The organism is Amaricoccus macauensis (assembly GCF_049800915.1).
GTDB classification, from domain to species: domain Bacteria; phylum Pseudomonadota; class Alphaproteobacteria; order Rhodobacterales; family Rhodobacteraceae; genus Amaricoccus; species Amaricoccus macauensis_A.
In genome coordinates, this window is the sequence record NZ_JBNAFY010000004.1 from 288,358 (window position 1) to 400,501 (window position 112,144).

Annotated in this window: 110 protein-coding genes and 2 tRNA genes (2 of these 112 running past the window's edge); 57 read left to right on the forward strand and 55 right to left on the reverse strand. The window is 61.8% G+C overall.

Translation table 11 applies throughout. The features are described 5' to 3' along the window. Together ACP15W_RS11935 and ACP15W_RS11940 are read left to right on the forward strand one after the other, a co-directional pair. Positions 1 to 1,446 carry the 3' portion of a CheR family methyltransferase gene (locus ACP15W_RS11935; protein ID WP_424933120.1) on the forward strand. Its footprint begins 1,473 nt before the window's first position, so 1,446 of the gene's 2,919 nt are visible here — the last part of the coding sequence; the start codon falls outside the window, past its left edge; the stop codon is at positions 1,444 to 1,446. A 277-nt stretch (positions 1,447 to 1,723) separates the two neighbouring features. Beyond that, on the forward strand, positions 1,724 to 2,368 hold the full coding sequence (locus tag ACP15W_RS11940; RefSeq protein ID WP_424933121.1) for a hypothetical protein: 645 nt from the start codon (positions 1,724 to 1,726) through the stop codon (positions 2,366 to 2,368). A 29-nt stretch (positions 2,369 to 2,397) separates the two neighbouring features. Here ACP15W_RS11940 and ACP15W_RS11945 read toward each other — a convergent pair whose 3' ends face one another. The 4 genes from ACP15W_RS11945 to ACP15W_RS11960 all read right to left on the reverse strand — a co-directional run bounded on the left by ACP15W_RS11945 (position 2,398) and on the right by ACP15W_RS11960 (position 6,008). Further along, positions 2,398 to 2,871 carry a response regulator gene (locus ACP15W_RS11945; protein WP_424933122.1) on the reverse strand — a complete coding sequence of 158 codons (474 nt, stop codon included), beginning with the start codon at positions 2,869 to 2,871 and terminating at the stop codon, positions 2,398 to 2,400. Positions 2,872 to 3,064: 193 nt separating this feature from the next. Further along, positions 3,065 to 3,841, reverse strand: coding sequence for an ATP-binding cassette domain-containing protein (locus ACP15W_RS11950; RefSeq protein ID WP_424933123.1), 777 nt, complete (start codon positions 3,839 to 3,841; stop codon positions 3,065 to 3,067). Then, entirely contained in the window at positions 3,838 to 4,908 is a 1,071-nt protein-coding gene (locus ACP15W_RS11955; protein WP_424933124.1) for an ABC transporter permease, read from the reverse strand. The genes ACP15W_RS11950 and ACP15W_RS11955 overlap by 4 nt, the downstream gene beginning before the upstream one ends. An 86-nt stretch (positions 4,909 to 4,994) precedes the next feature. After that, complete coding sequence (locus ACP15W_RS11960; RefSeq protein ID WP_424933125.1) at positions 4,995 to 6,008, reverse strand: sugar ABC transporter substrate-binding protein; 1,014 nt, start codon at positions 6,006 to 6,008, stop codon at positions 4,995 to 4,997. A gap of 169 nt (positions 6,009 to 6,177) precedes the next feature. Here ACP15W_RS11960 and ACP15W_RS11965 point away from each other — a divergent pair, with 169 nt between their 5' ends. Next, positions 6,178 to 7,350, forward strand: a complete 1,173-nt coding sequence (locus tag ACP15W_RS11965) for an ROK family transcriptional regulator (RefSeq protein WP_424933126.1) — start codon at positions 6,178 to 6,180, stop codon at positions 7,348 to 7,350. Here ACP15W_RS11965 and ACP15W_RS11970 read toward each other — a convergent pair. Then, positions 7,343 to 8,359, reverse strand: coding sequence for a 3'-5' exonuclease (locus ACP15W_RS11970; protein WP_424933127.1), 1,017 nt, complete (start codon positions 8,357 to 8,359; stop codon positions 7,343 to 7,345). The two genes, ACP15W_RS11965 and ACP15W_RS11970, sit on opposite strands and share 8 nt — an antisense overlap. A 239-nt stretch (positions 8,360 to 8,598) precedes the next feature. Here ACP15W_RS11970 and ACP15W_RS11975 point away from each other — a divergent pair, with 239 nt between their 5' ends. Beyond that, entirely contained in the window at positions 8,599 to 9,180 is a 582-nt protein-coding gene (locus tag ACP15W_RS11975) for a hypothetical protein (protein WP_424933128.1), read from the forward strand. A gap of 89 nt (positions 9,181 to 9,269) precedes the next feature. Here ACP15W_RS11975 and ACP15W_RS11980 read toward each other — a convergent pair whose 3' ends face one another. Then, the gene (locus ACP15W_RS11980; RefSeq protein ID WP_424933129.1) at positions 9,270 to 10,637 is read right to left on the reverse strand and encodes a mechanosensitive ion channel family protein; all 1,368 of its coding nucleotides are present in this window, start codon (positions 10,635 to 10,637) and stop codon (positions 9,270 to 9,272) included. A gap of 164 nt (positions 10,638 to 10,801) precedes the next feature. Between ACP15W_RS11980 and ACP15W_RS11985 the strand changes: the two genes are divergently transcribed. Next, positions 10,802 to 11,812, forward strand: a complete 1,011-nt coding sequence (locus tag ACP15W_RS11985; protein ID WP_424933130.1) for a TAXI family TRAP transporter solute-binding subunit — start codon at positions 10,802 to 10,804, stop codon at positions 11,810 to 11,812. 19 nt (positions 11,813 to 11,831) lie between these two features. Here ACP15W_RS11985 and ACP15W_RS11990 read toward each other — a convergent pair whose 3' ends face one another. Beyond that, the gene (locus ACP15W_RS11990) at positions 11,832 to 12,725 is read right to left on the reverse strand and encodes a LysR family transcriptional regulator (RefSeq protein ID WP_424933131.1); all 894 of its coding nucleotides are present in this window, start codon (positions 12,723 to 12,725) and stop codon (positions 11,832 to 11,834) included. A 131-nt stretch (positions 12,726 to 12,856) separates the two neighbouring features. On the opposite strand from ACP15W_RS11990, the gene ACP15W_RS11995 reads away from it, so the two are divergent. Next, a complete protein-coding gene (locus ACP15W_RS11995) occupies positions 12,857 to 14,356 on the forward strand; it encodes a CoA-acylating methylmalonate-semialdehyde dehydrogenase (protein ID WP_424933132.1) in 1,500 nt (499 codons plus the stop codon). Positions 14,357 to 14,491: 135 nt separating this feature from the next. Here the strand turns inward: ACP15W_RS11995 and ACP15W_RS12000 are convergent, their stop codons facing one another. Continuing rightward, a complete protein-coding gene (locus ACP15W_RS12000) occupies positions 14,492 to 15,058 on the reverse strand; it encodes a YceI family protein (RefSeq protein WP_424933133.1) in 567 nt (188 codons plus the stop codon). A gap of 266 nt (positions 15,059 to 15,324) precedes the next feature. On the opposite strand from ACP15W_RS12000, the gene ACP15W_RS12005 reads away from it, so the two are divergent. Next, positions 15,325 to 15,414, forward strand: a tRNA-Ser gene (locus ACP15W_RS12005). Between the two features lie 796 nt (positions 15,415 to 16,210). On the opposite strand, the gene ACP15W_RS12010 is transcribed toward ACP15W_RS12005, so the two are convergent. Beyond that, on the reverse strand, positions 16,211 to 17,533 hold the full coding sequence (locus ACP15W_RS12010) for an alpha-amylase family glycosyl hydrolase (protein WP_424933134.1): 1,323 nt from the start codon (positions 17,531 to 17,533) through the stop codon (positions 16,211 to 16,213). Between the two features lie 199 nt (positions 17,534 to 17,732). Between ACP15W_RS12010 and ACP15W_RS12015 the strand changes: the two genes are divergently transcribed. From ACP15W_RS12015 to ACP15W_RS12065, 11 genes are all read left to right on the forward strand, one after another. Next, positions 17,733 to 18,191, forward strand: a complete 459-nt coding sequence (locus ACP15W_RS12015) for a universal stress protein (RefSeq protein WP_424933135.1) — start codon at positions 17,733 to 17,735, stop codon at positions 18,189 to 18,191. An 83-nt stretch (positions 18,192 to 18,274) separates the two neighbouring features. Further along, positions 18,275 to 18,835 (forward strand): NifU family protein, encoded by a 561-nt coding sequence (locus ACP15W_RS12020; protein WP_424933136.1) that lies wholly within the window; start codon positions 18,275 to 18,277, stop codon positions 18,833 to 18,835. Further along, positions 18,825 to 19,499, forward strand: coding sequence for a tRNA (adenosine(37)-N6)-threonylcarbamoyltransferase complex dimerization subunit type 1 TsaB (gene tsaB, locus ACP15W_RS12025; RefSeq protein ID WP_424933137.1), 675 nt, complete (start codon positions 18,825 to 18,827; stop codon positions 19,497 to 19,499). The genes ACP15W_RS12020 and tsaB overlap by 11 nt, the downstream gene beginning before the upstream one ends. Then, positions 19,489 to 19,902 (forward strand): GNAT family N-acetyltransferase, encoded by a 414-nt coding sequence (locus ACP15W_RS12030; RefSeq protein ID WP_424933138.1) that lies wholly within the window; start codon positions 19,489 to 19,491, stop codon positions 19,900 to 19,902. The genes tsaB and ACP15W_RS12030 overlap by 11 nt, the downstream gene beginning before the upstream one ends. A gap of 247 nt (positions 19,903 to 20,149) precedes the next feature. Then, positions 20,150 to 21,148, forward strand: a complete 999-nt coding sequence (locus ACP15W_RS12035; RefSeq protein WP_424933139.1) for a BMP family lipoprotein — start codon at positions 20,150 to 20,152, stop codon at positions 21,146 to 21,148. Positions 21,149 to 21,159: 11 nt separating this feature from the next. Next, positions 21,160 to 22,722: an ABC transporter ATP-binding protein gene (locus ACP15W_RS12040; protein ID WP_424933140.1), complete on the forward strand. Its 1,563-nt coding sequence runs from the start codon at positions 21,160 to 21,162 to the stop codon at positions 22,720 to 22,722. Then, positions 22,719 to 23,816 (forward strand): ABC transporter permease, encoded by a 1,098-nt coding sequence (locus ACP15W_RS12045; RefSeq protein ID WP_424933141.1) that lies wholly within the window; start codon positions 22,719 to 22,721, stop codon positions 23,814 to 23,816. The genes ACP15W_RS12040 and ACP15W_RS12045 overlap by 4 nt, the downstream gene beginning before the upstream one ends. Continuing rightward, positions 23,816 to 24,781 carry an ABC transporter permease gene (locus ACP15W_RS12050; protein WP_424933142.1) on the forward strand — a complete coding sequence of 322 codons (966 nt, stop codon included), beginning with the start codon at positions 23,816 to 23,818 and terminating at the stop codon, positions 24,779 to 24,781. Before ACP15W_RS12045 ends, ACP15W_RS12050 begins: the two co-directional genes overlap by 1 nt. Before the next feature lies 1 nt (position 24,782). Further along, positions 24,783 to 25,592 (forward strand): purine-nucleoside phosphorylase, encoded by an 810-nt coding sequence (locus ACP15W_RS12055; RefSeq protein WP_424933143.1) that lies wholly within the window; start codon positions 24,783 to 24,785, stop codon positions 25,590 to 25,592. Between the two features lie 54 nt (positions 25,593 to 25,646). Continuing rightward, positions 25,647 to 26,564, forward strand: a complete 918-nt coding sequence (locus tag ACP15W_RS12060) for a sulfite exporter TauE/SafE family protein (RefSeq protein WP_424933144.1) — start codon at positions 25,647 to 25,649, stop codon at positions 26,562 to 26,564. After that, positions 26,561 to 27,334, forward strand: a complete 774-nt coding sequence (locus tag ACP15W_RS12065; protein WP_424933145.1) for a TIGR02186 family protein — start codon at positions 26,561 to 26,563, stop codon at positions 27,332 to 27,334. The genes ACP15W_RS12060 and ACP15W_RS12065 overlap by 4 nt, the downstream gene beginning before the upstream one ends. On the opposite strand, the gene ACP15W_RS12070 is transcribed toward ACP15W_RS12065, so the two are convergent. The 6 genes from ACP15W_RS12070 to ccrA all read right to left on the reverse strand — a co-directional run bounded on the left by ACP15W_RS12070 (position 27,269) and on the right by ccrA (position 32,946). Further along, positions 27,269 to 28,108: an ion transporter gene (locus ACP15W_RS12070; protein WP_424933146.1), complete on the reverse strand. Its 840-nt coding sequence runs from the start codon at positions 28,106 to 28,108 to the stop codon at positions 27,269 to 27,271. The genes ACP15W_RS12065 and ACP15W_RS12070 overlap by 66 nt on opposite strands. Before the next feature lie 76 nt (positions 28,109 to 28,184). Beyond that, entirely contained in the window at positions 28,185 to 29,705 is a 1,521-nt protein-coding gene (locus tag ACP15W_RS12075; protein ID WP_424933147.1) for an ATP-dependent DNA helicase, read from the reverse strand. Between the two features lie 116 nt (positions 29,706 to 29,821). Continuing rightward, positions 29,822 to 30,466 (reverse strand): acyl-homoserine-lactone synthase, encoded by a 645-nt coding sequence (locus tag ACP15W_RS12080; protein ID WP_424933148.1) that lies wholly within the window; start codon positions 30,464 to 30,466, stop codon positions 29,822 to 29,824. A gap of 73 nt (positions 30,467 to 30,539) precedes the next feature. Then, positions 30,540 to 31,277, reverse strand: a complete 738-nt coding sequence (locus ACP15W_RS12085) for a helix-turn-helix transcriptional regulator (protein ID WP_424933149.1) — start codon at positions 31,275 to 31,277, stop codon at positions 30,540 to 30,542. Then, positions 31,219 to 31,431, reverse strand: coding sequence for a hypothetical protein (locus tag ACP15W_RS12090; protein WP_424933150.1), 213 nt, complete (start codon positions 31,429 to 31,431; stop codon positions 31,219 to 31,221). The genes ACP15W_RS12085 and ACP15W_RS12090 overlap by 59 nt, the downstream gene beginning before the upstream one ends. Before the next feature lie 222 nt (positions 31,432 to 31,653). Further along, positions 31,654 to 32,946 (reverse strand): crotonyl-CoA carboxylase/reductase, encoded by a 1,293-nt coding sequence (gene ccrA / locus ACP15W_RS12095; protein WP_424933151.1) that lies wholly within the window; start codon positions 32,944 to 32,946, stop codon positions 31,654 to 31,656. A 259-nt stretch (positions 32,947 to 33,205) separates the two neighbouring features. Between ccrA and ACP15W_RS12100 the strand changes: the two genes are divergently transcribed. Both ACP15W_RS12100 and ACP15W_RS12105 read left to right on the forward strand, forming a co-directional pair. Beyond that, a complete protein-coding gene (locus tag ACP15W_RS12100) occupies positions 33,206 to 35,173 on the forward strand; it encodes a methylmalonyl-CoA mutase family protein (RefSeq protein ID WP_424933152.1) in 1,968 nt (655 codons plus the stop codon). A gap of 4 nt (positions 35,174 to 35,177) precedes the next feature. Next, on the forward strand, positions 35,178 to 35,684 hold the full coding sequence (locus ACP15W_RS12105; RefSeq protein ID WP_424933153.1) for an N-acetyltransferase family protein: 507 nt from the start codon (positions 35,178 to 35,180) through the stop codon (positions 35,682 to 35,684). Between the two features lie 187 nt (positions 35,685 to 35,871). On the opposite strand, the gene ACP15W_RS12110 is transcribed toward ACP15W_RS12105, so the two are convergent. Together ACP15W_RS12110 and ACP15W_RS12115 are read right to left on the reverse strand one after the other, a co-directional pair. Beyond that, on the reverse strand, positions 35,872 to 36,852 hold the full coding sequence (locus ACP15W_RS12110) for a zinc-binding dehydrogenase (protein ID WP_424933154.1): 981 nt from the start codon (positions 36,850 to 36,852) through the stop codon (positions 35,872 to 35,874). A 771-nt stretch (positions 36,853 to 37,623) separates the two neighbouring features. After that, positions 37,624 to 39,222: a BCCT family transporter gene (locus tag ACP15W_RS12115; RefSeq protein ID WP_424933155.1), complete on the reverse strand. Its 1,599-nt coding sequence runs from the start codon at positions 39,220 to 39,222 to the stop codon at positions 37,624 to 37,626. A gap of 213 nt (positions 39,223 to 39,435) precedes the next feature. Here ACP15W_RS12115 and ACP15W_RS12120 point away from each other — a divergent pair, with 213 nt between their 5' ends. Then, entirely contained in the window at positions 39,436 to 39,849 is a 414-nt protein-coding gene (locus ACP15W_RS12120) for a universal stress protein (RefSeq protein WP_424933156.1), read from the forward strand. A 267-nt stretch (positions 39,850 to 40,116) separates the two neighbouring features. Here ACP15W_RS12120 and ACP15W_RS12125 read toward each other — a convergent pair whose 3' ends face one another. The 8 genes from ACP15W_RS12125 to ACP15W_RS12160 all read right to left on the reverse strand — a co-directional run bounded on the left by ACP15W_RS12125 (position 40,117) and on the right by ACP15W_RS12160 (position 46,661). Then, the gene (locus ACP15W_RS12125; protein WP_424933157.1) at positions 40,117 to 40,896 is read right to left on the reverse strand and encodes a succinate dehydrogenase iron-sulfur subunit; all 780 of its coding nucleotides are present in this window, start codon (positions 40,894 to 40,896) and stop codon (positions 40,117 to 40,119) included. An 11-nt stretch (positions 40,897 to 40,907) separates the two neighbouring features. Beyond that, a complete protein-coding gene (gene sdhA, locus ACP15W_RS12130) occupies positions 40,908 to 42,725 on the reverse strand; it encodes a succinate dehydrogenase flavoprotein subunit (RefSeq protein WP_424933158.1) in 1,818 nt (605 codons plus the stop codon). A gap of 12 nt (positions 42,726 to 42,737) precedes the next feature. Continuing rightward, positions 42,738 to 43,118 (reverse strand): succinate dehydrogenase, hydrophobic membrane anchor protein, encoded by a 381-nt coding sequence (gene sdhD / locus ACP15W_RS12135; RefSeq protein WP_424933159.1) that lies wholly within the window; start codon positions 43,116 to 43,118, stop codon positions 42,738 to 42,740. 22 nt (positions 43,119 to 43,140) lie between these two features. After that, positions 43,141 to 43,530: a succinate dehydrogenase, cytochrome b556 subunit gene (sdhC, locus tag ACP15W_RS12140; RefSeq protein WP_424933160.1), complete on the reverse strand. Its 390-nt coding sequence runs from the start codon at positions 43,528 to 43,530 to the stop codon at positions 43,141 to 43,143. A gap of 407 nt (positions 43,531 to 43,937) precedes the next feature. Then, positions 43,938 to 44,972: a MaoC family dehydratase gene (locus ACP15W_RS12145; protein ID WP_424933161.1), complete on the reverse strand. Its 1,035-nt coding sequence runs from the start codon at positions 44,970 to 44,972 to the stop codon at positions 43,938 to 43,940. A gap of 3 nt (positions 44,973 to 44,975) precedes the next feature. Continuing rightward, positions 44,976 to 45,179 (reverse strand): DUF1737 domain-containing protein, encoded by a 204-nt coding sequence (locus ACP15W_RS12150; protein ID WP_424933162.1) that lies wholly within the window; start codon positions 45,177 to 45,179, stop codon positions 44,976 to 44,978. A gap of 4 nt (positions 45,180 to 45,183) precedes the next feature. Further along, entirely contained in the window at positions 45,184 to 45,747 is a 564-nt protein-coding gene (locus tag ACP15W_RS12155; protein WP_424933163.1) for an NnrU family protein, read from the reverse strand. A 29-nt stretch (positions 45,748 to 45,776) separates the two neighbouring features. After that, positions 45,777 to 46,661 carry an HpcH/HpaI aldolase/citrate lyase family protein gene (locus ACP15W_RS12160; RefSeq protein WP_424933164.1) on the reverse strand — a complete coding sequence of 295 codons (885 nt, stop codon included), beginning with the start codon at positions 46,659 to 46,661 and terminating at the stop codon, positions 45,777 to 45,779. Between the two features lie 331 nt (positions 46,662 to 46,992). Between ACP15W_RS12160 and ACP15W_RS12165 the strand changes: the two genes are divergently transcribed. The 14 genes from ACP15W_RS12165 to ACP15W_RS12230 all read left to right on the forward strand — a co-directional run bounded on the left by ACP15W_RS12165 (position 46,993) and on the right by ACP15W_RS12230 (position 61,753). Continuing rightward, entirely contained in the window at positions 46,993 to 47,319 is a 327-nt protein-coding gene (locus ACP15W_RS12165) for a hypothetical protein (RefSeq protein ID WP_424933165.1), read from the forward strand. Positions 47,320 to 47,611: 292 nt separating this feature from the next. After that, on the forward strand, positions 47,612 to 48,574 hold the full coding sequence (gene mdh, locus ACP15W_RS12170; RefSeq protein ID WP_424933166.1) for a malate dehydrogenase: 963 nt from the start codon (positions 47,612 to 47,614) through the stop codon (positions 48,572 to 48,574). A 395-nt stretch (positions 48,575 to 48,969) separates the two neighbouring features. After that, positions 48,970 to 50,163 (forward strand): ADP-forming succinate--CoA ligase subunit beta, encoded by a 1,194-nt coding sequence (sucC, locus tag ACP15W_RS12175; protein WP_424933167.1) that lies wholly within the window; start codon positions 48,970 to 48,972, stop codon positions 50,161 to 50,163. Between the two features lie 32 nt (positions 50,164 to 50,195). Then, positions 50,196 to 50,498: a hypothetical protein gene (locus tag ACP15W_RS12180; RefSeq protein ID WP_424933168.1), complete on the forward strand. Its 303-nt coding sequence runs from the start codon at positions 50,196 to 50,198 to the stop codon at positions 50,496 to 50,498. Positions 50,499 to 50,551: 53 nt separating this feature from the next. After that, on the forward strand, positions 50,552 to 51,433 hold the full coding sequence (sucD, locus tag ACP15W_RS12185) for a succinate--CoA ligase subunit alpha (RefSeq protein ID WP_424933169.1): 882 nt from the start codon (positions 50,552 to 50,554) through the stop codon (positions 51,431 to 51,433). 31 nt (positions 51,434 to 51,464) lie between these two features. Beyond that, positions 51,465 to 51,710 carry a hypothetical protein gene (locus ACP15W_RS12190; protein WP_424933170.1) on the forward strand — a complete coding sequence of 82 codons (246 nt, stop codon included), beginning with the start codon at positions 51,465 to 51,467 and terminating at the stop codon, positions 51,708 to 51,710. 9 nt (positions 51,711 to 51,719) lie between these two features. Next, positions 51,720 to 54,701: a 2-oxoglutarate dehydrogenase E1 component gene (locus ACP15W_RS12195; RefSeq protein ID WP_424933171.1), complete on the forward strand. Its 2,982-nt coding sequence runs from the start codon at positions 51,720 to 51,722 to the stop codon at positions 54,699 to 54,701. A gap of 1 nt (position 54,702) precedes the next feature. Continuing rightward, on the forward strand, positions 54,703 to 56,229 hold the full coding sequence (gene odhB / locus ACP15W_RS12200) for a 2-oxoglutarate dehydrogenase complex dihydrolipoyllysine-residue succinyltransferase (RefSeq protein ID WP_424933172.1): 1,527 nt from the start codon (positions 54,703 to 54,705) through the stop codon (positions 56,227 to 56,229). A gap of 190 nt (positions 56,230 to 56,419) precedes the next feature. Beyond that, positions 56,420 to 57,148, forward strand: a complete 729-nt coding sequence (locus tag ACP15W_RS12205; RefSeq protein ID WP_424933173.1) for an STAS/SEC14 domain-containing protein — start codon at positions 56,420 to 56,422, stop codon at positions 57,146 to 57,148. A 67-nt stretch (positions 57,149 to 57,215) separates the two neighbouring features. Further along, a complete protein-coding gene (locus ACP15W_RS12210; RefSeq protein WP_424933174.1) occupies positions 57,216 to 57,605 on the forward strand; it encodes a cupin domain-containing protein in 390 nt (129 codons plus the stop codon). Then, positions 57,602 to 58,000, forward strand: coding sequence for an MAPEG family protein (locus tag ACP15W_RS12215; protein ID WP_424933175.1), 399 nt, complete (start codon positions 57,602 to 57,604; stop codon positions 57,998 to 58,000). The genes ACP15W_RS12210 and ACP15W_RS12215 overlap by 4 nt, the downstream gene beginning before the upstream one ends. Positions 58,001 to 58,040: 40 nt before the next feature. Beyond that, complete coding sequence (gene lpdA / locus ACP15W_RS12220; RefSeq protein WP_424933176.1) at positions 58,041 to 59,429, forward strand: dihydrolipoyl dehydrogenase; 1,389 nt, start codon at positions 58,041 to 58,043, stop codon at positions 59,427 to 59,429. Between the two features lie 205 nt (positions 59,430 to 59,634). Then, positions 59,635 to 60,129, forward strand: a complete 495-nt coding sequence (locus tag ACP15W_RS12225; protein WP_424933177.1) for a hypothetical protein — start codon at positions 59,635 to 59,637, stop codon at positions 60,127 to 60,129. Positions 60,130 to 60,484: 355 nt separating this feature from the next. Next, positions 60,485 to 61,753, forward strand: a complete 1,269-nt coding sequence (locus ACP15W_RS12230) for a DEAD/DEAH box helicase (RefSeq protein ID WP_424933178.1) — start codon at positions 60,485 to 60,487, stop codon at positions 61,751 to 61,753. Between the two features lie 203 nt (positions 61,754 to 61,956). Here the strand turns inward: ACP15W_RS12230 and ACP15W_RS12235 are convergent, their stop codons facing one another. The 3 genes from ACP15W_RS12235 to ACP15W_RS12245 form a co-directional block, all read right to left on the reverse strand. Continuing rightward, the gene (locus tag ACP15W_RS12235) at positions 61,957 to 62,382 is read right to left on the reverse strand and encodes a GlcG/HbpS family heme-binding protein (protein WP_424933179.1); all 426 of its coding nucleotides are present in this window, start codon (positions 62,380 to 62,382) and stop codon (positions 61,957 to 61,959) included. Between the two features lie 72 nt (positions 62,383 to 62,454). After that, on the reverse strand, positions 62,455 to 63,429 hold the full coding sequence (lipA, locus tag ACP15W_RS12240; protein WP_424933180.1) for a lipoyl synthase: 975 nt from the start codon (positions 63,427 to 63,429) through the stop codon (positions 62,455 to 62,457). Between the two features lie 21 nt (positions 63,430 to 63,450). Continuing rightward, a complete protein-coding gene (locus tag ACP15W_RS12245; protein WP_424933181.1) occupies positions 63,451 to 64,398 on the reverse strand; it encodes a hydrogen peroxide-inducible genes activator in 948 nt (315 codons plus the stop codon). 249 nt (positions 64,399 to 64,647) lie between these two features. Between ACP15W_RS12245 and katG the strand changes: the two genes are divergently transcribed. From katG to ACP15W_RS12270, 5 genes are all read left to right on the forward strand, one after another. After that, entirely contained in the window at positions 64,648 to 66,837 is a 2,190-nt protein-coding gene (gene katG, locus ACP15W_RS12250) for a catalase/peroxidase HPI (RefSeq protein ID WP_424933182.1), read from the forward strand. Positions 66,838 to 67,030: 193 nt separating this feature from the next. Further along, positions 67,031 to 67,312 (forward strand): PepSY domain-containing protein, encoded by a 282-nt coding sequence (locus tag ACP15W_RS12255; RefSeq protein WP_424933183.1) that lies wholly within the window; start codon positions 67,031 to 67,033, stop codon positions 67,310 to 67,312. 22 nt (positions 67,313 to 67,334) lie between these two features. Next, entirely contained in the window at positions 67,335 to 69,815 is a 2,481-nt protein-coding gene (locus ACP15W_RS12260; protein ID WP_424933184.1) for a putative bifunctional diguanylate cyclase/phosphodiesterase, read from the forward strand. 111 nt (positions 69,816 to 69,926) lie between these two features. Further along, positions 69,927 to 70,643 (forward strand): VIT1/CCC1 transporter family protein, encoded by a 717-nt coding sequence (locus ACP15W_RS12265; protein ID WP_424933185.1) that lies wholly within the window; start codon positions 69,927 to 69,929, stop codon positions 70,641 to 70,643. Positions 70,644 to 70,891: 248 nt separating this feature from the next. After that, positions 70,892 to 71,167, forward strand: coding sequence for a hypothetical protein (locus tag ACP15W_RS12270; RefSeq protein WP_424933186.1), 276 nt, complete (start codon positions 70,892 to 70,894; stop codon positions 71,165 to 71,167). A gap of 15 nt (positions 71,168 to 71,182) precedes the next feature. On the opposite strand, the gene parC is transcribed toward ACP15W_RS12270, so the two are convergent. After that, entirely contained in the window at positions 71,183 to 73,435 is a 2,253-nt protein-coding gene (gene parC, locus ACP15W_RS12275) for a DNA topoisomerase IV subunit A (RefSeq protein WP_424933187.1), read from the reverse strand. Positions 73,436 to 73,537: 102 nt separating this feature from the next. Beyond that, a complete protein-coding gene (locus tag ACP15W_RS12280; protein ID WP_424933188.1) occupies positions 73,538 to 74,701 on the reverse strand; it encodes an NAD-dependent epimerase/dehydratase family protein in 1,164 nt (387 codons plus the stop codon). 721 nt (positions 74,702 to 75,422) lie between these two features. Here ACP15W_RS12280 and ACP15W_RS12285 point away from each other — a divergent pair. From ACP15W_RS12285 to hisG, 5 genes are all read left to right on the forward strand, one after another. Then, positions 75,423 to 75,668: a hypothetical protein gene (locus tag ACP15W_RS12285; protein WP_424933189.1), complete on the forward strand. Its 246-nt coding sequence runs from the start codon at positions 75,423 to 75,425 to the stop codon at positions 75,666 to 75,668. Between the two features lie 205 nt (positions 75,669 to 75,873). Next, positions 75,874 to 76,350: a flavin reductase family protein gene (locus ACP15W_RS12290; RefSeq protein WP_424933190.1), complete on the forward strand. Its 477-nt coding sequence runs from the start codon at positions 75,874 to 75,876 to the stop codon at positions 76,348 to 76,350. 70 nt (positions 76,351 to 76,420) lie between these two features. Next, complete coding sequence (gene hisS, locus ACP15W_RS12295) at positions 76,421 to 77,914, forward strand: histidine--tRNA ligase (RefSeq protein ID WP_424933191.1); 1,494 nt, start codon at positions 76,421 to 76,423, stop codon at positions 77,912 to 77,914. Between the two features lies 1 nt (position 77,915). Then, the gene (locus ACP15W_RS12300) at positions 77,916 to 79,067 is read left to right on the forward strand and encodes an ATP phosphoribosyltransferase regulatory subunit (RefSeq protein WP_424933192.1); all 1,152 of its coding nucleotides are present in this window, start codon (positions 77,916 to 77,918) and stop codon (positions 79,065 to 79,067) included. Continuing rightward, positions 79,061 to 79,765 (forward strand): ATP phosphoribosyltransferase, encoded by a 705-nt coding sequence (gene hisG / locus ACP15W_RS12305; RefSeq protein WP_424933193.1) that lies wholly within the window; start codon positions 79,061 to 79,063, stop codon positions 79,763 to 79,765. Before ACP15W_RS12300 ends, hisG begins: the two co-directional genes overlap by 7 nt. Positions 79,766 to 79,769: 4 nt before the next feature. Here hisG and ACP15W_RS12310 read toward each other — a convergent pair whose 3' ends face one another. The 4 genes from ACP15W_RS12310 to ACP15W_RS12325 all read right to left on the reverse strand — a co-directional run bounded on the left by ACP15W_RS12310 (position 79,770) and on the right by ACP15W_RS12325 (position 83,579). Beyond that, entirely contained in the window at positions 79,770 to 80,453 is a 684-nt protein-coding gene (locus ACP15W_RS12310; protein ID WP_424933194.1) for an HTTM domain-containing protein, read from the reverse strand. After that, entirely contained in the window at positions 80,450 to 80,869 is a 420-nt protein-coding gene (locus tag ACP15W_RS12315) for a hypothetical protein (protein ID WP_424933195.1), read from the reverse strand. Before ACP15W_RS12315 ends, ACP15W_RS12310 begins: the two co-directional genes overlap by 4 nt. 88 nt (positions 80,870 to 80,957) lie before the next feature. Further along, complete coding sequence (locus ACP15W_RS12320; protein ID WP_424933196.1) at positions 80,958 to 83,009, reverse strand: ASKHA domain-containing protein; 2,052 nt, start codon at positions 83,007 to 83,009, stop codon at positions 80,958 to 80,960. 81 nt (positions 83,010 to 83,090) lie between these two features. Then, positions 83,091 to 83,579 (reverse strand): hypothetical protein, encoded by a 489-nt coding sequence (locus ACP15W_RS12325; protein ID WP_424933197.1) that lies wholly within the window; start codon positions 83,577 to 83,579, stop codon positions 83,091 to 83,093. 197 nt (positions 83,580 to 83,776) lie between these two features. On the opposite strand from ACP15W_RS12325, the gene ACP15W_RS12330 reads away from it, so the two are divergent. After that, positions 83,777 to 83,932, forward strand: coding sequence for a hypothetical protein (locus tag ACP15W_RS12330; protein WP_424933198.1), 156 nt, complete (start codon positions 83,777 to 83,779; stop codon positions 83,930 to 83,932). Positions 83,933 to 83,939: 7 nt separating this feature from the next. Here ACP15W_RS12330 and ACP15W_RS12335 read toward each other — a convergent pair whose 3' ends face one another. After that, on the reverse strand, positions 83,940 to 84,557 hold the full coding sequence (locus ACP15W_RS12335) for a hypothetical protein (protein ID WP_424933199.1): 618 nt from the start codon (positions 84,555 to 84,557) through the stop codon (positions 83,940 to 83,942). A gap of 114 nt (positions 84,558 to 84,671) precedes the next feature. On the opposite strand from ACP15W_RS12335, the gene ACP15W_RS12340 reads away from it, so the two are divergent. Both ACP15W_RS12340 and ACP15W_RS12345 read left to right on the forward strand, forming a co-directional pair. After that, complete coding sequence (locus ACP15W_RS12340) at positions 84,672 to 84,830, forward strand: YqaE/Pmp3 family membrane protein (protein ID WP_424933200.1); 159 nt, start codon at positions 84,672 to 84,674, stop codon at positions 84,828 to 84,830. Between the two features lie 4 nt (positions 84,831 to 84,834). Then, positions 84,835 to 85,230 (forward strand): DUF4112 domain-containing protein, encoded by a 396-nt coding sequence (locus tag ACP15W_RS12345; RefSeq protein ID WP_424933201.1) that lies wholly within the window; start codon positions 84,835 to 84,837, stop codon positions 85,228 to 85,230. Positions 85,231 to 85,468: 238 nt separating this feature from the next. Here the strand turns inward: ACP15W_RS12345 and ACP15W_RS12350 are convergent, their stop codons facing one another. From ACP15W_RS12350 to ACP15W_RS12375, 6 genes are all read right to left on the reverse strand, one after another. Next, on the reverse strand, positions 85,469 to 85,765 hold the full coding sequence (locus ACP15W_RS12350) for a hypothetical protein (protein WP_424933202.1): 297 nt from the start codon (positions 85,763 to 85,765) through the stop codon (positions 85,469 to 85,471). Positions 85,766 to 86,067: 302 nt separating this feature from the next. Continuing rightward, the gene (locus tag ACP15W_RS12355; protein WP_424933203.1) at positions 86,068 to 86,376 is read right to left on the reverse strand and encodes a DUF167 domain-containing protein; all 309 of its coding nucleotides are present in this window, start codon (positions 86,374 to 86,376) and stop codon (positions 86,068 to 86,070) included. A 718-nt stretch (positions 86,377 to 87,094) separates the two neighbouring features. Beyond that, the gene (locus tag ACP15W_RS12360; RefSeq protein WP_424933204.1) at positions 87,095 to 88,027 is read right to left on the reverse strand and encodes a methyltetrahydrofolate cobalamin methyltransferase; all 933 of its coding nucleotides are present in this window, start codon (positions 88,025 to 88,027) and stop codon (positions 87,095 to 87,097) included. A gap of 6 nt (positions 88,028 to 88,033) precedes the next feature. After that, a complete protein-coding gene (locus tag ACP15W_RS12365) occupies positions 88,034 to 88,702 on the reverse strand; it encodes an HAD family hydrolase (RefSeq protein WP_424933205.1) in 669 nt (222 codons plus the stop codon). After that, positions 88,699 to 89,625: a methylenetetrahydrofolate reductase gene (locus ACP15W_RS12370; protein WP_424933206.1), complete on the reverse strand. Its 927-nt coding sequence runs from the start codon at positions 89,623 to 89,625 to the stop codon at positions 88,699 to 88,701. The genes ACP15W_RS12365 and ACP15W_RS12370 overlap by 4 nt, the downstream gene beginning before the upstream one ends. A 16-nt stretch (positions 89,626 to 89,641) precedes the next feature. Beyond that, positions 89,642 to 89,953 carry a virulence factor gene (locus tag ACP15W_RS12375; protein WP_424933207.1) on the reverse strand — a complete coding sequence of 104 codons (312 nt, stop codon included), beginning with the start codon at positions 89,951 to 89,953 and terminating at the stop codon, positions 89,642 to 89,644. 179 nt (positions 89,954 to 90,132) lie between these two features. Here ACP15W_RS12375 and metF point away from each other — a divergent pair, with 179 nt between their 5' ends. Continuing rightward, a complete protein-coding gene (gene metF, locus ACP15W_RS12380) occupies positions 90,133 to 91,029 on the forward strand; it encodes a methylenetetrahydrofolate reductase [NAD(P)H] (RefSeq protein WP_424933208.1) in 897 nt (298 codons plus the stop codon). A gap of 77 nt (positions 91,030 to 91,106) precedes the next feature. Here the strand turns inward: metF and ACP15W_RS12385 are convergent. The 5 genes from ACP15W_RS12385 to ACP15W_RS12405 form a co-directional block, all read right to left on the reverse strand. Next, positions 91,107 to 91,182: transfer RNA gene (locus ACP15W_RS12385), tRNA-Thr, on the reverse strand. A 93-nt stretch (positions 91,183 to 91,275) separates the two neighbouring features. Then, the gene (gene holA / locus ACP15W_RS12390; RefSeq protein ID WP_424933209.1) at positions 91,276 to 92,295 is read right to left on the reverse strand and encodes a DNA polymerase III subunit delta; all 1,020 of its coding nucleotides are present in this window, start codon (positions 92,293 to 92,295) and stop codon (positions 91,276 to 91,278) included. Continuing rightward, a complete protein-coding gene (lptE, locus tag ACP15W_RS12395; protein WP_424933210.1) occupies positions 92,292 to 92,846 on the reverse strand; it encodes an LPS assembly lipoprotein LptE in 555 nt (184 codons plus the stop codon). Before lptE ends, holA begins: the two co-directional genes overlap by 4 nt. Then, entirely contained in the window at positions 92,833 to 95,439 is a 2,607-nt protein-coding gene (gene leuS / locus ACP15W_RS12400; protein WP_424933211.1) for a leucine--tRNA ligase, read from the reverse strand. The genes lptE and leuS overlap by 14 nt, the downstream gene beginning before the upstream one ends. Before the next feature lie 63 nt (positions 95,440 to 95,502). Next, positions 95,503 to 95,997, reverse strand: a complete 495-nt coding sequence (locus ACP15W_RS12405; protein WP_424933212.1) for a DUF3576 domain-containing protein — start codon at positions 95,995 to 95,997, stop codon at positions 95,503 to 95,505. 277 nt (positions 95,998 to 96,274) lie between these two features. Here ACP15W_RS12405 and ACP15W_RS12410 point away from each other — a divergent pair, with 277 nt between their 5' ends. Further along, positions 96,275 to 97,246, forward strand: a complete 972-nt coding sequence (locus ACP15W_RS12410; protein ID WP_424933213.1) for a porin — start codon at positions 96,275 to 96,277, stop codon at positions 97,244 to 97,246. Between the two features lie 300 nt (positions 97,247 to 97,546). Here the strand turns inward: ACP15W_RS12410 and ACP15W_RS12415 are convergent, their stop codons facing one another. From ACP15W_RS12415 to ACP15W_RS12430, 4 genes are all read right to left on the reverse strand, one after another. Further along, positions 97,547 to 99,010, reverse strand: a complete 1,464-nt coding sequence (locus ACP15W_RS12415) for a trypsin-like peptidase domain-containing protein (RefSeq protein ID WP_424933214.1) — start codon at positions 99,008 to 99,010, stop codon at positions 97,547 to 97,549. 257 nt (positions 99,011 to 99,267) lie between these two features. Continuing rightward, positions 99,268 to 99,870 carry an SCO family protein gene (locus ACP15W_RS12420; RefSeq protein WP_424933215.1) on the reverse strand — a complete coding sequence of 201 codons (603 nt, stop codon included), beginning with the start codon at positions 99,868 to 99,870 and terminating at the stop codon, positions 99,268 to 99,270. Between the two features lie 3 nt (positions 99,871 to 99,873). Then, positions 99,874 to 100,437 carry a hypothetical protein gene (locus tag ACP15W_RS12425; protein ID WP_424933216.1) on the reverse strand — a complete coding sequence of 188 codons (564 nt, stop codon included), beginning with the start codon at positions 100,435 to 100,437 and terminating at the stop codon, positions 99,874 to 99,876. 11 nt (positions 100,438 to 100,448) lie between these two features. Then, a complete protein-coding gene (locus tag ACP15W_RS12430) occupies positions 100,449 to 100,907 on the reverse strand; it encodes a hypothetical protein (RefSeq protein ID WP_424933217.1) in 459 nt (152 codons plus the stop codon). A 138-nt stretch (positions 100,908 to 101,045) separates the two neighbouring features. Between ACP15W_RS12430 and truB the strand changes: the two genes are divergently transcribed. After that, entirely contained in the window at positions 101,046 to 101,951 is a 906-nt protein-coding gene (truB, locus tag ACP15W_RS12435; protein ID WP_424933218.1) for a tRNA pseudouridine(55) synthase TruB, read from the forward strand. Positions 101,952 to 101,960: 9 nt separating this feature from the next. On the opposite strand, the gene ACP15W_RS12440 is transcribed toward truB, so the two are convergent. From ACP15W_RS12440 to ACP15W_RS12450, 3 genes are all read right to left on the reverse strand, one after another. Then, on the reverse strand, positions 101,961 to 102,407 hold the full coding sequence (locus tag ACP15W_RS12440; RefSeq protein ID WP_424933219.1) for a hypothetical protein: 447 nt from the start codon (positions 102,405 to 102,407) through the stop codon (positions 101,961 to 101,963). Positions 102,408 to 102,574: 167 nt separating this feature from the next. Continuing rightward, positions 102,575 to 103,972 carry a S8 family serine peptidase gene (locus ACP15W_RS12445; protein WP_424933220.1) on the reverse strand — a complete coding sequence of 466 codons (1,398 nt, stop codon included), beginning with the start codon at positions 103,970 to 103,972 and terminating at the stop codon, positions 102,575 to 102,577. Between the two features lie 27 nt (positions 103,973 to 103,999). After that, positions 104,000 to 104,308, reverse strand: a complete 309-nt coding sequence (locus ACP15W_RS12450) for a hypothetical protein (protein ID WP_424933221.1) — start codon at positions 104,306 to 104,308, stop codon at positions 104,000 to 104,002. Positions 104,309 to 104,591: 283 nt separating this feature from the next. Here ACP15W_RS12450 and rpsO point away from each other — a divergent pair, with 283 nt between their 5' ends. The 4 genes from rpsO (at position 104,592) to ACP15W_RS12470 (ending at position 109,114) form a co-directional block, all read left to right on the forward strand. Next, positions 104,592 to 104,861 (forward strand): 30S ribosomal protein S15, encoded by a 270-nt coding sequence (gene rpsO / locus ACP15W_RS12455; protein ID WP_424933222.1) that lies wholly within the window; start codon positions 104,592 to 104,594, stop codon positions 104,859 to 104,861. 207 nt (positions 104,862 to 105,068) lie between these two features. Continuing rightward, positions 105,069 to 107,192, forward strand: coding sequence for a polyribonucleotide nucleotidyltransferase (pnp, locus tag ACP15W_RS12460; protein ID WP_424933406.1), 2,124 nt, complete (start codon positions 105,069 to 105,071; stop codon positions 107,190 to 107,192). Between the two features lie 88 nt (positions 107,193 to 107,280). Continuing rightward, entirely contained in the window at positions 107,281 to 107,964 is a 684-nt protein-coding gene (locus tag ACP15W_RS12465; RefSeq protein WP_424933223.1) for a sulfotransferase family 2 domain-containing protein, read from the forward strand. Beyond that, positions 107,957 to 109,114 carry a glycosyltransferase gene (locus tag ACP15W_RS12470; RefSeq protein ID WP_424933224.1) on the forward strand — a complete coding sequence of 386 codons (1,158 nt, stop codon included), beginning with the start codon at positions 107,957 to 107,959 and terminating at the stop codon, positions 109,112 to 109,114. Before ACP15W_RS12465 ends, ACP15W_RS12470 begins: the two co-directional genes overlap by 8 nt. 9 nt (positions 109,115 to 109,123) lie before the next feature. Here ACP15W_RS12470 and ACP15W_RS12475 read toward each other — a convergent pair whose 3' ends face one another. Together ACP15W_RS12475 and ACP15W_RS12480 are read right to left on the reverse strand one after the other, a co-directional pair. Next, positions 109,124 to 109,873 carry a putative nucleotide-diphospho-sugar transferase gene (locus ACP15W_RS12475; RefSeq protein WP_424933225.1) on the reverse strand — a complete coding sequence of 250 codons (750 nt, stop codon included), beginning with the start codon at positions 109,871 to 109,873 and terminating at the stop codon, positions 109,124 to 109,126. Further along, positions 109,864 to 110,769, reverse strand: a complete 906-nt coding sequence (locus ACP15W_RS12480) for an ROK family protein (protein WP_424933226.1) — start codon at positions 110,767 to 110,769, stop codon at positions 109,864 to 109,866. The genes ACP15W_RS12475 and ACP15W_RS12480 overlap by 10 nt, the downstream gene beginning before the upstream one ends. A gap of 133 nt (positions 110,770 to 110,902) precedes the next feature. Here ACP15W_RS12480 and ACP15W_RS12485 point away from each other — a divergent pair, with 133 nt between their 5' ends. Together ACP15W_RS12485 and ACP15W_RS12490 are read left to right on the forward strand one after the other, a co-directional pair. Continuing rightward, positions 110,903 to 111,805, forward strand: a complete 903-nt coding sequence (locus ACP15W_RS12485) for a glycosyltransferase family 92 protein (RefSeq protein ID WP_424933227.1) — start codon at positions 110,903 to 110,905, stop codon at positions 111,803 to 111,805. A 4-nt stretch (positions 111,806 to 111,809) separates the two neighbouring features. Further along, on the forward strand, positions 111,810 to 112,144 hold the 5' portion of the coding sequence (locus ACP15W_RS12490) for a glycosyltransferase (RefSeq protein ID WP_424933228.1). The gene runs 511 nt beyond the window's last position; 335 of the gene's 846 nt are visible here — the first part of the coding sequence; the start codon lies at positions 111,810 to 111,812; the stop codon falls past the right edge of the window.

Here is a 112,144-nt window from a genome sequence, read left to right on the forward strand (position 1 = left end):
GTCCAGACGCCGGCGCCGGCCCCCGACAGCGGCGGTCTGCAAAAGGAGATGTTCGACGCGCTCGCCCGCTCCATCGCGCCCAATGCCCTGCTGGTGACCGCAAACCAGGACATTATCCGCATCTACGGCGAAATGAGTGACTTCATAGAGATGTCGGAAAAGACCCGCCTCGATCTGAAGCTTACCCTGCTGAAATCGCCGCTGCGGGACGAGGCGCCAAGCCTCTGCGGCGTGGCTCTCCGGCGCGGTGCACGGCGGCCGGGCATGCAGCACCGTATGGATGGGACGGACTACACCCACGTCCAGATGGAGGCCTATCCCATCTCGATCGCGGATGAACACGAAAGATACGTGCTGCTCGCCTTCGTGAAATCGTCCCCCGAAACGCCTGAGATCAGCTACGAATCCCTGCCGCAGGACGCTCAGGACAAACTCGTCCGCCAACTTCACTCAGAAATCCTCAGCACGCGCGAGGCCCTGCAGCAATCCATCGAGGAATTGCAGACCTCCAACGAGGAGCTGCAATCGGTCAACGAGGAACTGCAATCCACCAACGAGGAGTTGCAGGCGAGCAACGAAGAACTCGAAACGGCCAACGAAGAGCTGCAATCGACCAACGAGGAACTCGTTACCGTGAACGAGGAGCTGCAGGTCAACTCGTCCGAACTCAAGGAGGTGACGGGCGAGCTCACCTCCGTGCTCCAATCCGCCCCCTCCTCGATCCTGGTGGTGGACAATGCGCTGCAGATCGTGCGCGCGAGCCAGAACGCGCAATACACCTTCAAGCTCCCCGAAAGGAGCGCCACCCGGATGCACCTGAGCCAGGCATCCGTGCCGCACGGCTACCCCTCGCTCACCCACATCGCGAACGAGACATTCAGGCTGCGCGAAAACCAGGAACACCAGTTCACCTGCGGCCAGAAGCTTGTGAGCCTGAAATCCGCGCCGTTCTTCGACGAGAACATGGCATTGCGCGGCATCACGATGATCTTCTCGGAATACGATGTCTACGAGGAGAACCTCCTGCGCGAGGAACTCACCATGCGGGCGCGCCTCGTGGAGTCCATCGACAATGTGGCGCATTTCAAGCACGATCTTCGCAGCAACACGCTCAGTTGGTCGGAGAAGATGTTCAAGATCTTTGGCCTGCCCGAAACCCAAAAGGAACCAACACCCGAACAGGTCGAAGGCTTCTTCGATCCCAGCGACTCCGAAACCGTGCGCAAGGCGATCGACCAGTCCATGAAGACGGGTTGGCCCTATCGGTTCAACCGGAAGCTGCGGCGCCCCGAAGGCGAGCTGATCGAGGTCGAGATCTTCGGCGGACCGGTGCGGGATGACAGCGGGTCAATCGTGGCCAATGTCGGCGCCATACGCGTACTCGAAGAGCCGGGAGGCAGCCTCTCGACCAACCAGAAGAACGGCCAGAAAGCCCTGAGCTCCTGATGCCGAAACCCCGCAACGCCTCTGAAAAATACTGTATCCATGCGGCCCACGGGCATACCCGCCGGACCCGTGGCTCGAATCGCGACATTCGCCCGGGGGCAGCAGACAGAGGTTTACGTCGGGATAACAGTGCCTTGGCAGGGCGCTAAACGGTCTGTTAACTCTTTGGAGAGATATCGGCGTTAAGACTTTAATTCGTCGAAAATTCTCAACAAATATGGCGTGCATCAGTATGAACCAAGCGATGACGGCCTCAGATTCGGCAGATGTGTTTTCAGTGACCATCTCCCGGGATGCCGGTGAAAGCTACAAGATCCGCTCGGTCGATATTCTCGGCCAGAACATGCGCCATCGGATTTCATTCACGAAAAGCAATGGCATTCGCGATGTATTCGAAGCCGACCTTGCAGAATGCATTGAAACCATTCTCGTTCGCCTGCCCGATGGGGCACATGTCTTTTCGGACCCCGATTTTGTCATTGAGCTTCCGGGCCTGACATTGGCTCGCCTTCGCGCACTCATCAATGAAGCCGCGGATGGCGCGAGACAGGTCATTGTTCGCTTCCGTTATTTCATTGGCACGCTGCAATCGGCGTTTCGGGTTGATACGTATCTCCGCGTTCCATCCATCGACCATCGTGAACAGATTGCGGTTGAGGCGTTGGCCGATATTGCGACGCCGATCTTCAGTCTCGCTCTTGCCGGAGCGCGCCCTCCCAATTCGAGCCAGGAGTACGAGCACGTGCGCAAGAAGCTGGAGGACCTTTCGAGCCGCGCCAGCGAGGTGAATTTCTACCTCTCGCTTCTTACCCGTTATGTGACGGAATGTGCACGCCAGACCCGTGAAAACGAGGAGCTTCGCGCACGCCTTGAATCTCCGCGCACCGGGCCGCATGTGCGCCGGTTGCAGGCAGGAAGCTGAGCCTTCCCCCGCGTGAACGGGGGAAGCACTTATCCCATCAGGCCGCTCGGCCGCTTCGAAACCCTTGACGAAGTGTTGTTGCGTCCCCGGAAAGGGTTGAGCCGGTTGGAAACCAGTTCCTCTATCGTGAGATGCAGCTCGTCGATCGGCACGGGCTTCTCGAACAGTGCATCGGCCCCGAGGTCGCGTGCGATTCGAAGCGGACTCGCCCCCCCCTGGATCGAGACACCGCCAGAAATCGCGATGATCGGCAATCGAGTCCAATCGACACGCCAGAGCTGACGGATTGTGGAGATGAGCCGTACGCCCCCGTCCGGAACAAGCCTGTTCTCCTTCTTTACAAAAATATCGCTCAGGAGCACATCTGCGCCGGAAACTTCGAGATGGTCTAGCGTGGATTGAGCATCAGGGAATACCATGACCTCATGTCCGACCCTTTCCAGGAGCTGCGACAACAGAACTCCCTCATCGGGGTCGTCTTCCATGATTATGATACGGGCCAAAGATCACTCCAGTTATGTAGAATACCTAGTTATCTGATTATAGGTTTCTTTCTCAAGGATTCCCCTACTCGAGCGAACGGTGCTCCTGAGCATGTGAAACCCCGGACAGTCCTCGACGATCATCCGGGGTTCGAGACAGCTGGAAAACGTCCGTCTGTGCGACGTGGAGCGTTCTGATCCGCTCTGGCCGCTTCTATGCCACCTCGGCCATTTCCGGCTCCTTCGCACCTGTCATGAAGGCCACTGCATCCGACATGGAATAGTCACCCGGCTTGATGACACAGAGCCGCCTGCCGAGGCGATGAATGTGGATCCTATCCGCCACCTCGAAGACATGCGGCATGTTGTGACTGATCAGGATGATCGGGATACCGCGCGAGCGGACCTCGAGGATCAGGTCCAGAACGCGACGACTTTCCTTCACGCCCAGCGCGGCGGTCGGCTCGTCGAGGATCACCACCTTGGAGCCGAAGGCCGCGGCGCGCGCCACTGCTACGCCCTGCCGCTGACCGCCCGAAAGCGTCTCCACTGGCTGCTTGATGTTCTGGATCGTCATCAGCCCCAGTTCGGCCAGCTTCTCGCGCGCAAAGGCTTCCATCGCCTTCTTGTCGAGCTTGTGGAGATACTTGCCCATGAAGCCCTGCATCTTGATCTCGCGCCCCATGAACATGTTGTCCGCGATCGAGAGCGCGGGGCTCATTGCCAGCGTCTGGTAGACCGTTTCGATGCCGGCGGCGCGGGCATCGTTGGGCACATTGAACTTCACGGGCTTGCCGTCGAGCAGGATCTCGCCCGCATCGGGCACCACTGCGCCCGAAAGTGCCTTGATGAGGGTAGACTTGCCCGCCCCGTTGTCTCCGATCACCGCGAGGATCTCGCCAGGCAGGAGGTCGAAGTCGCAATGATCGAGCGCGGTCACCTTGCCGTAGCGCTTTACCAGGTCGCGGCCTTGAAGAATCGGCTGGGTCATGCCGTCACCTTTCTGATCCACTGGTCTACGGTCACGGCGGCGATGATGAGCACGCCGATGAGAAGATAGGTCCATTGAGGGTCCGCACCCGACATCCTGAGGCCAAGTTCGAAGACCCCCACGATCAGCGCGCCGAAGAAGGCCCCGATAATGGAGCCGCGCCCGCCGAAGAGCGATATGCCCCCGATCACCACGGCCGTGATCGCCTGGATATTGCCCACGACACCCGTGGTTGCCGAGGGAGAGACAGATCCGAAGCGGCCGATCATCACCCAGCCCGCAAGCCCGCATATGAAGCCCACCAGCATGTAGACCGACATGATCGTGCGATGCCGGTCGACGCCCGCGAGTTGCGCCGCTTCCGGGTCATCCCCCACCGCATAGACATGACGGCCCCAGGGAGTCGAGCGCAGGGCATAGGCCAGCACCGCGACGAGGAGCAGCATCAGCACCACACCGAGCGTGAAGGTCGCACCCCAGAGCTGGAACTTCAGCCCGAGAAACTGCAGGAACGGCGCTTCTGCCTCGATATCCTGCGACCGGATCGTCTCGTTGGCCGAGTAGAGATAGTTCACCGCCAGCACGATCTGCCACATGCCGAGAGTGACGATGAAGGGTGGCAGCTTGATCCGGCTCACCAGCCAGCCGTTCACCGCACCGATCGCCGTGCCGCAGGCCAGTCCGATCGGCACGGCCAGAACCGCAGGAATGCCGTAGCGGAAGGTGACCTGCCCCATGATGACCGAGCAGAGCACCGCAACCGCCCCCACCGAGAGATCGATCCCGGCCGTGAGAATGATGAGCGTCTGCGCCGCAGCCAGGACGCCCACGATCTGCACCTGCTGCAGGATCAGCGTCAGAGCGAAGGGCGAGAAGAATTTCGACCCCAGAAGCAGGCCGAAGACGATGATCGCGCCCACCAGAACGATCATCGGCACCAGTGCCGGCGTGCTGTGAAGCGCGTCATGGAAGCGGCCCATGAAACCCTTGTGCGTGTCGTCGAACTTCGCGAAGTCTTCCTTACCCCGCGTGCGCACGACGTTCTCGTAGCTGTCGGTATTCGACATATCGGCCTCCCCTTTGTTGGTAGCGCGGGACGGAACCGTCAGGTCCACCCCGCACCACGTGTCTCACCCCGAAAGGGTCAGTGGCCTCAGCCCCAGCAGCGATCCATGCCCTCTTCGACGGAGATCGAATCGACCCCGTCCACCGGATCATCGGTCACGAGCGCGACGCCCGTGTCGAAGAAGTTCTTGCCTTCCGTCGCTTCGGGCTTGGTGCCGTCCGCAGCGAAAGCAGCAATCGCCTCGATGCCCAAGGACGCCATGAGCAGCGGATACTGCTGCGAGGTGGCACCGATCACGCCATCGGCCACGTTCTGCACACCCGGGCAGCCGCCATCGATGGACACGATCAGCGCATCGCCTTCCGTCCCGATGGACTTGAGCGCCTCATAGGCTCCGGCGGCTGCAGGCTCGTTGATCGTGTAGACCACGTTGATGGAGGGATCCGTGGCAAGCAGGTTCTCCATCGCCCGGCGACCGCCCTCCTCGTTGCCCTGCGTCACGTCATGACCAACGATGCGGTCGTCGTCCTCATCGCCCCACTTGTTCGGATCGCCAAGCTCGATCCCGAAGCCCTGCAGGAACCCCTGATCGCGCAGCACACCCACCGAAGGCTGCGACACGTCGAGGTCGAGCATCGCGATCCGCGCATCTGCCGCCGCATCCCCGAGCTTCGCCGCGGCCCACTGACCGATCAGCTCGCCCGCAAGGAAATTGTCGGTGGCAAAGGTCATGTCGGCGGCATCGATCGGATCGAGCGGCGTGTCGAGCGCGATCACCAGAATGCCGGCGTCGCGCGCCTGCTGAACCGTCGGCACGATGGCCGAGGTGTTCGATGCGGTGATGAGGATGCCGTCCACGCCCGAGGCAATGCAGGTTTCCATGGCGTTGACCTGGCTCTCATTGTCGCCGTCAACCTTGCCCGCATAGCTGTTGAGCGAGATGCCCAGCTCTTCCGCCTTGGCGTTCGCGCCCTCGCGCATCTTCACGAAGAACGGATTCGTGTCCGTCTTGGTGATGAGACAGGCCGAAACGTCCTGCGCCCAGGCACCGCCGGTGAAGGCCGCAATTGCGATGGCACTGGCTGTTGCAAGTCTGATCATGGTAACCTCCCAGTTGGTAACACCGCCGATTGCTTGGCGGCATCTGTTCCGCTCTTTCACGGATAGCGACTCTTAGCGCCCCTGATATCGTGACGTCAATAAATAAATCCACTTGATTTATAAATCTACAGACGTCATGATCTGATCAACTTTTTGGAGAACCGCCTCGATGGACGGGAACGGAATACGCAGGTTGAGCGACGGCGCAAATCAGACAGGCGTGCGCGCGCACAACGAACGGCTCATCATGTCGGTCATTCAGCGCCACGGCGGAATGCCGGGCAGCGATATCGCCAAGATGACGGGCCTCTCAGCCCAGACCGTGTCCAATATCCTGCGCAAACTGGAGGAAGAGGGCTTTCTCCTGCGGGGCGAGCCGAAGCGCGGGCGCGTCGGCAAGCCCTCCATTCCCATGGCCATCGACCCCGATGGTGCGATTTCTTTCGGCCTCAAGATCGGCCGGCGCTCCGCGGATCTCGCGATGATGAACATGCATGGCGATGTTCTTGAAAGGAAACAGGCCACCTATCGCTATCCCATGCCCGCGGCAATCTTTGCCTTTCTCTCCGAGGGGATAGACACTTTTTCCGCCACGCTGACCGAGCATCAGTCAAGCCGCCTCTGTGGCATCGGAATCGCCGCTCCCTCCGATATCTGGAGCTGGGCCGATGTTCTCGGTGCACCCGAAGAGTTCACGATCTGGCGGGAAACCGATTTCGAGCGTGAGATCGCGCGCTTCAGCGACCTGCCGCTTTTTACCGAGAATGACACCACCGCCGCCTGTCAGGCCGAGCACATCTTCGGGCGCGGGCGCACGTTTTCCGATTACGCCTATTTCTTCATCGGGTCTTTCATCGGTGGCGGCGTCGTACTGCGTTCCAGTGTCGTGGAAGGTGGTCAGCGCAATGCCGGCGCGTTCGGCTCGCTGCGCGTGACCGACCGGCAGGGCCGGGAATCCGCGCTGATCGACGCCGCGTCACTCTATCTCCTAGAAACGTCGATCACCGAGCTTGGCCTCGACCCCACCCTCATGTGGCACATGCCGCAGGATTGGACTGCATTCGAATCCGTGCTCGGCACCTGGATCGACAATTCGGCAGCGGCCATCGCCCATGCCAGCCGATCGGTCTGCAGTGTGATGGATTTCGAGGCCGTGTTGATTGACGGTGCCTTCCCGCCGGATGTGCGTGCGCGCCTCGTCCAGAAGACCCGCGAGGAAATGGATCGGCTCGACATGCGCGGCCTCATCGCACCGCGGATCGAGGAAGCGTCCGTCGGCGTCGATGCCCGCGTTCGAGGGGCCGCCTGCGCACCGATCTACGCGCAATACTTCTTCAAGTGAGTTCCTGCGCGCTCCGGACGACAACATTGAGTCTGCGCGCCCTTTCGACCAGATCGGAATAGACCCGTCCATTCTCAGTCGCGAAATGCCGACACCACCCTTCGAGGAAGGCCCTCTCGTGTTCCGCCTGCCGCGCCTTTCGCAGGATCACCGCGATCCGCCAGGCACAATGCGGCGAGGGCGCGACCCCATTCTCGAAATAGCTGCGGCATTCGCTTTCCACCCGCTCAAGATGCGCGTCGAAATCGTTTTCCGTCACTTTGATGGCGCCAGATCGCCTGCGCGGAACGCCCCTTCTCACGTTGACCGTCCCGACTGTCGGGACTGGCGCGTCCATCAGAAAGCGAACCAAACCATCAAGCCGTGAAAGATGCGGCACCACATCCGGGCCTCGCACGATCCGCGCGCTCGAAGCGGTGCGCATTTCGCGGCCCCCTGCCCCGTCAAGAATCTGCCCGTAGCTCAGGCCCGTGCGAGTTTCCGCCAGAAGCACGACCATGGCTGCGGCTTTCGCATCCTCACCGGCATCGTGGTGATCGAATTCGAGGTCCAGCGCCCGCTTCAGATGCGCCAGCCCATGTCCACCACTGCCCTTGAATTCCGGCCAGGCCCTACGCGCGATCTTCACGCTGTCCCCCCATGACCATAGCGGCTCATCCTGCCCGATCACCGCGCAGGCACTGCGGATCGCCCGGCGATCGAATCCGCTGTGCTGGATGATGAAATGGCGATCGAGCAGCGGCTCGATCCGACGCAGGACCTCCGCGAATTGCGGTGCACCCCGGACCATCTCCGCATCTATTCCGTGGATCTGCACGTTGAACGAAGAGAAGCGCTGCTTGGGGTCGACAAGCGTGCTCCACACCTCGATCCCACCCTCCGCATCGACGCAGGCAAGGCCGATCTGGCATATGCTCGAGGGATCGGAGTTGGCCGTTTCCACGTCGAGCGCCACGAAACGGAACGAACCGCGCGGAAAGTTCTGGGCGATTTTTGGGGTGAAGAACAAGGCACGCTCCGGAAAGTGTCGGTCAGACTGCAGGCTACATCAGCTATCCCTGGTCCGCCATGCCGTGAAAACCGGTCAGGGCGCTTTTCCATCCGCGTTCTCCCTGCCCGCGGTCGCATCCCTCCCCTTGCCGGCGCGGATGTCCGCCCCATGTCGAACGGGAACGAGGGCAACGAGAACAGCGACGGGCGATGATCGTGGAGTGGTTCAACCAACATACCGGGCTGATTCAGGCTGTGATGAGCGCGACGACGGCGATCATCTGGCTAGTCTATCTCCATGCAATCCTGAGTGGTTACCGGCGGCAACGGCGCGCCACGATCATCATCACCGCCACGGGTCATGGTCTCAATGCGCGGTGTTTTGTTGCCAATCTTGGCCTGGAACCCGTCAACGTCCTGGGCGTGGTCATCGATTCCGAACTGGACGGGGTCAAGCGCCGGACGGATATCGCCGAACTGAACGGTTCCGCCGAAGACAGCACCCAGATTTCCAAGAGCATTCCGCATGGACCGCTCACGAGCGGGGCATACGCCGACATCGGCACGTTCAAGCAGCTCTGCGGCCTGACCCAGCCCTCCGACGATCACCCCAGACCGAATGAGGGTGAGATCATTGTGACGGTGATCGCGACCACCGCGGCCGACAGCTATCTCGCCGGCGCGAAACGCACCTTCTTCATCGAGGCGGCGGATGAAGGCGGCCCGCCTTACCTCCGGGCAGATTCAGCTCAGACGAAACAGATCCGGTCGCGCGCGGGGCGCAGGCAGCTCGAGAGCGCGCTTGGATGCTACAACGACGATCATCAAACCCGATTTTGAGCCATAGGATCCCTCCATCCGACGCAAAACGTTTATGCATGGTTTGTGCATAGGTTGTGCATGGGTTGTGTATCGAAAAAATTGGGCATTCAGCCCCGTGGCGGCGTATGCTGGCTGGGGTCCAACCGCACGTTGATCTCCGACCCGCCTTTCACGTAAATGTCCCTGTGGCCCAGCGGTGTGCGGATGTCGTTGGCCCGGAATTTCTCCCAGATCGCAAGCAGTACATCACTGCGAACATTGATGATTCCGTTGGTCGGGTCTTCGATCCAGAACCGCATTTCCAGGTTCACCGAACTGTCCCCGAAGCTCATCAGCCGACAGACAGGCGCTGGATTCTGCAGAACGCGCGGCGTTTCTGCCGCCGCTTCCACGGCTAGTTCCATAGCGTGCCGTACATCGCAATCGAACGACACTCCAATGGGCGTTAGGAGCCGTAACCTGTTGTTTGTATAGGACCAATTTATGATCCGGCGCGTGATCAGATCCTCGTTCGGCACCAGCCATTCGGTGCCGTCGCGTGTTGTGAGAGAAACATATCGGGCATTGAGAGATGTGACCCAGCCAAAGAGCTGTACGGCGCGATTGTCCGGATTGCTTAACTCCACCACGTCACCGGGCTTGATCGACCGATCGAAGAGCAGGATCACACCACTGATGATGTTGGCGATGGGCTTCTGAAGACCGAAACCGATACCCACGCCCAGCGCACCGGTAAAAAGCGCGAAGGCCGTAAGGTCGATCCCCGCCCCGGTCAACGCCGCCACCATCGCCGTGGTGATAAGCACGAAACGCAATGACTTGCTCGTCAAAACCCGCAGCGACGGCGTCAGCCCCGACGCCCGCTCGACCCGCGACTCAACAAGCCGCGAGACCGCTAGTGCGACCCAGAGGAGCACGGCCAGCTGCACGCCGCCGCGCAGAATATCAAGCAAGGTCAGACGTGTATTGCCGAGGCGAATTCCCATGTGATCGAGCCAGACGATCGCGGGGCCGAGCATCTCGAAGATGTTCAGCGCCGCCACGAGGAAGACCAGAAAGGCAAAAAGCTTGGAGAAGAAATCGTTGCGGATGAATCGGCTGACCAACCGGATCGGAACCCATGCCCCGAGGAGATTGGCACAGATCGCGATCAGACCTGCGGGCAAGCCAAAGCCCGACCAGATCGGCAGCGCCAGAAGAAGCACGACAAGCGCAATCATCGGAACGGCGAGGGAAATGGTGGCCTTTAGCACCAGCCCCATGACCGGCATTCGGATCGCCGGGCGCATCGTCCGCCGCAGAAGCGCTGCACGCAGCGGCCGTGCCAAGATCCAGGCAAAGACGAAGGCACCAATGACGAACGCCGCCTGCCCGAGAGAACTCCAGACGAACACACGGGTCAGCAGCCAGTATTCCGCCTGCATCTGGAAATTCTCAATCGCGATAACGTCAATCAGACGCTGGTAGCTCTCCATATGCACAAATCTCGCTGCTGGACGCTCATTCCCGTGGCCTCTCGACTATCGGCAATCCGCAGGTAAAGGATCAACCGTGAACTCGCCGTCTTGCCGCACCCCGCACGGCTCGTCTATCGTTGTCCTGGTCCAACGGGCCGCTCAAACTCGCCAGGGGGAGGAACATGCTCCAGCTCCGTCAGCGGTGTCGACTGCACGGCCTGCTCTTCAGCCTAGTTTTCGCTTGCGGCCTTTTCCCGCAGGGAGCGGCGGGGCTCGAACAACGGCTGATCTCGGTGTCAACAGGCGGACGCACCGGCGTCTATTACTTTGCCGGCGGCGCAATCTGCAGCTTTCTAAATGCCCTGAGGTGGAGCACCGGCGTGCGGTGTCTGGCAAAATCGACATTCGGATCGATCGAGAACCTCAATGCCGTGCGCAGCGGACGCACGACCTTCGGAATCGTCCAGTCGGATTGGCAATATCATGCGGTCACCGGCAGCAGCGTTTTTGAAGCTGCGGGGCCTGACACGGAATTGCGCGCGATCTTCGCACTTTTTCCGGAACCACTCACTGTTGTCGCAGGCCCCGACACCGACATTGATCGCTTCGTCGATCTCGCCGAGAAAAGGGTCAGCCTCGGACCCGCGGGGTCTGGAGGGCGCGCAACCATGTATGCAGTGATGAACGCGCTGGGGTGGACGGAAAGTGAATTCGCGTATGTTGCCGATCTGCCCATGGATGCACTCTCAAGCGCAATCTGCTCCGGTGAAATTGATGCGGCAGTCTTTGTCGTGGCGCATCCCAACTTGACGGTCGACAACATGGTCAACGATTGTGGCGCACGCCTGGTGCCGCTCGAGGGTGAAAGCATTGATGCCATTGTCGAGAAGCAGACACACTATGTCGAAACCGAGATCCCGGCCGGGACTTATTCAGGGCAGACTGCGGGCGTGCCAGCCTTCGCAATCCGAGCGACCATGGTGGCGTCAGCCCGCACGGCACCGTCTTTGGTCGAGATGCTTGTAGAGACGGTTTTCAACAACCTCGACGAACTTCGCGCCTCTCATCCCGCATTTGAGGACCTCGACCCGCAGAGCATGGTCACCGAGGGGCTTACGGCACCGCTTCATATTGGCGCGCGTCAATACTACGAGGCGCAGGGGTTCCTTTCCGAGCCGGCCCGAAGCCAGTAGTCCGGCAACATCAAGCGAGTCAGTCCCGCGCCGAGTAGATCCAGCCGCTGGCTCGCGAAACCTCGGACTTGATGAAGCCCACTACGGCCTGCACGCGACGTATCTCCCGCTGGCTCTCGTGATAGGCTAGCCAATAGGAACGGCGCACGGAATGCGCGGGCATCAGTCGAACAAGACCGGTTTCGGCGCAGGCAATGAAGTCGTGCAAAACGCCAATTCCGGCCCCCGATCGCACCGCCTGCATCTGCCCGAGCGCACTCGATATGGCGATGCCAGGGCGGAAGGCTCCGTATATCTGCGCCGCATAGTCCAGCGAGCGTGCGTAAAGGAGGTCTTCAACGTATCCTACCAGCCTGTGCTTGCCGAGATCGTCCGGCCCGTCAGGACAGCCCATGTCGGCGATGTAGTCATCGGAGGCAAAGAGGCCGAGCGAGTAGTCTGTCAGCTTCGCGGTAACAGCCCGCCCCCGCTCGGGTCGGCCAACGAGAATGGCGACATCCGCCTCACGTTGGGAGAGCGAGAAACTGCGCGGAACCGGCACGAGTTCCACATTCAGGTCCGGGTGGCGGGCCGCGAGCAGGCGAAGGCGCGGTGCGAGAAAATGGATACCGAAGCCGTCAGGCGCCCCGATGCGGACGGTGCCGGATATGCGTGCAGTCCCACCCTTGAAGAGAGCCTCACCCTCAAGCATTGCCGTTTCGGCCCTCTCAAGATGAGCGACCAGAGCTGCACCCTCGGATGTCAGCGCGCAGCCCTGCGGCCCGCGCACCACGAGGGTGGTCTGTAACCCGGCCTCAAGATGGGTCAATCGCCTGCTGAGCGTGGCTTGGTTGATACCGAGGCGACGGCCCGCTGCGAGCATCTGCCCTTCACGTGCGATGGCCAAAAAGATCCGCGCGTCATCCCAGTTCATGCCGAAACCTCGGACGGGTGCTATGCAAAAACGCATAATCATCTTCCGACATTGTCGATTTATTTCTCAGTTTTGCAAACCTAAATTTCGGCTGAAGCCATGAGCTACGTGATGCATAAGGGGAGAAAGTAATGACTGAGATTGGACACTACATCGACAACGCCCGCGTTGCAGGCACGTCCGGCCGCAGCCAGCCGGTCTTCAACCCCGCAATTGGCCAGTCGGAGAAGTCCGTGGCCCTCGCCTCGGTCGAAGAAGTCAATGCCGCTGTCGCTTCAGCCAATGCCGCCTGGTCCAATTGGGCTTCCACGCCCGCGCTGCGTCGCGCGCGAATCCTTGATCGGTTCAAGATGATCCTCTGGGAGCGGGCGGACCAGCTTGCCGAGGTGATCTCGTCCGAACACGGCAAGACCCATGACGACGCGCTCGGCGAAGTGACCCGCGGGCTCGAGGTCGTGGAGTTCGCCGTCGGCGCACCGAACCTGCTCAAGGGCGAGATCACCGAGAACGTCGGTACCAATGTCGATAGCCACAGCCTGCGCCAGCCGCTCGGTGTCGTGGCAGGCATCACGCCCTTCAACTTTCCCTGCATGGTGCCGATGTGGATGTTCCCAGTGGCACTGGCCTGCGGCAACACCTTCGTCCTGAAGCCCTCCGAGCGCGATCCTTCCGCCTCGCTCTTGATTGCCGAATGGCTCACCGAGGCCGGCCTGCCCGAAGGCGTCTTCAACGTGGTTCAGGGCGACAAGCTGGCGGTGGACACGCTGCTCGAACACCCCGACGTCAAGGCGATCAGCTTCGTGGGCTCTACCCCGATCGCGAAATACATCTATGAGACCGGCACGAAGAACGGCAAGCGCGTCCAGGCACTGGGCGGCGCGAAAAACCACATGGTGATCCTGCCCGACGCCGATCTCGACATGGCGGCCAATGCCCTGATGGGCGCGGCCTACGGCTCCGCCGGGGAGCGCTGCATGGCGATCTCGGTGGCGGTTCCGGTGACCGACAAGGTGGCCGATGCCCTGGTCGAGAAACTCGTGCCGAAGATCGAGGCGCTCAAGGTCGGCCCTGCCGCGGACCGCGCGTCCGACATGGGACCGGTCGTCACGAAAGCCGCGCAGGAGAAGATCCTGGGCTACATCGACAAGGGCGAGGCCGAAGGGGCGAAGGTCGTCGTGGATGGCCGAGGCTTCAAGGCGCCGCAGGGCTATGAGGATGGCTACTTTGTCGGCCCAACCCTGATCGACGACGTTACGCCCGACATGACGATCTGGAAGGAGGAGATCTTCGGCCCGGTGCTCTCTATCGTGCGCCGCAACAGCTATGCCGATGCGGTCGACCTGGTGCATGCGCATGAATACGCCAATGGTGTGGCGATCTTCACCCGCGATGGTGACGCGGCCCGGAATTTCGGCCACGAGATCGAAGTGGGCATGGTTGGCATCAACGTGCCGATCCCGGTGCCGATGGCCTTCCACTCCTTTGGCGGCTGGAAGCAGTCCCTCTTCGGTGACCACCACATGCATGGCCCCGAAGGCATCCGCTTCTACACCCGGCTAAAGACAATCACCACGCGCTGGCCCACCGGCGTGCGCTCCGATCCGGAATTCGTCATGCCCACGATGGGGTAATCCGACTTCGAATATCCTGGAATGGCAGTAATTCAGGGGTCAGGCCAAACGGTCTGGCCCCATATGCATTCGGCGGCCAGCCTCTTGGGGATCGAATGGCATGATCGACCGGCACAGCCTGACAATTCGGACTGGCTATCGCCCGAAGGCGAGGTTGAAAGTCACGGGCACAGCTTCCTGGATCGAGTCGAGCCCGGCTATTTCTTGCAGTTCCGCAAGACCATCCGTGTAACCGAGATCACTTGCGTAGACGATGACAGGCATCTTGCTGCTCACGATCACGCGGTCATTGGAAGCGCGAGTGACATATGCAGCGGCTTCGTAGCCGGCCGAACTGCCATGGGCGTCGATTATCACATCAAAGACCGTCTCGGTTGTCATGCCGGCTTCCAGTCCCTGGAAAACGTCCAGATCAATTACCGCCGAGATCTTGGCCATGGGATAATCAGCCACCTTGAAAAGCAAATCCCGGACGCGCTGGTTGCGGATATCGATGAATGTCTCAATGGAAGCCAGGTAGATTTCAATCGACGCGGCACCGTCCTCAGCCACTTCGCCCGACATCGCCGAGAACAGATTAGCCTCAGCCGTATCTCCGTTCTTTGTTGAAACGTAGCTGATCGAGGAGACGGAGCCGTCAAGTGTCCATGCCAAGGCCGGACTCGAGGCCATGGCCGCACAGGCGGCGAGAATCAATCGCATTTGGAAACCCCTATAGTCTGATGCAGCGTGTATTTGCGACCTTCTGCACTTTCGCCACCACAGTCTGTGACATATCGCACATTCAAGGTCTGCCCGCCGTGGCAAGATCGCCCCGGCGATTTCTCAAGCCGTATTCTAGCGGCAGGGGAACTACGCAGGAGGCAGCGCTTTGCCAGAGTGTCTATGCTACAGACAAATGCGACCGGATGGCGCACCGCCCGAAAAAGACCTTGTTACCCGCGGCTTGTATCGCTAGAGAGGTCGGCGGAGACGTGGCCGAGTGGTCGAAGGCGCTCCCCTGCTAAGGGAGTATACCGGAAACGGTATCGAGGGTTCGAATCCCTTCGTCTCCGCCATTCCAAAGAAAATAAGACATCGTCAGTTGAAGGCTTCAGGTGCGTCAATGGGTTAGACACACGCCATGAAGCTCGTCTCCTATCCAAGCCGTTCGAAACATAGGGTATTGAAGGCGATTGTTGCGATAGTGAGGAACGCTTGAAGGTAGAACTTCGCAAGGGCAGATTCTGTATTCTAGGCGTACCATCAAGCTGATCAGGGAAAATGACGGATATGGCTTTTCGCCTTAGGCGATTGTTGAACTGCAGTCTGCCCTGCCCCAAATCCCTATCGCTACGACGCAATCTAAAGACTACTTGGCTGTGAATAGCTACAGAGGGGTTGGACCGAAAAGACCGCGAAAAAGGACGAGCAGGTCCCGGAGCGCATGATCGAGATATTTAGCCACAGACGAAGCATGGAAACGATCGCCCGGCATTGCGCAATTGAAGAAGCGGCCTATCTCAAAGAGCTGAACGATTGCTTCCAGGCCCTCCCTGTCACTCGCAACTGAATGGCGTCATACAACGCCGAACGACTTCATTCGTTCATGGATCGCAAAGTGCCGAAAGAGGGATACTGCGCAGGTCGAAAGGAGAAAGTGGCGGCATGAAACCTAACCCGGATACGCCTTAGAAACGTTGCCAAGCTATCGGGAAAGTTGGGACAACTTTATTTTAGCGACAGCGAGATGGCTAGCGGAGCGCGTCCCGTCGCCTGATGTGTCTCAAACATAATGAACTTAAGCTGAAGCAGAGTCACAGCAACCAACTGTTCATCTGCGAACTGAGCACCAGAAGTTCAGATCCACCGCGATCACGCAGCGAACGCTCGGAAACTCCAAGGCGCCAACTCGAGGCGAGTGTTATCGCCAAGACTGACGGACTTACCGCTATCAAAATCCAGGTAATCTCCGTGATACAGGCTTTCCTCGAACGATAATCCGAGGGCATCGGCGGAGAAGTTCATAACTACGAAGACCTTGCTCTCCGCGTTCTGACGCACGAAGCTAAGCGCTTTTCCAGGCGCGTCATTCACGACGAGAACCATACGCGCTCCCCAAGGCGCAGCCCACAAGGCCGAGTTTCGCATTCGAAACGTCAACAGGTGCTGGTAAAGCCTACCAATCTCATGCTCCCGCCACGCGATCGGATCCTTCTCGAAGAATGAAAGCCGCTTCGGATTGCCCGCTTCCTGGCCATTGTGGATCAGCGGTATACCCTCTCCGAGAACCGAGAGTGCGATTGCCGGGATGAGCGCATCACCCATGGCCTCGAACTGTGTGCCTTCCCAGGCATTCTTGTCGTGATTTTCGACGTGGATCATACGCTGCGCCTCGGCGGGCCAACCGCATTCGTTCTGTGAATAGTAGACGTAAAGCGCAAAGACATCCGCGTCGCGACTGGCTATCCGGCTCATGATGTCCCACCAGCTCCAGGCGTAGGTCGCGTCGAAGGCTCTTGCATGCATGTCCCGCTGCTCCCATTCTGCGAGCAAGAATACTGGCTTGATTTCATCCAGTTCCCGGCGGGCGTTGTTCCAGAAATCGATCGGAACGTGACCAGCCACATCACAGCGAAATCCGTCTACATCGGCTTCGCGCACCCAGAATTTCATAGCATCGGTCATGTAGCGGCGAAGATCTAGGTTCGAGTAGTCGAGGTCGATAATATCGTGCCAATCCCACCATGGCGTCGGTCGGAAGTTGCCTTGCCAGTCGCGAGCGTACCACTCTGGATGCTCATGACGCAGCGGATTGTCCCATGCAGTATGGTTTGCAACCCAATCGAGAATGACCCTTAAACCCAGATTGTGCGCAGCGGCGACAAAGCTCCGGAGGTCTTCGAAGGTTCCGAACTCCGGATTGACGCCAAGATGGTCGCTTATGGCGTAGGGGCTGCCCAGGCTGCCCTTGCGGTTCTCTTCTCCGATGGGATGAATTGGCATTAGCCAAACAACGCAGGCACCCAGCGCCTTAATACGGGGTAATTGGGCCTTTGCCGCCTCAAAAGTGCCTTCTACGGTGAACTGCCGCAGATTCAATTCATAGATCGCTCCACTTTTCGTCCATTCGGGATGAGTTATCTTCACGAATGGCTCAGGCGTGTAAGGGTCCGTCTCGGTCGTCAGATTGCGCATACTGGCTGGCTCATTCTTGCGATCTCATGTTCAAGACCAATTTGCATCCGCCGGCGCCGCGAGCAATCGCTCTCTTGCGGACGCATTTGGCGTTCAGTCGGTGCCCGTGTACATCCCCAGCCTAGCGCCGAAAAGGCATTGCAGTGCGCATCGCCATCTCCGAAGATCACCTCCGCTGAGACATCCGTTTGAGGCGAAAATGCGTACCTTCCTGATCATTCTCGACGATATGCCGGAGATGCTGAATGCCATGCGCTACGCAGCGATCAGAGCAGCCAAGACTGGAGGTGCCGTCCAGATGCTGGCGATCATCTCCAGCGAGGAATTTCAACATTTCATGGGTGTCGCAGATGTGATGCGTGCAGAGGCACATGAGAAGATCGAGGCGCACTTCCAAGTATTCAAGGACCGGATGGAAAAACGCGAAGGCATTTCTCCTTCGCTCGCAATTCGCGAGGGAGATAAGGTCGATGCCGTGCTTGCACACATAAAGGAGAATCCAGACGTCGGTTTGCTCGTTCTGGGTGCCGGAACTGGCAAGGGAGGCCCTGGTCCAGTCGTCACCGCCCTGACGGGCCGGCGTATGAGCGAGTTGCACGTCCCGATCACCATAGTGCCGGGTTCCATGACGAAGGACGAAATAATAGCCGTGACGTGACAATGAACTTAGAATGATTCCAGCCTTATCTTGACTTGCGGGGCTATCGGGCGCATTTACGCTGCCAATACGGGAGAGATCAGATGTTCATTCAGACCGAATCCACCCCGAATCCTGCCACGCTGAAATTCCTGCCCGGACAGGCCGTGATGCAGGCGGGAACGGCGGATTTTCCATCCGAGGCTGCAGCTCAGGCTTCGCCGCTTGCACGACGAATCTTTGCGACCGGCGAAGTGACCGGAGTATTTCTCGGACCAGACTTTGTGACGGTCACAAAATCCGATGACGCGGAATGGGCCCATATCAAGCCGGCTATTCTCGGTGCGGTACTAGAGCATTTCCAATCTGGCCAGCCGGCGATTGAAGGTGAGGCCGGATCCGTAGGCCACGCCGATCACGACGGACCAGATTCCGAGATCGTGGGGCAGATAAAGGAGCTGCTGGATACACGCGTGCGGCCCGCCGTCGCGCAGGACGGCGGCGATATTACCTTTCATGGGTTTGATCGTGGTGTTGTTTATCTGCACATGCAGGGTGCCTGTGCGGGCTGCCCTTCTTCGACCATGACCCTGAAGATGGGCATCGAAAACCTGCTGCGACATTACATCCCAGAGGTGGTGGAGGTTCGCCCGGTTGGTCTCTAATGCCACGGGGGTGCCGAATCCTTTGATACTTGCTTTTGACACATCGACCGCGCAATGCGCGGCCGCGATCGTTCACGAAGGCCACACCCTCACGAAGCGCGTTGAGCCCATGGGGCGCGGGCAAGCAGAGCGGCTTCTCCCCCTCCTCGCCGAGTGCCTACAAGAGATAGGGCTTGCCTGGGCCGATATCGATATGCTGGCTGTGTGTACCGGGCCGGGGAATTTCACCGGCATCAGGCTTTCCATCGCTGCAGCCCGGGGGTTAGCCATTTCCACGGGCACTCCGGCTATCGGGGTGAGCCTTTTCGAAGCCTATGCAGCCAGCCGATCTGGGAAGATGCTCGCTCTTGCACGCAACCCGCGTGGTAAACCTTATGCCCAACTCTTCGAAAATGGAATCGCGTTGAGCGGGCACCTTGCTGGCATCGAAGCTCTGGACGAGCTGCCGGCCGAAACTCTATGCATCGGCCACGGGGCCGATGAAGTTCGCAAGGAACTCAGACTCGAACAGGCCGAGGAAAGGATTGCTCCAGAGCCGGAATGGATCGGCCTTGCCGCGCTCAAGAAAAACCCTGCGTCCACGGAACGGCCATCACCTCTCTACCTGAGACCGGCCGATGCCGCACCATCGCAGCCCGCACCTGCTATCCTAGATGAACCCTGAGAAACTGGCGGCCATTCATGCCCTCTGCTTCACCTCTGCCCCGAGGCCCTGGTCAGCGGCGGAATTCTCCGGGCTCATTGGGTCGAACGGATCCGTACTGGTGGAAGGACCAGATAGTTTCGCTCTCGGTCGCCTCGTCGGGCCTGAAGCTGAAGTGCTCACGCTCGCAGTTGCACCAAGCCAAAGAAGAAGGGGCATCGCAATCCGATTGCTTGATGCGCTCCATTCCAGACTGTCCAAGCTCGGAGCCCAGGAAATTTTCCTTGAAGTCGCGGAGAAAAATGACCCGGCCTTGGCCCTTTACGAGAAAGTCGGTTATCGGCAGATAGGCCGACGAAAGGGTTACTACGCAGTGACCGGTGAACCAGCGGTTGACGCTATACTGCTTTCGCGCAGGCTCTGACAAAAATGGTCAATTCTCCGTTGGCAGTCAGAACAGCCTGAAGTGTCCAGGCCGGCAAAAACTTCACTGATACCTAGGCACTGGAACACCCTCATCCGTATCCGAAAAACCATTTGACCGCCCGAAGACCTTGGGCCTTTATTGAGCCCAACATGGTCCGCCCAGATGGGGCAAGGCACTAGGCCTATGTGCCTTGGAGCCGTTTTCGGCGGATCTTTTGCCTGCAGAACTCCTTGGAGGATCACGGATGACATTCGCACGCACTCTTGCTTCCGCTGCCACGTTCGCTCTCGTCGCCGGCGCTGGCCAGGCACAGGATGCCAATCCTGCGGTGATCTTCGATCTGGGTGGCAAGTTCGACCGGTCCTTCAACCAAGCGTCCTATGAAGGCGCCGAGCGGTTCAAGGAAGAAACGGGCATCGGTTACCGGGATTTCGAGTTGCAGAATGATGCCCAGCGGGAGCAGGCGCTCCGTCGCTTTGCCCAGCGCGGGCATGACCCTGTCATCACAGCCGGATTTTCATATGCGTCGGCTATGGAAACGGTCGCGGCCGAATTCCCTGATACGCGCTTCGTGATCGTTGACGCAGTCGTAGACCTGCCAAATGTGCGCTCTGTGGTCTTCAATGAACACGAAGGCTCCTATCTCGTGGGCCTCCTGGCAGCGATGGCTTCGGAGAACGACAAGATCGGTTTCGTCGGCGGAATGGACATTCCACTGATACGCAAGTTCGCCTGCGGATATGTGCAGGGGGCGAAGGCCACCAAACCCGAGATTGAAGTATACCAGAACATGACTGGAAATACCGGGCAGGCCTGGAACGATCCTCGCGGCGGCGAGATCGCCAAAAGCCAGATCGATCGGGGTGCCGACGTTGTCTACCACGCAGCCGGTGGGACCGGGATCTTCGTTCTTCAGGCCGCGGCAGATGCCGATGTTCTTGGTATCGGTGTCGATTCAAACCAGAACATGCTGCACCCGGGTCAGGTTCTGACCTCTATGGTCAAGCGCGTCGACAACGCCGTTTATGATGCGATGATGGATGTGCAGAATGGTGAATGGACGACCGGGCTCGAGGTTATGGGACTTTCCGAAGAAGGCGTTGGCTATGCGGTGGACGAGAACAATGCCGATTTGATCTCTGAAGAAATGGCTATGGCGGCGGAAGAAGCTAAACAGCAGATCATCTCCGGCGAGATCGAGGTTCACGACTACACTTCCGACGGATCCTGCCCCGTATCCTGATGGAGACCGGGGTGGCTCAGGGGGCAAGCGGGAAGAAGGATCTCGCCATTGAGCTTGTCGGGATCTCGAAGAGTTTCGGATCGGTTCAGGCGAATAGGGACATCCATCTGAAGGTGCGAAGGGGCACCATTCACGGCATTGTTGGCGAGAACGGCGCCGGCAAGTCTACCTTGATGTCGATTCTCTATGGCTTCTATGAAGCCGACAGTGGCGAAATCCGGATCAACGGAACTCCCACATCGATCCGCGACAGCAATTCTGCCATCAAGGCGGGTATCGGAATGGTTCACCAGCATTTCATGCTGGTTGAACCCTTTACGGTACTCGAGAATGTCATCCTCGGAGCAGAGGACGGCAAACTGCTACGCCCCTCTCTCGCCAAGGCCCGCTCCGAACTTACCCGGCTTGCGAAGGAATACGAACTACAGGTCGATCCGGAAGCCGTTGTGGGTGAACTATCCGTTGGCTTTCAACAGCGGGTGGAAATTCTCAAGGCTCTTTACCGCGAATGCGACATTCTGATCCTGGACGAACCGACCGGCGTGCTGACGCCCGCAGAGGCCGATCATCTATTCAGGATTCTTGACCACCTAAAATCCGAAGGCAAGACAATCATCCTGATCACTCACAAGCTAAGGGAGATCATGGCTGCGACGGACGACGTGAGCGTAATGCGTCGTGGGGAGATCGTCAGAACACTTGAGACAGCCTCTACCAATCCGGCAGAACTTGCCGAACTCATGGTTGGGCGCCGTGTTCTCCTTCGTGTCGAAAAGGGTTCTTCCAAACCCGGAGAAATTCTTCTCGAAGCACGGGAGCTTTGCCTGACGGACGAAAAGGGCATTACAAAGCTTAAATCCGTGAACCTTGAGGCGCGCGCGGGCGAGATCCTTGGAATCGCGGGCGTGGCGGGCAATGGCCAGTCAGAACTACTGGAAGTGCTTGCGGGTATTGCCCCTGCAACGAGCGGTGAGGTGTTCTTCAGAGGCGAGTCACTCGACACATCGCGCATTACCAATGCAGGAAGCCGGCGCGATCACGGAATTGCGCATGTGCCGGAGGATAGACACCGGCGCGGATTGGTCATGCCCTTCGCCGAGTGGGAGAATTCCTGCCTCGGCTATCAGGCGGAGCCGCGGTTCGAGGGCCCCGCGATGACCATGAACCGCAACGCAATCCGCGACCTAGCCCGTGAGAGCATCGAGCGTTTCGACATAAGACCGCCGAGTTGCGATCTCAAAACGGCGAACTTCTCTGGTGGCAACCAGCAAAAAATAGTGCTGGCTCGGGAGATCGCGCGTGAACCGGATGTCCTCTTGATTGGGCAGCCCACGCGCGGGGTTGATATCGGTGCTATCGAGTTCATCCACGCACAGATCGTTGCACTAAGAGACCGGGGAAAGGCAATAATACTCGTGTCCGTTGAACTTGATGAGATTCAGGCGCTTTCGGACCGCATATTGGTGATGTTTGACGGGCGCATCTCGGGTGAGCGGCTGGCCTCAGAGACTGATGAGCGTGAGCTCGGGCTCCTTATGGCCGGGATTACCCCGGGCAAGGGAGCGGCAGCATGAACCCGCATATGCCCCGCTGGGCCGATCTGATCCTCGTGCCGGCCCTCAACCTTCTCCTCGCCTTTTTGGTCGCCGGGCTGGTAGTTGTGTTCATTGGGGAGGACCCCTTCGAGGCCCTTCGCTGGCTAATTGTCGGGGCGCTCGGTTCAAGCTACGGTATTGGCTTTACACTCTACTACGCGACTACTTTCGTTTTCACCGGTCTTGCGGTGGCAATCGCCTTTCATGCCGGGCTTTTCAATATTGGAGGCGAAGGTCAGGCCGCGCTTGGTGGCATTGGCGTTACCTTGGTTTGTCTCGCTTTTCCCTGGCCACATTGGTTACTCGTATTGCCATTCGCGATCATCGGTGCCGGCCTCTTCGGAGCGGCGTGGGCTTTCGTGCCCGGCTACCTTCAGGCAAAGCGCGGCAGCCATATCGTCATCACGACCATAATGTTCAACTTCATTGCTTCGGCATTGGTGGTCTACTTGCTCGTGAATGTGTTGAAGGTTCCTGGAGCGATGGCACCGGAAACGCGCAACTTCGCGCCTGGCACCTTCTTGCCTTTCATGCATGAGATGTTGGGCGTATTCGGCATTTCGATGTCCACGACACCAATGAACTTCTCCGCCCTTCTCGCGCTTCTGGCGGCCTTTCTCACATGGGTTCTGATCTGGCGCACCCGTCTCGGATACGAAATGCGCGCGCTGGGGCATTCCGAACCAGCTGCCGTATATGGCGGCATTAACCCGGTAAGGATCACGGTAATTGCGATGGTGCTATCCGGCGCCATGGCCGGCATGATGGCGCTTAATGTAGTAATGGGATTTCAGCACCGGCTGGTTCTGGACTACGTCAGTGGCGCGGGTTTCGTCGGCATTGCAGTCTCCCTCATGGGTAGATCGCATCCGGTCGGTGTGGTTCTGGCGGCAATTCTATTCGGCATCCTGTATCAGGGTGGCGCCGAGCTTGCTTTCGAGATGCCCAACATCAGCCGAGAGATGATCGTCGTAATACAGGCTTTAGTGATCCTTTTCACTGGAGCGTTAGAGAACTTGGTCCGGGTGCCTGTGGCACGGCTCTTCGCCCGCTCCGGCGCGAGGGCTGCCTGATGGATATCGAGATCGCTGTCCAGATCGCGGGATCAAGCATTCGTCTGGCAACGCCACTTCTGCTCGCATGCCTTGCGGGCCTATATTCGGAACGCGCCGGTATTTTTGATATTGGGCTTGAAGGGAAAATGCTTGCGGCGGCGTTCATGGCCGCTGCAGTTGCCGCTGTAAGCGGCTCAGCTTGGGTTGGCCTCCTCGCGGGGGTTGCTGCATCTGTCGCGTTCTCGCTTATTCACGGCCTTGCCTCGATCACACTAAAAGGCAATCAGCTCATATCCGGCGTCGCAATCAACTTCCTTGCATCCGGTCTCACGGTACTGATCGGGCAGAACTGGTTCCAGATGGGGGGGCAAACGCCGCAGCTTTTGGCAGGCGGTCGCTTTATGGGGATCAACTTTCCATTATCCGAAAGCCTGGACGAAATCCCTCTGATTGGGCCCTTCTATTCGCACGTGGTGTCCGGACACAACATTCTTGTCTACATCGCGCTCTTAGCCGTACCTACAACATGGTGGATCCTGTTTCGCACGCGCTTCGGACTTCGATTGCGCGCGGTGGGCGAGAATCCCGGCGCAGTTGATACTGCTGGCATCTCGGTCGTACGCCTGCGCTATTCGGCCGTGCTGATCTGCGGGCTTCTTTGCGGTATCTCGGGCGCCTACCTTTCGACAGGCATGGCAGCAGGTTTCGTCCGCGAAATGACTGCCGGGAAGGGCTTTATTGCCTTGGCAGCGCTGATCTTTGCCAAGTGGCGACCCTGGCCAGCTCTCGGTGCCTGTCTCCTCTTCGGCTTTCTCGAGGCCATCGGCATCCGCTACCAAAGCATTGATGTCGGCGGCTTCGTCATACCTGTGCAGTTCATGCAAGCCCTGCCTTACATTCTGACGGTCGTGATCTTGGCGGGCTTCGTCGGCAAGGCCATTCCGCCAAAGGCGGGTGGCAAACCATACGTGAAGGAACGCTGACATGACCGCAGCCGATATAGTCCGTGAACGGGCCGGGGCAGACCCGATCGACACCGGCCTTATACTTGGATCTGGACTCGGGCATATCGCTGGAAAGATCGGAGGCGTGACCATTCCATACAGTGACCTACCCGGCTTTCCCCCGGCCGGTGTCTCAGGCCATGTGCCGCAACTTGCAATTGGAGAACTGGAAGGTGTGCGTGTTGCTGTTCTGGGCGGGAGAGCGCACTACTACGAGCATGGCGATCCCACAGTCATGCGCCCTGCGATCGAGACCCTCAAAGACCTCGGAGTTGGGGCCGTGCTCCTTACCAACGCTGCCGGCTCGCTCCGGACAAATGTTGCGCCGGGTGACGTGATGCTCATTGCCGACCACATCAACTTCTCCGGGCTTAATCCGCTGATCGGTGAAGCAACAGACGCACGATTTGTGAACATGGTCGATGCCTACGACCCAGGGATACGTAGCGACCTGCAGCGAGCCGCAACGGAAGAGGGCATTGCCCTCATCGAGGGCACCTATGCCTGGTATTCTGGCCCCAGCTTCGAGACGCCCGCCGAGATCCGCGCGCTTGGTATTCTGGGCGCCGATGCTGTTGGCATGTCGACGGTACCCGAAGTCATTCTCGCGCGGTTCTTCGGGATGAAGGTCGCGGGGCTATCTGTGGTCACGAATATGGCCGCAGGTCTGAGTTCGGAAGCCATCAGCCATGAACATACCAAGGCGATGGCCCCATTGGGAGCGGCCAAACTCGAAACAATCCTGCGCCGGTTTCTCGCATCAAGGTCGCATACAGCAACGAAGTCCTAGCGCGGGAGCCTGCCTTTCGATAGGCTTCATCCGGTGAGGTAGCGTTCCGGTCCGATGCAGATTTACTTGCCCATAGCGGAAGTTTCCGTGAATGCGTTCCTTCTGCTCGGCGTCGGTGGAATGGTCGGAATCCTTTCGGGCATGTTCGGGGTCGGCGGCGGGTTTATCCTGACGCCCTTGCTCTTCTTCATGGGCATTCCGCCGGGGGTGGCGGTCGCGTCGGCCGCAAACCAGATTGCGGGGTCTTCCTTTTCAGCCCTGCTAGCGCATCTCGCCAAGCGAACCGTCGATATCAAGATGGGGATCGTTCTGCTTGCGGGAGGCCTGCTCGGCTCGTTTCTCGGGGTGATGCTGTTCGCTCTTCTCAAGAGCATGGGACAATATGAACTCGTAGTCAGTCTTCTCTACGTGGTATTGCTTGGAACAATTGGCATCTTGATGCTCATCGAAAGCGTCCGGGCACTGCGTCGCGCGCGTGATCCAAATGCCGGCCTCATTTCGCGCAAACGACACACTTGGGCACATGGATTGCCTCTGAAGATGCGGTTCCGCGCCTCCCAACTCTACGTCAGCGCAATACCACCTTTCGTGATCGGTATCCTTGTCGGCATCTTGGCTGCCATTATGGGCGTTGGCGGAGGATTCATCATGGTCCCGGCCATGATCTACCTGATCGGCATGCCGACAAAGGTCGTGGTAGGTACCTCACTTTTTCAGTTCCTGTTCGTGACTGGCTTCACAACCATTATGCATGCAATAGAGAACAAATCGGTCGATGTGGTCCTGGCAGTCATACTCCTACTGGGTGGAGTAATCGGCGCGCAGATCGGAGTTCGGCTGGCGACGCGCCTGAAGGCCGAACAATTGCGAATTCTCCTCGCCATGGTCGTAATCGGCGTGTGCCTCAAGCTTGCATCGGACTTGGTGCTCAGACCCGCGGAACTGTATTCGATTGAGCTGTCCGGCTCATGATACGACACGCCTTCCTGCTGTTCATTTTGGCGACCGTTAGTCCAGTGTCCGCAATAGCACAGGAAAGCGTGATTACCGGGCTTTCAACAGAAAACATAGCTCTCAATGCAACCTTCAACGGGTCCGAACTGTTCGTCTTCGGCGCAATCCGGCGCGACGCTCCGGTCCCTGAAGGCTCTGCGCCGCTCGATGTGATCATTACCATCAAGGGGCCGGAAGAGCCGGTCACCGTGCGAAGAAAAAGCCGGTTATTCGGCATTTGGGTGAACGATGCGTCGGTGGGTGTGCGGGAAACCCCGAGCTTCTATGCCATTGCGACGACCCGTCCACTTCAAGACCTGCTCACCGAAACCGAGCGGCTCCGTTACGGCATCGGGATGGATCAGGCCGTGCGCAAGGTCGAATCGCACCCCGGAATAACGAACCTTTCGCCTTTTGCCGAGGCCGTCGTGCGTTTGCGGGAGAAAACGGGGCTGTACGAACAACTTTATGGTTCAGTCGATCTAGCGGAAGAAACGCTTTTTCAGGCACATATCCGCCTGCCGGCCAACATCATTGAGGGTGAATATACTGCACAGTTCTTCCTCGTGCGCGACAGAACGGTTGTATCATCGGGAACATCGGAAATCACAGTCCAGAAGACCGGCATCGAGCGTTGGCTCTTCAACCTCGCTCAGGAAAAACCGCTCATCTACGGAATACTTTCAGTTGCTCTCGCGCTGGCCGCCGGATGGCTGGCTGCCACGGCTTTCCGCCTCTCCAAGAGGTAGCCGATCAAGTTGCTCCTCAATCCGTTGAAGTCGGCCCAGCACCGCATCACGGTATTCATCGGTCAGAGCATCCGTTTCGGCCGAATGGGCGTCCTGCATGGAATTCACTACAAGTCCGACGATCAGGTTCACCACCGCGAAAGTGGTTACAAGGATGAAGGGCACGAAGAAAGCCCAGGCCCATGGATAGACTTCCATCACCGGGCGCACGATCCCCATGGACCAACTTTCCAGCGTCATGATCTGAAACAGTGAGTAGGCAGACAGGCCGATCGTACCGAACCATTCCTGGAAGGAATCCCCAAACAGCTTTGTGGCCATGACTGCGCCGATATAAAAGATCAAAGACATCAACGCAAAAACAGATGCCATGCCCGGAAGGGCGGAAATCAGACCCTCGATGACCCGTCGCAGACTTGGGACCAGCGAGATTGCCTTGAGGACACGCAGGATGCGCAGCGAGCGCAGGACGGAGAAGCTCTCGGCCGCAGGTGCAAGGCTGATGCCGACAATGATGAAGTCGAAGATGTTCCAGCCGTCGCGGAAGAAACTGAGTCGGTAAGCCATCAGTTTTAGTGCGATCTCAACCACGAATATTGCAAGGCACAGATAATCGATGGTCTTGAGGAGCGGGCCTGCGACGGCCATCGCTGCATCGGAGGTTTCAAGCCCCAGAACGACGGCGTTCAACACGATGACACCGAGGATGAAGTTGCGGAACTTTGCTGTTTCCACAAGGGCTGCGAGGCCATCCCGCTTCATCAAAGTTTGCATTCCTGCGAGCTCCCGAACCGTGCAATCCTGCGCCTCACATGGCGAAAAACACAGCGTCACACAAGTGGCCGAACTGTCATTCAGTGTTGGCCACTTTCATTAAGTCCGGTGCTTGCGTGCTACGCCGCAAGTCCGCCGTGCCCAGCTTCTCTGACGGACGCGCCATGGCATAGCGTGTGACCCAAACAAGCCGCTCCTCGGCTCGGGTAATCGCCACATAGGTAAGGCGTTTCCAAAGCGGCAGTCCCGCTTCATTCCTGCCAGAGCGGGCTGCGGCGATGATATCGGGCGCAAAGAGCTGGACTGACGGCCATTGCGATCCTTGCGCCTTGTGAATGGTAACTGCGGCTCCATGCAAGAACACAGCCCCCATGCGCGCAGCAGACGGAATGAACGGCTCCTCCTCTCCCGGGCTTTCGATCTGAATGATGCTTGCTACGCTGATTTGCGGATCTTCGGTGCCAATCAGAAAGAGCCTACTGAAGCCCGGGCGAGTACCTGGACCGACATAGACGGCCTGCGCTCCCTTCACGAGGCCCCTCGCCTCAAGATCCATCCGCCGTTTGCGGTGCTTGAGTGGCAATTCTATCCCGTCGCAGATGAGCGGTTCACCGGGCGAAAGGCCATCGGCTGGTGCGTTGTGCGCAAGCCGAAAGGCATGGATCAGCCGGATCCGTGTATCATTGCGCCAAACGAGAACCGGTGCGCGGGCCATCGCATCCGGGTCCACACGGCGAGCCACGACAACACGGTCATCCTTGGCCGCGGCTTCATGTATGCGATCCTCGAAAGCGTGAAAATCAAGGTTCTCATCGCCAAGTGCGTGTGCCAGATCAATGATCGGGTTATCCGACGCCTGTCGGTGCACCCGCGCAAGTGAAAGCCGATCATCCTGTGGCAGGCTTTCAAACACCATACCCTCATTGCCCGAGCCTACGGGTGCCAGCTGGGCGGGATCGCCAAACAGGATCAGGGTGGAGAAGAGCTCGCGCAGATCTTCGTATTGCCGAGCATCGAGCATCGAGGCTTCATCGATCAGGCCGATATCGAGAGGTTCGTCCCGCCGCTTCCATCCCTTGATGAAGTCGGAGCCGCGCAATCCCGCACTGGCAAGCGCGCCTGGAATTGAAGAATGCAGTTTGTAGAAGGCCTGCGCCCGGTCGAGCGCCTCATCGGACATGCTTTCGACATCCGGCCGTTCTGCTTTTCCCGACAGCCACTCGGCAATTGCCTCGTATTCGGGCTCATAGATCGGCGTGTAAAGGATGCGATGAATGGTCGTGGCCGGGACACCGCGCCCTCGCAGCACGCTGGCTGCCTTGTTCGTCGGGGCCAGCACTGCCAAGGATCGCTTCTCGCGCGACTTGCGGCTCTCGTAATCACCCGAAACGGTTTCGACGCCAGCGGCGGAAATTGCCTTAACCAGCTCCGCCAAGAGCATCGTCTTCCCCGATCCGGCCTTGCCTACAACGGCGAGCGTGGGTTGTTCGCTGCGGATATCCGGAACGAGATCGCCATTGGCGATATCGACCCCCGCAGCATTCAGCACGGCTCCAATGCGGTCCCATGCGCGTTTCTGATCTGGCGAAAACTCCATGGCACCCGATTTGGCCGTGTTTTCACCTCTCTACAGGTTCATCCCCCTGCCGACCAGCGTTCCGGCCCGTCGATATGCTTTTGTTTGATAACAAGACAGGCGGAGGTGAAGCGGGCTCAGGCGACGGCGAGTTGGCGCTCTTCGCTCGGAAATCGGGATGGAAAGCTCGCATCATACCAGGACTGGATCAGTTCGGTCGGAATACCGGAATGACGGCAGAGTTGGTCGCGAGCCTCTTCTGTCACGTTCCAAATGCAGACGCTGATCTTCTCGCGCCCCTCTCCTTTGGTTCCGATGATATCAGGAACATGACCGGCGCGGCGGTAGAGCCCCAGAACGCGCGTATATATCACGCCCAGCGCTTGTTCGAGGCCACTCCGCAGGCCAATCTCGATGCCCATCGCCATCAGGCCACCAGCAACAGCAGGCGATGCGCCAGGTGCCAGGCAAAAGCGCGTGCATTCCCAGATGAGCGGCGAAGAAATACGGACACCATCGGTGCAATCGAGAAAATGCTCCGCGGTCATGGTCCGGCCCATCGTCGGCATCAGCCGGATCGAACCCGCATGACGACCTTGGGGGTCCTGCCAGATCAAATACATCGGGTTGAGCGCATCGTATTGATCCCGCTCCTGTCCATCCTCATCTACAGTAACGTCCCAGTTAAGTCGATCCCTGAACTGAAAAGCACGGTCTTTGAACATGGTTTCTGCAAGAAGGGGATACGCTTTGAGTTCGTCGGCGTAGAGACAATGGATCATTTTGACCTCCTGAATGCTTTCGCGAGTTCAGTTATCGTCTCAGGGCCTTAATAAAGGCCGAGCGTGCGCTGCTTCAATATTTCGGCAACGATCCGGTTGGAAGGATGATTCCCTTTGCCAAAGCCAGCGCGACGGCATGGGTCACGTTCGCGGCTCCAAGCTTGTGCCGCGCGGAGTCTATATAGGCACGCAGGGTGTTCTCGGAGATATTCAGAGAGTCCGCTACGCTCGCCCGGCTAGAACCGACGCTAAGTTGCGCCAAGGCCTCGCGTTCCCGTGGCGAAAGGTCTGCAGTGGGCGGGTCGACCTCCTCGTTCAGGATCCGGGTTGTCTGTTGATGGACAAGATGCGCCGTGAGAAGGATATCCTTGGCCTTCCGGCGGGTGAACTCCGCCCAAGTTGCATCGTCAGCCTGATGATTGACGGAAAACAGCGCAAACTCGCCGCTGGGTCCCCAGATCGGCACAGCCCAACCTTGGTTGCCAACACCGGCCTCGACCGCCTCCTTCAGGAACTTCCGCGCGGCGGAGCTCGACCAATCGCAAGATTTCCAGTCCATGGGATGGAAACGGCGCATGGCGCCAAGAACGATCGGATCAACGCTTTTGTAATCCTTTTCCACGTATCGACGAACCCATTCGATCGGATACGTGAAAGCCCCTACCTGCTCACCTTTGACATTCGCAGTATGATAGAGAACGTGTGAAACACCTAGGTAATCACGAAACTCATGCGCCCAGACTTGAAGTTCCTCAATGGACTTCGTTGTCTGCAAACGCTCGAGCAAAGCCTCTAGGGTTTCCTTTGACACTCTTTACCGTTCCTGACTCCGCAACTCGCGCGCCGATTTCGGTCGCCGCTACGAAGATTGCGTCATCAAGCTGTTCTGCAAGAACTAGCATTCCGTTCTGCTCGGAAAACTGCCTGATATCTTTGAGAATATCAATCACCCAGTCGGCTTTCATGTGCGTGTCCTGAGGTTTGTGCCAATTTCGCTTGAATTGTTACTAACACACGTCGGGGTTGCGGAAAATTCGCCAATTCTGCCCCCTCATTTATGAGGGGTGGGCCCTTTTCCAACACATTGAAATTGCGCCATCGGGGTTCAAAAAACGAATCGCCCCGCTCGAGCGGGGCGACCAAGTGATTCGAATCTATACTTGCAGATGAGACAGGCGCTTGGTGTCCTAGCGCTTGCTGGCTTCCAGAGTGTCCTCAAAGGTACGCAGTCCGGTCACCGGCGCGTTGACGAGAACCGCCATGTTTCCCGGCTTGTGAAGGTTCTTGCGCATCTTCACATGTGCATCCGGGATTTCTGCCCAGGGAAAGACCTCGGACATGCAAGGATCGATCCGCCTCTCGATGACCAGCTTGTTCGCCGCGCTCGCCTGCTTGAGGTGAGCGAAGTGGCTGCCCTGCAGACGCTTCTGGTGCATCCACATGTAGCGCACGTCGAACGTGGTATTGAACCCCGTGGTCCCGGCGCAAATGACGACCATGCCGCCTTTCTTGACCACCAGCGTTGAAACCGGGAAGGTCGCCTCCCCGGGATGTTCGAAGACCATATCGACATTCACGCCCTTGCCCGTGATCGCCCAGATCGCCTTTCCGAACTTGCGTGCCTCCTTCAGCCAGTCGTTGTATTCCGGCGTGTTGACCGTCGGAAGCTGGCCCCAGCAATTGAAATCCTTGCGATTGATGACACCTTTCGCGCCGAGGCTCATGACGAAATCGCGCTTGTCCTCCTCGGATATGACACCAATCGCGTTCGCGCCGGCCGTGTTGGCAAGCTGGATAGCAAAGGATCCCAAACCACCCGAAGCGCCCCAGACCAGGACATTCTGGCCTGGCTTGAGCTCATGCGGATGGTGGCCGAACAGCATGCGATAGGCAGTGGCCAACGTCAGCGTATAGCAGGCGCTTTCCTCCCATGTCAGGTGACGCGGGCGCGGCATGAGCTGCTGGGCCTGCACCCGAGTGAACTGTGCGAAGGATCCATCTGGCGTCTCATAGCCCCAGATCCGCTGGGTCGGCGAGAACATCGGGTCACCACCGTTGCAATCCTCGTCATCGCCATCGTCCTGATTGCAGTGGATGACGACCTCATCGCCAACCTTCCAGCGATTGACCTTGTCGCCAACCGCCCAGACGATGCCCGAGGCGTCCGATCCTGCGATGTGATAGGGCTGCTTGTGGACGTCGAACATGCTGATCGGGATGCCGAGCCCGGCCCAGATCCCGTTGTAGTTGACGCCCGCCGCCATGACAAAAACCAGCACTTCATGGCTGTCGAGTTTCGGTGTTTCGACGACTTCAACCTTCATCGCCTTGTCGGGTTCACCTTGCCGCTCACGGCGGATCGCCCACGCGTACATTTGCTTGGGCACGTATCCCAGCGGCGGGATCTCACCGATCTCGTAGAGGTCCTTTTGCGGCGCATCATAGTCGGGCTGTGTCGCAGGGGCGTCCAGAGGGGCCATCGTCGATATCCTTTGTAACATGTGCGCACCTCAAAGCTCAGAGCGCGCAACTTTATTGCCGAACTCGCTACGAAAGATCATTTACATTATCCATCCCGCAGTGCAAACGGTTTTCCGCCTTGGAGGACGCGAATTTGGACGAAAGTTTAATCCGGATTACGCAAAATTCACGCAATAATGTTTCTCACGTTTGCGCTGCAGCAGCAAAACGCGTATCTTCAGGCTCGAAACCGGTATGATTCGTATGAGCGAGACCTTGATGAGCGAGACGACACGCGACAGACCCTGGCTGTTCCGCACCTATGCGGGCCACTCAACCGCCGAGAAATCCAACGAGCTCTATCGGGGCAATCTCGCAAAGGGCCAGACCGGCCTCTCGGTCGCCTTCGATCTGCCAACCCAAACAGGCTACGACAGCGATCATGTTCTCTCTCGGGGAGAAGTGGGCAAGGTCGGTGTGCCGGTCAGCCACCTGGGTGACATGCGCGCGCTCTTCGACCAGATCCCGCTCGATCAGATGAATACGTCGATGACGATCAACGCCACGGCCTCCTGGCTGCTCGCTCTCTATGTCGCAGTTGCTGAGGAACAGGGCGCGGACATCTCGAAACTTCAGGGAACCGTCCAGAACGACATCATCAAGGAATACCTTTCGCGCGGTACATATGTATTCCCGCCCGAACCATCTTTACGGCTAATTGGGGACGTCGCTGAATATTGCTACCAAAATGTTCCCAAGTGGAATCCTATGAACGTCTGCTCGTATCATCTACAGGAGGCGGGCGCGACGCCAGAGCAGGAACTTGCATTCGCACTCGCCACGGCAACCGCGGTGCTCGATCAGGTGAAGGCGCGTGTCGATCCTGCGGATTTTCCGAAAATGGTGGCGCGGATCTCCTTCTTCGTGAATGCGGGCATCCGTTTCGTGACGGAAATGTGCAAGATGCGCGCCTTCGTCGATCTCTGGGACGAAATCTGCCGGGAACGCTATGGCGTCGAGGACCCGAAACTTCGCCGCTTCCGCTATGGCGTGCAGGTCAACTCGCTTGGTCTGACCGAGCAGCAGCCAGAGAACAATGTCTATCGCATTCTCATTGAAATGCTCGCCGTCACCTTGTCGAAGAAGGCCCGTGCCCGCGCGGTGCAGCTCCCTGCTTGGAACGAGGCTCTGGGCCTCCCCCGACCGTGGGACCAGCAATGGTCACTCCGGATGCAGCAGATCATGGCCTACGAGACAGACCTGCTGGAATATGATGATCTCTTCGACGGCAATCCGGCTGTCGACCGCAAAGTCGAGGACCTGAAGGCGGGAGCTCGTGACGAATTGGCCCGGATCGACGAAATGGGCGGGGCGGTTGCCGCAATCGATCATATGAAATCCGCATTGGTGTCGGCCAACTCTGCGCGACTTGGCCGGATCGAGGCGGGCGAAACAACGGTCGTTGGGGTCAATAAATTTACGGGCGGAGAAGATTCTCCGCTCACCGCCGGCGATGGCGGTATCATGGTGGTCGATCCGGCTGTCGAGGCCGATCAGATCGCAAGGTTGCAAACCTGGCGCGACGGACGAGATGCGGCGGCGGTTGAAAAAGCACTGTCCGATCTGCGCACAGCGGCATTGAGCGGCGAGAACATCATGGGGCCGTCGATCGCCGCCGCGAAAGCCGGTGTCACAACCGGCGAGTGGGGCGCGATAATGCGTGAGATTTTCGGCGAGTATCGTGCCCCCACAGGCGTGGGAAAGGCCGCGAACACAGTAGGAGACAACCTCGACGACGTGCGCCGGGCAGTTGAGGCCGCCAGTGCAAGGCTCGGTCGACGGGTAAAGTTTCTCGTTGGCAAACCTGGGCTTGACGGTCACTCGAACGGTGCTGAACAGATCGCGGTGCGCGCGCGGGACTCCGGCATGGAGGTTGTCTACGAGGGCATTCGCCTTACGCCTGCACAGATCGTCAACGCCGCACTGGAAGAATCCGTTCATGTTATTGGATTATCTATACTTTCTGGATCGCATATCCCGCTGGTCACGGAAATCCTGGAGCGGATGCGGCGCGACGGTATAGACGATATTCCGCTGGTCGTGGGCGGGATCATTCCTGAGAGCGATGCGGAAGAAATGCGGCGGGCGGGCGTGGCCCGAGTCTACACACCGAAGGATTTCGATCTGAACAAGATCATGATGGATATTGTGGAGCTTGTGGAGGGGGAGGGCCGCGAGGCCGCCTGATCTGATGACAGAAAATACCCCGACGGGTCGCGTCCTGCGGCCCGCGCTTCGTTCTGACGCGGAAGCACTCTGGTCGATCCTCGAACCAATCTTCCGCGCCGGAACAACCTATTGTATATCAAAAGCAATTTCACGAAGCGATGCGCTGGACTTCTGGGTCGGAGGTTCTCACCAAGCATACGTGCTCGAAGAAAACGGCGTAGTGCTGGGAACCTACTATATCTGCCCCAATCAGCGGGGGGGAGGGGCGCATGTGGCGAATGCGGGTTTTGCGACCGCTTTGGCGGCGAAAGGCCGCGGGGTCGCGCGCGCCATGCTCACTCACGCGCTTGAGGAAGCGCGGGCGCGCAAGTTCCGGGCAATGCAGTTCAACTTCGTGGTTGAAACCAACACACGGGCGATAAACCTCTGGAAACAGGCGGATTTCGAGGTTGTGGGCCGGCTGCCCGGCGCGTTCCTCCATCCCTCGAAGGGCTATGTCGATGCGCTGGTGATGTATCGCAAGCTCTGAGCGGGCCATCAACCGGACGGGGGTCGGACCCGGCGGAATCCGCGTATGGAATCGATATGGTTTCGGTATGGAAACGGTATGGCTGTTTCATACATACCGGATTTTACCAGCCGTTAGGACCTTCTGAAACGCAGACCTCCGGCCCGTCGGGTGCCGCGCGAAGCGACACCCGACCGATAGGGGACTTTCAGCCCTTGAACATGACCTTGCCGGTACGGCCGGGGGTAAGGGCGGCCTTCACAGCCTCGGTGGGGTGGTCGAGGTCGAAGACGGCCTCGACCTGAAGGACCAGTTCGCCCTTTGCCACGAGCGTCACGAGTTCCTTGATGAGACGTTGCCGCACCTCGGGATCCATCTCGGCGCTGACACGCGATCCCCAGAAGCCCTTCACGGTGATCTGCTTCATGATCAGTTCACCGGAGGAAAGCGGCATGGGCGCGCCGGTGGCGGTGCCGAAGACGACGAGTTCGCCATCCGGGCCAAGGAGCTCGACCAGCGCGGCGGACGTATCGCCACCGATGGAATCGATGGCGGAGACCACCCTGCCCTCTCCGATGATCTCGCGGGCCTTGTCCTTCCAGTCGGGCTCGGAGGTGGAGACCACATTCGTCATGCCTGCGGCTTCGATTTCCTCGGCGGCCTCACTGCGGCGCACGAGGTTGAGCAGGTTAATACCGCGCGATTTCGCCAGGACGCTCATGATCCGGCCGACGGCACCATTGGCCGCCGTCTGGATGATCCAGTCCCCTTCATCGGCCTTGAGCGTTTCGAGAAGCGAGATGGCAGAAAACGGCATGGCGATGATCTGCGCGCCCATCTCGTCCGTGATCTGCTCCGGCAGGAGAAGAAGATTGTCGGCGGGTGCGAGAAAGCTCTCGGCCCAGGAGCCATGGACGCCGGCTACGGCGACGCGCTGGCCGACGAGATCGGAATTGCCACCCGGCCCCACGGCCTCGACGACACCTGCGGCTTCCGACCCGCCAATGGCGCCTGGAAGCGGCGGCTTGTAGCCGTAATTGCCGCGGACGGTCCAGAGATCGTGGTTGTGGATCGGTGAGAGAATGGTGCGGACGCGGACCTGCCCCTCGCCAGGCTCGGGCGATGCAACATCGCGGGTTTCCAGAACGTCCTGCGGTTCGCCGAATGTGTCGTGAACGGCTGCTTTCATTGCTCTTTCCTTTCGCGCGCTCGGCATGGGGGGAGCGCGTTCAATCTGGCTTGCGAGGCGGCGTGTGCCTCACCCCGCTCGGGCATCTTACATCGTCATGTCGCGTCGAGACGTCCAGTGCCTCGCGCTGAAACATATGGCGGAGCAGCGACACGTCCATGTGAGCGGTGCGCTCGGACGTCGGCTCGAACAAAGAATTAGGGGGTGTTCGCAAACCGTGTTGGTCCGCTATGCAGACGAATTTGACATTCAGTCAGAAGGGCCGAAAGAGCGCGAACAGCCCTCTACGGTCATTCTTTTATTTCGCGGCGAACGAAGGTGGCGAGCCTCTTCTTACCATTAGTACCCGGCCTTAATGGCCCGGAACCGAGGTGCGTAGCACCGCCGGGCCAGCGCCCGTCCGCCCCATGGGCGGGCGCTCACTCAGCCAGCATTCTCAAGACCAGTCGCGCGTGGTGTCGGCACCATAAATTGCGCTGCACAGTCCGCAGGACGCGCCACCCTCGGACGGCCGCTGGCCCCCGCGCCACCGGCACGGCTCGGCGAATGGCGGCTCCCTTGCCTTCGGGACCGATGGCTATCGCGGGCTCGAAGCAAACCTTTTCGCGACACCGGGTTTATAATGCTCAGGACAAAGCGAACCAACACGGCTTGCGGACACCCCGAAAAAACAAGCCCCGTCAGCGAAGTGACGGGGCCGGGTCGTTTCGATTGCTGCCGCATGGGCGGGCCGGAGAACCGGCCCGTTCGCGGCCCCGCCGGCGGGAGATATCAGAACTTCGAGCGTTCGGATTTCAGCGCCAGCCAGAGGCAGTAGCACATCATCAGCACCACGAGCGTGAAGGGAATGCCGGTGGAGACTGCGGCCCCCTGCAGGGCGCTGAGCCCGCCGCCCAGAAGCAGGGCGATAGCCACAAGGCCTTCGAGCGTGCACCAGAAGACGCGCTGCACCACGGGCGCGTCCATCTTGCCGCCTGCGGTAATCGTGTCGATCACCAGCGAGCCGCTGTCGGACGAGGTGACGAAGAAGATCACGATCAGCACGAGCGAGATCGGGGCGACGAGGCCGTAGAGCGGCAGCTCGCGGAGGAACCCGAAGAGCGCGCCCTCGGGGGCATAGCTGTCGACCACAGTCGCCGTGACGCCTTCGGCGCCGCCGGCGTTGATCATGTCGATCGCGGCCCCGCCGAAGGTGGACATCCAGAGCGCGCAGACGGCGGTGGGGGCGATCAGGACGCAGAGGATGAATTCACGCACCGTGCGGCCGCGCGAGATCCGCGCGATGAACATGCCGACGAAGGGCGACCATGCGATCCACCAGGCCCAGTAGAAGGTGGTCCAGCCGTGGAAGAAGCTCTCATCCTCGCGGCCGAACGGATTGGAGAGCGCCGGCAGGGTCACGATGTAGTCCGCCATAACACCGAAATAGCGGGTGATGCCCGTGACGACGCCGGTGACGAAGAGAACGAAGAAGAACAGCACCACAGCCATGATCATGTTGATTTCGGAGAGCCGCTTCACGCCCTTGTCCATGCCCAGCAGCACCGAGCCCAGCGCGATGGCGGTAATGCCGATGATGAGCATGACGGTGACGGTGTTGGACGGTTCGATTCCGACGATCTCGTTCAGGCCCGCCGCGACCTGCTGTGCGCCAAGGCCGAGCGAGGTTGTCAATCCGAAGAGGGTCGAGAAGACCGCCAGAGTGTCGATGATGTGACCCCACCAGCCCCAGACGCGCTCCCCGAGGATCGGGTAGAAGGCCGAGCGCAGGGTGAGCGGCAGGCCGAGGTTGTAGCAGAAGATCGCGAGGCTCAGGCCCACGGCGGCGTAGACCGCCCAGGCTTCCAACCCCCAGTGGTGGATGGTGCCCACGACGCCGATATATTCGTTGCCCGGCTGGCTGGCATCGATACCGAGGGGCTGCGCCGCGCCGCCTTCGGCGAAGTTGTAGTAGACCGGCTCCAGCACCCCGAAGAACAGGAGGCCGATCCCGATGCCGGCCGCGAACAACATCGCGATCCAGCCGGGATAGGTGTAGTCGGGTTTCGCGTCCTTTCCGCCGATCCGGACCGAGCCCACGGGCAGGATGATGAGCGCGAGGCAGAAGAGCGTGATCGCGTTCACCGAAAGCACGAGGAACCAGTCGAAGGTGCTGGTGAGCCATGGCCGCAGCCAGCCGAAGAAGGTGGCCGAGGCCTCCTGGTTGGCGAGTGCGAGAAGCACGAACGCGATGATCAGTAGGCTCGATATCAGGAAGACCGGATTGTGGATATCCAGACCGAGTGGGCGAATGTTGTCCTGTCCCATCTCGTAGTCGGTTGAGAAATCAAGCTCCCCGTCCGACGAATTTGCGGGATCGGTAGATGACATGTTCTTGTTTCCCCTCGGTTCTATCTTCACTTGGCCCGGTCTTCGCCCCTCGCGTGGGACGCTCCGCGCCGGTCAACAGACTCGTGTGACGGGACCCATAAGTCAAAGGTTAATGTGGAGCGCCCGCGCGGGCCGCGGCGCGGGTGGTTGATCGGTATCAACGCTCGCCCGTGTGCCGGGTGGTATACTCCGTTCAGCAAGGAGGAAGCCGAGATGTATTCCACCATCATGATCCCCGTCGATCTGGCGCATACCGGCCAGATGGCAAAGTCCCTCTCCGTCGCCGCAGCGCTCGCGAAGCAGTTCGGCTCGAAGGCGCATATGGTCGGGGTGACACTTGCCTCCCCGACCGCGATCGCGCGCACGCCCGGGGTCTTTGCCGGGAAGCTCACCGCCTTTGCCGCCGAGCAGTCGGCGGCGCTGGGGACGGTCTTCGAGGCGCACACCGAGATCAGCCATGATCCGGCGATCGACATCGACGATGTCCTGATGCGCGCGGCCAAGGCGATCGGAGCGGACCTGATCGTGATGGCGAGCCATGTTCCGGGTTTTGCGGAACATCTCTTTGCCTCGCGGGCGGGATATCTTGCGGCGCACGCCCCGCTCTCGGTCTTCGTGGTGCGGTGACGCCGCGGCCGTGACTTACGACTGTCTCAAAGGAAAACAGGCCGGAAACCGGCCCGTTTTAGTAGGGAACCCGTGATGTAGCAGCACTTCCCGGGCTGAATGGTTTCCTTTGCTCCGCAGGATCGCGCCCGGCCCGGGGTGGGTGCATCGCACCCGCCCATGGGGGCGGGTCGGGTGCGATCCGGGGCTGACGCCCCGGGGAAGAGCAAAAAGGAAAACGGGCCGGAAACCGGCCCGTTCTGGTATGGTCCGCGCCGTGGCGCAGGGTCAGAGCGTGCGCTCGACCATCATCTTCTTGATCTCGCCGATCGCCTTGGCCGGGTTGAGGCCCTTGGGGCAGGTGTTGGCGCAGTTCATGATGGTGTGGCAGCGATAGAGCTTGAACGGGTCCTCGAGGTCGTCGAGCCGTTCACCGGTGGCCTCGTCGCGGCTGTCGATGATCCAGCGGTAGGCGTGCAGGAGCGCGGCCGGGCCGAGGTAGCGGTCGCCGTTCCACCAGTAGCTCGGGCAGGAGGTGGAGCAGGATGCGCACATGACGCATTCGTAGAGGCCGTCGAGTTTCTTGCGATCCTCGATGGACTGCTTCCATTCCTTCTCGGGCGTGTTGGTCTTGGTCTCGAGCCAAGGCATGATCGAGGCGTGCTGCGCGTAGAAGTGGGTGAGGTCCGGGATGAGGTCCTTGACCACCGGCATGTGCGGCAGCGGGTAGATCTTTACGTCGCCCTTGATCTCGTCGAGACCGTAGATGCAGGCGAGCGTGTTGGTGCCGTTGATCGTCATGGCGCAGGAGCCGCAGATGCCTTCGCGGCAGGAGCGGCGGAAGGTCAGCGTCGGGTCGACCTCGTTCTTGATCTTGATGAGCGCATCGAGAACCATCGGACCGCAGGCGTCCATGTCGAGATAGTAGGTATCGATCCGCGGGGCGGAGTTCTCGACCGCGTCGTAGCGGTAGATCTTGAACGTGCGGACGTTGGTGGCGCCCTCCGGCTTCGGCCAGGTTTTCCCCGTGACCATCCGGCTGTTCTTGGGAAGATTGAACTGAACCATTGCCGTCTCTCCTAGAACGTTCGTGCCTTGGGGGCGATCTTCTTCAGCTCGATCCCGCCCTCGCTTTCGGTCGTCAGCGGATCGACGACGACCGGGCGGTAGCTGAGCCCCACTTCGGTTGCATGCGCCAGGTCGCCCTCGAGCCGGGCGATGGTGTGCACGCGCCAGTTCTCGTCGTCCCGGTTCGGGTAGTCCTCGTGGGCGTGCGCCCCGCGGCTTTCGTGCCGGGCCTCGGCACCGAAGATGGTGGCGAGCGCATTCGGCATGAGGTTGGTAAGCTCGAGCGTCTCCATGAGGTCGGAGTTCCAGATCAGGCTCCGGTCGGTGACCTTGAGATCCTTCACCTTGCCCGCGATGCCCTTCATCGCCTCAACGCCTTCCTTGAGCGTCTTGTCGGTGCGGAAGACGGCGGCGTCGCGCTGCATGGTCTTCTGCATCTCGAGACGAAGCTCTGCGGTCGGCACGGCGCCATCGGCGTGGCGCAGACCGTCGAACCGGTCGAAGGCCTTGTCGATCTCGGACACGGGCGCGACGGGTGCGGAGCTTTCGCGGTCCACCACCTCGCCGGCACGGATCGCGGCAGCGCGGCCGAAGACCACGAGGTCGATGAGCGAGTTGGACCCGAGACGGTTCGCGCCATGCACCGAGGCACAGCCTGCTTCACCGACAGCCATAAGGCCCGGAACGACCTTGTTGGGATCGCCCTCGGCCGGATCGAGCACCTCGCCCCAGTAGTTCGTCGGGATGCCGCCCATGTTGTAGTGAACCGTGGGCAAAACCGGGATCGGCTCCTTCGTCACGTCGACGCCGGCGAAGATCTTGGCGCTCTCGGAGATGCCGGGCAGGCGCTCTGCGAGCGCTTCGGGCGGCAGGTGGTTGAGGTGGAGGAAGATGTGGTCCTTCTCGGCGCCAACGCCCCTGCCCTCGCGGATCTCCATCGTCATCGAGCGCGAGACATAGTCGCGCGGTGCGAGATCCTTGTAGGTCGGTGCGTAGCGCTCCATGAAGCGTTCGCCCTCGGAGTTCGTCAGGTAGCCGCCTTCGCCGCGGGCGCCTTCGGTGATGAGGCAGCCCGATCCGTAGATGCCGGTCGGGTGGAACTGGACGAATTCCATGTCCTGGAGCGGGAGGCCCGCGCGGGCCACCATGCCGCCGCCGTCACCGGTGCAGGTGTGCGCCGAGGTCGCGGAGAAATAGGCGCGGCCATAGCCGCCGGTGGCGAGCACGACCATCTTCGCGTTGAATACGTGGAAGGTGCCGTCGTCGAGCTTCCAGCAGAGCACGCCCTTGCAGACGCCATCCTCCATCAGCAGGTCGATGGCGAAATACTCGATGTAGAACATCGCGTTGTTCTTGAGCGACTGGCCGTAGAGCGTGTGCAGGATCGCGTGACCCGTCCGGTCCGCGGCGGCGCAGGTGCGCTGCACGGGGGGGCCTTCGCCATATTCGGTGGTGTGGCCACCGAAGGGGCGCTGGTAGATCTTGCCTTCCTCGGTGCGCGAGAAGGGCACGCCGTAGTGCTCGAGTTCGTAGACTGCGGCCGGTGCCGAGCGCGCGAGGTATTCCATCGCGTCGGTGTCGCCGAGCCAGTCGGAGCCCTTGACGGTGTCATACATGTGCCACTGCCAGCTGTCGGGGCCCATGTTGGACAGCGAGGCGGCGATGCCGCCCTGGGCCGCGACGGTGTGGCTCCGGGTCGGGAACACCTTGGTGATGCAGGCGGTCTTCAGACCCTGCTCGGCCATGCCCAGCGTCGCCCGGAGACCGGCACCACCTGCTCCCACGACAACGACGTCATAGGTGTGAGTTACATATTCGTACGCGGCCATCTTCCCCTCCGGTCAGGCAGTGAAGGCGATCTTGAGAACGGCAAACACACCGGCAAGTGCGAAGGCCCAGGTCAGCAGCACATTCGCCAGAAGTGCCGCAGTGCGGATCGCCTTGTCGCTCACGTAGTCCTCGATGACGACCTGCAGGCCGAGCTGCAGATGCCGGAAAGCCACCAGGATGAAGAGCACGGCCACGATGGCGTGGAACGGGTTCGCATAGGTCGCCATGACTTCTTCGTAGGTTCCGCCGAGGCTCTGGGCGAAGGGGAACACGAAAAGCACGGTCAGCGGCAGCAGAGCGATCGCCGTGACGCGCTGGGTCCAGAAGTGATGCACACCTTCCTTGGCGGAGCCCAGCCCCTCAACTCGCTGCCTGTCAGTCCGATAAGACATGACGTTTCCTCCCAACTCTTTATCAGAAATAGGCCGCGATCCAGGTGATCAAGGTCATCGCGCCTGCTGCGGCGAGCATGGCGATGCCGGTCATCCTGACCTTCTGCTGGTCGTAGCCGTGGCCGGTGTCCCAGATCAGGTGACGGACGCCGTTGAAAAAGTGATACCAGAGCATGCCGAGACAGCCGAGCAGCACCAGGCCGCCGATCCAGGATGTGACCAGGTCGTCGACGAACCTGAAATACTCGGGCCCGCCTGCCGCTCCCAGGAACCACCAGACCATCAGGATGCCACCCACGGCCAATCCGCAGCCAGTTGCACGGTGCAGGATCGACAGAACGGCGTTGAAGGGCTGCTGGTAGCTGGTCAGGAAGGGCGAAAGGGGTCGGTTGCCCCGGTTGACGTCGGCCATGGATCGGCTCCTCTCATCGCGCCATTCAGACCGGGCCTCTCACTCCTGGCAGCGCGACGATCCTTGCCGGTGGGCGATGGCCCCGAAACCGGCGGGTGAACCGCGGCGACGCCGGGCGGACATGTCCGCCGACCCGGTTTAGCTGCGCGGATGTTTCCACGAAATTCCGGCGTAATGCAAGTGCGAAGAGCATTGTGATCACAGTAGAAAATTTCGTGATCACAGATGCATCTTTTTGGTTAAGGGGTGAATAAAAGGTTGCCGGACGAAAGAAGTGGAAACAAACGCAGGTCTTCTCACCGACGGCACGGGCCGCGTCCTGCCGGGCAAATGGCGGCACGGGCCGCGCCATGAGCGGGGGGGCGAGGTGATCGGGTCTTGCCCTGCCCTCCCCCGCTCGCGCGCTTTCAGGTGGGAATCAGCGCCCAGTAGTCCAGGTCGAGCAGGATGTTCGAGCGGTATTTGCCGGCATCGTTCTTCAGCGAGTAGTCGTCCGGGCCGCCCTTCGTCGCGACCAGCCGGAGCCGCAGCGCCCCGACGCCGGGGGCCGCTGTCTCGGCCTTGTCGAGAACTTCGGTGAAGGCGCCGATGGTATCGCTCGAATGACAGGGGTTCGCGTGCGCGCCCGCGTTGATCCCCGCGACGATCTGCGCGTTGGCGAGCCCGTTGAATGACAGCGCGCGGGCCATGGAAATGACGTGGCCGCCATAGATCAGGCGGCGGCCATCCTCGCGCAGGGTCGCGTCGAAATGCACCTTCGCGGTGTTCTGCCAGAGGCGGGTGGCGAGCATGTGCTCGGCTTCCTCGACGGTCACGCGATCCACATGGTCGATGATCTCGCCGATTTCGTAGTCGTCCCAGCGGTGGCGCTCGCCGGACTGCGCGAAGTTGTAGCCACTCCAGTCGAGCCCCTCGGGCACGGTGAGTTCGCCTGCCTCGAGTGCGGGTGCGAGATCTGGCAGGACCGTTTCCGGTGCCGGGGCATCGACGTCGCGCTTGCGCACCATGACCCAGCGGCAGTAGCTCATCACCGCCTCGCCGCGCTGGTTCGTGCCGGTCGTGCGCACATAGACCACGCCGGTCCGGCCGTTGGAGTTCTGCTTGAGGCCGATGACCTCGCTTTCCGAGCTGAGCGTGTCGCCGGGATAGACCGGCTTGAGGAAGCGGCCCTCGGCATAGCCCAAGTTCGCCACCGCGTTGAGGCTCACGTCCGGCACGGTCTTGCCGAAGACGATGTGGAAGGCGGCGAGATCCTCGAGCGGGCTTGCCGGAAGGCCGGAGGCACGGGCGAATTCATCCGACGAGTAGAGCGCGAAACGGGTCGGGTAGAGGGCGGTGTAGAGCGCGCGGTCGCCACTCGTGACCGTGCGCGGCACGGCGTGGGTGATCTTCTGCCCGAGCGTGTAGTCCTCGAAGAAGTTTCCGGCGAAAGTCTTTGACATCTCTCAGAGTTCTCCAAGCTTCATCGAGGGGTCGTAGTCACCCTCCACGTCCTTCACCACCGCCTGGCCGCAGCGCATCACGCCCTCTTTCGCGTCGAAGGCGTAGGTCGGATTGCCGTGGAGCGTCCAGCCCTTCGAGAGCGCCAGCGTCACCTTGTGGCAGAAGGCGGAGGTATCGACATCGGTGAGAAAGCGGTATGCGCGCATGTGGTTATCCCGGAAACGGCGAGTAGCCGAGCCATGTGTGGATCATTGCGATGACCCCGTAGACGACGAGGGTGATCACGACGAGGATGATGTCCTTCTTCACCGGGCCGGGCGCGGGGCGCTCCCAGGCGCCGTCCTGTGCATTGATGAGCCGGATGGAGGCGATCGCCCAGGCCAGCATGACACCGAAGAGCAGGAGCGAGGCGAGATCGCCGTTGACGAGCAGGTGCGCCACCGCCCAGGTGCTGACCGCAAGGAGCTGCGGGTGGCGCAGCATCGACCCGATCTTTCCCGTGGAGTGGCTCGCGCCGAAGAGACCGACGGAGAGGAGCATCAGCAGGTTGTTGAGATGCGTGGTCCAAAGAGGTGGCGTGTAGAGGCCGATGAAGGGCGAGGCGCGGTAGCCGATGATGATGAGCAGGAGCCCGATTCCGATGCCCGCCGCGATGATGCCACGCGCGCCCTTCTCGCCGGCTTTCGCCTCGATGGCGGCATGGGCGGCCGGAGCCACGCGTTTCATGATGTGAAACCCGCACCAGAGTGCGAGCCCGATCACAAGCCAGAACATTGCCTCGTCCCCCTTCGGAACTGGGTTTCTCAGACGGCCTCTGCTTCGAGGGCCGCGATTGCCTCGGCGCGGGCCAGCAGCCGGCGCGCAGTCACAACATGCAGGTTCTCGACGATCTTGCCATTCACGACCGCGACACCCTCGCCGCGCTTTTCTGCCTCCTCGAAGGCTGAGACCTGCTCTTTCGCTAGCGCCAGGTCATCCTCGGAGGGGGCGAAGGTTTCGTTGGTGACCGCGAGCTGGGCCGGGTGGATCAGCGTCTTGCCGTCGAAGCCCATATCACGACCCTGGATGCACTGTTCGCGCAGGCCTTCGTCGTCCTTGAAGGCGTTGTAGACACCATCGACGCAGACGAGCCCCTCGGCGCGGGCCGCAAGCAGGCAGAGGCTGAGGCTGGTGAGGATCGGCGTGCGGTCGGGGGTGTGCGCGGCCCCGAGATCCTTCACCAGATCGTTCGTCCCAAGCACGAAGCCTTCGAGCAGCGGATGGGCGGCGGCGATCTCGGCGGCATTCAGGATGCCGCGGGGGGTCTCCATCATGGCCCAGACACGCGTGGATGCAGGTGCGCCGTGATCGGCGAGGTGGTCGGTGACGCGATGAATGTCAGCGGCACTTTCGACCTTGGGCAGGAGGATCGCATCCGGCCCCGCCTTGGCTGCGCGGGACAGGTCGGCCACGCCCCATTCGGTATCGAGCCCGTTGACGCGCACGATGAGCTTGCGGCGCCCATACCCACCGGCCTCGACGGCCTTCGCGACCAGTTCGCGCGCAGCCGGCTTCTCGGAGGGAGCGACCGCGTCCTCGAGATCGAGGATCAGCGCATCGGCCGCGAGGGTCTTGGCCTTCTCGAGCGCCCGTTCCTTTGATCCCGGCATGTAGAGGACCGACCTGTAGGGGTGCGCGTTCTTTTCCATGTCCCTCGTTCCCTGTTGCAGTGCAGCGGCAGGCATAGCCAAGCGAGCAGGAAATGCAAGCCCCACAGGGCCGTTAGAATCATTTAATTGCGCAGATTGACCCGCGCCTGCCCTTTTCTTGTTCGAGCAGCAACCGACGGCGCGTGCGGTGCGTTAAACATTTATTGGTCAGTTTAAGGCTGAATAGAGAGCCATGGCAGGCCCGACAGAAGCCCGAAATGTTTTCATTCGGGGAGCCTCACGGCCCTCGAAACACCCGGAGACGAACCGCAATCGCGGACGCCGGGTGACCCTGACCCGACCGGCCCGCACAGCCACGAAGGAAACGGACATGCATTTTCGCCCATGGATCTGGGCCGCGACCGCGTTCGTCGCATGTGCGCTGGCCGCACCGCAACTCGCTGCCGAAACCCGCACAACGCGTCCCTGCGCCGAGCGCTCGAAAGTGATCGAACGGCTCGAAGACCGCTACGGCGAGACACTTCAAAGCCTTGGATTGCAGGAAAACAGCTCGCTTCTCGAGGTCTACGCCTCCGATTCGACCGGGACCTGGACGATTCTCATCACGCGCCCCGACGGTGTGGCCTGCCTCGTCGCTTCGGGGCAGTCCTGGGAAAAGGAAGCCACGCCTTTCCTGCCCAAGGGCGACGACGCCTGATCTGAACGCCCCCCCTGCCGGTGATTGCCCGCAAGCGGGCTCCGGGGCGCATGGCCCTGACGCTCGCCGAGCGAAAAGCGCTCGTTTTCGTGCATTTCGTCGCAGCCTCGAGACCCTGCGACCCGCACCCGCCGCGGGCAGACTTCCCGCCTCCGATAAAGCCAAAGGCTCCCTCGAAGCCCCATACCGTTTTTTTTGCATCACGGTATGGATTGCGCGTTGCGTCTTGCTAAAGCCCGCCCGAGGGGCTAGCCAAACACGCGTTTTACAGCAGAACGGGAGACAGGCCCAAATGGCAAGACCCAAGATCGCCATGATCGGCGCGGGACAGATCGGAGGCACACTCGCCCATCTGGCTGCGCTCAAGGAACTCGGTGACGTTGTTCTCTTCGACATCGCCGAGGGCACGCCGCAGGGCAAGGCGCTCGATATCGCCGAGAGCAGCCCCGTCGACAAGTTCGATGCGACCCTCAAGGGCGCCAATTCATACGAAGACATTGCCGGCGCCGATGTCTGCATCGTCACCGCTGGCGTTCCCCGCAAGCCGGGCATGAGCCGCGACGACCTTCTGGGCATCAACCTCAAGGTCATGAAGGCCGTGGGCGAAGGCATCGCAGCCAATGCTCCCGACGCCTTCGTGATCTGCATCACCAACCCGCTCGATGCCATGGTATGGGCGCTGCGCGAGTTCTCGGGCCTGCCCCACGAGAAGGTCTGCGGCATGGCCGGCATTCTCGACAGCGCACGCTTCCGCCACTTCCTTGCCACCGAGTTCAACGTGTCGGTCAAGGACGTGACGGCCTTCGTGCTCGGCGGCCACGGCGATACCATGGTGCCGCTGACCCGTTACTCCACCGTCGCCGGCATCCCGCTGCCCGACCTGGTGGAAATGGGCTGGACCACCCAGGAAAAGCTCGACGCGATTGTTCAGCGCACCCGCGACGGTGGCGCGGAGATCGTCGGCCTGCTCAAGACCGGTTCGGCCTTCTACGCACCGGCCGCTTCCGCGATCGAGATGGCCGAAGCCTATCTCAAGGACCAGAAGCGCCTCCTGCCCTGCGCGGCCCATCTCTCCGGCTCCTACGGGCTGAAGGACATCTACGTCGGTGTTCCGACGATCATCGGTGCCGGCGGCATCGAGCGCATCGTCGAGATCAAGCTCGACAAGTCCGAGAAGGCGATGTTCGACAAGTCCGTCGAAAGCGTCCAGGGCCTGATCGCAGCCTGCAAGGGCATCGACACGACCCTCTCCTGAGCCGGCACAACACAACCGGACCGATTGGAACGGGCCTGTGGCATCTCGCCGCGGGCCCGTTTTGCGGTTGGGGTAGAGGGCGCGCTGCCGGGTTTGCTGCCCTTTCGGGGCGCATCGCGAAGAAAGCGAGAGGGTGGTTGATTCTTGCGGGATGTGAGCCGAGGATCGGCCCAACCAGATTGATTCGGCGTCGAGCGTAGAATTTTCCGACAATTGCACGCATCAGTCGATTTGTGATCACACGATTTTTTCATGTGATCACAAAAATCGAAAACATTGCCGAAATCCGCTTTCGCCCGCCCGTTTCGTTTGCATGACAGGTTGTGAAGACCTATCAAACCGCCATGCCGGGTGCCCGAGTGCAACCGGCCAGAAAACGGTAGGGACGGCGGCACATGAACATACACGAGTACCAGGCCAAGCAGCTTCTCAAGGAATACGGAGCACCCGTTTCCGATGGACGGGCAATCCTGAAGGCCGACGAAGCCAAGACCGCAGCGGGTGAGCTCGACGGTCCGATCTGGGTCGTGAAGGCGCAGATCCATGCAGGCGGCCGCGGCAAGGGCAAGTTCAAGGAAGCCAGCGCCGGGGACAAGGGCGGCGTGCGCATCACCAAGTCGGCCGAGGAAGCCGCCGAGGAAGCGCAGAAGATGCTCGGCCGCACGCTCGTCACGCACCAGACCGGCCCTGTCGGCAAGCAGGTCAACCGCATCTATATCGAGCACGGCTCCGATATCGAAACCGAACTCTATCTGGCGCTGCTCGTCGATCGCGGTTCGAGCCGCATCTCCTTTGTCTGCTCCACCGAGGGCGGCATGGACATCGAGGAAGTGGCGGCATCGACGCCCGAGAAGATCCTCTCCTTCTCCGTCGATCCGGCCACCGGCATCCAGGGCTTTCACGGCCGCCGCGTCGCCTTTGCTCTCGGTCTGAAGGGCAAGCAGGTGAAGCAGTGCGTCGCGCTGATCAACACGCTCTACAAGATCTTCACCGAAAAAGACTGCGAGATGCTGGAGATCAACCCGCTGATCGTGACCACGGACGGCGATCTGAAGTGTCTCGACTGCAAGATGAGCTTCGACTCCAACGCGCTCTATCGCCAGAAGGATGTTCTGAGCCTGCGCGACGAGACGGAAGAGGATCCGAAGGAACTCGCGGCTTCCAAGTATGACCTGAACTACATCGCGCTCGACGGTGAGATCGGCTGCATGGTCAACGGCGCGGGCCTCGCCATGGCGACGATGGACATCATCAAGCTCAAGGGCGCGGAACCGGCGAACTTCCTGGACGTTGGTGGTGGAGCGACGACCGAAAAGGTGACGGAAGCCTTCAAGATCATCACCTCGGACCCGAACGTAAAGGGCATCCTGGTGAACATCTTCGGCGGCATCATGCGCTGCGACGTGATCGCGGAAGGCGTGATTGCGGCGGTGAAGGAAGTGGGGCTTCAGGTTCCTCTGGTTGTTCGTCTCGAGGGCACCAACGTGGAGCTCGGCAAGAAGATCATCAACGAGAGCGGTCTCAACGTGATCGCCGCGGATGATCTTTCGGACGCAGCCGAGAAGATCGTGAAGGCGGTGAAGGGCTGACCCTTCCCGCGAGGCTGAGAAGGAGAAGAGAGATGCAGCGCGGTTCCGAATTTGCGCCCTATCTTGTCGGATTGGCAATGGTCGGGCTCGGTCTGGCGGCGCGACGGGTCGAACCCGACCTCCTCTCCCTCCCCGAGCCTTCCGAGACCCGCAAGCGGCTGCGCGACGTTCGCACCGGCCGCGATGCGGCTCGGGTCACGCGCGACGGCATTGCAAGCTTCATTCCGGCCAATCTCACCAAATCGATGGGCCGGACACTCATCATCATGGGCGCGGCGCTGGTTGCCGTCCGGGCTCTCGACGAACTCGTGGACGACGACGGCGCGGATTACTGAACGCAGGTGAGCCTGCGCGACTCCGCCCAGAGGGACAAAGGAACAGAGACGAAATGGCCATCCTCGTAGATGAAAACACCAAGGTCATCTGTCAGGGCTTCACCGGAAGCCAGGGCACCTTCCACTCCGAACAGGCGATTGCCTACGGCACCAAGATGGTCGGCGGCGTGACGCCCGGCAAGGGCGGCTCCGAGCATCTCGGCCTGCCGGTGTTCAACTCCTGCCACGAGGCCGTGGCGAAGACCGGCGCGAATGCCTCCGTGATCTACGTCCCGCCGCCCTTCGCGGCCGACTCGATCCTCGAGGCGATCGATGCCGAGATCCCGCTGGTGGTCTGCATCACCGAAGGCATTCCGGTGCTCGACATGATGAAGGTGCAGCGCGCGCTGATGGACAGCTCCACCCGTCTGATCGGTCCGAACTGCCCCGGTGTCATCACGCCGGACGCCTGCAAGATCGGCATCATGCCCGGCCACATCCACAAGCGCGGTTCGGTGGGCGTCGTCTCCCGCTCCGGCACGCTGACCTACGAGGCGGTGAAGCAGACCTCCGACTCCGGCCTGGGCCAGTCCACCGCGGTCGGTATCGGCGGCGACCCCATCAAGGGCACCGAGCATATCGACGTGCTCGAGATGTTCCTGGCAGATCCCGAGACCCAGTCGATCATCATGATCGGCGAGATCGGCGGATCGGCCGAGGAAGACGCGGCACAGTTCCTCGCGGACGAGAAGAAGAAGGGTCGCTGGAAGCCGACCGCCGGTTTCATTGCGGGCCGCACGGCACCTCCGGGACGTCGCATGGGCCATGCGGGCGCAATCGTCGCGGGCGGCAAGGGCGGCGCCGAAGACAAGATTGAAGCCATGAAATCCGCTGGTATTGTAGTCGCCGACAGCCCCGCGGGCCTGGGCGAAGCCGTGCTGAAGGCGATCGGCTGACCAGACGGCAGTGAGACGAGGAGTTGAGGTGATGAAGCCTTTCCGGGCCGCGATGCAGACGCAAGGTTGCGAAAGCGTCCCGGATTGTTTCATCGCCCGCTCCACCCCCTTAAGAAAGCCTACACATTCCCCCGCCTTCTATCGCCATTCGAGAAACATGGGCGCATACCTGCATCGCTGCGGCGAGCAGTTTGCGCCGGTGCGCGTTCAACCTTTCGCGGCAAACGCCGCCGCGGCCGCAGCCAGCCAGACCAATTCGGCGGTGTCGGGAAGCTAGGAGAAGAGCATGACGGAACAGAGCCACAACGAGATTTTCCACGCATCCTCCTTCCTGCAGGGCCAGAACGCCGATTTTGTCGAGCAGCTCTATGCGCGGTATTCCGAGAACCCCGAGAGCGTCGATCCGAACTGGCAGGCCTTCTTCGAAGGGCTCGGGGACGATGCAAGTGACGTGACCGCGAGCGCGTCGGGACCCTCCTGGGCCCGTACCGACTGGCCCCCCGCCCCGAACGACGATCTGACCGCGGCCCTCGACGGCCAATGGTCCTCCGCCGATCCCTCGCCGAAGACGCTCGGCCAGAAGGTCAAGGCGATGGCGCAGGAGAAGGGCGTTTCGCTCACCGATGCGCAGGTCAAGCAGGCGGTGCTCGATTCGGTGCGTGCGATCATGGTGATCCGCGCCTACCGTATCCGCGGCCATCTCGCGGCCGACCTCGATCCGCTCAAGCTGACCGAGGAAACGCCCCACCCCGAGCTGGATCCGCGCAGCTATGGCTTCACCGAAGCCGACATGGACCGGCCGATCTTCCTCGACAACGTTCTGGGCCTGCAAACCGCGTCGATGCGCGAGATCCTCGCATTGGTGAAACGGACCTATTGCGGCACCTTCGCCCTGCAGTACATGCATATTTCCGACCCCGAACAGGCGGCCTGGCTCAAGGAGCGGATCGAGGGTTACGGCAAGGAAATCCACTTCACCCAGCGTGGCCGGCGTGCGATCCTGAACAAGCTCGTCGAGGCCGAGGGCTTCGAGAAGTTCCTCCAGGTAAAGTATACCGGCACCAAGCGGTTCGGCCTCGATGGCGGCGAAGCGCTGATCCCGGCCATGGAGCAGATCATCAAGCGCGGCGGTGCGCTTGGCGTCGAGGAAATCGTCATCGGGATGCCGCACCGCGGTCGTCTCTCGGTGCTCGCCAACGTCATGGACAAGTCCTACCGGGCGATCTTCAACGAGTTCCAGGGCGGCAGCTTCAAGCCCGACGAGGTCGAGGGCTCCGGTGACGTGAAGTATCACCTCGGCGCGTCCTCGGACCGTGAATTCGACGGCAACAGCGTGCACCTTTCGCTCACCGCGAACCCCTCGCACCTCGAGGCGGTCAACCCGGTGGTGCTGGGCAAGGTTCGCGCGAAGCAGGCGCAGAAGAATGACATCGAGCGCAAGAAGGTTCTGCCGATCCTGCTCCACGGTGATGCCGCCTTCGCGGGCCAGGGTGTCGTGGCAGAGTGTTTCGGTCTTTCGGGGCTGAAGGGGCACCGCACGGGCGGCACGATCCATCTGGTGGTCAACAACCAGATCGGCTTCACCACCGCGCCGCACAACTCGCGTTCCTCGCCCTATCCGACCGATATCGCGCTGATGGTGGAAGCGCCGATCTTCCACGTGAACGGCGACGACCCGGAAGCCGTGGTTCACGCCGCGCGCATCGCGATCGAGTATCGGCAGAAGTTCGGCCGGGATGTCGTCATCGACATGTTCTGCTACCGGCGGTTCGGGCACAACGAGGGCGACGAGCCCATGTTCACCCAGCCGCAGATGTACAAGGCCATCAAGAGCCACAAGACCACGCTTCAGATCTATACCGAGCGGCTGGTCAAGGACGGGCTGATCCCCGAGGGCGAGATCGAGGACATGAAGGCCTCGTTCCAGTCCTACCTCAACAACGAGTTCGAGGTCTCCCGAGACTACCGTCCGAACAAGGCCGACTGGCTCGATGGTCGCTGGTCGGGCATCGGCAAGCACGAGCAAGGTCGGTATCAGCGCGGCAAGACGGCAATCAGCGACGAGACCTTCGACAAGGTAGGACAGGCGCTCACGCTGCTGCCGGACGATTTCAAGCCGCACAAGACGGTCAACCGCATGCTCAAGGCAAAGCGGGAGATGATCGAGAAGGGCAACGGCATCGACTGGGCGACCGCCGAGGCGCTGGCGTTCGGATCGCTTCTGACCGAAGGGTATCCGGTGCGTCTGTCCGGTCAGGATTCCACGCGCGGAACCTTCTCGCAGCGGCATTCCGCGGTGATCGACCAGGAGACGGAAGAGCGCTACTACCCGCTCAACCATATCCAGTCGGATCAGGCGGGTTACGAGGTCGTCGACTCGATGCTCTCGGAATACGCCGTTCTGGGCTACGAATACGGCTATACGCTGGCCGAGCCCGACGCGTTGACGCTCTGGGAGGCGCAGTTCGGCGATTTCGTGAACGGCGCGCAGATCATGATCGACCAGTTCATCTCCAGCGGTGAAAGCAAGTGGTTGCGCATGTCGGGGCTCGTGATGCTGCTGCCGCACGGCTACGAGGGTCAGGGGCCGGAACATTCCTCGGCGCGCCCCGAGCGTTTCCTCCAGCTTTGCGCTTCCGACAACTGGATCGTGGCGAACTGCACGACGCCGGCGAACTACTTCCACATCCTGCGCCGTCAGCTTCACCGCAGCTTCCGCAAGCCGCTGGTCCTGATGACGCCGAAATCGCTTCTGCGTCACAAGCTCGCGGTTTCGCGGAAGGAAGACTTCACTGAAGGGTCGAGCTTCCACCGGGTGCTCTGGGATCATGCCGACAAGGGCGGCACACCGGGCATTTCCGAGAACAAGCTCGCGCCTGACGAGCAGATCAAGCGGGTCGTGATGTGTTCGGGCAAGGTCTACTACGATCTTCTCGCGGAGCGTGATGCGCGCGGGATCGAGGACGTCTACCTGATGCGTCTCGAGCAGTTCTATCCCTTCCCCGCCCTCGCGCTCACCAAGGAGCTGGGCCGGTTCGGCAATGCCGAGGTGGTGTGGTGTCAGGAAGAGCCGAAGAACCAGGGCTACTGGAACTTCGTCGAATCCAATATCGAGTGGGTGCTCGGCCGGATCGGCGCGAAGCACACCCGTCCGATCTATATCGGCCGGGCCGCGGCGGCTTCCCCCGCCACCGGCCTCGCCCGCGAGCACAAAGCGCAGCAGGACGCGCTTGTCGATGAAGCGCTGACCATAACGAAGGACCAATAAGATGGCCGAAATTCGCGTACCCACGCTCGGTGAAAGCGTCACCGAGGCCACGATCGCGACGTGGTTCAAGCAGGTGGGCGACACAGTTGCCGTGGACGAAATGCTCTGCGAGCTCGAAACCGACAAGGTGACGGTGGAAGTGCCGGCGACCGCGGCGGGCGTGCTGAGCGAGATCGTCGCGAAGGAAGGCGAAACCGTTGGTGTCGATGCGCTGCTGGCGACGGTCGACGAGAATGCCGAGGCGGGAGCCAAGTCCGCGCCGGCGGAGAAGCCCTCCGCCAAGGATGACGCACCCGCGGAAAGCGGCGGCGAAAGCGCGCCTTTGGACATCATGGTTCCGAGCCTGGGCGAGAGCGTGTCCGAGGCCACGGTCTCGACCTGGTTCAAGAAGGTCGGCGACACGGTCAGCCAGGACGAGATGCTGTGCGAGCTCGAGACCGACAAGGTCTCGGTCGAGGTTCCCTCCCCTGCATCGGGCACGATCACGGAAATTCTCGCCGAAGAGGGTGCCACGGTCGAGGCCGGCGGCAAGCTCGGCGTCATGCGCCCGGGCGAAGGGACGACCTCGCCGACGCAGCCCGGCTCCTCTGCGGAGATCGCGAATTCCGCCTCAAACGAGCCGAAGCAGGAGAAGGACGTCGAGGACGCGCCTTCCGCCAAGAAGATGATGGCCGAGAAGGGCATCTCGCGCGACCAGGTCCAGGGCTCCGGCAAGGACGGCCGCGTGATGAAGGAAGACGTCATGAAGATGGCCAGCGCGCCGGCGTCCTCCGCCCCCGCGCCGCAGCCCGCCTCGATCCCGCGCTCCCCGGTGCCGGCCGAGGATGCTGCCCGCGAGGAACGCGTGAAGATGACGCGGCTGCGCCAGACCATTGCGCGCCGCCTGAAGGAAGCCCAGAACACCGCCGCGATGCTGACCACCTACAACGAGGTGGACATGACCGCGACGATGGACCTGCGCAAGGAATACAAGGACCTGTTCGAGAAGAAGCACGGCGTGAAGCTCGGCTTCATGTCCTTCTTCACCAAGGCCTGCTGCCATGCGCTGAAGGAAGTTCCGGACGTCAATGCCGAAATCGACGGCACGGACGTTGTCTACAAGAACTTCGTTCACATGGGTGTCGCCGTCGGCACGCCGACCGGCCTCGTGGTGCCCGTGGTTCGTGATGCCGACAAGATGAGCTTCGCCGACATCGAGAAGAAGATCGCCGAACTGGGCACGCGCGCCCGCGACGGCAAGCTCTCGATGGCCGAGATGCAGGGCGGCACCTTCACGATCTCGAACGGCGGCGTCTACGGTTCGCTGATGTCCTCGCCGATCCTGAACCCGCCGCAGTCCGGCATCCTCGGCATGCACAAGATCCAGCAGCGTCCGATGGTCATCAACGGCGAGATCAAGATCCGCCCGATGATGTATCTGGCCCTGAGCTACGATCACCGGATCGTCGACGGCAAGGGCGCCGTGACCTTCCTCGTGCGTGTCAAGGAAGCGCTCGAGGATCCGCGCCGCCTGCTGATGGACCTCTGATCTCTAGAGCGGGGCCGCCTGCAGCAGGCCGGTATTCCGGTGTAGGTGTGGGCGGCCCTGCAAGGGCCGATCGAATGCATGCCGCTCGGGCAGGACATGATATGAAGGGATACGGCTCGACCGTCTTGCCGTACACCTCCCGCCGGGGAGAGCGGAGGGGCGCCTCTTCCCGACTGTTGGGAGCCCGGACATGATCGAAGTACATTCCAAGCCCGAAGATGCGATTCTCGAATTCACCGTGAGCGGTACGGTGACCGAGGCCGATTATCGCGAGACGCTGATCCCCGCTGTCGAGGCCGCGATCGCAGCCCGCGACCACGTACGGCTTCTCGCGCGGATCGGCCCCGATTTCGAGGGCTTTACGCTCGGTGCGATGGCGGATGACGTGCGGCTGGGCCTGAAGCACTGGAACGGGTTCGACCGCGCCGCGGTGGCAACGGATATTTCCTGGATCAGGAACGCCACCAAGGCGTTTGCCGTCTTCATGCCCTGCCCTGTCGCGACCTTCGCCCTGGGCGAGGAAAACGATGCACGCCGCTGGCTGTTCGAGTCGCTCGGGACGATCCACCAGACGGATCTCGGCAATGGCGCGTTGCATGTGCAGCTCATCGGCCAGCTCGATGCGGAGGTCTACGCCCGCGAAACCGAGGATCTCGACGCCTTCATCCGCGCCAATGACCGGTTTCGCCTTCTCCTTGATTTGCGCGAGTTCGACGGTTGGCAGGGTCTGGGCGCCCTCGGAGAGCACTTCAGGCTGGTGCGTGACCATCACTCGCTGATCGACCGAGCCGCGTTCGTCGGCGACAAGGCCTGGCACCGGATGGCCCAGCGGGTCGGACGACGGATCATCAAGGTGCCGGTGCACTACTTCCCGGCGGAGGAATTCGAGGGTGCCAAGGCATGGCTGCTCGCGGAGTGATGGCAACAAACGCGAAGCGGGGTGAGTCTCCCCTCTTGCCGCGCAATCGGGCGAGGTGAGCCAGGCCATGGGAGTATCGGCATATCGCGCAAACCTCGAGGAAACCGAACAGGCCCACTGGGACGATGCCCGGCATGGTCGCGTGAGCTTTCGAGTGCTCCTGTCGAGCGATGCGACGCCGTCGAAAGGGCTGGTCAAGGGGATCGCCGACCTCGGCCCTGGCGATGTCGAGCGCATCCATCGACATGACAGGCCGGAGAGCGTGCTGGTTCTGGAAGGCACCGGCGAGGCGGAGATCGACGGCGAGGTCTACGAAATGCGTCCCGGTGACGTTTTCTTTGTTCCAGAGAATTGCTGGCATGAGTGGCGGACAAAGGGAGAGCGGATCCGGTTTCTCTTCACCTTCCCCGCAGACCGCCTGAACGACGTCACCTATGTCTACCCGGAGGACGCATGACATCGGAGTTGCTGGTTCTGGGCCTCGCCGCGCTGCTGCAGGCTGTGCAGTTCGCGATCTACGCCGTCAGAGCCAATCTCGAGCTCGGAACCGACAAGACCCTCGGTCCGCGCGACGAGGACATCTCGCAAGGTCTTTCGACCCGGACCGCGCGGCTGAAGCGGGCCGCGGACAACCACCTCGAGGCGCTGCCGCTCTTCACGATCGCGGTGGTGCTGGTGAGCTTCACCGAGGTCGGCAACGGATTCACCGCGCTGTGCGCCTGGAGCTATCTCGTGGCGCGCATTCTCTACGTTCCGGCCTATGCGCTCGGCCTTTCCCCCTGGCGGTCGGTGATCTGGGCCGTCGGGTTCCTCGCGACGATGCTGATGATCCTCATGGCACTGGTCCTTTGACGGATGCGCAGCGCACACACGATGCCACAAGGAGACTGAAATGGCAGAATATGACGTCATCATAATCGGCGCCGGGCCCGGCGGCTACGTTTGCGCGATCCGCTGCGCGCAGCTCGGGCTCAAGACGGCCTGTGTCGAGGGGCGTGAAACGCTGGGCGGTACCTGCCTCAACGTCGGCTGCATCCCGTCGAAGGCAATGCTGCATGCATCCGAGCTTTACCACGAGAGCGTGACGCATTTCGAGGAGATGGGGCTGAAAGTCTCCGCGCCGAAGATCGACCTGCCGCAGATGCTGAAATACAAGCAGTCGTCGGTGGATTCGAACACCAAGGGCGTCGAGTTCCTGTTCAAGAAGAACAAGGTCGACTGGCTGAAGGGCTATGGAAAGATCACCGCCAAGGGTGAAGTGACGGTCGATGGCACGGCGCACAAGGCGAAGAACATCGTCATCGCAACCGGCTCGGAGCCTGCCTCGATTCCGGGCGTGGAGATCGACGAGAAGATCGTTGTGAGTTCCACCGGCGCACTCGAGCTTTCCAAGGTGCCGAAGAAGCTTGCAGTCATCGGCGCGGGCGTGATCGGGCTCGAGCTTGGGTCGGTCTATGCGCGCCTGGGCTCCGAGGTGACGGTTGTCGAGTTCCTCGACCACATCACCCCGGGCATGGATGCGGAAATTTCCAAGGCCTTCCAGAAGATGCTGACGAAGCAGGGGCTGAAATTCGTCCTGAACACCGCCGTGCAGTCGGTCAGCACCACCAAGACCAAGGCGACCGTGACCTACAAGTCCCGCAAGGACGAAGCCGAGGGCTCGCTCGACGCGGATATCGTGCTCGTGGCCACGGGCCGCAAGCCCTACACCTCGGGGCTCGGTCTCGAAGAGGTGGGCGTGAAGGTTTCCGACCGTGGCATGGTGGAGATCGACAGCCACTGGAAGACCAATGTCGATGGCATCTATGCGATCGGTGACGTGGTGAAGGGTCCGATGCTGGCGCACAAGGCCGAAGACGAAGGCATGGCGGTTGCCGAAACCCTCGCGGGTCAGGCCGGCCATGTGAATTACGACGTCATTCCGGGTGTGATCTACACCGCGCCGGAAGTGGCCAATGTCGGCAAGACCGAAGAACAGCTCAAGGCCGATGGGAAGAAATACAAGGTCGGCAAGTTCCCCTTCATGGGCAATGCGCGTGCGAAGTCGCACTTCATGGGCGACGGGTTCGTCAAGATCCTGGCAGATGCGGAAACAGACCGGATCCTGGGCTGTCACGTCATTGGGCCCTCCGCGGGCGAACTGATCCATGAGATCTGCGTCGCGATGGAGTTCGGCGCGGCGGCCGAGGATGTCGCACGCACCTGCCATGCGCACCCGACGTTCTCGGAAGCCATGCGCGAGGCGGCGCTAGCCTGCGGCGACGGTGCGATCCACGCCTGAGCCGGGGCAGCGCCCTGCACCTGTAAGACCCTGCCCCCGGCGGAGGACATCTCTCGCCGGGGACTTTATTGATCCCTCTGCGATTACAGAATTGTACGCTTTTCATCCGGTGAGCGAGACAATTGTCACAATTGCGTGTTAAGCAATGGATGCGGAACCGCCCCTCGATTCAGTGTGAGGGCGGATGCAGCGGGAGAGACTTTTCATGAAATTAGCATTTGCATTGACTGCAGCGATCGTTCTGGTGGCGACTTCGGCCGGGGCGCAGAATTTCAAGACCTACGGGTCTGCCGGCGACTGGGAAATCGCCATCAATGAAAACATGGGGCCGGGCTGCGTTGCCATCGAGAAATTCGTCAATCCGACGTCTCAGGTGCAGCTCGGAATCGACGCGACCAACAGCGAGAGAACCGGCTATGTCGCGATCTATGTCGAGGATGCGGATGGCGTCGAAGCCGGCGAGGAAATCCCGGCCCGTCTCGAACTGGACGGCGAGACCTTCGAAGGCACGTTCATGGGGCAGCGCACGGATGGCATGGGCGGTGCTTTCGTCCCGGTGAACAATCCCGACTTCGTCATGGACCTGGAAAAGGCGGATGCGCTGACGATCGAGTATGGCGACGGATACAAGGTCGTTGCCGATCTATCGGATGCTGATGCAGCGCTTGCGACGCTGCGTGAATGCCAGGACGCTCAGTAGAGCGCCAAATTTCGGCAGTGGGGCGTGTCTCGGCCGTCCCTCTGCTTCCGCTCGCGCCACCGCCACCAATCGCCGCGGTGCAGCAATCAGGGCTTGACAGGAGAAGAACTTTCCCGCAGTGAGGCGGCGTCGTTGTGCTGCCGCGTGAGCAAGCCGTGCCCGATTCCGGGCCACCAGCGCACCGAATATCTCCAGTTCCCCATCACGCAGGGTTCCTGACGCAAAGGCCGGATGGCGCGGGAAACGCCCGCTCGTCTCGAGGTCTTGCAGCAACCCTCGTCGGCCGCGGGACATGCGGCCAAACGCAATGGCCGTGCCGGTGCCTGCACCATGCCCGGCCCATGAAGGATATCACTTGTTCGATTTCGATATGCTGGGCCTCGCGCCCGCCCTGAACGATGCTCTCAAACTCGCAGGCTTCAATGAGCCCACCCCGATCCAGAACCAGGCCATTCCGCTGGCCCTCGAGGGGCATGACGTTCTGGGACTGGCCCAGACGGGCACCGGCAAGACGCTGGCCTTCGGCCTGCCGCTCATCAACATTCTCCTGACGGAACATGCGGGGCGGCCCGCGCCGAAGACCGCGAAGGCTCTCGTGCTCGCGCCGACGCGTGAACTGGTCAACCAGATCGCAGAGAGCCTGCGCGGACTGACGGACAAGACCAAGTTGCGGGTCGTGACCGTTGTGGGCGGGCAATCCATCGGCAAGCAGATCAGCCTGCTGTCGCGGGGAACCGACATCCTTGTGGCCACCCCCGGTCGGCTCATCGACCTCATGGAGCGCCGCGCCGTGGATCTCGGTTCCGTGCGCCAGCTCGTACTCGACGAAGCAGACCAGATGCTCGATCTCGGCTTCATTCATGCGCTGCGCAAGATCGCGCCCCGGCTCGGCACGCCGCGGCAGACGATGCTCTTCTCGGCTACCATGCCGAAGCAGATGGAAGAGCTTTCGCGCGCCTACCTGAACAACCCGCACCGGGTCCAGGTCTCCCCCCCGGGCAAGGCCGCTGACAAGATCACCCAGTCGGTGCATTTCGTGGACAAGGGGCAAAAAGCCGCCAAGCTGCGCGAAATCCTGAGCCGGGATACGGATGCGCTGACACTGGTCTTTGCCCGCACCAAGCATGGCGCGGAGAAGCTGATGAAGGGTCTGGTCGCGGATGGCTTCAATGCCGCGTCGATCCACGGCAACAAGAGCCAGGGCCAGCGTGACCGCGCGATCAAGGCGTTCCGCGATGGCAAGATCACCACGCTGGTCGCAACGGATGTCGCCGCGCGTGGCATCGATATTCCGGGCGTTGCGTATGTGGTGAATTTCGACCTGCCGGATGTTCCGGACAACTACGTCCACCGCATCGGGCGCACGGCACGAGCCGGCCGCGAAGGGGAAGCAATTGCCTTCTGTGCGCCGGATGAAGCCGACCTGCTGCGCCAGATCCAAAAACTGATGAAGATCGAGGTTCCGGTCGCGAGCGGTTCCTGGCCCGCGGGAAGTGCCGCAAATGATGAAGGCCGCAATTCGCGTGGTCCCCGGCGGCGCAGACGCCCCCAGGGCAACGATTCGAGCGGCCCGGCCAAGCCCGCACAACACCGCCGGCGGCCGCGCAGACCTCGCGCCGCCTGATCACACTAGAAATCCTCCGAGGATTTCTCGTTTGCCGATCGGCCTCCACTGCCCCCCGTCCAGTGGATTTCATATAGACAGAATTCCTATCGAGCAGTCGGGATCGGGGTCGCAAGACCCCGATCCGGGCCCCGCCAACAGGCGGGGGAGAATGCTGTCCGGCCAACAGGCCGGTCCGCTGGATCGGTTGCCCGCAACTTTGCTCAGGCCAAAGTCTCGAAGAAGGCGTCGATCCCCGCCTGTGCAATTTCCCGGTCCTGATCCGGAGATCCGGCCGAGACCCCGATGCCACCGACGACCTCACCATCGACGATCACGGGCAAGCCCCCACCCACGACAACCATGCGCCCACCAATGGCCGATGCGATACCATACGCTGGTGCACCGGGCTGACTGGCGGCTCCGATCTCATGGGTCGCGCGCTTGGCCCCCGCAGCCGTATAGCTCTTGTCGATCGAAATGATGGCGGAAGTGGGCTTGCTGCCATCCATGCGTTCGAAAGCCATCAGGTTACCGCCCTCATCGGCAACCGCGATGCACACAGGCACGCCGATCTTTTCGGCATGTTCCCGTGCGGCGCGGATCAGGACACGCGCGTCGTCGATGTCTATTCGTCTGATGGTCAGCATGCTCTACCCCTTTGACAACTTGCGCTCCAAGAGCCCGCCCGAAGCATAAGTTGTCAAGGTCGAAGCAGTTGATCAGGCCTGTCCGAGCTTAGCCAGTCGCGCAGCTCGAAGCTGCTGGAAATCATCCCCAGCGTGATAGCTCGAGCGCGTCAGGGGAGTGGCGGACACCATCAGGAAGCCCTTGCCGAAAGCGGCCCTCTCGTAGCCCTTGAACTCCTCCGGCGTCACGAAGCGGTTGACCACGTGATGCTTGGGTGTCGGCTGGAGATACTGCCCGATGGTGAGAAAATCCACGTCTGCCGCACGCATGTCGTCCATGACCTGGATGACCTGTTGCCGCTCTTCACCCAATCCGACCATGATGCCCGATTTGGTGAACATCGTCGGATCGAGTTCCTTGACCCGCTGAAGCAGGCGCAACGAGTGGAAATAGCGCGCGCCCGGTCGAACTTCCGGGTAGAGGCCCGGCACGGTCTCGAGATTGTGATTGAAGACATCCGGCTTGGCGGCGACCACTGTTTCAAGCGCATCCGGACCGCATTTCAGGAAGTCCGGCGTCAGCACCTCGATGGTGGTCTCAGGCGTCTTGCGACGCACCGCACGGATAGTCTGCGCGATGTGCTCCGCGCCGCCATCGGCAAGATCGTCGCGATCGACGGAGGTGATGACCACGTGATTCAGTCCGAGCTTCTCGACAGCGACAGCGACGCGAGCCGGTTCAAACACATCGAGCGCATCGGGGCGGCCGGTCGCCACGTTGCAGAAGGTACAGCCGCGGGTACAGATCTCGCCCATGATCATCATGGTGGCGTGGCCCTGACTCCAGCACTCGCCCACATTCGGACAGCCGGCCTCCTCGCAGACCGTCACGAGGCGGTTCTCCCGCATGATCTTCGCGGTTTCGCGATACCCCTCGCTGGTGGGGGCCTTGACGCGGATCCAGTCCGGCTTGCGCAAGATTGGCGTATCGGCCTTGTGCGCCTTTTCCGGGTGACGTTCCGCCCGGTTCTTCAGATCGCGCTCCGTGGTGGTCTTGTCTTCCATCATGGTCCTCCCGCTCGGCAATTCTTACCCCGCCAGCCCGGGTTTGTCGTGAGATTTTTCACCTGCACAAACCGGATATTCGGCTCTTGCATGGGTCAGTTCGCCGTTTCCGGCCTGCGCCAGTATCGCTTCGAGGTCTGAAAACCAGCCGTTGTCCGCAGTCAGCTTTCGTCGCACGAGCCCGACGCGACGCACGGGTTCTTCGCCGGTAAACCGGCGCAGGGTCAAGCCCGGAGCCGCGGCACATTCCGCGCGGATTGCGAGTTCAGGAACAAAGGTAAGACCGATCCCCTCGCCCGCAAGGCGGCAAAGGGTCGAAAGGCTGGACGCCCGCAGATCCATCCGGGTCTGATCCCGGCGCAGGCTGCAGGCGGCAAGCGCCTGATCGGCGAGACAATGGCCGTCATCGAGAAGAAGAAGACGTTCGGGCTCGATCACTGCAGGCCGCGCCGCTTCATCCACCGCTCCGACGAGGCGCTCGGACCCGCCGAGCAGGAACCGGTCCTCGAATAGTGGACAACTGACCATATCCGGTTGATCGACAGGCAGGGCGACGATGATCGCATCGAGTTCCCCGTCCCGGAGTTCGACAATGAGCCGTTCGGTGGTTGCCTCCCGCACACCGAGATCGAGCCCGCCGTTGCGGCTGCGCAAGAGCGGGAGGGCGGCAGGCAGCAGATAGGGCGCGACGGTCGGGATCACCCCGAGCTTCAACCGTCCACCCATTCCCCGCTTCCAGCGCACGGCCTCGTTCATTTCCAGAAGTTCACGCTCGATCCGGTGCGCACGCTGGAGAACCTCCCGGCCAACGGGCGTCACGACGATTTCCCGCTTGCCCCGTTCGATGAGCTGCGCACCAAGTGCGTCTTCAAGAGCCTTGATTTGAACCGAAAGCGCCGGTTGGCTGACATTGACCGCTGCAGCGGCTTGGCCGAAATGGCGGTGCCGCTCGAGGGCGATCAGATATCTCAACTGGCGCAGTGTGATTTCCATAATCAAAAATTATCGACATTTGCAAAAAATGCAATTTCCTTTTATCAGTCTCTCGGGGCATCTTGGAACCGTTCCAGATGGAACGCGGGAGATTCGCGGAGCCTGTCGCCGGGCCCCCTCCATGCTCCGCGGTGGTTTCGCGAGCTCCCGAAACGATTTCATGCGCGTTACGGCGCGTCGAGGATGAACCGCCAACCAAGCGGCACTAGAGAGCAAGGGTGAGCCAGTATGGACGGACACGATACGGTCGAGAGCAATCTGAACACGAGCGGCAAATGCCCCGTGATGCATGGTGGCCTGACCGCTCTGAACACGACGGTCATGGATTGGTGGCCGAACGCGCTCAATCTCGACATCCTGCACCAGCACGACACGAAGACCAACCCCCTGGGCCAGGACTTCAACTACCGTGAAGAACTGAAGAAGCTCGACGTCGAAGCGCTCAAGAACGATCTTCGGGCGCTGATGACCGAAAGCCAGGATTGGTGGCCCGCGGATTGGGGCAGCTATGTCGGCATGTTCGCCCGTGTCGCCTGGCACGCTGCAGGCTCCTACCGCCTGGCCGATGGTCGCGGTGGCGGCGGCACCGGCAACCAGCGCTTTGCACCGCTCAACTCCTGGCCGGACAACGTCAACACCGACAAGGGCCGCCGGCTGCTCTGGCCGATCAAGAAGAAATACGGCAACAAGATTTCCTGGGCCGACCTGATGATCCTCTCGGGCACGATTGCCTATGAGGTTGCAGGGCTGAAGACCTTCGGGTTTGCCTTCGGACGCGAGGACATCTGGCATCCGGAGAAGGACACCTACTGGGGTGCCGAAAAGGAATGGCTTGCGCCTTCTGACGAGCGCTATGAAGATGTCTCGAAGCCCGAGACGATGGAGAACCCGCTCGCAGCCGTGCAGATGGGTCTGATCTACGTGAACCCGGAGGGGGTTAACGGCGAGCCCGATCCGATGGCAACCGCAGCCCAGGTTCGCGAGACCTTCGCGCGCATGGCCATGAACGACGAGGAAACCGCCGCGCTGACCGCAGGCGGCCATACGATCGGCAAGTGTCACGGCAACGGAACGGCGGAAGAACTGAGCCCCGAGCCGGAAGCCGCCGGCCCCGAGTTCCAGGGCATTGGCTGGATGAAGACGGATGCGCGTGGCATCGGACGCGACACGATGGTGTCGGGTATCGAGGGCGCCTGGACGTCGAACCCGACCAAGTGGGACATGGGCTATTTCGACATGCTGCTCGACCACGAGTGGGAACTGAAGAAGAGCCCGGCCGGCGCATGGCAGTGGATGCCCGTCGACATCAAGGAAGAGGACATGCCGGTTGATGTGGAAGATCCCTCGATCCGCTGCATGCCGATCATGACCGATGCCGACATGGCCATGAAGGTCGACCCGACCTACCGGGCGATCATGGAGGATTTCCGGAAGAACCCGGCCAAGTTCGACGATGCCTTTGCCCGCGCATGGTTCAAGCTGACCCACCGCGACATGGGTCCAAAGGCCCGTTATTTCGGTCCGGACGTGCCGCAGGAAGACCTGATCTGGCAGGATCCGGTGCCGCAGGGGAGCACGAGCTACGATGTCGCGGCCGCAAAGGCGAAGATCGCAGCATCGGGCCTGAGCATCGCTGAAATGGTCTCGACCGCTTGGGACAGCGCACGGACCTACCGTGGGTCGGACATGCGCGGCGGCACCGATGGTGCACGCATCCGCCTCGCCCCGCAGAAGGACTGGGAAGGCAACGAGCCGGATCGCCTCGCGAAGGTGCTGGGCATTCTCGAGCCCATCGCCGCCGAAACGGGGGCGAGCATTGCGGACATTATCGTCCTGGCCGGGAATGTCGGTATCGAGAAAGCCGCGAAGGCTGCGGGCTTTGATGTGGAGGTTCCCTTCACACCGGGCCGTGGCGACGCGACCGACGAAATGACCGACGCCGACAGCTTCGAGGCGCTCGAGCCCCTCGCCGACGCGTATCGCAACTGGGCCAAGACCGATTATGTGGTGAGCCCCGAGGAGATGATGCTCGACCACACGCAGCTTCTGGGTCTCACGGCACCGGAAATGACGGTTCTGGTCGGCGGCATGCGCGCTCTCGGAACCAACTACGGCGGCACGAAGCATGGTGTCTTCACCGACCGCGAGGGCGAACTCACGAACGATTTCTTCGTGAACCTCACCGACATGCGCTTCAAGTGGGTCCCGATGCCGGGCGGAACCTACGAGATCCGGGATCGCAAGACGGGCGAGGAAAAATGGACCGCGACGCGCGTGGACCTTGTTTTCGGCTCGAACTCGATCCTCCGGGCCTATGCAGAGGTATATGCCCAGGACGACAGCGCCGAGAAATTCGTCAATGATTTCGTTGCTGCCTGGACGAAGGTGATGAACGCGGGCCGGTTCGATATCGCCTGACGGAAAGACCGCCGACAGGCTTTACCGAGATGACCAAACGGGGCGCGCATTGTCGCGCCCCGTTTCTTTTGAATTCAGTTCTACTTAGTTCCATTTATATTTTTTAATATAAGGTCAGACAGTTAGGCAGATTGCTTAACCCGGCTTTCGCTTCTCTCCCCGACAATCCCGTGTGATCTAGTGGGGGTCGGGGATGACACGGTTGGATACGGTTGCTGCTTGCGGCATGGCGGCTTGCGCGATTGCGCTTGGCGCAGTTTCTGCAACTCCTGACATTTGCGATGGCGGCCCTCGGAGCGATTGGCTCTCGGATGACCGCATCCGCGCACGTCTTAGCCAGCTCGGGTATCCGGGCAATGCCGTCCTTAGCAGCCGGGACGATTGCATCGAGGCCAAAGTGGTGCAGGACGGCGAGCGCTTCGCGATCTATCTCGAGCCGCTGACCGGCGAAGTCGCTCTCATCAAACATCGCTAGGATGACGTTCGGAGCCTCGAAAATGGCCAAACTGCCAACCTGGTTGCGCTCCGTGCGCCTCAGGATTCTCTCGCTGCTTCTGCCGGGGCTGTTCGCCTGCTTTGCCGCCGTCATCGGAATGCAGAGCTTTTTCGAGTTCAATTCGGCAGTCCACATGGCCCGCCGCGCCAGCATGGACCAGACGTGGCACCTGGCCCATATGGCCCGGCCGTTGTTCGAAACCGGGACAACATCGGAATTCCAGGCGGTGTTCGATGATCTCGTCGAGAACCAGGAGAACCGTCAGGATGTTCCGGCGGACTTGCGGTTCTTGCAGCTCATTCTGCCGGACATGGATGTGCGTGAGACGTTCGGTTCCGAAGACCCCATAACATTCGACATCACGCGGATGGACCCGGTCATCCGCACTGCTCTCCAGGGAAGCACTGCAGGGGCGATCGAGGTCGGGAACTATCATGTCATGGCTGTTCCTGTGCGCGCGCAGAATGGCGGCCCTGCTATCGGCGCAGTGATGGCCGTCTGGGACACCCAAGGTCTTCAGTCCGAACTGCTGGGAGAAATCTTCAATCAGGCCATGCTGGCACTGGGCTTGGCTCTCGCGATGGTCGCGCTGCTTCTTGTCATTCTCAACAGGATGATCGTTGCTCCGATTCAGTGCCTTGCACAGTCCATGCTCGACATGCGCGGGTCGCGCGACAGGGATATTCCGTCGGACCTTCTCACGCGAAAGGATGAGATCGGATTTCTGTCGCGCGCCTTTTCCGGCCTCATCGACGAAGTCGAGTCAGCACAACAGGAACTCATAACGAACTCCGAGCTGGAGATTGCCGAACGCAACCGGCGACTGGATGCCGCACTCACCAACATGATCGTCGGACTTTGCATGTTCGACAGTGAAAACCGCCTGCTCGTCAGCAACCGCCGATTCCACGAAATCTATGCCGTCGATCCCGCAGACATGCCGGAAGGCACTCCGATCGAGACTGTATTCAGCTTGATGAAGGAGGCGGGCAACTATCCCGATGTAGACCTTTCCGACATCATGCGCCGCATTACCGCGCCTGTTGCCTCTCGCGACAACAGCCATTGGATCGAGACGATCCGCGGCAATCGGGTGGTTTCGGCACATCAGTCGCCCATGCCTCGCGGAGGCTGGGTCCTGACCTTCACTGATATAACGGAGCAGCGGCTGGCCGAGGCGCGGATCGAGCATCTGGCACACCATGACAATCTGACAGGCCTGCCCAACCGGATCACTTTCCGAGCCACCCTTGACCGTGAGCTCGCACGGGTGGAGCGTGGAGCGAAGCTGGCGGTTCTCTGCCTCGACCTTGACCGGTTCAAGGCCGTCAATGACACGCTCGGACATCCGGTGGGCGACGGGCTGCTGCAGGAAGTCTCGAAGCGAATTCTCGCATGCGTGCGCAAGAACGACCTCGTGGCCCGCCTAGGCGGGGACGAGTTTGCCATCATTCAGGAGGTCGATACCGACGACGACCTGCCCTCCTCGCTTGCAGAGCGGATCATCGGGGCTCTGAAGTGCCCCTTCGAAATCCAGGGCCACCAGATCGTCATCGGATCGAGCATCGGAATTGCGCTGGCACCCGGCGACACGACCGACGCGGATGAACTCGTGAAGGCCGCCGACATGGCGCTTTACCGGGCCAAGGCCGATGGACGGGGCGTCTTCCGTTTCTTCGAAGTGGCGATGGACGAACTGATGCAGGAACGCCGGCGGCTCGAAATCGATCTGCGACGGGCCCTCGCGAACGGAGAGTTCCGCGTCCGCTACCAGCCGATCGTCAACGTGTCGTCGGGGGATTTCGCCTGTTGCGAAGCGCTTCTGCGCTGGACGCATCCCGAACGCGGCGAGATCCCGCCAGCAGACTTCATTCCGCTTGCCGAGGAGATCGGGCTGATTCCCGAGATCGGCGGACTGGTTCTGCGCCAGGCCTGCCATGATGCCAGCAACTGGCCGCGCAATGTGCGGGTCGCAGTCAATCTCTCGCCCGTGCAGTTCAGCACGAGCGGGCTGGTCGAGGAGGTCGAGGGCGCCTTGAAGGCGTCGGGCCTCGAACCACACAGGCTGGAACTCGAGATTACCGAGACGGTGCTTCTGAACCAGACCGACGAGACCCTGCAAATCCTGAACCAGCTCCGCGACTTCGGTGTGCGGATTGCCATGGACGATTTCGGGACCGGGTATTCCTCGCTCGCCTACCTGCGCAAGTTCCCGTTCGACAAGATCAAGATCGATCAGTCCTTCATCCGGGATCTGCATGGCAATGTGGATGCACAGGCCATCGTGCGCGCAATCGTGAGCCTCGGCGGTACATTGGGCATGTCCACCACCGCAGAGGGCGTGGAAACACTGAACCAGCTTGAACATCTTGAACTCGAGGGTTGTACGGAGGTTCAGGGCTGGCTCTTCAGCCGCGCGGTCTCGACCGAGGAGATCTCGAGCCTGCTGCTGGAGGCACCAAAGGCCAGCGACGTGGCCTGATTGCCTTCGGCCCAAGGACATTCCGCTTCTGCAGTCCATTGCATCCGGCTATGCTTCTTCGAACAGTGCGGATTGCGTTCAGGCAGCTTGGCCCAGCAGGATGGCCCCCGAGTGACCGACAATTCTCAAGATCGCGGAATGGGACACGCCGAGACGTTTCTCAAGCAGATCGTCTATGGTGGGAATGACGGTATCGTCACCACTTTTGCAGTGGTAGCGGGCTTTGCAGGCTATGGCGCGCATGAGGCCGGTGCGATCGGTGGTGTTGCCGTGCTCCTTTTCGGGCTCGCCAACCTCTTCGCGGATGCCACAGCCATGGGGCTGGGGGAGTTTCTCTCTAGCCGCTCCGAGCAGGAGGTCTACGATGCGACACGCAAGCGCGAGCAGGCCGAGATCGCGCTGCACCCCGATCAGGAATGGTCAGAGGTGGTCGACATCCTGATCAAACACGGGATGTCGTTCGACGATGCGCAGCAAACTGCGGGGATCATCAGCCGGAATCCGGAATTCATGGCCGATTTCATGATGCAGTACGAGATGAGCATGGCTTCTCCCGAAGGCAGCAGCCCATCCGGGCGAGCGACGATGACCTTCGTTTCCTTTATTTTTTTCGGGTTCGCGCCCCTCCTGCCCTACATTTTGTTCGACCCCGTAGACGCGACCTTCCGCCTTTCTGTCGCGGCAACGTTTCTCGCGCTTGCAGGTCTCGGCGCCCTGCGCTGGCGAGTCACATCGGGAACCCTGCTGCGATGTGTCGGCGAGACCGTGGCCATTGGCGGCACCTGCGCGCTAGTCGCCTATGCGGTCGGGCTCGCATTCACCTTCTGATTTCGCACGACGCCTAGCGCCTTAGTCGCAGTTCGTGAAACGAGCTGCAATTTTGCAGGTTGTCGATCTGTGGAGGTCGGGAGCAAAAATTCTCCCGGTCCGCGAAGATCAGGAATTCGCCCATCGCACCTAATTTCATTATGATTTCAGTCAAGGCAGGCTCATTATGTTCGCGGTAGCAAGGAACTGAAACCTCGCCAGATCATTGAACAGGTGACATCAAGACCAGACACCAGAAAGGGTCAGAAGTGAAAAGCGAACATGACCTGAAACGCGCAGAAGTCGTAGACTTCGAACATTCAAAAGTGGAAAACCGAAAACGGGCCGGCTCGGGCTTCGGCGAATCGCCCGTGATCTACCTGTCACGTCCCGATTCGGGGAACGCAGTTGATGGGGCGGGCAGATATGACCTGCTCAGTGACGATCAACTCTACCGCAAGGCCAGGGAACTCGACATCCCGCGGCGTTCGCTGCTGGACCGGAACGAGTTGATCGAGGCCATTCGCGTAGCAGAGAGGGGGTAACCCCTCCTGCATGTTTCAGTCGAACCGGTTGTCCTTCGGGAAGCCGCGCGGTGCCATGCGACCAGTGCCCGCGCGTGGGCCGGTCCATTCACCGAGATCCGTGACTGTTCGTGTGCGACCGGCGGGGTCAAGCCAAGAGAGGCCATCCCCGAGCGTAAAGGTGATCGCATCGCTCAGACCGCCATCCTTGTAGCGCTGGAGCCGTACGCCCTTGCCCCGGCCCAGTTCCGGAAGATCCGAGAGCGGGAAGATCAGAAGCTTGCGATTCTCCCCCACGGCCGCCACATGATCACCGCTGACCTTGCGGCAAACCAGGGCGCGCACACCGTCCCGCACATTGAGTACCTGCCGGCCTGCGCGCTTCTGGGCAATAGCTTCATCCTCGGGCAGGATGAAACCGTCCCCGGCACTTGAGGCAACGAGCAGCTTGCCGCCGGGCTCATGAACGCGCAGCGAGATCGGTTCGACTTCATTGGGCATGTCGACCATCAAGCGGACGGGTTCGCCCATACCGCGCCCTCCTGGCAGCTGGGACGCCTGCAACGTGAACATCCGCCCATTGGAGCCCAAGAGCAGAAGCTTCGATGTGGTTTCCGCATGGAGGAAGAAGCCCGGGCCGTCCCCATCCTTGAATTTCAACTCGCTGTCGGGATCAAGGTGCCCCTTGTGTGCCCGGATCCAGCCCATCTTCGAGCAGACGACCGTAATCGGCTCCCGCTCGATCATTGCCTCGAGCGACACCTCCTTGATATCGGGCGCGTCAGCGAACTCCGTGCGCCGCGCGCCGCCAGGCGATCCCTTGCCGAACTGTTTTCGGATATCGCGCAGCTCGCTCGAGATCTTCGCCCATTGCAACTCTTCCGAACCGACCAGCGCCTGGAGTTCGTCACGTTCGGCCAGAAGATCGTCACGTTCGCGGCGAAGCTCCATTTCCTCGAGTTTGCGCAGATTGCGCAGGCGCATGTTGAGGATCGCTTCGGCCTGCACATCCGTTAGCTCGAACTCGGCCATCAGCACGGCCTTCGGCTCGTCCTCATAGCGGATGATTTCTATGACGCGGTCCAGGTTGAGGAAGGCGACGATGAAGCCTTCGAGCACTTCGAGCCGCTGGGCGATCTTGCCGAGCCGGAAGCGCGAGCGGCGCAGAAGCACCTCGCGACGGTGATCGACGAAGGCGCGCAGCACTTCCTTCAGCGAACAGACCTTGGGCGTGCGACCGTCGATCAACACATTCATGTTCATCGAGAAGCGGGTCTCGAGATCGGAGTTCCGGAAAAGCGTTTCCATCAGGACGTTTGCATCGACGGTGCGTGAGCGCGGCTCGAGAATCAAGCGGATGTCCTCGGCGCTTTCGTCGCGCACATCGGCGAGTATCGGAACCTTCTTTGCGTTGATGAGTTCCGCGATGCGCTCGATCAGCTTGCCCTTTTGAACCTGGTAAGGGATTTCCGTAACCACGATCTGCCACTGCCCGCGACCGAGATCCTCGACCGACCAGCGTGCACGAAGCCGAATGGACCCGCGCCCAGTCCGGTACGCATCCTTGATCGCGGCACGGGGCTCGATGATGATTCCGCCGGTCGGGAAATCAGGGCCCTCCACGAAATCGAGCAGCTTGTCGTCGCCGGCATTGGGGAACTTGATCAGATGCAGGCAGGCATTGACCAGTTCTTCGATATTGTGTGGCGGGATGTTCGTGGCCATGCCGACCGCGATACCCGAAGCTCCATTTGCGAGCAGGTTCGGAAATGCCGCGGGCAGGACCGCCGGCTCGGTTTCGGACCCGTCATAATTATCCCGGAAGTCGACCGAGTCCTCATTGAGGCCGATCATGAGCGCCTCAGCGGCTTCCGTCAGTCGCGCTTCGGTGTAGCGCTGGGCCGCGGCATTGTCCCCATCGACATTGCCGAAGTTCCCCTGGCCATCGACCAGAGGATACCGCACCGCGAAATCCTGCGCGAGTCGCACGAGCGCATCATAAATGGCCTGATCGCCATGCGGGTGATAGTTACCCATCACCTCACCGACGATCTTGGCGCATTTGCGAAACGCACTCTTAGGGTCCAGACGCAACCCGCGCATCGCGTAAAGAATGCGGCGATGAACCGGTTTCAGCCCGTCGCGTGCATCCGGCAGCGCACGGTGCATGATCGTCGAAAGCGCATAGGTCAGATAGCGGTCACCGAGCGCACGGCCCAGCGGTTCCACGACTATGGCGTTGTCCGAAGTGTTTTCCGGTTCGCCCGGGTTATCGATATTACTGCTCATGAGGGTGGTTTCTAGAGCAGTTCAGCGACCGATGGAATCGCTTCTTTTGCGTCACGCAGCGCCACGGACCTAGCGCTGCGCATTGGCAAATTCAACCGGGCCCTACCAGCTATGAGTGGGTTCGATCGACTTGAGGTTGATATCGCAACGGAACTGGCCCAGGAAGTTCAGACTTTCCGAAATTGCCTTGTTGAGAGGCGTCGGCGTAATCCGCGCGTCGATGAATTTGGTTTCGGTCTTGGTATCGAAAGCGACACCATCCTCAAACCGCGGGTTGTAGCGATCGCGTGCAATGGAAGCGGAGAAGCCGAGAGCCGACGCTTCCGCGCCCACCGTTTCCGCCAGCTCGTTGATCGAGTAGCTCCGCGGGTTGTTATTCACGATGCGAACCTGACCACCTTCCGGCGGCTCTATGGCCAGCATCGTCAGCACCTTGATGACATCGTCGAGAACCATGATACCGGACGTCTGCGTCCCGGCCCCATAGACGGTCATCGGATAGCCGGCAATGGACTGGGTCACGAACCGGTTCACGACGGTTCCGAGGATCTCGTCATAGTCGAAACGGGTGCTCAGGCGGGGATCCATCACGGTGTGTTCCGTCATGGCGCCGAATACGGTCGACTGCATGACGTCCGTGATCCGCAGGTTCCACTTCTTCGCTGCGAGGCGTGCGAACTTGCCGTCGTTGATCTTGGTGATGTGGTAGAAATCATCGCTCGAGCGCGGGAAGGGCACAGGCACGGACGACGTCTTGCCATCAATGGCCATAGGCACGTCGCCTTCGGGCACATCGAGGCCGGTCTGCGCATAGGCCCCGTAGCTCCCGAGCTTGATAAGATGACAATCGGGGCAGCGAAGCTTGAGCGACCAGATCAGGTTCAGGAAACCGACCTCGTTGTTAACGATGGTTTCCACGGTCTCCTTGAGACCGAGCATCGAATAGGGAGCTGCGCGCTGGTGAGCGAGGTGGAAGACAGCCTCCGGCGAGATTTCCCGGAAAAGCTCGGTGACTGCATCCGGGTCGGAATTGTCCAGCTCGCGGAACGACAGGTTGTTGTTGCCGAAGGTTTCTTCGTAGGCCTTGATTCGCTCGTCCATGCTGCTGATAGGGACGAGAGAGCTGCCGCCGACCTTGGCTGAATTCCGACGGGTCAAGAAATTGTCGACTATCAGAACCGACTTGTCACCGTAAGTCGCAGCAAGACTCAGGGCAAGCGGCCAACCGATATAGCCATCTCCGCCGAATACAACAATATCAACCATTCACGCCCTCTTCACTTCACGCTGCGCTACCTGTGATGCGACAACTAGAATTCAACAATCGGCATCAAGAGGAAGCCAGTTTCTGGGTTATTTGACATGCTACCCACAAATGCTCGCAAATTGATCTTTTCGCGATCAAATCCCGCACATAATAGGGACCAAGCACAACCTCTCGCGCCGGCAATTTCTCTACAGGACAGCCTACAAAAAGGCAAACGCAACATCATGCTCAAGCCGCTCTCCAAAGGGTTGCTTCAACCTGCGTGTTTTCACGCTTGAGCGTTCATCGAGTCCAAAAGAAGGGCTTGAATGTAGAGCAAATCGCAACGGAGACCCCAAAAAGACAAATTCGGACTGAAAGGGAAACATTCTTATAGGTAGAGCCTTATCGAGCGGGCCGCACAGCCGGCCATAAGACGTGTTTCCAAGGCAACACTCTCTGCCGGCAATTCCAATAATTTGAAGGAAAAATTATTAAGTCTATACTCGTCAATCTCATGGCTACTTCTGTGGGGACCTCGGCGGAAATTGGCTGAGTTGTTTTCGACTCAACTGCCAGAATGGGCAGGTCGCGGTCGAACGTGGACGCAACGAAGAAGATTCGGTTCATTGACCCATGGCCCCGGCTCGGCATCTGTTGTGAGCAGCTAAGGGGTCTGATCCGGTGGACGGCCTACTCTAGGGAGCGGGGAGCGATATGGGCAGGACTAGCAGGTCCCTGATGGTAGTAGCACTAACGCTGGTCGCTTCCTGCGGCCCGCCGGAAGAGGCCAGGATAGAAGCTTCGGACAAGGTCGAAGCTCTTCCTCCGCCAGAACTGGAGCCCACGTCGGAGTTTGACGCGGCCCGTGCCGCGGCAGAGCCTGAAGCGGACGAACTCCTGACCGGAGCCGAAGAGCTTCAAGCGAGAGCCGAAGCGCTTCGCGCGCGCGCAGCGGCGCTTTCAAACGAAACCGTTGATCCGTGAACCACCCCAACGTTTGGCCCACGGAGTGAGAAGGCTTGATCCGAACGAGCCGCCCCGATAGAGCGGAGCCGGCTCGGGCGTAAGCATTTTGATCTGGAGATTTTGCCCCGGCAGGACGGAACGAGGCTAGATCACCACCCGGATGGATCTACCATTCAATTCGTTCAGCCGCGGATCGCGGCGAGGCACTGGCGGGAAGAGCGCGATGCAGGCAATGGATCAGAGGGAACTACGAGATACCCTGGGGCAATTTGCCACCGGCGTGACGATCATAACGACGTCCAGTTCCCATGGTCCGCTCGGCATCACGGTCAACAGTTTTGCCAGCGTATCGCTCGATCCACCGCTTGTCCTGTGGTCGCTTGCCAAGGATTCCGATCGGTTCGATGCCTTCGACGAAACCGATCACTTCGGCATCCACGTGCTCCCTGCGCATGACCGGAAACTTGCGATGCGTTTTGCCGCCTGCGGGAATGATTTCTCCGGGCTAGAGGTCGAAGACGGCGCGGGCGGCACTCCCCTGTTGCCAAGCTATTGCGCGCGCTTCGAGTGCCGGGTGTCCGGACGGCACCCAGGGGGCGATCACGTGATCCTCGTTGGCGAAGTTCTTCGTATCTGGCGACAGAGGGTCGAGCCGCTGGTCTTCCAGGGCGGGCGTTTCGGAAGCTTTGCAGGCGACTGACTCGGGCGGCTTGCCCCTGCCCCTTGCTCCGGGTTAGGAGGGCGCCCGAACAGCCGAGCCGGTGGAAGCGATGGCCAAGGAAAAGATCAAGAAACCCCGCAGACCGCGCGCGCAGACGCCGCGTGGGTTCCGCGACTATTTCGGACCGGAAGTAACGGCGCGAGCCGAAATGCTCTCGCGCGTTACGCAGGTCTATCATTCCTACGGCTTCGATCCTCTGGAAAGCTCCGCCGTGGAGACGGTCGAGGCACTCGGCAAGTTTCTTCCGGACGTCGACCGCCCCAACGAAGGGGTCTTCGCCTGGCAGGATGACGACGAAGGTTGGCTTGCGCTGCGCTACGATCTGACAGCGCCGCTCGCGCGTGTCTTTGCCCAGCACCGGCGCGATCTTCCCAATCCATACCGGCGCTATGCCGTCGGTCCGGTGTGGCGCAACGAGAAGCCCGGCCCCGGACGTTTCCGGCAGTTCTACCAATGCGATGCGGACACGGTGGGCTCTGCGTCCGTTGCCGCGGATGCCGAGATCTGCGGAATGCTCGGGGAAGCTCTCGAAGCCGCTGGGATCGCACGCCAAGACTACCTGATCCGGGTCAATAACCGAAAGGTGCTTAACGGCGTCATGGAGGTCGCGGGAGTGCTTGACCCTGCCGATCCTGAGAAGGACGCGTCCCGACGCGGTATCGTGATGCGCGCGATTGACAAGCTTGATCGGTTCGGCCCCGAAGGCGTGCGCTTGCTGCTGGGTGCAGGCCGCAAGGACGAGAGCGGCGACTTCACCGAAGGCGCGGGTCTGGGCGAGGAACAGGCAGCCGTCATCCTGGGCTTCATGGACGCGCGCGCCGAAGACGGGGCGGCGACCTGTTCGCGGCTGCGCGATCTGGTGAGCGGTTCCGCCGTGGGCCTCGAAGGCGTGCGGGAACTCGAGACCATTGCCGAGCACCTGTCGGCACGCGGTGCGGGCGCGGTGATCGACCCTTCGGTGGTGCGGGGGCTCGGCTATTATACCGGACCGGTGTTCGAGGCGGAGCTCACCTTCGAGATACTCGACGAGAAGGGCCGCAAGCGGCAGTTTGGTTCCGTTGCCGGTGGCGGGCGCTACGATGACCTCGTGACACGTTTCACCGGCGAAAAGGTTCCCGCGACTGGCGTCTCAGTGGGCGTGGATCGGCTCCTCGCAGCGCTTTCGGCAAAGGGCCGAATGGGGACCGTGGCGTCCGGCCCGGTGGTAGTGACCGTGATGGACAAGGACCGGATGGCCGATTACCAGGCCATGGCTGCGGAACTCCGCGCGGGCGGCATTCGCGCCGAAGTCTTCATGGGCGGCGGAAACATGGGCAAACAGCTGAAATATGCTGATGCCCGTGCCTGCCCCGTGGCCGTGATCGAGGGGGCGGACGAGAAGGCCCGCGGCATGGTGCAAATCAAGGATCTCGCTCTGGGTGCGCGGCTCGCCGCGGATATCGAGACCCGCGAGGACTGGAAGGCACAGCCTGCACAGATGGAGATCGCACGCGGCGATCTCGTCACCCAAGTCCGCGCGATGATCGCCCGGGCGGGGGGCTGACATGGCCGTTGCGGACAGGGCCTACCTCCCCGGTGCGCGGGTCGGAACCGCACTGAGCGAGCTCGATGTGGAAGTGAAACGCATTCTCGAAACCTTGGGTCAGACGGGCGCAGCCCGTGTCGAACCGGCCTCACTTCAGCCAGCTGATGTCTTGCTCGATCTCTATGGCGAGGACATTCGCGCTCGCGCCTTCATGACCCGCGACGACCGGGCCGAGATGATGATGCGTCCCGATTTCACGGTGCCTATCGTTCGGCTGCACATGGATCGGGGCATCACGCCCGCGCGATACAGCTACTGCGGACCAGTCTGGCGGCGTCAGGAATTCGGCTCGGAAAGGCCGCGAGAATATCTGCAGGCCGGTATCGAGATTTTTGGCGAAGGCAAGCCGGCCGAAGCCGATGCCGAGGTGCTGGGACTGATCCGAGACGCACTGGGGGGTGCGCCGCTTCGGCTCGTGACCGGAGATATGGGGCTTCTGATCGCCGGGATAGAGGCGTTGGAGACCAGTGCACCCAGACGCGCGGCGCTGCGCAGGCATCTTTGGCGGCCAGCACGTTTCCAGGCCTTGTTGCACCGCTTCGGCGATGGCCAGAAAGAGATGGCGGCATCGCGCGCGGACCTGATCGAAGCCGCGCGATCGGGCGATTTGACTGACATCATTGCGGCGGCCGGCGTGCCGGTCGGACTGCGCAGCGCGGAAGAAGTTGCGGCGCGGGTGCAGCGTCTGGCGGACGAAGCCGATACTCCGCCGCTGGACCCGCATAAAGTTGCCGCCCTCGAAGCCCTCATTGCCATTGGTGGCACATGCGCCGGTGCGTTGGGCGAGTTGCGCGACATTTCCAAAGATATGTCCGCCCTCGGCGCGGCGGTCGATCGGTTCGAGGAACGGCTCGAGGCCTTCTCCGCACGGGGGATCGCGCCCGAAAGTCTTGCGTTCGAGGCCGAATTCGGACGCACGACACTGGAATACTACGACGGCTTCGTATTTGGAGCCGTGGCGGATGGTCGCCCGGACCTGCCGACCATCGCGAGTGGTGGAAGATACGACGCGCTGACGGCGGTGTTAGGCCACGGCAGGATCCTCCCGGCGGTTGGCGGCATCATCCGGCCAGAGGCGCTTCTGGCTCTCCAGGGGAGCTCCCCATGCTGAAACTCGGCGTTCCTTCCAAGGGTCGGCTGCAGGAAGCCACCATCGAGTGGTTCAGTGCCCGCGGCATCGAGATCACCCGGAGCGAACTCGGGCGCGAATATCGCGGGACGGTCAATCTTCCCGGTGTCGAACTGGTGCTGCTTTCGGCCGCCGAAGTGCCGCGTGAACTCGCGGCCGGGCGGCTCCACCTTGGCGTGACTGGACAGGATCTTGTCCACGAGGAAATCCCGCGCTGGGAGGAACGGCTCGTCGAGATGCAGCAGTTGGGCTTCGGTCATGCCGATCTGGTTGTGGCTGTGCCTGCCTTCTGGGTGGACGTGAACACGATGTCCGACCTAGATGCTGCTGCGGCGGCTTTCCGGCGCACCCACGGGCTGCGGCTCCGTGTCGCGACAAAATACCATCATCTGGTGCGGGAATATTTCCGTGCGCATTCGGTTGCCGATTATCAGTTGGTGGACAGTCAGGGCGCGACGGAAGGTTCGGTCAAGAACCTAACGGCCGAAGCCATCGCCGACATCACCTCTACCGGGTCCACCTTGCGGGACAACCATCTGAAAGTACTGGGCGATGGCCCGATCCTGAAGAGCCAGGCAACGCTGTTCTTGTCGCGCGCCGCCCCGTGGGGGCCGGAGGCGCAGGCGGCACTGACCGAGATTTCCGAGCGGATTGGCGCGGTCACGCCAGAACTGGCCTGACGCTTCAGACGAAGAGGCGCCCCTGCAGCCAGATGATTGATGGGTAGGCCGAGAGCCAGATCCAGAAGAAGCGGTTGAGGCCAAAGAAGCAGGCGTTCGAGAAATGGAACGCGGCTGCGACCGCAAGGGCTCCATGGAGCGCCAGGGGATGCAAGAGCGCGAGTGGAAAGACGAGCTCGAAAATGACCACCGCCCAGCCCATGACAAGGAGCACGCGGGGGCGGTCCGCCCAGCCGCGAAGACCTTCGCTGACCGGGTATGCAGAAAACAGGAACACATCCCGGAGCGCCCTTCCCCGCTGCCATTCCTGGTTCTTCACCTTCACCCAGCCGGAAATGAAATAGGACAGCACAAGCTGGAATGCGAGATAGGCGTAGAACGTCTCGGCAAGCTCACGCGTCGGTGCAAGATGGGCGGCCGTAACGCAGACAAGCACGAGAATACCCATTCGGTCGCTGCCGCCGTTATAGGGCCCCTGAAAGCGATGCAGAGTGAGCAGCACGATACCCGATAGGCCCAAGAGGATGATCGGGGTGGCGATGCCGGTCAGAAGAACTGCGCTGAGGATGGCGCGGGCGGCATAGAGCCGTCGCTCATCCGGGAAGCCCGCCATATGCTCCGCGCTTTGCTGGAGGAAGCAGAGCGCCATAATGATCTCCGTCAGGCGAAGGGCGACCTCGAAACTCACGGCGTGCTGTCCAGCGGATAGACATCGGACTCGAACTCGGTGAACTGGACAAGCCTTTCGCCCTCCCGATGAATGAATACGAGGCGAAAACGGAAAAACGCATCCCGCGGTCCGATGTCGCGCGCAAGACGGCGGCGGATTTCCCCGATGCTGTGAGCCGTCGGGGATTCCGCGAGACGTTCGGACAGGCTGACGAGATAGAGCGTTTCGTTCCAGCGCGGGTTCCAGAACATCCGGCGCAGCATGAGAGCGATGCTGACCCGATCGGGGCGCGGGCGTGCAGCGATCCATTCCGCAGGGCTGCTTCCCAGTTCCGGAAGGATCGCATATTCCAGCCGCGGGGACGGGCCCACTTCGGGGAAGAACCGCCAGGACGGGATCAGGGCGGGCGCGAGCAATTGCAGTATGCGCAGCATCCTGAAGCCTCCTCTCGTGCAGGTGGCTTCAGGGAAACTGAACAAGGTTACTCAAAGGTGAGCGCCGGTCTCCGCGCGGTTTTCGGGCTCAGGCCCGGCGACGTCTGCGCCGTCCACCCTCACCGCCACCACTGGCTGCGTTGAAGGAAACGACCGGCAGAACAAGCGTGGAGGTCATCTTGGGATAGGGATCGGTTGCGTGCGGGATCGCGTTGGCCGCAACGAAATGCTCCTGGAACCGCGGCTCGATGGCTGTCTCCACCTTGTGGATGCGGGTAACAAGGCTTTCGACCTCACGCCGGGCGGCCGAGTTCAGCAGCGCGATGCGCGCGCCGGTTCCCGCCGCGTTGCCAGCGGATGTGACCTTTTCGATGTCGCAATCGGGGATCATTCCGAGCACCATCGCGTGCTTGGGCGAGATATGCGCACCGAACGCACCCGCGAGCACGACCCGGTCCACGGTATCTACGCCAAGCTGGTCCATGAGCAGGCGCGCACCGGCATAGAGCGCGGATTTTGCAAGCTGGATCGCCCGGACATCGCCCTGCGTAACCATGATCTTCGGTCCGCCCGTCGCGCTGGCGTCATGGAGCAGATAGGCATGGGTCCGGCCCTCGGGCACGCAGCGGGGCGTGCCGGTCTGTTCCGCCGAGCCGATCAACCCGCCGGGATCGACAAGTCCCGCGAGCCGCATCTCGGCAATCACCTCAATGATGCCGGAGCCGCAGATGCCGGTGATCCCGGTGGCGCGGGTGGCCTCGGCAAATCCCGGCTCGTCGGACCAGAGCTCACAACCAATAACCCGGAAACGCGGCTCCTTCGTCACCGGATCGATCTCGACCCGTTCGATGGCACCGGGTGCAGCACGCTGGCCGGAGGAAATCTGCGCTCCCTCGAAAGCCGGCCCCGTGGGCGAGGAACAGGCAAGCACCTTGTTGCGATCACCCAGCAGAATTTCGGCATTTGTGCCGACGTCGACCACGAGCATCAGGTCGTCGGACTGGTTCGGCGCCTCCGACAGAGCAACGGCCGCGGCATCCGCCCCCACGTGACCCGCGATGCAGGGCAGGACATAAATCCGGGCATCGGGATGCATTTCGAGCCCGATCTCCTTGGCCCAAATCGACATGCTGGAAGCGGTGGCGAGCGCGAAGGGCGCCTGCCCCAGTTCGACCGGGTCGATTCCCAGGAGCAGGTGGTGCATCACCGGGTTGGCAACGAAGACGGCTTCGAGGATCAGGCCGGGATCGACCCGCGCCTCGGCCGCGATTTGCTGGATCAGCGTGTTGAGTGCCTGACGGACGGCGCTCGTCATTTCAGCGTCTCCGCCGGGGTTCATCATCGAATAGGACACCCGGCTCATCAGATCCTCACCAAAGCGGATCTGCGGGTTCATCAATCCTGAAGAGGCTAGCACCTCACCCGACTGAAGGTCGCAGAGATGACCGGCGATCGTGGTGGACCCGAGGTCGATGGCCAGACCGTAGATCGAGCCCTCGTAGTAGCCGGGCCAGACCTGCATGATCCGCGCCTCGCCCAGCCCTGCGCCGTGATAGACCGCGCAGGTAACCTTCCAGTTTCCCTGGCGCAGCGCGGGCTGAAGCATCTGGACCAGCCGCAGATCACCCTTCACATGCGCGAGCCCCCATTGCTGCGTGAGTGCGCGTTCCAGCCGTTCGAGGTCACCCGAGGGCTCATGCATGTCGGGCTCGGCCACCTCGACGTAGTAGAGCCGCGTAGCCGGGTCCATGATGATCTGTCGTGCCTCGGCCCGCTTGCGCACAACCTGCCGATGCACCTGGCTTTCGGGCGGCACATCAAGCACGACGTCCGCCCTGATTTGCGCCTGACATCCGAGACGGCGACCTTCCTTGAGGCCGCGTTTTTCGTCGTAGCGCGCCTCGACCTTGTTCCATTCACTCAACGCTTCGGGCGTGGAGCGAATCCCCAGCTTCTGGAAATCGCCGAAGGAGGGAGAAACCTGGCATTTTGAACAGATGCCACGGCCGCCGCAGACACTGTCGAGGTCGACGCCGAGTTGGCGCGCGGCGTCTAGCACGGTGGTTCCCGACGCAATCCGCCCGCGCTTGCCGGACGGCATGAAAATCACCATGGGATCGCGCGCTGGGCTATCGGACATTCGGCAGCTCCTGTCTGGTTCCGGCGGGTCTTAGGCGCTTGTGGGGACAATGTGAATGGCCCCCGAAATGGAGGTGCGTCTTCACGCCTCCCGGCGCACCATTCGGATACGCCTTGCCCAGATCTGTGCGATAATCACCAGCGCGAGCCACCCCGCCGCCAGAAAGAGCTGGGAGGCGATACCGAGCGGCAACACAGCCAAGCCGAAGCCGATACCGATGAGATCACCCATACTGAAGCCGTTTGCCACAAGATCCGGCAACATGGCAAAGGCACTTCCGAAGAGCCCCGCGATCATGGTCGCAAAGAGCCCGCCCAAGAGCGCGAGCACCAAGCCCAGCACGCCGCGCCGGCCGAAGAGGCTGGCAAAAAGCCATCCAGCCAATGCCCCGCCGATTGCCATGGCGATGACATAGCGCGCGATCAGTCCAGCCGACAGGTTCGCACGTTCGTCGGCTGTCAACCCCGCAAGATCCTCGACCGAAAGTGCCGTGAAGGCCGCAACCCCGACAAACGCCATCATCGCGGTCGTAACGACCCTGAGGGATGGCCCATTCCCTTTAGTCTGCATGGCGCGATCCCCCTAACCGCTCGTCTTCATCTTGCATCTGTGCACCGGTGCGGCCCGACAAGAAGGGTGGCGGCACCTTCGGCCAGATCCGGCATTCACGTTCACTGCCGTCCCGCCTGGACTTTTCCCAACAACGGCATGGGCGATCTGTCGCCCGGCGTGAAAGGATCAAGGTCTTTCGACGATAGAAAGATTGGATGCCGACTGCAAAGCCGAAAGACAGCCTGACGCTGCGTTTCCGGGGCCTTTGCGCGATCGAGCATGTGGATGATCCGATCTATCGCGACCTTTCCCGGTCGAAGAGGCGCGGCAGCGAGGCGAGCGTGACTTGGAATTTTTTCGAGATCTCGTGACCCGAGGTCAGAACCGGACGTTGTAGTCCAGCCCGATCCTGTTCGCATCGCCAAGCGGAACCTTGTATAGCATGGAGATCGTGCCGCGCTCCTCGAAGGCATGTGTCGCCTTGATTTCATAGGCATTGGTCTGCACGGACCCCGCGCTGATCGCCTCACGCAGGGTCGCTTCAATACGGTCGGCCTCACCGATCACCCAGGCGGCGTTGGCATTTCCGCCACCGCTGCCGGTATGGGCATCGAGTTCGAAATGCCCCTTCAGATGGAGATGCCGGGACAGCGGAGCGTTGAATTCCAGGGCGATGAAACTTGTCCTGTCGCCCGCATCCGTATGATGCTCGCGGACCTTCAGGTCGATGGCAAGCGCACCCACTTCCGGCTTCAGGCCTAGATAGAGATCGTAGGTGCCGGATGAGGTGGCATTCTCGGCGAGCGCCCCTTTCACGCCCCCGTAAATCCAGCCGATGTTGTGCTGAAAATCGGCATGCAATCTGGTTGTCTGCGCTGTTCCGCCGGGCTTGTCGACGCCATAGGTCAATTGCGGGCCGAACTCCTGACCTGCCGTTTCGGCTGATAGAAGCACAAGCGGCGAGGCAAGCAGCAGGTGCTGCAATCGGTTTGGCATTGGACCTCCAGCGGGATTCGGCGCCCCGATATCACGATTTTCTGTCCTGTGGATGGAAACATCCCGTGATCACATACGTTGAAGGATGGGTGAAACAACGACGCGAGGACAAAAATGGACCTTCTCCGCATCATTCTTTCGATCCTTCTGCCGCCGCTCGGCGTCTTTCTGCAGGTGGGGATCGGGTTGCAATTCTGGATCAACATCCTGCTGACGCTGTGCGGCTACATCCCCGGAATCGTGCACGCCGTCTGGATCATCGCGAGGCGGTAAGACTATGAAAATACGGGAGGAAATAGAACAGCTCGAGCGCATGGCCAAACTGCTCGATGCCCGGTTCGTGATCCCCTTCACGGGCATCCGGTTCGGGCTCGACGGGCTTCTGGGGCTTGTGCCGGTCGTCGGGGACACGGCCGCGCTGGCGCCATCGCTTTATGTCGTCTATCGCGCGCATCGTCTCGGCGTGCGGCGCTCGGTCCTGCTGCGGATGATGGGAAATACAGCCGCGGACTATGCCATTGGAATCGTGCCGGTTTTTGGAGACATCCTCGATGTGGCATTCAAGGCGAACCGCAGGAACGTGGCGCTTCTGCGGGAGGAATTGCTCTCGCATGGCGATGTGATCGACGCCAAACCTCAGAGCATGGATGGGACCATTCGGAGGCCCGGATAGCACCGCAAAACCTCGTGTGCATTCCATGCATATTGCATGCATATTTCATATTGCGACTGTTCCACTCAGGAATTGACGGAGCGAACCTCGCTCAATGTATCAAGAATGTCGTGGTGACGTTCGGGAAGCGCCCATCCTTGGAGCGGATGCACCCGAAACAGGGTCTGAGGTGTTCTCAAGCTTTCGGGGCCCTGCGAGAAGCTTGAGATCAGGAGCCTCGCCCAAGCAAGCAGAAGGCCTATTGATGCTCGCCATCAACGCGGCGGCCCAACACGTTCACGAATACGTCGGGCTTGTGGGCGGCGGTGGTATACGTCGCCACGGTAATCGCGGCGGCCGCGATCAGGACGGCGTGACCGACGATGCTTGCTGCGAGGACGGTGTAGCTGCCGATGGCGATGGAAAAGCTGACAGCCCACATGAACCCCAGGATCTGCAGCACATAGTGTCTTATACCGACATCCGGAATATGGCGAAGAGGACTGACTTCGGCATTGAAGATGTAGTTCCACGCGTAGACGATCAGTTGTTTCATCCTTGAATCCTTTCCGTCACGGCATTTCCCTGCGGTCGTGCCATTTCGTTAACATGCATTCCACATGCGCTTAACTATGATGTTACGGAGGGAGTGGCTGTTCCGGATCACTCTACCAGGCTTTTTTCGAAAGAATTGGAGACCCAATCCCGCCAACTACTTGTCATGGAGCCTGGCCATACGGGGCTTGGCGGCTGAATTTACTAGGGAAACTGGGGGAGCGTTTTTGGAGACGGAACGAGAAGCGAGGGAATGAAATTCAGGAGGTTCGGCGAGGCGAAATGGTTGATCCCGTTCCGACCTCAGCCTTTCAGAAGCGCTTCGAGACGCTCGGAAAGCCCCTCGCCTTCGATCCGCAGCCGCTTGATGCGGGACTTCTCACCGGAGAGAAAGGTGACGCTCGAGCGCGAGACGCCGAGCGACTTCGCGAGGAAGGCTACGAGCGCCTTGTTGGCCGCACCATCAATCGGGGGGGCGGACACCCGGACCTTCAGGCAAGGCTGACCGTCATGCTCGGTGACGCCTTCGATGCGGTCACGCCCGCCCTTGGGGGTAAGACGGATGGCGATCTCGATACCATCGGGAACAGCTTTGAAGGGGAGATCGGACATGGGGGCATCCCGGCGATATCGTCTGGCGATGCAGGTTAGTACGGAGCGGGTGCGCTGCCCATAGCCAACATCCGGCCCAAGCGCAGCGAACGGTGGGATAGAGCGTGAAGTGCTTTTGGTGCGGGGAAACCATGGCACGGAACGAGGTGCGCAGCACCGCCATGCCTGCGACGGCCCGGGGGTTGGCGCCGCGAGGGTTGTTCGACGCAGTTTATGGTAACGACACTGCCTAGACCTGCTCGTTGCCCCGACATCGACGATGCGCCGACCCGTCCGGACAGGCCGTCGCAGGCACGGCGCCTTCGGCTTGTCCCGTGCCTGTGTTTCCCAGAACCATTGTCGCGATGGGCCGGCGGCGGTCCGGGGGTTGGCGCAGCGAGGGTTGTTCGGCGCAGTTTATGGTAACGACACTGCCTAGACCTGCTCGTTGCCCCGACATCGACGATGCGCCGACCCGTCCGGACGGGCCGTCGCAGGCACGGCGCCTTCGGCATGTTCCGTGCCAGTGTTTCCCAGCGAGTGGTGAGACTCGGTAGACGGCAGCGATCAGCTACATGACATGGCCTGCTTCGGGACACGCGTTTGGGCAGGAGGTGCGGTCCGGGGGCCGTCGCGGGCACGGCGCCTCCGGCTTGTTCCGTGCCCATGTGACCCAGCACCAATGGCGTGATGGGCCGCCGCAGGCACGGCTGGCCCGTGGGGCTGCGCCAGCCCCGTATCAGCCCCGGCGGCGGCGGCGATTCTCGCGGCCTGCGCGGGCGCCTGCCGGTGCCTCGCCCTCGACGGCCGGGGCCTTGTTGGCCTTGATCCAGGCGGCACCGTGGGGGTCGTGGTTCATCAGGAGGTTCGCCGCGCGCACCGCGTGCATTTCCGCCTCGCGAACCGGGTTCATGATCGCCGAGGTCATGCCGGCGGTGATCGCCATGGGCAGGAAGGCCGCGTTGATCCCGTGGCGGTTCGGCAGACCGAAGGACACGTTCGATGCGCCGCAGGTGGTGTTGACGCCAAGTTCGTCGCGCAGGCGGCGGACCAGCGTGAAGACCTGCAACCCGGCGGTGGCCATGGCGCCGATGGGCATCATCAGCGGATCGACGACGATGTCATGGGCGGGAATGCCATAGTCGGCAGCGCGCTCGACGATCTTCTTCGCCACCTCGAAGCGCACGTCGGGGTCCTCGGAAATGCCGGTGTCATCGTTGGAGATCGCCACCACGGGCACGTTGTATTTTTTCACCAGCGGCAGGACGAGTTCGAGGCGCTCTTCTTCGCCGGTGACGGAATTCAGGAGCGGGCGGCCATGGGCGGCGGCGAGGCCGGCCTCGAGCGCCGCCGGGACACTTGAGTCGATGCACAAGGGAAGATCCACAAGCCCCTGAACCAGCTCGATCATTTTCGTCATGAGCGGCGGTTCGGTCTCGTTGGGGTTCGGGTTCGAGTTGTAGACCACGCCCGCGTTCACATCGAGCATGGTGGCCCCACAGGCGGCCTGCTCGAGCGCGTCCTTCTCGACAGTAGAGAAATCGCCTGCTTCAAGCTCGGCGGCAAGCTTCTTGCGGCCCGTGGGGTTGATCCGCTCGCCGATGACGCAGAAGGGCTGGTCGAAGCCGATGATCGCGGTCTTCGATTTCGATTCGACAATGGTGCGGGTCATGAAAAGTCAGGTCCTTCGTTGATCGAGATGTGCCCAGAGGGCAGGATCGTTGAAGTCTGCGATAGCCTGATGGGCCCCGGCCTGCAACAGCGCCTCTGGGGCGAGGTTGGAGGTGAGGCCGAAGACATGGGCGCCCGAGGCGCGGGCGGCGCGGTTGCCCGAGCGCGAATCCTCGAAGGCGATCGAGGCCTCGGGTGCCACGCCGAGCCGCTCCATGGCGAGCAGGTACGGTGCGGGATCGGGCTTGGCCTGGGGCGCATCCCCTTCCGCGATCACCATCTCGAAGCGCGAGGCGAGACCCGAGGCGGACAGCATGGCCTCGGCATTGGCGCGCGGCGCATTTGTGACGACGGCAAAGGGTGCGCCGGAGCGTTCGGCCCAGTCGAGCAGGCCCAGAATGCCGGGGGTCGGCTCGAAACTTCCCGTGAGGCGGCTGCGGAACTCGGCCTCCTTGCGGTCGGCAAGCTCGGCGGCGCGATGCGCCTGGTCGGGCAGGAAATGGGCGAAGATCTCCGGGTTGGGCCGGCCCACGACCTCGGTGGTGAACTCGTCCCATTCCAGCGAAACGCCATGCTCCGCGAAGATGTCGCGAAAGACGACGAAGTGGATCGGGTCCGAATGGACCAGCGTGCCGTCGAGATCGAAGAGAAGCGCCGGGGCTTTGGTCTTGCTCATGCGCGGGCGCTGATCCGGGCTGCGGGCGTGGTGCGGCCGAGGTATTCCGCCGTCGCGCCGATGCCGCCAAGCGGGAAGAAGTGCACGCGCTCGACCGCGAAATCCGGGTTGGCGGCCTTGTGGCGGGCCAGCGCGGCAAGCATTTCGGTGGGCTCGAAGGGCAGCATGAGCTTGGAGAGGTCGGCCGCGCGGCGCTGGAGCACGCGCAGGGACGGGCCGACGCCGCAGGCCATGGCGAACTTGATCATGGTCTGGAGCTTGGCGGGGCCTGCGATGCCGATATGGATCGGCAGGGTGATGCCCTCGGCGCGGAGGCTTTCGGCCCAGTCGATCACCGGCTCGGGCTCGAAGCAGAACTGGGTGGCGATGGCCATGCGCGCATCGGTGCGGGACTGGAAGTCGTTCTTCCAGCGCAGGGCGGCGGAGACCCGGGTGGTGGAGCCGTCGGCGTCGATGTCGCGGTTGCCTTCCGGGTGGCCGGCGACATGGAGGTCGGTGAAGCCGAAACGGTCGAAGAGGCCGGTTTCGAGTAGCTGCATCGAATCGCCGAATTCGCCACGGGGGGTGTCGATGCCGCCCGCGATGACCAGTGCCTCGCGGATGCCGAGATCGGCGTAGGCCTCGATGCGGTGGGCCAGTTCGGCACGGTCCGCGATGCCGCGGGCCGGGAAGTGGGGCATGACGCGGAAGCCCTCGTCGGACAGGCGCCGCGCGGTGGAAAGCATGTCGGCGAAATCGGTGCCGTCGATATGAGCGAGGTAGATCCGGGTGCCTTCGGGCAGGATGGCGCGGAAATCCTCGATCTTCGCGGCGGTGCGCGGCATTACCTCGACGGAGAAGTCGCGGGTCAGATGTGCGATCGCGGCGGCATCGGAGGGCGCGGTTCCGGCGCTGCGGCGGACGAAGGACAGAATCTTTGCCATGTTTCCCCTGTTGTCTCTAGCGCGGTGAGGGAGAGGCCCAGCCCTCGTTGGCGATCAAGGATTTGAGCACGTCCTGAGTAAATTCCGAATCGAGCCGTGCGGCTTCGCCAGAAGCGACATCCGCGGCGTCACCTTCGACCTCGTAGGGTGCGGCCTTGCGCCATTCCGCGAGATAGGCATCGGCATCCTTCGCGCCAACCTTCATGGCGCAGCGGTCAATGGCCTGCTCGAAGCGTTCGGGCAGCTGGACCTTCGCGGCGCGGCGGCCCTTGCCGACGATGACCTGCGCGGGAATGTCGCGCCAGTAGACGATAACGACCTGGGCCATGCCCCTCGAACTCCCTTCTCACTGACCGGTTCGGACCGGACGGCGCATTCGTTTCGCGGGCGCACGAAAGTGTCAAGTCAACGACGTGGTAAGCTCGTGCGCAGATAAGGATTGCCGGAATCGGGGTTGAGAGGTATTCTCCACCCGCTGAAATCATTGTCGGTACGGACCGGAGCAACATGAACATCACCCCAAAGGCTCTTCCGAGCCTATCTTTCGAGTTTTTCCCGCCACATTCCCCGAAGGCAAGTCTGCGTCTCTGGCGCTCGGTGGAGCGTCTTGCGCCGCTGGCCCCGCAGTTCGTCTCGGTGACCTATGGCGCGGGTGGAACAACGCGCGATCGCACCAATGCCGCGATCCAGACCATCGTCGATCGCGCGCGGCTCAATGTCGCCGGCCACCTGACCTGCGTGGGCGCGAGCCGGGCGGAGACGCTCGAGGTGGCCCGCGGCTTCGCGAAGCTCGGCGTGCGGCGGATCGTGGCGCTCCGGGGTGATCCGCCCAAGGGCGAGACCGAATTCGTGCCGCACCCGGACGGCTTTGCCTCTGCCGCGGAACTCGTGGCCGGTCTGCGCGACGTGGGCGATTTCGAGATTTCGGTCGCAGCCTACCCGGAGAAGCACCCGGAGGCCGCCGATCTCGGCGCCGATATCGACAATCTCAAGCGCAAGCTCGATGCGGGTGCCTCCAGCGCGATCACCCAGTTCTTCTTCGAGAACGAGGATTTCCTGCGCTTCCGCGATGCCTGCGCCAAGGCTGGCATCACCGCGCCGCTCTACCCCGGCATCCTGCCGGTGGAGAATTTCGCCAAGATGCTGAACTTCGCCGGGCGCTGCCAAGCCAACGTGCCGGACTGGATGCACAAGGCGTTTGCGCGGGCGGAGACGGATGAGCAGGCCTACCTCCTTTCGGTATCGCTGGCGGCGGATCAATGCACCAAGCTGATGACCGAGGGCGTGGAGCATCTGCATTTCTACACGCTCAACAATCCCGACCTGACCTACGATATCTGCCGGGCGCTGGGCTATGAAGCCGCAGCTCCGCTCGCAATGGGCGGCGGCAAGCAGACAGCCTGATCGCACTCCGATATGGCGCCGGGGCCTTCTTGTCGGGCTCCGGTTTGCGCTCGTGAGGGTGCTTTTTTCGAGAGAAGTGGTGCCGCGTGTCCGACTCGAACGGACGACCTACCGCTTACAAGGCGGTTGCTCTACCAGCTGAGCTAACGCGGCCCGGGGGCCAGCCATCGGCATGGGCCGCTCCTTAGCGGTTTCGGTAGCGCAGGGCAACTGATGGATTCCACCGAACCAGGCAGAAAGCCGGGATCAGCGCCGCGCGAGATAGGCGATGCGGACAAAGAGACGCTCGACGAGGGCCAGGCCCGGTGTCGGCCGCCCCGAACGCAGACGCAACTCTGCCTCCATGATCTGGCCGAGTGCATTCTCGAGCCGCTCGGTCCCGAAGGCACGGATCTGGGCAGCCATGCGCGAGCGGCGCGGTCCGAAGACCGGCGGACGGGCGCGCGCGAGCGCGGTATCGGCACCGCCTGGATCAATGGAGGCGGCATGCAGCGTCCGGAAATGCCGCGCTGCCAGAATCGTCAAGCCCGTGGCGCTGGCACTGGGGCTGAGGGCGGCAAAGGCTCGCGCCAATTCCCGCGATCGCCCGTCGGCGGCAAGATCGACCAGAGCGGTCAGTTCGGCCTCGGCCGCGGGCGGCGCCACGGCGGCGATGTCATCGCTCGAGACGGGACCGGGTGCCCCGCGCATGTAGAGCGAGAGCTTGACGAGAATCTGCTCGAAATCTCCGGGATCGAGAGATTGCGCCAGGGCTTCGAGGTCGGTCATGGCCTCGGGGGAGATGCTTGAGAGGCTCTCGCGCGCAAGAGCGGCCTCGATCTCGTCCCGGCGCATCGGGTCGGCATAGATCGCGATGGCAAAAGCGTTCTTCGCCGCTTCCATGGCCTTGCGCAGGGAGGAGCGTGGCGTGAGCGAGCCTGCGCTGAGCACGAGGGTCGCATCGCCGGGGCGCCAATCCTCGAGCGCGGCGCGAACGGCGGCGGTGTTCGAATCGCCCGCATCCTCAACGACCACCGCACGGGGACCAGGAAAGAACCCCGTCGCCTTAAGCGCATCGGTCAGTGCCGCCGGGTCGCGGCGCAGATCCCCGCCCTGGAACCGGGTGAGCCGCATTTCCTCGGCGCCTTTCGGGCCAACGAGCGCGGTGACGAGATCGCGGCGCCGCAGGCCGGTGCGCACCGGGTCCGGCCCGTAGAGCAGGCAACCCGCCGAGTCGCTGCCCGGTTTTTTCAGATAACGCGCCGCATCGCGACCGCCGAGCTTCATGCGCCGCTCCCGTCCTCCGCGATGCCGGGCGTTGTCTCCGCCCATTTCGACGATTCGATCGAGAGCCGGAGGGCAATGCGTTCGGCAAGCTGGCGGGAGACCCGGCGGATCGCATCGGCCCGCGCGACACGGGTCGCATAGGCGGATGCGGTTTCCGATTCCGGCGCGCTGTATCCCGAGATGCCTTCGACGTTCCCGCTCAGCGCGGTCTCGTTGCTTGTCAGCGAAACGAGCCGGAAGTCCGCCTCGCCGGTCACATTGAAGCGGGTCGTCACGTTCGTGGTTGTCAGCGCCACGCCATCGGTTTCGATTTCGAGGTCGATCTCCAGGCGGTGGGTCGGTTGGCTCGCCGGGCCGAGTTCCATGATGAGCCAGTCTCGCAACTCATAGCCGGCGGCGGAGTCGATGGGCTCGACATAGATCTGGCCGAGCCCCGCGCGGGCCGTTGTGCCGGTGCCGTACATCGGCTCGAACCCGCAGGCCGCGACGCCGAGCGCCGCAGTTGCGAGCGCCGCGGCCCGGATGACGGTCCTGCGATCAGACGACCACATTCACGATCCGCCCCGGCACGACGATGAGCTTGCGCGGCGCGCCACCATCAAGCGCCTTCGCCACCACCTCGTTGGCGAGCACGAGTGCTTCGATGGCGCTCTTGTCCGCGTCGGCGGGAACAGCAAGCTCGCCGCGCCGCTTGCCGTTGATCTGGATCGGCAGGGTGACAAGACTGTCGACAAGCAATGACGAATCTAATTTTGGCCAAGGTTGCGTTGCAACTAGGCAGTCCTTTCCAAGAGCAGCCCAACATTCCTCGGCCAAATGAGGCATTATGGGATTAAACATTTGAATGAGCATTTCGAATGCTTCCCGCAACGCTATCAAGGAATCGGGTCCCTCAAGCTTTTGGGGATCTAAGAGCGACCCGAGGACGGCGGAGAATTCGTGGATTTGAGCTATCGCTACATTAAACTGAAGGTGTTCAAAGCACTCCTCGACACGCTTCAATCTCCTGTGTGCGACTTTTCTGATTTCCAGTGCTTGATCGATCTCGGGGTGCTTGCCTGTCAAAGGAGTTGCACCACTTTCGATTTCGATCAGAGTCTGCACCTGCTTCCAGAGACGCTGAACAAAACGCGAAGCACCCTTCACCCCCCCCTCTGTCCACTCCACATCGCGCTCGGGCGGGCTGTCGGAAAGCACGAACCAGCGCGCGGTGTCGGCGCCATAACGTTCGATGATCGTCTCGGGGTCGACGACGTTCTTCTTCGACTTCGACATCTTGATCTGCGGGCCGATCTCGACCGGCGTGCCGTCCTTGAGACGTGCGCCGCTCTCGTCCCGTTCGATCTCCTCGGGGTCGTGCCAGATGGTCCGGCCCTCGGGGGATTTCGTCGCATAGGTTTCGTGGGTGACCATGCCTTGCGTGAAGAGCGCATCGAAGGGTTCGATGGCCTTCTCGGGCAGGTGGCCGGTTTTGTGCATCGCACGCGCGAAGAAACGCGAATAGAGCAGGTGCAGGATCGCGTGCTCCACGCCGCCGATATACTGGTCGACATTCATCCAGTATTCGGCATCGGCGAGATCGGTCGGCGTCTCGGCGCGCGGGGCGGTGAAACGGGCGAAATACCAGGACGAATCGACGAAGGTGTCCATGGTGTCCGTTTCACGCCGCGCGGCCTTGCCGCATTTCGGGCAGGTGGCGGCGAGAAAGCCCGCGTGGCGTTCGAGCGGGTTGCCGGGCTTGTCGAAGCTCACATCCTCGGGCAGCCGGATGGGCAGGTTCTCCTTCGCCTCCGGCACCACGCCGCAATCGGGGCAGTGGACGACCGGGATCGGACAGCCCCAGTAGCGCTGGCGGCTGATGCCCCAGTCGCGCAGGCGGAACTGCACCTCGCCCCGGCCCCATCCGTCTCGCTCGGCAAGCTCGATGGTGGTCTCGATGGCTTCGGCGCCGGTGGCGATGTCGAGCCCGGCGGGGTGATTGATCCAGCGGACCTTCTCGGTCTTGGCCGGGATGAAGGCCGTCTTGCCCACCGGCTCGTGATTTTCGAGCGCTTCAAAGGTCTCGGTCACCGGCAGGTCATACTTCCGCGCGAAGTCGAGGTCGCGCTGGTCATGGGCCGGAACCGCGAAGACCGCGCCCGTTCCGTAGTCCATCAGGATGAAATTGGCGATCCAGACCGGCAGTTCCCAGTCGGGGTCGAGCGGGTGGCGGACCTTGAGCCCGGTGTCGAAGCCCTTCTTCTCGGCGGTTTCGAGATCGGCCTCGGAGGTGCCGGTGCGGCGGCACTCGGCGCAGAAGGCCGCGATCTCGGGATTGTCCGTCTCGAGGGCGCGGGCCAGCGGATGGTCCGGCGAGATGCCCAGGAAGCTCGCGCCCATGATGGTGTCGGGCCGCGTGGTGTAGACGTCGATGCTCTTGAACCCATGGCTCGGCGCGGTGAGGCTCCAGTTGAACTGGAGGCCGCGGGATTTGCCGATCCAGTTGCGCTGCATTGTGCGCACCTTCTCGGGCCAGGCTTCCAGCCGGTCGATGGCCTCGAGCAGTTCGTCGGCATAGTCGGAGATGCGGAAGAACCACTGGGTCAGTTCGCGGCGTTCCACGGGCGCGCCGGAGCGCCAGCCGCAGCCGTCGATCACCTGCTCGTTGGCCAGAACGGTCATGTCCACCGGGTCCCAGTTGACCACCGCGGCCTTGCGGTAGACGAGACCCGCCTCGAGCATGTCGATGAACATGGCCTGCTGCTGCCCGTAGTATTCCGGGTCGCAGGTGGCGAACTCGCGCGACCAGTCGATCGAGAAGCCCATGGGCTTCATCTGCTCGCGCATTGTTGCAATATTGCCATAGGTCCAGGTGCCGGGATGCACACCCTTGTCCATAGCGGCATTTTCCGCCGGCATTCCGAAGGCATCGAATCCCATCGGATGGAGGACGTTAAAGCCCGAGCTTATCTTGTAGCGGGCGATGACGTCGCCCATGGTGTAGTTGCGGGTATGCCCGATATGGATGCGGCCCGAGGGATAGGGAAACATCTCGAGGACATAATATTTGGGCCGGGACGGGTCGCGTTCGGCGCGGAACACGCCCGCCTCGTCCCAGGCCCGCTGCCATTTCGGCTCGGTTTCGCGGGCGTCATAGCGCGACATGGGGTAAGTCTCTCTTTGCAATTGCGAAATGCCGCGGGTCTGGCGCGCGCAATGGCATGGCGCCTACCCGCCGCGTTCGACGTCGGTGATGCGCATCTGCCGGGCGCGGGTCAGGATGGCGTCCTCGAGCTGGCTGTTCTCCGCTTCGCTGACCGGAACCGCCCGTCCGCCCTGCTGGCGGAAGGCCGCGACCTTGAGCGAGCGGGCGTCGAGTGCGGGATCGGAGATCAGCACCGTGACGCGGAACGTGCCGCCACCCGCCACATTGCCCCAATCCGTGAGAATGAGGCCCGAGAACGGGTCCGCAGTGTCAAGCGGCAGAAAGGAAAGGGTTTCCAGCGATGCCTGCCACAGGTAGCGATTCACCTGTACGGCCTGCTCGGGCCGGCTCTGGCTGCCGTTGAACAGATCGAAGATCGACTCGTCACTGATGTCGAGTTCCTCGCGGCGGCGCTCCTCGTTGAGCTGCGACTGATACGCCGCATCGCCGCATCCGGACAGAATGCCCAGAAACGCCAAACCAGCAAAGAATCCACCAAATCTGCGCACGACACTCATATTCCGCAGCCTGTCCTGAATGGCGTGTGTAAAGTCTCGCCACCCATGCGGCAAGTGCAAAGCGGCGACGATCAAGCCGCTCTCCCATCGCGCGACTCACGTCACGCTATCGGCGGCGTGAGGGCACTGTGGCAAACCTGCATCAATGTATGACGCAACGACGGGAAGCTCTCCCAATTTCTTGAACCCCGGCGATTGATGAGAGAAGAAAGCCTCACCTGATCCGGATCACCCGGGTTTGAGACACGGTTTCAAGCAAGATAAAACGAGGAAAGCTATGAAGAAGGTTCTCTTCGCCACCACCGCCTTCACCGCACTCGCGGTTGGCGGCACGGCAATGGCCGACATCACCCTCTACGGAAGCGCCCGTCTGGGTCTCTACTATGAGGAAGATGCAGACAACGAACTGACGACGACGTCGCGGACCCGTTTCGGCGTCACCATGTCCGGTGAAACCGACTCCGGCATCACCTTCGGTGCCGACATGCGCGCCGACAACGTTGCTGACCCGCTCGACGGTGCAGACAGCGGCCAGGCTGGCTCGGCCTTCATCTCCGGTGCGTTCGGCACCCTGACCTACGGCGACACCTCCGGTGCCGACGAAAACTGGGTCGGCGACCTCGTCGGCAACCTCTCGCTGACCGGCCTCGGCGACCTGAACGAGACCCTCTACCTCTCGAACGGTGGTGAGCTCGACAGCGACGATCCCGACTCGGTCCTCAACCCGGCCGCTCGTCCGACGATCCGTTACGACTTCGACCTCGCAGGCTTCGGCATCTCGCTGTCCTCCGACAACGACCTGTCTGACGTTGGCGTCGGCGCTGGCTATGCCGGTCCGGTTGCTGGCTTCGATCTCGAGTTCGGCATCGGCTACTACGACTTCAACGACTTCGCATTCGGTGGCGAGTCGCTGGACGGTGAAGAGTATTCCGCAATGCTCGGCTTCGGCTTCCTCGGCGCCGACATGAACGTCATCTACAACAAGGTCGACCCGGACGGCGGTCTTGATCGCGAAACCCTCGGTGTTGGCGCAGAATATGCCTTCGACGCATTCGCAGTCGGCGCATTCTACCGCAACGTGCTCTCCGCTTCGAACGACGACGGCGAAACCGCCACGATCGACGGCGAAGACGCATTCGGCCTGACCGCTGAATACGACCTCGGCGGCGGCGCGACCCTCAACGGCGGTCTCGTCAGCGACTATGAAGACGACATCGTTGCTGACTTCGGTGTGAACATGTCCTTCTGATCCCACTCTTCGGGACAGTGAGATATGGAAGGCGGGCCCATGTGGTCCGCCTTTCTTCTGTTTGGGGTGATTGCGCCCGGCACGCGAGATGCGGGGCACGCCCCTGGCCATCGGCTGCCAAGAGAGAATAAACCCAGGCGCTCGTGCGCGCTCCGGCGGCTCGGTGAAAGCCGACCATTCCCCGGCACCTATGCTCGAGACCTTTGCCGGGATATGGTGGCGGAAAACCAACGGGCCCAGGCGATTGCCCAGGCCCACATCGGTCTTTTCATCCAGTATGGGTGAGGATCGGCCCTGCGATCAGTCGCAGAGCACAGGCGCGATTGCCGCCTCGAACCCTTCAGGCACACCCTCATCCATGTCGAACTGCGGCAGGCCGGCCGGATTGGCGGCGATATTGTTGCGATCGAGGAAGCGGACAAGCTCGGCGCGCGTCAGGGCATAGTTGATGTTCTGCGGCAGGGTTCCCGTCGCTTCGGCGATGAAACGCTCCGAAAGCCGGGACACCACGACACCCATGACGCTGCCATCTCCGTCGATCAGCGGGCCACCGGAATTGCCCGGTTGAACCGGGGCGCTGAAGCTGAAGAAACGGGTGTCGTCGTTCACGTCCGCGAGCGAGCTGACATTTCCGCTGGTGAGGTGAAGCGAGGTGCCGGCGATATTGTAGTAGGGGTAGCCCGCTGCATGGAGCCGCTCCCCGAGGCGCCCGCGGATCGAGCCCGAGATCGACAGCCAGGTCGGCGAATCCGCATCGGCCGCAAGGGCGGCGACATCGAGATCGCTGTCGTAAGCCAGCAGTTCGAGACGGGTGCCATCGGCCAGCGTCAGCCGTTCGCAGGACTGGACAACGTGGCTGGCGGTCAAAAGGACACGTGGCCCGACAAAGAAGGCAGTGCCGCTGGCATCATTGCCATCGGGGGGTGTCAGCCGGGTCGGCTCGGGCGGCAGGAAGGCTTCCAGTTCGTCGATCCGGCCGAATCGCGCAACGGTCTGTTCGATGATCGCTTCGAGTTTGCCCTTGTCGGGGAGGCCCCATGTCTCGATCGGGCCCTCCGCCACGCTGGCGCGGATGAATTCCATGGCAGCTTCCGCCCCGGGCTCGGCCGCGAGATAGATCGTGGGCCAGGTATCGCCCTGACGCAGGGTCACGGTGCGATAGATTCGGCCATCGTCGAGCTGACCGCTCGTGCTCATGGTCCAGTCGCCATCGACCGTTTCCAGCGTGGCCGGGTCCGCGCTCGCGGATCGGGCGGCGGCGTGCCAGGCGACGGCCATGTCCGGCGTGAAACTGTGAACCAGAAGGGTGAGGGTGCCGTCATGGCTCCACCAACGCTGGCCCTGGTCCTCGCTCTCGACTTCGCCGAAAAGCCGCGACGGCAGCGCCAGGGAGATGTCGTGATCGCCCAGGTAGGTGTACTGCCAGCCGCGGGTGTCGACCTCGGCAAGGAAAGAGAGCATCAGGGCCGCGACATGCGCCCGCTTGACCGGGCTGTCGAACTCGCGGGCCGAATAGTTGGCCATGGCAGCCGCGCTTGCCTCGTCCCAGATGCCATCGAGCGGGCCGGGATAGACACCTTCGAAGGCCAGCGCGGCCTGAAGCATGCGACGCTCCCTCGACAGAAGCTGCTCCGCATCGAATGCATGGTTGAATTCCGCGAGCTCGGGAAGCGCAGACGGAGAAGCCAAACCTTCCGCCGCGGCCAGACCGCCCAGAGCTGTCGAAAACGCGAAGACCCGCACCAGATGCGACGCTGAAAACATACCGTAACCCCCAAAGTCCCAGGGGCAATTCCTATCACGGCCGCATCCGCTCCCAAAGATTTTTGCTTCATTTTGTTAAATATCAATTCATTAACCATTAATATCCGAGAATACTCGCAAGGCCACTTTCCAAATGACGGAACAGATCCGCAGATGGCCCTCATGTATCTTTGAGAAACAACAGGATAGATGGGAGCTGGAGACTGCCGGAGCGCGCCGGGAGATCGGAGCCCCCCGGCACGTCTCGGGCCTTTGACTCAACCCTGAGCAGCGGGTTCGATGTGGGATCTGACGATTTCCGCCACGCGCTCGGGCGCGAGGATCGGTGGAAACAGGGTCAGGAAGCGGCCTTCGGCATCGAGCAGGTAAACAAAGCTCCCGTGGGCGAAGACCTCGCCGTAGAACGGGTCGACGTAGACCGGCTCGAACTCGACGTTGAACGCCTCGTAGGCGCGGGCAAGGTCGCTCTCGCTGCCCGTGAGACCGACGAAATCGGGGTGAAAGTCGCGGAGCCGGTCCCCCATGACCTCCGGCGTATCCCGGGCCGGATCGACCGTGATCATCACCGGGGTCACGGCGATGCCGTTCTGCTCCAGTCCCGCGACGGTGTCGGCCATCATCGGCAGGGCCACCGAGCAGATCTGTTCGCAGGAGGCGTAGCCGAAGAAAAGGAGCTGTGGCCGGCCCGCGGGATCGGCCTGGGTCCGCCTCTGCCCATCCTGATCCGTGAGGCTGAAGTCACCGCCCAGCGCGAAGGGCAGGCCTTCGCCACTGGGTGCGGGAAGATCCGGGATGCCCTCCCCCAGCGCGGGGGAGGCGAGAAGGCCGGCCAGTGCCGCGGCCATGACTGTCTTTCGCATGGCTCAGAACCAGTCGGCGATGAAGGCTTCGTCGGTTTCCTGACCCAGGCCGAGATAGCCATCGGCCTCGATGGCGGCGTTGACGCGCGGGTCGTTGCGGAACCAGGGGCCACCGCCGGCGTCGGGGTGTTCTTCCTTCCAGACCTGGCCCCAGCGGGTGCCCGGCACCCACTCCTCTTCGTCCACGGCGCGGATGCGCTGGACCATGTAGGCGTTGTGTGCGCCCACTTCCGCGTTGTTGATCATCAGCCCGTCCACCTCGACCATCTGGCCGCAATAGGGTTCGAGCTCGACGGAGGCGCCGGCAAAAACCGGTTCGCCGTTCTTCATCGGGAAGATGAGCGTGTCGTCGGCGCTGCGCAGGAGTCCGAGCGCACGGGGGCGGCCCGAGCATTCGTCCTCGCAATCGCCCGCGACGGTGCAGAGCATGTCGACGACCTCGGCCTCGAAGCGGGACGGTTCCTCGCCGGTGAGGTTCCAGGGCTTGGCCTCCGAATTCGCGGAAAAATCCTGTGCCAGGGCGGCGGGCGCGGCCAGGAGCAGTGCGGCTGCGGCAAGCTGTTTCATCGGGACGCTCCTCATTCTGCCGGTTCCGGGATCGCGAAGGACGGCACGGGGCCGTAATCCTCGTGGTTCAGCTTGGTGATGCCCATGTCTTCGACGACCTCGGCCACCACCAGGTAATTGATGCCGTCGCGCTCGTAGAGCATGCCGTCTGCGGTGATCTCGTGGCTGGCGAGGGTGAGCTGCGTGTCGCCGCCATTGCTGCCGGGATCGCCCTCCATCTTGAGGACCATGTAGACCTCACCGTCGTCGCCCAGGACACCGACCGGGATGCCCCCGGCGGAACACCAGAGCGCGCAGGTGTGGTGGGCCGAGCCGGTGACCGCATCGGGGCCACCCATGACCCCGGAGAAATAGCACCAGGTGTCGATCACCTCGCCGGTGATCTGGATCCGTTCGCCTTCGCTCGCGGCGCTCGCGAGTGGAAGAGCGGCAAGCGCCATGGTGCCGGCAAGTATTCGTTTCATACGCATTTTGTATTCTGCCTCCCCTGTTGGACGTCCCGGACCCGGCGAAGGCGGATCTCATGTTCTATTCGGGCTTGGACTGGCGGTTGTTTCTGATAGAGAGCGCAACCTTGCAAATTTATCGTGAACAGGCGGAGTGGCATCATGGGGCGGCGGAAGAAGGGCAGACCGGTTCATGGCTGGCTTCTGGTGGACAAACCGGCGGGGATGACCTCGACGCAGGTGGTCTCGCGGCTCAAGCGCGTACTTGACGCGCAGAAGGCCGGCCACGCGGGTACGCTCGATCCCGCGGCGACCGGGCTTCTTGCGGTGGCCTTCGGAGAGGCGACCAAGACGGTGCCCTTCGCAACTGACAGCCGCAAGGCTTACCGGTTCGAGGTGCGCTGGGGCGTCGCGACCTCCACTGATGATGCGGAAGGCGAGGTGATCGCGACAGCGGAGGCACGCCCTGAGGAAGCCGATATCCGCGCGGCCCTGCCCCGGTTTACCGGCGACATCCTGCAGGTGCCGCCTCAGGTTTCAGCGGTGAAGGTTGCGGGCGAGCGGGCCTACGTCCGGGCCCGGGCGGGCGAGACGATGGAGCTGGCCGCCCGGCCCTTGCATGTAAAGCGGCTGGATCTGGTGGAGCGGACGGCCTCGGACACCGCCATTCTGGAGATGGTCTGCGGCAAGGGGGGCTACGTACGCAGCATCGCGCGCGACCTCGGCGAGACGCTCGGCTGTCTCGGGCATGTGGTCTGGCTGCGCCGGCTCTGGGCCGGGCCGTTCGGGCTCGAGCGCGCCGTCACCTGGGACGTGGTCGAGGCCGGGGGTCCGGACCTGGCGAACCGGCTCCTTCCTGTCGAGGCCGCACTTGCCGGGCTGCCGAAGCTGACCTGCCCGCCCCATGTGGCAGACGGGTTGCGGAACGGAAATCCGCACCCCCTGCCCTGCCCGGAGGACCTCACGGAAGGGCAGGCGTGCTGGGCCGAAGCGGACGGCCAGCCGATGGCGATCGGACGCTGGTCGGGCGGGCTCTTCCGGCCCGAGCGGGTCTTTGTCTTCGGCTGAGCCTCCCGATCAGATCGGGAAGCGGACCACGTTGGACGCGCCGCGGGGCTCGCGGAAGTCAGGGCGGCAGATCGTCGCCGCAAGGATCTTCTCGTAACGGCCGATGCCCAGCCGACGGACGTAGCCGACTTTTGAATCGGGGTTGCGAAGCGCGAAGTAGACGGTCAGCGCCTCGCCGCTCTCGAGCACTTCGAGGTAGGTTGCGAACTCGGAATGGGGCAACCAGCCGACAAGCGATACGCCCCCATCGGGTTTGCCCGTGATGTAGCCCGCGGTTCCGGCCCGGCGCGAGCGTTGCAGGTCGGTCTCCGAATCGAAGATCAGGATGGCCCGGTTTGTCTTGCCGGTCGCTTCGTCGGTTCCCGCGAGTTCAAGCGTATGGGTTTCGATCTCGCGGCCATTCTTGACCCAGCGGCGGCTGTCGTGGCGGTGCTTGGTAAACGTGAACTTAGGCATTTCTTTACCCCCTCACTGGCCGGACCTGCGGATCGGTGCGGCCTAACTGATGGAGGTATGGTCACATGCGGGCGTCGCCGGACCGTGACCCGAGTGTGACAGGACGCGGTCCGACTAACGTGATCGCGTGACTGGAGAGGGATGCGGGCGTGAAAACCCGGCGACGATCAGGCGACGCCGGAAACAAAGCCGCAGGCGCGGAGCGCGTCGACGAGCCCCGCGCCCGTGGCGAGATCAGGACCGGTGGCGGCCGAGGCACCGGTGGCGGTCTGGCCGCTTTCGATGTCGACCGCGCGAGCGGCGAGCACCTGGCCGACCTGCGCCGGGTCGAGGCCGCGGGCAATCTGCTTCAGAAGGGCCACGAGACCCGCCGCCTGCGGACAGGCTGCCGATGTGCCGGAGAAGATGCCCCATCCCGTACCGCTTGCACCCGAAGGGAAGTTTTCTCCGTCGAGTTCCGCATCGGGCGGCACGGGAAGCATGATATGCGCGCTCTGGGGCGGGGTTTCCGACCGACCCACGATGCCGCAGAAATCGGGCACGTTCCGGCCCGGATAGAGCTGGCTATGGAAGGCGCTGGCATAGTTCGATGCCTCCAGTGAACTGTCCTCGTTGACGGTCACGCCACCGACCGCGATCACGTCGGGGTGGCAGGCGGGAAAGGCCAGATGCCCGTTGCCGGCGGAGAAGAGCACGGTGATGCCGCTGGTCACGGCAGAGGTGATCACCGCTTCGAGGTCGAGGAGTTCGAGGAACATGTTCGGGTCTGTCTGCTCGAGCGTCTCGCGGCTCTGGTGGTCGATGTCATAGCCCCAGGAATTGGTCATCACATCGGGGCCCTGGGCAATGCAGGTTTCCAGGGTGGCGGCAGAGGACGACCCGTGTTTCACGCCGAAGACGGTGCAATCGGGCGCGATGGCGAAGATGTTGGCCGCTTCGCCCGTGCCATGGCCCGAGGCATCGATATCGGCAGGCCCCGAGCCCGGCGCCTGGGTCGGGATAAGCTTGTAACCGCCGCGCAGAAAGTGCGGGTGAAGCATGAAGCCGGTGTCGGCCATGGCCACCTTCGCCCCCCTGCCCGTCCAACCGTTGCGGTGGCAGCGGGGCGCATTCAGGGCGGCGCTCACATCCGACAGGCGGAGGTGGTAGATGTCCTCGTGCGGGGGAATGGCGCTCGGCGCGAAGAACTCCACCGGGCGCGGCACATAGGCGAAGGCCACGGAATCGCTCAAGGCCTCCGGTACCTTCAACTGCTCCTGCGGCTTGCGGAAGCTTTCCTGCATGGTGACGGAGGGCGCTTTGGCCGTCCTGGCAGCATCGGTATGCAGGGCGACGTCGCCGAACATTTCGTGGAACTCGCTCTCCTCGAGTTCGAGCGAAAGGCGCTTGAGCGGCGTGGGCTCGTCGCGGATCGCGCGGTCCTCCACTGCCCGTCTGGCGCGCTGGAACGCGCGGGTGGAGGGGTTCACCGAGAGATGCGCTCCGGTGGATGGCTGGTTCGCGAAACGCGCGAGGGGTGCGGACGACTCGCTGCGCGGAACGAGCCGCACGTTGATCTTGCTCATTATGGTCCCCCTCGAAACGAAATCTGGTCAGAAAAAACTCGGCTTTCTCGGAATATATGCCTTGATCGGCTCTATGCTCGGTTCGGTGCCCGGTTTGGCGGAGGCGTCCGCACGCGGCACGATCGCGTCCTCCCCGCGCACTTTCTCGATGCTCATGTCCAATGCGTCCTCGATGCTCGCCTTGGCCCCGTGGGCGTCGATGGACCTGTCGCTGGCCGAATCGATGACGAGCCCGTAGCTCTCGATCCGCATGCTCCACTGGCGGATCGCCTCCCGGTTCGGACGCTCCATCACGAGGCGGACAGATAACTGGTCGGTCGGCTTCTTGGCATCCATCGCAGCACCTTCAGCTCCCCGGGCGGGAGAGCCTTTCCTGGCCGGGATCATAGCACCATCGACCCCATGCGTCAGCCGGGTGTGAGCGACGTCCCCGAGGGGGCTCAGGGGCGCGCAGGCCAGCGTGTCGGAAGCCACTTTCCATTCAAGCGAATTCCTTGTATAGCCCGCGCTCTGCCCGTGTGCATGCACGGTGCGGCCCGATGGTGTCTGACCATGCTGGACGACATCCCGGCTTCGGCCAGCGCTCTCGGGGCTGCTCTTGAAACGAAAGGAAACACCGATGTCGATTGCACCCGATGTGAAAGAAGCGCTCATCAAGGAATACGCGACGAAGGAGAACGATACCGGTTCTCCGGAAGTTCAGATCGCGATCCTCACGAGCCGCATCACCACGCTGACCGAGCACTTCAAGACCCACAAGAAGGACAACCACTCGCGGCGTGGCCTTCTGAAGCTCGTGTCCCAGCGCCGCAAGCTGCTTGATTATGTGAAAGCCAAGGACGTGAGCCGCTACCAGTCGCTGATTGGCCGGCTCGGGATCCGTCGCTGACATGGAATTTGCGGGCGCGCTTCATCGGCGCGCCCGTGCCTTTTCAGGCGCCGAACGGTGCGCCGGGCCTGCCCGAAACCGTTCTGTCCGCCGGCTCCCTTCAGATCCCGAGGGACGCGCCGGATCATCGCAACGGGATCATCGGGCGGATCGCCCGGATGACGCGACACAGGGCCAGGGGGCGGTGTCGCCATGCAAGGGAATGATATGTTCAACATCGTGAGGAAATCGATCGAGTGGGGCCATGACACGCTCACGCTCGAAACGGGCAAGATTGCGCGCCAGGCGCATGGCTCGGTGGTCGCCACATATGGCGAGACCAGCGTGCTTGCGACTGTCGTCTACGAGAAGAAGCAGAAACCCGGTCAGGACTTCTTTCCGCTGACCGTCCACTACCAGGAAAAATACTACGCGGCCGGCAAGATCCCCGGCGGCTTCTTCAAGCGCGAGGCCCGGCCCTCCGAGAAGGAAACGCTGACGTCGCGGTTGATCGACCGCCCGATTCGCCCGCTGTTCGTCGAGGGCTTCAAGAACGAGGTGCAGGTGATCTGCACCGTGCTCTCCTACGACATGGAGAACGACCCGGACATCGTGGCGATGATCGCGGCCTCGGCGGCACTGACCCTTTCGGGCGCCCCGTTCCTCGGGCCGATCGGCGCGGCACGCGTGGGCTTCGCCAATGGCGCCTATGTGCTGAACCCGGCCGTGGACGACATGGAGAAGCTGCGGGACAACCCCGAGCAGCGGCTCGACCTGATCGTCGCCGGCACCAAGGACGCGGTGATGATGGTCGAATCCGAAGCCTACGAGCTTTCGGAAGCGGAAATGCTCGGCGCGGTGAAGTTCGGCCACGACCAGATGCAGCCCGTGATCGACATGATCATCGGCATGGCGGAAGAAGCCGCGAAAGAGCCCTTCGCCTTTGAAGCACCGGATTACTCTGCGCTTTACGAGAAGGTGAAGATGGCCGGCGAAGAGGCAATGCGCAACGCCTTCTCGATCCGCGACAAGCAGGCCCGCCAGGACGCCATCGCCACCGCGCGCGAAGCTGCCGTGGCGACCCTTTCGGAGGAAGAGCTCGAAGATCCGAAGCTCGATTCCTGCATCAAGAAGCTCGAATCCTCGGTCGTCCGCGGCGACATCCTCGAGAAGGGCACGCGCATCGACGGGCGTGACCTCTACACCGTGCGTCCGATCGTCTCGGAAGTGGGCCTCCTGCCCCGCACCCATGGCTCGGCGCTCTTCACCCGCGGCGAGACCCAGGGCCTCGTGATCACCACGCTCGGCACCGGCGACGACGAGCAGATGATCGACGCGCTGCACGGCACCAGCCGCGCGAACTTCCTGCTGCACTACAACTTCCCGCCCTATTCGGTCGGTGAAACGGGCCGCATGGGGTCGCCGGGGCGCCGCGAGATCGGACACGGCAAGCTCGCCTGGCGCGCGCTTCAGGCCGTTCTGCCGGCCGCGACCGACTTCCCCTACACGATCCGCGTGGTTTCCGAGATCACCGAATCGAACGGCTCCTCCTCCATGGCGACCGTCTGCGGTTCGTCGCTGGCGATGATGGACGCGGGCGTTCCGCTCAAGGCACCGGTTGCCGGTGTTGCCATGGGCCTCATCCTCGAAGGCGATCGCTTCGCCGTGCTGACCGATATCCTGGGCGACGAGGATCACCTCGGCGACATGGACTTCAAGGTGGCTGGCACCGAGCGCGGCATCACCTCGCTGCAGATGGACATCAAGGTTGCCGGCATCACGCCGGAAATCATGGCGCAGGCGCTGGAGCAGGCGAAGTCGGGCCGGATGCATATCCTGGGCGAAATGTCCAAGGCGCTCACGGCCGGCCGGACCGAGTTCTCCGCACACGCGCCGCGCATCGAAACGCTGCAGATCGCGGTCGACAAGATCCGCGAAGTCATCGGCTCGGGCGGCAAGGTGATCCGCAGCATCGTCGAGGAGTCGGGCGCGAAGGTCGACATCAACGATGACGGCGTGATCAAGATCGCATCCGCCAATGCCGAGGCCATCGAGAAGGCCAAGGAAATGATCGGCTCCATCGTCGACGAACCGGAAGTGGGCAAGATCTACACCGGCAAGGTCGTCAAGATCATGGACTTCGGCGCCTTCGTGAACTTCTTCGGCAAGCGCGATGGTCTGGTGCATGTGAGCCAGATGGCATCCGGCCGGGTCGGCCACCCGAAGGAGATCGTTTCCGAAGGTCAGGCCGTGAAGGTCAAGCTCATGGGCTTCGATGATCGCGGCAAGGTCCGCCTTTCGATGAAGGCCGTGAACCAGGAGACCGGCGAAGAGGTCAAGGAAGACGCCTGATCTTCCTGCCTCTTGACGAATGAGCGACGGGCACCGCAGCTTCTTGCGGTGCCCGTTGTGCATGGGCACAGGCGACGGGGGATCGCGAATGCCGCTGGCGAGGATTGGGTCGACACTGCTCTTTTTCGTTCATGTCCCGAAGACGGGCGGAACGAGTATCGAATCCTACCTGCGCACCAAGGGTCCGCTCGGGCTTGCGGGCACGCGGCATGGCTGGTCGCGAACCACACCGCAGCATATTCATGCAGACATCCATGGGGAGCTGGTTCCGCCGGGCCTCTACGATCACGGTTTCGCGGTCATCCGGGACCCAAAGGCGCGCCTTCTGAGCGAATTCAAGATGCGGGCCGAGCCATTGCGTTTCAAGCCGCGCCCGATCGGACTGGCCCGGCTCGCGGGATACAAGGCCAAGGGCAAGGCTGCCTATGGCATCCGCCTGCGGCATCGGATCGATTATTTCGATTTCGACGACTGGGTCACACGGGTCTTCGATGAGTATCGCCGCGATCCGTTCTACAAGGACAACCACATGCGGCCGCAGGCCCAGTTCGTCAGCCCCGGGCTGCGGCTTTTCCGGTTCGAGGACGGGCTGGACAGGGTGTTTCGCTGGATCGACGAGGTGACAGGCACCGCGCCTTCCAGTGGCGAGTTCTTCGAGCGGCGCTCCGCCCCGATGGAAATCTCCTGCTCCCCGGAGACCGATGAACTCATTCGCGAATTCTATCGCGAAGACTATGACCTGATCGAAAGCCTGGAGTGGGACCATGACTGAGACACCCAAAGTCGCCATTGCCACCGGCATTCTGGGAAAGGCGACCGAAACCGGTGTGCGGCGCCATATCGGCATGCTTTTCGGCGGCAATACCGTGATCCTCTGCGAGCGGCGGGAACCCAACTACGAGAGCGAGAAGCCGATCTTCACCTCCGTGGGCGGGCGCAAGGGCGTAACGGCTACCATCGAGCGGGAAATCGGCAAGGCGGTCCAGAGCCTGCGCTATCGCTGCTCGGGTGTGCCATTTGGCAGCGTGCGCCGCGAGATGGAAACGTTCCTGCGCGAAAACGGCGTTCAGGCCATTGTTGCGGAATTTGGGCACCTGGGCGGAAACCTCGCACCGGTGGGCAATGCGCTCGGCATTCCTGTCTTCGTCTATTTCAGGGGGTTCGATGCCTCCAAACGGCTGCGCAGTCCGCGGATCGTGCGACGCTACAAGGCAGCCATGCCGCGGCTTGCCGGGGTGATCTCGGTGTCGCAGTCCCTGCTCGACAATCTCGCGGATGTGGGCGTTACCCATCCCAACAGCGCCGTGATCCCCACCGGGGTCGATACATCGGCTTTCGTTCCGCTGGAGAAGGATCCGAACCTGATCCTTTCGGTGGGACGGATCGTGGAGAAGAAGGCGCCGCTTCTGACGATTGATGCCTTCGCCGCGATCGCAGGGGATTTTCCGGAGCATCGGCTCGAGATCATTGGGGATGGCGAGTTGCGGGGCGCGGCGGAGGAGCATGTCCGCGCGTTGGGTCTTGGAGACCGCGTGACCTTTCACGGCCTGAAGGAGCATGCCTTCGTGCGGGAGAAGATCGGCCAGGCGCAGGTCTATCTCCAGCATTCGGTCACGGCCGCGGATGGGAATACGGAAGGTCTTCCGACCTCGATCCAGGAAGCCATGGCCTGCGGCACGGTCGTCGTCTCGACCCGCCATGCCGGCATTCCGGAGGTCATCATCGAGGGGGAGACCGGACTTCTGGCTGACGAGCACGATGGCGAGGGCTTCACGCAGTGTCTGCGGCAGGTTTTGTCCGATCCCGAAGCAGCCGCCCGCATGAGCCGCACGGCGCGCGATCTCGCGACGGAACGGCTCGACTACCGCGTGCTCCATGGACGGCTGGAAGAGATCATCCGGGCCAGCCTGAGGCAGCCCTGAGCGCGTTCGCTACTTTCGCTGCGGGATGGCCTCTGCGAGCGGGTTGATCCGGCGGAGCGGCGGCACGCTGAGCGCCTCCAGGCGTTTGCGGATCGGTCCGCCCTGCTTGGTCGGGTGGAAGAGGTTGATGTGCAGCACCACCGGCCGTGGTCCGCGCCATCCCAAATGATCGACCCAGCTGTATTGCCGGACGTTGTAGCGCCGGGGGAGGATCGCAATCCGCAGATCCGATTTCCAGAGTTGCTCGCGCAGGCTGACCTGATCGGCCTTCTTGCCCCGCGCGTGGTAGGCCACAGCCCAGTTGGCGAGGAAATCCAGGACCTCTGGCGTCCGGCGAAAGAAGAACACCCCCGAATTGTGCTCGGGATAGGCGGCGGGCGGGGTGTGCGGCGCGCTCTCCCGCGCGAGCCTGCCCGGATCGTAGACGCGATGGGCCAGGGCCACGTCGAAGCGCTCAAGCAGTCGGAAGGCCTCCGAGAGATCGCCGACCACGCGCGTGTCACTGTCGATGAAGAGCGTTTCCTCGAAAGGCGATTTCGGCATGAGATCGACCTTCGAGCGCGCGTGCGGCGTGTCGATGGGCAGCAGTTCGTCGAATTCCGGAGCCGGTCCGGGCTGGTCGGTGAAGGCCACGATCCCGAGCGACGGATTGGTTGCGCGCAGGCTGGCCGCCGAGGCCCGCGCTGCGTCGAAATGTCCGGACCCGGTGGCGATATAGACAACGCCGCGGCGCGGGGGTGCGGTGGCTTTCAGAGCCATGCCGCTCCGCGGACGCCGGAGCTGTCACCGTGCTTGTTCTTGACCATTTTCGTGGCGAAGCGGTCGCCGAAGACATGGGGTTTCAGAAGCGGAGGCACGGTCTTGTAGATGCGATCGACGTTCGAGAGACCGCCGCCCATCACGATCACATCGGGGTCGATGACGTTCACCAGCACGGCAAGCGAGCGCGCCAGACGGTCCTCGAAGCGGCGGAGGGTTTCCTCGGCCTCCGGTTCGCCCGCTTCCGCGCGTGCGATCACGTCCGGGGCGCGAACTTCGTCCTGGCCGGTGGGGACGCCCTTGCGCCGCCCGTAATCGGCAGCGAGGCTTGGACCCGAAAGCCAGCTTTCGGTATGGCCGGGCCGCCCACAGGAGCAGACAGGGCCGGGGCGCTCGTCGTCAAGGGGATCGGGCAACGGGATATGCCCCCATTCTCCACCGATCGCATTGACCCCTTCCACGAGGCGTCCGTGGACCACAAGGCCCCCGCCTACGCCTGTGCCGAGAATGACGCCGAAAACCACCTCACCGCCGGCTCCGGCGCCGTCCACGGCCTCGGAGAGGGCGAAACAGTTCGCGTCGTTGGCGACCTTGACCGGGCGCTTGAGGGCGGCTGTGAGATCGCCGCGCAGGTCCTGGCCGTGAAGCCAGGTGGAGTTGCCCATTGAGACATAGCCTGAGCTGCGATCGACCGAGCCCGGCACGCCGATGCCCACGCGCGTGATCGGCGCACCGGCCTGCTTCTCAAGGTCGAGCGTGAGTTCACGGATCGCTTCGATGCCGCCGGTATAGTCGTATCGCGGCGTCGGCACGCGCGCACGGGCGAGCTCCGCCCCATCCGGGCCCAGAACGATTCCCTCGATCTTGGTGCCGCCATAGTCGAGCCCCAGGCGCATGTGCTGCCTCCCCGTTTTTCGTTCTTCCACCCGAAAAGTTCATAGGGATGTGAGCGCAGGGGCGCAACGCTGCTTTGCGCGGAAGGGCCGCGGATGCTAAGTGCGGGGACGGGTGGTTGAGGAATGGCCTTTCATGCTCTGGAAACTTCCGGTCTTCGGAAAGATCAGCAAGATCGGGATCACGCCTCCCGAACCCACGGCGGACAGAGGCGGCATTGCCATCGCGGCAATCCTGCGCAACGAGGCGCGCTACGTCGCCGAATGGGCAGATTTCCACGCCCACGCCGGGGTGAGCCGCTTTCTGATCTATGACAATGGCTCGACGGACCGGACGGCGGAAATCCTGCGCGAAACACTGGGGTCGGACAGGCTGACGATCGTTCCCTGGGCGCAGGTGTTCAGCGACGCGCGCATGGGTCGCGAGATCCACAACCAGGTTCTGGCCTATGCCCATGCTGCCCGGAATTTCGGCTCCCACTTTCGCTGGATGGCGTTCATCGACGTGGACGAGTTCCTGATCCCGAAACGGGAGGCGAGCCTGCCTGCGGCGCTGGCGCATTTGGAGGACTGCCGGTCGATCTCGCTGCCCTGGCACATGTTCGGCCGTTCGGGGCACATGACGGCGCCGGAGGGGGGAATCCTGCGGAACTACCGGACCCGTTTCACGGACCCCATGAGCGATCTGCGCGGCGTGCGCGCCTTCAAGTGCATCGTCGATCCCTGCCACCTCACGGCAGTGCGGGTGCATACGATGGAGGTGGATGGAAGCGCATCGAGCTGCAACGACCGCGGCGAGGCCGCGCGCGAGGAAGACCGGACGAAGCCCGGTTTCTATTCGGCGGATCACATCCAGCTCAACCATTATTACACACGTTCGGAAGAGGAATTGGCGGCGAAGATCGGCCGCGGGCCGAACCTGCGCGCTAAGATGAGTGAATACGAACGCAAGGTTCGGCGGACGGTCGCCAATATCGAGAGCGACGTGGTGGAAGATTCCAGTGCGCTTACCTATCTCGACCGGATCAAACTGGAATGAGCGGATGAAAACCGAGATCATCATCGCAACCTACAATTCGCCGCGCCCGCTGCTGCTGACGCTTACGTCGATCCTTCAGCAGGAGGAGCGCCCCGACAGCGTCTGCATTGCCGACGACGGGTCGGGGCCGGAAACGGCCGAGGCGCTCGAGAGGTTCAGAGGCGATCACCCCGATCTTCCGCTGCGCCATGTCTGGCATGAGGACCGGGGCTTCGAGAAATGGGCCATCGTCAACCAGGCGATCGCGAGCTCCGAAGCGGATTTCCTGATCCTTCTCGATGGTGACGTCATGATCCATCCGACCTTCGTGGGTCGGCATCTGGCAATGGCACGTCGGGG

Excerpts from the sequence above, each read along its gene's own strand:
- ACP15W_RS12125 (WP_424933157.1), bottom strand. The coding sequence starts at position 40,896 with ATGGTTCAGTTCAATCTTCCCAAGAACAGCCGGATGGTCACGGGGAAA.
- sdhD (WP_424933159.1), bottom strand. The coding sequence starts at position 43,118 with ATGTCTTATCGGACTGACAGGCAGCGAGTTGAGGGGCTGGGCTCCGCC.
- ACP15W_RS12410 (WP_424933213.1), top strand. The coding sequence starts at position 96,275 with ATGAAGAAGGTTCTCTTCGCCACCACCGCCTTCACCGCACTCGCGGTT.
- ACP15W_RS11990 (WP_424933131.1), bottom strand. The coding sequence starts at position 12,725 with ATGAACTGGGATGACGCGCGGATCTTTTTGGCCATCGCACGTGAAGGG.
- ACP15W_RS11980 (WP_424933129.1), bottom strand. The coding sequence starts at position 10,637 with ATGGAGAGCTACCAGCGTCTGATTGACGTTATCGCGATTGAGAATTTC.
- parC (WP_424933187.1), bottom strand. The coding sequence starts at position 73,435 with ATGAGCAGTAATATCGATAACCCGGGCGAACCGGAAAACACTTCGGAC.
- ACP15W_RS12000 (WP_424933133.1), bottom strand. The coding sequence starts at position 15,058 with ATGCGATTGATTCTCGCCGCCTGTGCGGCCATGGCCTCGAGTCCGGCC.
- ACP15W_RS12420 (WP_424933215.1), bottom strand. The coding sequence starts at position 99,870 with ATGCGAAAGACAGTCATGGCCGCGGCACTGGCCGGCCTTCTCGCCTCC.
- sucD (WP_424933169.1), top strand. The coding sequence starts at position 50,552 with ATGGCCATCCTCGTAGATGAAAACACCAAGGTCATCTGTCAGGGCTTC.
- ACP15W_RS12120 (WP_424933156.1), top strand. The coding sequence starts at position 39,436 with ATGTATTCCACCATCATGATCCCCGTCGATCTGGCGCATACCGGCCAG.
- mdh (WP_424933166.1), top strand. The coding sequence starts at position 47,612 with ATGGCAAGACCCAAGATCGCCATGATCGGCGCGGGACAGATCGGAGGC.
- ACP15W_RS12160 (WP_424933164.1), bottom strand. The coding sequence starts at position 46,661 with ATGGAAAAGAACGCGCACCCCTACAGGTCGGTCCTCTACATGCCGGGA.
- ACP15W_RS12470 (WP_424933224.1), top strand. The coding sequence starts at position 107,957 with ATGACTGAGACACCCAAAGTCGCCATTGCCACCGGCATTCTGGGAAAG.
- sucC (WP_424933167.1), top strand. The coding sequence starts at position 48,970 with ATGAACATACACGAGTACCAGGCCAAGCAGCTTCTCAAGGAATACGGA.
- ACP15W_RS12145 (WP_424933161.1), bottom strand. The coding sequence starts at position 44,972 with ATGTCAAAGACTTTCGCCGGAAACTTCTTCGAGGACTACACGCTCGGG.
- ACP15W_RS11995 (WP_424933132.1), top strand. The coding sequence starts at position 12,857 with ATGACTGAGATTGGACACTACATCGACAACGCCCGCGTTGCAGGCACG.
- ACP15W_RS12225 (WP_424933177.1), top strand. The coding sequence starts at position 59,635 with ATGAAATTAGCATTTGCATTGACTGCAGCGATCGTTCTGGTGGCGACT.
- ACP15W_RS12015 (WP_424933135.1), top strand. The coding sequence starts at position 17,733 with ATGCGTACCTTCCTGATCATTCTCGACGATATGCCGGAGATGCTGAAT.
- ACP15W_RS12335 (WP_424933199.1), bottom strand. The coding sequence starts at position 84,557 with ATGCCAAACCGATTGCAGCACCTGCTGCTTGCCTCGCCGCTTGTGCTT.
- ACP15W_RS12020 (WP_424933136.1), top strand. The coding sequence starts at position 18,275 with ATGTTCATTCAGACCGAATCCACCCCGAATCCTGCCACGCTGAAATTC.
- katG (WP_424933182.1), top strand. The coding sequence starts at position 64,648 with ATGGACGGACACGATACGGTCGAGAGCAATCTGAACACGAGCGGCAAA.
- ACP15W_RS12320 (WP_424933196.1), bottom strand. The coding sequence starts at position 83,009 with ATGTCCGATAGCCCAGCGCGCGATCCCATGGTGATTTTCATGCCGTCC.
- ACP15W_RS12090 (WP_424933150.1), bottom strand. The coding sequence starts at position 31,431 with ATGAAAGCCGACTGGGTGATTGATATTCTCAAAGATATCAGGCAGTTT.
- ACP15W_RS12465 (WP_424933223.1), top strand. The coding sequence starts at position 107,281 with ATGCCGCTGGCGAGGATTGGGTCGACACTGCTCTTTTTCGTTCATGTC.
- ACP15W_RS12150 (WP_424933162.1), bottom strand. The coding sequence starts at position 45,179 with ATGCGCGCATACCGCTTTCTCACCGATGTCGATACCTCCGCCTTCTGC.
- ACP15W_RS12315 (WP_424933195.1), bottom strand. The coding sequence starts at position 80,869 with ATGCTGCGCATACTGCAATTGCTCGCGCCCGCCCTGATCCCGTCCTGG.
- ACP15W_RS12155 (WP_424933163.1), bottom strand. The coding sequence starts at position 45,747 with ATGTTCTGGCTTGTGATCGGGCTCGCACTCTGGTGCGGGTTTCACATC.
- ACP15W_RS12065 (WP_424933145.1), top strand. The coding sequence starts at position 26,561 with ATGATACGACACGCCTTCCTGCTGTTCATTTTGGCGACCGTTAGTCCA.
- holA (WP_424933209.1), bottom strand. The coding sequence starts at position 92,295 with ATGAAGCTCGGCGGTCGCGATGCGGCGCGTTATCTGAAAAAACCGGGC.
- ACP15W_RS12480 (WP_424933226.1), bottom strand. The coding sequence starts at position 110,769 with ATGCGCCTGGGGCTCGACTATGGCGGCACCAAGATCGAGGGAATCGTT.
- ACP15W_RS12055 (WP_424933143.1), top strand. The coding sequence starts at position 24,783 with ATGACCGCAGCCGATATAGTCCGTGAACGGGCCGGGGCAGACCCGATC.
- ACP15W_RS12030 (WP_424933138.1), top strand. The coding sequence starts at position 19,489 with ATGAACCCTGAGAAACTGGCGGCCATTCATGCCCTCTGCTTCACCTCT.
- ACP15W_RS12440 (WP_424933219.1), bottom strand. The coding sequence starts at position 102,407 with ATGCCTAAGTTCACGTTTACCAAGCACCGCCACGACAGCCGCCGCTGG.
- ACP15W_RS12075 (WP_424933147.1), bottom strand. The coding sequence starts at position 29,705 with ATGGAGTTTTCGCCAGATCAGAAACGCGCATGGGACCGCATTGGAGCC.
- ACP15W_RS12060 (WP_424933144.1), top strand. The coding sequence starts at position 25,647 with ATGCAGATTTACTTGCCCATAGCGGAAGTTTCCGTGAATGCGTTCCTT.
- lpdA (WP_424933176.1), top strand. The coding sequence starts at position 58,041 with ATGGCAGAATATGACGTCATCATAATCGGCGCCGGGCCCGGCGGCTAC.
- ACP15W_RS11950 (WP_424933123.1), bottom strand. The coding sequence starts at position 3,841 with ATGACCCAGCCGATTCTTCAAGGCCGCGACCTGGTAAAGCGCTACGGC.
- ACP15W_RS11955 (WP_424933124.1), bottom strand. The coding sequence starts at position 4,908 with ATGTCGAATACCGACAGCTACGAGAACGTCGTGCGCACGCGGGGTAAG.
- truB (WP_424933218.1), top strand. The coding sequence starts at position 101,046 with ATGGGGCGGCGGAAGAAGGGCAGACCGGTTCATGGCTGGCTTCTGGTG.
- ACP15W_RS12105 (WP_424933153.1), top strand. The coding sequence starts at position 35,178 with ATGACAGAAAATACCCCGACGGGTCGCGTCCTGCGGCCCGCGCTTCGT.
- ACP15W_RS12415 (WP_424933214.1), bottom strand. The coding sequence starts at position 99,010 with ATGTTTTCAGCGTCGCATCTGGTGCGGGTCTTCGCGTTTTCGACAGCT.
- ACP15W_RS12330 (WP_424933198.1), top strand. The coding sequence starts at position 83,777 with ATGCCGACTGCAAAGCCGAAAGACAGCCTGACGCTGCGTTTCCGGGGC.
- ACP15W_RS12475 (WP_424933225.1), bottom strand. The coding sequence starts at position 109,873 with ATGGCTCTGAAAGCCACCGCACCCCCGCGCCGCGGCGTTGTCTATATC.
- ACP15W_RS12375 (WP_424933207.1), bottom strand. The coding sequence starts at position 89,953 with ATGGCCCAGGTCGTTATCGTCTACTGGCGCGACATTCCCGCGCAGGTC.
- ACP15W_RS12365 (WP_424933205.1), bottom strand. The coding sequence starts at position 88,702 with ATGAGCAAGACCAAAGCCCCGGCGCTTCTCTTCGATCTCGACGGCACG.
- metF (WP_424933208.1), top strand. The coding sequence starts at position 90,133 with ATGAACATCACCCCAAAGGCTCTTCCGAGCCTATCTTTCGAGTTTTTC.
- ACP15W_RS12100 (WP_424933152.1), top strand. The coding sequence starts at position 33,206 with ATGAGCGAGACGACACGCGACAGACCCTGGCTGTTCCGCACCTATGCG.
- ACP15W_RS12405 (WP_424933212.1), bottom strand. The coding sequence starts at position 95,997 with ATGAGTGTCGTGCGCAGATTTGGTGGATTCTTTGCTGGTTTGGCGTTT.
- ACP15W_RS12010 (WP_424933134.1), bottom strand. The coding sequence starts at position 17,533 with ATGCGCAATCTGACGACCGAGACGGACCCTTACACGCCTGAGCCATTC.
- ACP15W_RS12165 (WP_424933165.1), top strand. The coding sequence starts at position 46,993 with ATGCATTTTCGCCCATGGATCTGGGCCGCGACCGCGTTCGTCGCATGT.
- ACP15W_RS12205 (WP_424933173.1), top strand. The coding sequence starts at position 56,420 with ATGATCGAAGTACATTCCAAGCCCGAAGATGCGATTCTCGAATTCACC.
- ACP15W_RS12045 (WP_424933141.1), top strand. The coding sequence starts at position 22,719 with ATGAACCCGCATATGCCCCGCTGGGCCGATCTGATCCTCGTGCCGGCC.
- ACP15W_RS12485 (WP_424933227.1), top strand. The coding sequence starts at position 110,903 with ATGCTCTGGAAACTTCCGGTCTTCGGAAAGATCAGCAAGATCGGGATC.
- ACP15W_RS12350 (WP_424933202.1), bottom strand. The coding sequence starts at position 85,765 with ATGAAACAACTGATCGTCTACGCGTGGAACTACATCTTCAATGCCGAA.
- odhB (WP_424933172.1), top strand. The coding sequence starts at position 54,703 with ATGGCCGAAATTCGCGTACCCACGCTCGGTGAAAGCGTCACCGAGGCC.
- ACP15W_RS12255 (WP_424933183.1), top strand. The coding sequence starts at position 67,031 with ATGACACGGTTGGATACGGTTGCTGCTTGCGGCATGGCGGCTTGCGCG.
- ACP15W_RS12290 (WP_424933190.1), top strand. The coding sequence starts at position 75,874 with ATGCAGGCAATGGATCAGAGGGAACTACGAGATACCCTGGGGCAATTT.
- lptE (WP_424933210.1), bottom strand. The coding sequence starts at position 92,846 with ATGTGGTCGTCTGATCGCAGGACCGTCATCCGGGCCGCGGCGCTCGCA.
- ccrA (WP_424933151.1), bottom strand. The coding sequence starts at position 32,946 with ATGGCCCCTCTGGACGCCCCTGCGACACAGCCCGACTATGATGCGCCG.
- ACP15W_RS12235 (WP_424933179.1), bottom strand. The coding sequence starts at position 62,382 with ATGCTGACCATCAGACGAATAGACATCGACGACGCGCGTGTCCTGATC.
- ACP15W_RS12340 (WP_424933200.1), top strand. The coding sequence starts at position 84,672 with ATGGACCTTCTCCGCATCATTCTTTCGATCCTTCTGCCGCCGCTCGGC.
- ACP15W_RS12325 (WP_424933197.1), bottom strand. The coding sequence starts at position 83,579 with ATGCAGACTAAAGGGAATGGGCCATCCCTCAGGGTCGTTACGACCGCG.
- ACP15W_RS12430 (WP_424933217.1), bottom strand. The coding sequence starts at position 100,907 with ATGCGTATGAAACGAATACTTGCCGGCACCATGGCGCTTGCCGCTCTT.
- ACP15W_RS11960 (WP_424933125.1), bottom strand. The coding sequence starts at position 6,008 with ATGATCAGACTTGCAACAGCCAGTGCCATCGCAATTGCGGCCTTCACC.
- ACP15W_RS11975 (WP_424933128.1), top strand. The coding sequence starts at position 8,599 with ATGAGCGCGACGACGGCGATCATCTGGCTAGTCTATCTCCATGCAATC.
- ACP15W_RS12210 (WP_424933174.1), top strand. The coding sequence starts at position 57,216 with ATGGGAGTATCGGCATATCGCGCAAACCTCGAGGAAACCGAACAGGCC.
- leuS (WP_424933211.1), bottom strand. The coding sequence starts at position 95,439 with ATGTCGCGCTATGACGCCCGCGAAACCGAGCCGAAATGGCAGCGGGCC.
- ACP15W_RS12050 (WP_424933142.1), top strand. The coding sequence starts at position 23,816 with ATGGATATCGAGATCGCTGTCCAGATCGCGGGATCAAGCATTCGTCTG.
- ACP15W_RS11965 (WP_424933126.1), top strand. The coding sequence starts at position 6,178 with ATGGACGGGAACGGAATACGCAGGTTGAGCGACGGCGCAAATCAGACA.
- ACP15W_RS12280 (WP_424933188.1), bottom strand. The coding sequence starts at position 74,701 with ATGGTTGATATTGTTGTATTCGGCGGAGATGGCTATATCGGTTGGCCG.
- ACP15W_RS12425 (WP_424933216.1), bottom strand. The coding sequence starts at position 100,437 with ATGAAACAGCTTGCCGCAGCCGCACTGCTCCTGGCCGCGCCCGCCGCC.
- ACP15W_RS12080 (WP_424933148.1), bottom strand. The coding sequence starts at position 30,466 with ATGATCCATTGTCTCTACGCCGACGAACTCAAAGCGTATCCCCTTCTT.
- ACP15W_RS12190 (WP_424933170.1), top strand. The coding sequence starts at position 51,465 with ATGAAGCCTTTCCGGGCCGCGATGCAGACGCAAGGTTGCGAAAGCGTC.
- pnp (WP_424933406.1), top strand. The coding sequence starts at position 105,069 with ATGTTCAACATCGTGAGGAAATCGATCGAGTGGGGCCATGACACGCTC.
- ACP15W_RS12035 (WP_424933139.1), top strand. The coding sequence starts at position 20,150 with ATGACATTCGCACGCACTCTTGCTTCCGCTGCCACGTTCGCTCTCGTC.
- ACP15W_RS12345 (WP_424933201.1), top strand. The coding sequence starts at position 84,835 with ATGAAAATACGGGAGGAAATAGAACAGCTCGAGCGCATGGCCAAACTG.
- ACP15W_RS12110 (WP_424933154.1), bottom strand. The coding sequence starts at position 36,852 with ATGAAAGCAGCCGTTCACGACACATTCGGCGAACCGCAGGACGTTCTG.
- ACP15W_RS12215 (WP_424933175.1), top strand. The coding sequence starts at position 57,602 with ATGACATCGGAGTTGCTGGTTCTGGGCCTCGCCGCGCTGCTGCAGGCT.
- ACP15W_RS12115 (WP_424933155.1), bottom strand. The coding sequence starts at position 39,222 with ATGTCATCTACCGATCCCGCAAATTCGTCGGACGGGGAGCTTGATTTC.
- ACP15W_RS12360 (WP_424933204.1), bottom strand. The coding sequence starts at position 88,027 with ATGACCCGCACCATTGTCGAATCGAAATCGAAGACCGCGATCATCGGC.
- ACP15W_RS11985 (WP_424933130.1), top strand. The coding sequence starts at position 10,802 with ATGCTCCAGCTCCGTCAGCGGTGTCGACTGCACGGCCTGCTCTTCAGC.
- ACP15W_RS12370 (WP_424933206.1), bottom strand. The coding sequence starts at position 89,625 with ATGGCAAAGATTCTGTCCTTCGTCCGCCGCAGCGCCGGAACCGCGCCC.
- ACP15W_RS12260 (WP_424933184.1), top strand. The coding sequence starts at position 67,335 with ATGGCCAAACTGCCAACCTGGTTGCGCTCCGTGCGCCTCAGGATTCTC.
- ACP15W_RS12450 (WP_424933221.1), bottom strand. The coding sequence starts at position 104,308 with ATGGATGCCAAGAAGCCGACCGACCAGTTATCTGTCCGCCTCGTGATG.
- lipA (WP_424933180.1), bottom strand. The coding sequence starts at position 63,429 with ATGATGGAAGACAAGACCACCACGGAGCGCGATCTGAAGAACCGGGCG.
- ACP15W_RS12445 (WP_424933220.1), bottom strand. The coding sequence starts at position 103,972 with ATGAGCAAGATCAACGTGCGGCTCGTTCCGCGCAGCGAGTCGTCCGCA.
- ACP15W_RS12195 (WP_424933171.1), top strand. The coding sequence starts at position 51,720 with ATGACGGAACAGAGCCACAACGAGATTTTCCACGCATCCTCCTTCCTG.
- ACP15W_RS12070 (WP_424933146.1), bottom strand. The coding sequence starts at position 28,108 with ATGCAAACTTTGATGAAGCGGGATGGCCTCGCAGCCCTTGTGGAAACA.
- ACP15W_RS12355 (WP_424933203.1), bottom strand. The coding sequence starts at position 86,376 with ATGTCCGATCTCCCCTTCAAAGCTGTTCCCGATGGTATCGAGATCGCC.
- hisG (WP_424933193.1), top strand. The coding sequence starts at position 79,061 with ATGCTGAAACTCGGCGTTCCTTCCAAGGGTCGGCTGCAGGAAGCCACC.
- rpsO (WP_424933222.1), top strand. The coding sequence starts at position 104,592 with ATGTCGATTGCACCCGATGTGAAAGAAGCGCTCATCAAGGAATACGCG.
- hisS (WP_424933191.1), top strand. The coding sequence starts at position 76,421 with ATGGCCAAGGAAAAGATCAAGAAACCCCGCAGACCGCGCGCGCAGACG.
- ACP15W_RS12300 (WP_424933192.1), top strand. The coding sequence starts at position 77,916 with ATGGCCGTTGCGGACAGGGCCTACCTCCCCGGTGCGCGGGTCGGAACC.
- sdhA (WP_424933158.1), bottom strand. The coding sequence starts at position 42,725 with ATGGCCGCGTACGAATATGTAACTCACACCTATGACGTCGTTGTCGTG.
- ACP15W_RS12180 (WP_424933168.1), top strand. The coding sequence starts at position 50,196 with ATGCAGCGCGGTTCCGAATTTGCGCCCTATCTTGTCGGATTGGCAATG.
- ACP15W_RS12285 (WP_424933189.1), top strand. The coding sequence starts at position 75,423 with ATGGTAGTAGCACTAACGCTGGTCGCTTCCTGCGGCCCGCCGGAAGAG.
- sdhC (WP_424933160.1), bottom strand. The coding sequence starts at position 43,530 with ATGGCCGACGTCAACCGGGGCAACCGACCCCTTTCGCCCTTCCTGACC.